We start from the raw sequence: 112876 nt of genomic DNA, 5'->3' as shown, positions 1-112876 counted from the left end.
ATTCAGCGCCCCGCTCCCTGGGCTGTCAAGGACCATCCAGCCGCTCTGGCCGCGGCCGGCCTTGTGTGTGTGCTGGACTGATGACGCAGTGAGCAGCAGCCTGGCGAGTGGCTCCACCAACCGGGCAGCTGAACGCGCCGGAGGCCTACATCACGTACAAGGCCGAGGTTTCGGCGACGACGGCGAGGTCAGGGATGAGTCCACCACCAAGTTCCTGGCATACGGATGCCCGCCGTCCCAGCGACGGCGGGCATCCGAGTCTGTAAGCAGGCCTGCTTTGCGCCTGCGATTGCCGGGCTCCGGGTCAGTCCAGTGGCAGCGTCACCGTCACGCTGGTGCCCATCCCCGGGGTGGCGCTGATATCCACCGCCCCACCGGCTTCCTGCACGGCGACCGCCATGAGCCGCAGGCCGTAGCCGTGGTGCCGCCCGCTGGTGGCGAGATTGCTGTCAAAGCCTGTACCGTCGTCGGCCACCACCAGGCGGATGCCGTGGTCTACGGCTGCGAGCTGAATGGTGAGCGTGTGCGCGGCAGAGTACTTGAACGCATTGCTGAGCGCCTCCCGGGCGGACTGGTACAGGAGGGACGCGGAGTCCGCCGGGATCTCGAGGCCCCAGTGCGGAGTATCCCAGTGGACCACGGTCCCGCGCTGCCGCAGGGGTGCTGTCAGGCGGTCAATGCAGCCGGCGACCCCCAACGTGTGGAAGTCCAGCGGCTGCCGGTCTGTCAGCACGCCTCCCACTGTTGTGACGTCGTTGTCCAACGCTGTTTTGCTTCCCATGACGTCCTGCTCCCCACAAGCTGGTTGGTCTGATAACTCCAGCGTGGACCCGCAATGTCTAGGGATGGCAAGGTTTGCCTCAAGATCCCATCAATTCTGTGCGCGGCGCGTGACAGGCTGGCTGGGGACCTGGGTCTGGTGCTGGCCGGTTGAGTACGCGGTGGCCTTCCTCTCAGGCGCCGGCCGGGACCGGCGGGCTGATTTTCCTCAGGACGCGACGGCGGGGTCCGGTGCAGTACGTTTATTCCACTGCGTTTCCACGTGCCGTTATTTTTAGGTCACGTTTGTTCAAAGGAGAACGAATGTCCCGTCCGGTTCCAGCTGTTGATGCCCTTATTGCCACGTATGGTGCGGCCGACGCCTGCGCAGCCGACCTCCTCTGCGACAGCCACGATCCCAGCGCCGTTGCCTTTACGGTGGTCGCGGCCGATCTCTCGGCGGAGGACATCACCTACGGCGAACTCCGGGAGCGCTCGGAACGGGGTGCCGCCGCACTGGCAGGGCTGGGGATCGGACCCGGAGATGCTGTGGCCACCCTAATGGGAAAATCTGCAGACCTTGTGGTCATGCTCCTGGCCATTTGGCGGCGCGGGGCCGTCCATGTGCCCCTGTTCACGGCCTTCGCGTGGCCGGCCATTGAACTCCGCCTCACAGCCTCCGGCGCAAAGGCCGTGATCACCGACGCCGACCAGCGGGCGAAGATCCAGGAAACCTCCGCCGCCGTCGTGGTTGCCGGCGCAGAAGCATCCTCGCCGGACCTGGCGCTCACGCCGCTCCTGGCCAGGCAGCAACCGGGGATCGCGTCCGAGGCTGTGGGCGGCGACGGTGCCCTGGTGCTAATCTTCACGTCCGGTACCACGGGCGCCCCCAAGGGCGTACCGGTGCCGCTCCGGGCGTTGGCAGCGTTCCGCCAGTACGTCGAACTGGGCCTGGACGTCAGTGAAGAAGATGTCTTCTGGAATGCCGCGGATCCCGGCTGGGCCTACGGGTTGTACTACGGAATTCTCGGTCCCATGGCTGCGGGCCGGCGGAATCTCCTGCTAAGTGCCGGGTTCTCCCCGGAACTCAGCTTCAAAGTGGTGGAGGGATTTTCCGTTACCAACTTCGCGGCTGCTCCCACGGTGTACCGCACTATGCGCGCGAAAGCCGACGCGGGAACGGGGCCCTTCCACCTTCGGTGCGCCTCATCTGCCGGCGAACCGCTCACCCCGGAGGTGATCAGCTGGGCCCGGGAGGTGCTGGGCGTTCCGGTGCGGGACCACTACGGACAGACCGAACACGGGATGATGATCATCAACGCCTGGCATGACGACGTAAGGACGGAGCTTAGGCCAGGGTCCATGGGCCGCCCCCTGCCGGGGTGGAGTTGCGCCGTCCTCAAGGACAACGCCGACGAGCCTGCTGCGCCGGGTGAACTGGGCCGCGTCGCCGTAAACGTCGCGGAGAGTCCCATGATGTGGTTCCGGGGGTACAAGGAGGCGCCTGAGAAGACCGCCGAGAGATTCAGTGCGGACGGCAAGTGGTACTTGACCGGCGACGCAGGCATGGTGGACGCGGATGGCTACTACTTCTTCTCCTCCCGTGATGACGACGTGATCATCATGGCCGGATACCGGATTGGACCCTTCGACGTGGAGAGCGTCCTGGCCACGCATCCGGCGGTCCGGAAACCGCCGTGGTGGGCGCCCCCGACGAACTGCGTGGCGAAGTCCTGGAGGCCTACGTTGTCCTGGCGGACGGGACCACCGGCAGTGATGCCCTGGTGGCCGAACTCCAGGCCATGGTGAAGACGCAGTTTGCCGCCCACGCCTATCCGCGCCGCATCCACTTCGTCGCGGACCTGCCCAAGACGCCGTCAGGAAAGCTGCAGCGTTACATCCTGCGGCAGCAGCGCGCCGCGGCACCCGGCAGCTAGCAGGTCCGGAACGGAGGACGGCGGGCAGAAAACTTCCGGCCGTCCCGGCGCCTTTTGCTTTGGCGGCTGTTAGCGTGGAGGCCCAGCCACAGAAGGAGGAGCGATGTCCATCAATTCACCTGATTCACTGCCTGAGGATGAGCCGCGAGAGGGTTCGTCGGCCAGCAAGGGCAACGCCGACGGCGGGATCCCCGGTGGGAAGGACGGCGTCGGGATTTCCGATGGTGCCGCGCCGAACACTTTCGAACCGGAGGAGGACCCGGACGCATCGGCGGATCCGGCAGACTAGAGGGCCCGGAGCCAACCTCAAGTTCCATCAAGATTGGCCAAAGCCGCTGCAATCTGCGATTTTCACAAGCTACTGGCCGGTAATTTGTAACTGCTTCCACGTCAGTTCCCCGGCAGGAAGCAATCAGGAGCCCTCGCGCTGGAGCCAGACTCGCGCGGGGGCTCCCCTCACAACTTTGTCTTTTTCCCTACCGCCCAGGGGCGACGGGCCTGAAGTGCTCAACCACCGGAAACGGCTGATAGAAGCGGTGCAGCAGTGAGCGCCACTGCTGGTACTCGGCGGACCCCCGGAAACCGACAGTGTGGTCCTCCAACGTCTCCCACTCCACGAGCAGCAGGTAGGTGGTGGGGGACTCGATCGAGCGCGACAGGGACAGTGAGACGAATCCGGGCATGGAAGCGATGATGGCGCGGGCCTGGTCGAAAGCGGCCTCGAATTCCTCTTGCTGGCCGGGTATGACCGGAAGCAGGGCATGTTCAGTGATCACCTGGCAAGTTTGGCAGAGTGCCTTGCCGGCGCCTGGCGGATGGCCTGGTGCTGTAGCCGATGTGCCCGCCTTCGTTGAGGAGGTAATCGTTCAACACGTGCCTGGTGGCCAGGGACCCAAGGAACGTCCCGCCGTCGGCAATCCACAGGTACGTGCAGGGCACGTAGCCCGGCTTCCGGGACGATGAGCTGGGCCACGACAGGAGCCCAGTGCTGTTGGACTGTACTATTCCCCGGGGACCCTTTTGCGGTCTGGAAGGGACGTCATGGCTGGCACACACTCGACGATCACAGCGCTGCGCGATCCACGTGGTCGGGACGAATTACTGCAGGAATACGGATTCGCGTTCGCGGCCGGCGAGGGACCGCAGGACACCCCCGGCGAACTATCAACGGAACCGCTGCAGAACCTGGTCCAGTTGGCCGCTAAGCTCTGCGGGGTCCCTTTCGGGGTAATCAACGTTCTCACGTCCGACGAGCAACGCCAGGTGGCCGCCGTCGGGTTTGAAGCCGCGGTCTGCGCCCGGGAAGACTCCATGTGTTCGAAAGTCTTCCTTTCGGGGGAGACGACTGTTGTTCCCGACGCTTCCCTGGACCCCCGCCTCGTATCGAACCCGTTTGTGACAGGGGAGATCGCCGCCGTAAGGTTCTATGCTTCTGTGCCCTTGGAGACGTCATCGGGGTTCGTCCTTGGGTCACTGTGTGTCTTCTCCACTTCGGCGGGCACACCCAGCAAAGACCAGCTGGACATGCTGGAGATCCTGGCCCGCCAGGCAGTACAACTGCTCGAACTCCACCGGCGCACCCTCCAGCTGAACGGCGCCCTTGATGAGCTAAAGGAAAGCAACGCCAAGCTCGCTGAGTTCGCCGGCCGTGTCAGCCACGACCTGCGGGGGCCGCTGACCACCATGCTGGGGTACGTGGAGCTGGCCGAGGACGAAGTGGACGGCGGCCACCCGGCCGCGGACTACCTTCGGATCATCGGTGCCAGCGGCCACCGGATGCTCACCATGCTGGAGGACGTCCTGACCTACTCCCGGATGGGGGGAGGCATCCAGCAGCAGTATGTATCCCTTCAGGATGTGGCGGGCGATGTGGCCAGGGACCTGGGGCTGGCCTTCGGGCCCGGCGCCGTCCTGGACAGCGAAGACCTGAAGCTCCACGTGGATCCGGGCCAGATGCGCGCCCTGTTGCAGAACCTGGTGGCCAACGCCGTGAACTACCGGAGCCCGGACCGGGACCTGAACGTGCGGATCAGCGGCATTTCGAATTACCACGGAACCACAGTCCTGGTGGCGGACAACGGCAAGGGAATTGCCCGGGAGGACCGGCAGCGAGTGCTGGAACCCCTGGTCCGGCTGCAGCGTGAGGGCGACGGACAAGGGTCAGGCCTGGGCCTGGCGATCTGCCGCCGCATCGCCGAAGCGCACGGCGCGGAGTTGAGCCTGAAAGAGACGCCCGGAGGGGGAACCACCGCAGTCATCAGCTTCCCGGCCGATCAGTAAGGGCCCTGGAACGGGCCGGGCCGGCTGCGGGATGCAGCCGGCCCGGCCGCGCGGATCAGGTCACCTTGCTCAGTTCAGGTCGAAGCGGTCCAGTTCCATGACCTTGGCCCAGGCGGCCACGAAATCATTCACGAACTTCTCTTTGCCGTCGTCGCTGGCGTAGACCTCGGCCAATGCCCGCAGCTGCGAGTTGGAGCCGAAGACCAGATCCACCGAAGTGGCCGTCCACTTGAGCTCACCGGTGGCAACATCGGTGATCTCGTAAACGTTCTCCTCCGACTCAGCAGCCTTCCACTTGGTGCCCGGCGAGAGCAGGTTGACGAAGAAGTCGTTCGTCAGGACCTGCGGCTTGTCCGTCAGGACTCCACGGCTGGAACCGCCCACGTTGGTGCCCAGGGCACGCATACCGCCGACGAGCGCCGTCATCTCCGGGGCGGAGAGGTCCAGCATGTACGCCTTGTCCAGCAGGAGGGTCTCGGGCTGAAGCTTCGTGCCCGGGCGCAGGTAGTTGCGGAAACCGTCGGCCCGAGGCTGCAGGTACTGGAAGGATTCGACGTCGGTCTGCTCCTGAGTGGCATCCGTGCGGCCCGGGCGGAACGGCACCGTGACGGGGAACCCGGCGTCGGCCGCTGCCTTTTCCACGGCGGCGGCGCCGCCCAGCACGATCAGGTCCGCGAGCGAAACCTTCTTGCCGCCGGCCTGTGCCGAGTTGAACTCCTGCTGGACGCGCTCAAGCACGGGAAGCACCGTGGACAGCTGCTCGGGCTCATGGGCCTCCCAGCTGCGCTGCGGTTCCAGCCGTATCCGGGCGCCGTTGGCGCCACCGCGACGGTCGGTCTTGCGGTAGGTGGCAGCAGACGCCCAGGCCGTGCCGGCCAGCTGCGGGATGGTCAGGCCGGAGTCAAGGAGCTTGGCCTTGAGCTGGGCGATGTCCTGTTCGCCAATCAGTTCATGGTCGACGGCGGGAACGGGATCCTGCCACAGCTGCGCCTCCGGAACCCAGGGGCCCAGCATGTGTGGGCCCACGGGGCCCATGTCGCGGTGCAGCAGCTTGTACCAGGCCTTGGCGAACGCCAGGGCGAATTGGTCCGGGTTCTCCAGGAAGCGCCGGCCGATCTTTTCGTAGGCTGGGTCGAAGCGCAGCGACAGGTCCGTGGTCAGCATGGTGGGGCGGTGCTTCTTGTTGGGGTCGTGCGCGTCCGGGATGATCTCGGGGGCGTCCTTGGCAACCCACTGGTGGGCGCCGCCGGGGCTCTTGACCAGTTCCCACTCGTACTCGAAAAGGATCTCCAGGAAGCGGTTGCTCCACTGGGTGGGCTTGTCCGTCCAGGTGACTTCCAGGCCGGAGGTGATGGTGTCGCCGCCCTTGCCGCTGCCATAGGTGCTGAGCCAACCCAGGCCCTGCGCCTCGAGGTTGGCGCCCTCCGGTTCGGGGCCGACGTGCGCATCGGCCGGGCCCGCACCGTGGGTCTTGCCGAACGTGTGGCCACCTGCGATCAGCGCGAAAGTCTCTTCGTCGTTCATCGCCATGCGTTTGAACGTTTCCCGGATGAACGCGGCAGCGGCGACCGGATCCGGGTTGCCCATGGGCCCTTCGGGATTTACGTAGATCAGGCCCATTTCGGTGGACCCGACTTCGTCCGACATCTGGCCTTCAGCGACGTAGCGCTCGTCGCCCAGCCAGGCGTCCTCCGGGCCCCAGAAGATCTGTTCGGGCTCCCAGACGTCCTCGCGGCCAAAGGCGAAGCCGAACGTCTTGAAACCCATGGACTCGAGGGCAACGTTTCCTGCGAGGACCAGCAGGTCGGCCCAGGAAAGCTTCTGGCCGTACTTCTGCTTGACGGGCCACAGCAGGCGCCGGGCTTTATCCAGGTTGGCGTTGTCCGGCCAGCTGTTCAGCGGCGCGAACCGCTGGCTGCCGTCGCCCGCTCCGCCGCGGCCGTCGTGGACGCGGTAGGTTCCTGCAGCATGCCAGCTCAGGCGGATCATCAGGCCGCCGTAGTGGCCGAAGTCCGCCGGCCACCAGTCCTGGGAAGTGGTCAGGACCTGGCTGATGTCCTGCTTGAGGGCCTCGACGTCGAGTTTCTGGAATTCCTCGCGGTAGCTGAAGGACGGGCCAAGCGGGTTGCTTGCCTGGCCGTGCGTGTGCAGCACGGAGAGGTCCAGCTGGTTGGGCCACCAGTCCTGGTTGGTCCGCGGCCGGGTGCCCTTGGGCTGCGGCGAATCGATCGCCGGGTTTTCGCTTTCACTGCCCTGGGCGGTGGCACTGCCATGGGCCACGGGGCACCCGCCCTCAACCTTCTGGTCCAGGCCCTGGGCGCTCCCCGGAGTGGGGACCGGGGGATGGTCTTGGGGATCGGTCATATGCGTATTCCTTCCGTTGGGCCGAGGCCGCGGTTGGACTCGGGCAGCCGGTGCAACCCTCCTATTTGAACATGGACGGGTGACAGCAAAAGACCCGGCTACGCCATGGGTGAAAGCCGGGCGCCAGCGTTCGCCGAACGGGTCTGGCCCGTTGCTTCCGGAACGGCTGCTGGCTAGCGGCGGAATATCTGCCTGACGCTGCGGCTTGTCGCTAAGTGGCACAACCCAGCACCTACCAGAAGGAGCACTATGACCACCGGATCAGGAACAGCAGCGGGTACCGGACGGACGGCCCTGGTGGTGGGTGCCACCGGCATCGCAGGGTCCGCCCTGGTGGATTCCCTGGCAGGCGAAGGCTGGGCTGTCCTTGCCTTGTCACGCAGGCCCGGAGCCGAGCGCTCCGGCGTGCGGTGGCTTTCCGCGGACCTGACCTCCGCTTCCTCCCTGGCTGCCGTCCTCGGTCCGGAGAACCCGTCCCATGTCTTCTTCACCGCCTGGTCGCGGCGCGCCACCGAGGAAGAGAACATCGCCGTCAATGCGGGCATGGTGCGTGACCTCGTCGCAGCTGTCCAGGGAAAAGACGTGGCACATGTCGCCCTGATGACCGGCCTCAAGCACTATCTGGGACCGTTCGAGGCGTACGCCGCCGGGGAAATGCCGGACACACCCTTCCACGAGGAGGAACCCCGCCTTCCCGTGCCGAACTTCTACTACGCGCAGGAGGACGAACTATGGGCGGCAGCGGCCCAGCAGGGATTCGCCTGGTCCGTGCACCGTGCACACACGGTGATCGGACACGCGGTGGGCAACGCCATGAAAATGGGCCTCACGCTCGCCGCGCAGGCCACCCTGTGCCGGGACAGCGGGGAGCCGTTCGTGTTCCCGGGTTCCGAAACACAGTGGAACGGCCTGACCGACATGACGGATGCAGGACTGCTTGCCGAGCACATGCTCTGGGCCTCAACCACTCCCGCAGGGGCCAATGAGGCGTTCAACATCGTCAACGGGGACGTGTTCCGCTGGCGCTGGATGTGGCCCAAACTCGCAGCCTACTTCGGCGTGGACTGGGAGGGCTACCAGGGGGAACCCCGGCCGCTGGAACGGGCCATGGCGGGCCGGGAGGACCAGTGGCGGAGGATCACGGCGGACCACAACCTCAGCGAACCGGACCTGGGCCGCGTGGCGAGCTGGTGGCATACGGACGGTGACCTGGGGCGGGGCATCGAGGTGGTCACAGACATGGGCAAGAGCCGTGACGCCGGTTTCACGGGATACCGGCGGACGCTGGACTCGTTCACCACACTGTTTGACCGCTACCGCGCCGACCGCCTGATTCCCTGATCGTCCGGTCACGGCCGGCCAGCAGACCCATCAGCGCCAGCACCGCCATGGCGCCGGCGGTGACGAGCAGCGGCAGCGTCCAGTCCCCGGTCGCGTCGTGAAGTGCACCGAAGACCACCGGGCCCACTGCGGCCAGGCCGTAGCCCACCGATTGCGCCATGCCGGACAGGGAAGCTGCCTGGGGGTGGTTCACGGTCCGGAGGCTGAACAGCGACAGGGCAATGACGATGAGGCTCCCGCACCCAAGGGCGCCCAGAACGACCCACAGCAGGATGAGGTCCGGCGACAGCGCCAGTCCAAGAAAGGTCACGAACACCAGTACCCCGCTCGCGAAGGATACGAGCCGTTGGTCCGATCCGCGGTGCAGGACACCGCCCGCCCCAAGGCTGGCGAACACGCTGATCAGCAGGAAAACGGACAAGTGCACGCCGGCTGTTATGGCGGGCACCCCGCGGCTTTGCTCGATGGTGGGCAGCCACGCCATCAGGACGTAAAAGGCGATCGACTGCAGCCCCATGAACGCTGTCACCTGCCAGCCCAAGGCTGAGCCCCAGGGCGACCGGTAGGGGGCTTTCGGCGAGGCGGCGCGCCCGGCGCTTGTCCCATGCCGGCGCAGCCACGGCAGGAGCACCGCCATGGCGATGAGGGCCAGTCCCACCCAGACTCCCAGGGCAAGGCGCCATCCCGCGGGGGATGTTTGTGCCACGGGAACGACGAAGGCGGCCCCGACGGCTGCAAAGGCGGCCTGCGTGGCGGTATAGCTTCCAGTGACCTGGCTGACGCGCAACGGAAAGTCCCGCTTGACCAGGGAGGGAACCAGGACATTGAGGAACGCAATGGCCAAACCGATGAGCGCCGTTCCCACCCAGATGAGGCCGGGCACGGGCAAGGAGCGAAGCACGATTCCCGAGGCGAGGATCAGCAGGGACATCCACAGTGCCCGGTCCAGGCCCAAGCGGGACGCGAACCCGGGCGCCAGGGGTGAGAAGACCGCGAAAGCGATCAGCGGGAGGCCGGTAAGGAACCCCGCTGCGGCGCTGGACAGGCCAAGGTCGTTGCTGATGTTTAAGAGGACCGGTCCCACGCTGACAAAGGACACCCGAAGGTTGACTGCGATGAGCAGAACCCCTATGAAGGCAAAGCCGAACCTGGCGGTGCGGCGCGGGGCGTTTTCTGTGGCGGCAAACATCGTAAGTTCCTTCATCCTGCGGTGGGGAGGAGCGTTCTTGACGCCCACCCGGCTCTCTCCCGTTGATGTACCCACCGCAGGGTTCAACTTTCAGTGGACCCGTGAATACGCCCTCGGAGAACTGCCGGTTTTCTCCCGAAAAGGCCCGGTCAAACCCCAGTTGCCGGACGTACACTGACCTTCGCACCACGTTTGTGGACATCCTGTCAGGTTGGAGCCCGCCCTTGCTCTGGAAGTTGCTCGTTGAATACCTGCGGCCGCACCGGCCGCTGCTTGCCGCCGTCGTGGTTTTCCAGCTGGCGCAGTCCATCGCGTCGCTGTACCTGCCCACGCTGAACGCGGACATTATTGACCAGGGCGTGGCCCGGGGCGATACCGGCTACATCATGTCCACCGGCAGTGTCATGCTGCTTATTACCCTGGCCCAGATCGCGTGCGCCGTGGTGGCGGTGTACTTTGGCGCGAAGGCAGCGATGGGGCTGGGCCGGGACCTGCGCGGCGCCATCTTTGAGCGCGTGGGGCAGTTCTCCGAGCAGGAGGTCACCAAGTTTGGTGCCCCCAGCCTCATCACCCGCTCCACCAACGACGTCCAGCAGGTGCAGCAGCTGGTACTGATGTCCGCCACGCTCATGGTGGCCGCGCCCATGCTCAGTATCGGCGGGGTGATCATGGCCATCCGCCAGGACGCCCAACTGTCCTGGCTCATTGCCGTGTGCGTCCCCGTGCTGCTGATCGCCGTCGGCCTGATCGTCACGCGCATGGTGCCGCTGTTCCGCAAAATGCAGGCCCGGATCGATACGGTCAACCGCGTCCTGCGCGAGCAGCTCACCGGCATCCGGGTGGTGCGGGCGTTCGTGCGCGAGGACATGGAGACGGAACGCTTCGCCGGCGCCAACGCCGACGTCACCGACGTTGCCCTGCGCGCCGGTCGCCTGATGGCCCTCATGTTCCCCACCGTCATGCTGGTGCTGAACGTCTCCAGCGTGGCCGTCATCTGGTTCGGCTCATTCCGGATCGAGGACGGGTCCATGCAGGTGGGCACCCTGATCGCGTTCCTGAGCTACCTGATGCAGATCCTGATGTCCGTCATGATGGCCACCTTCATGGCGGTGATGATCCCGCGTGCGTCGGTCTCTGCGGACCGTATAGGCGAGGTGCTGGATACCAGTTCCAGCGTGGTGCCGCCGGAGCGTCCGGTCACCAGCGCGGTCCGGCGCGGTGAGCTGGAAATGCGCGACGTCGGATTCGCCTACCCTGGTGCCGACCAGCCCGTCCTGGCAGGCATCAGCTTCACCGCGCGGGCGGGGCAGACCACGGCGATCATTGGCAGCACGGGCTCGGGCAAGACCACCCTGGTGAACCTGATGCCCCGGCTTTTCGACGTCACTTCCGGTGCGGTTCTCATGGACGGCGTGGACATCCGCGACCTGGATCCGGACCTGCTGTGGGGGCACATTGGCCTGGTCCCGCAGCGGCCCTATCTGTTCTCCGGCACGGTGCGCAGCAACCTGCTGTACGGCAACCCGGACGCCACGGAGGACGAGCTGTGGGACTCGCTGGAGATTGCGCAGGCGCGGGACTTTGTGGAGCGGATGGAGGAGGGGCTGGACGCGCCCATCTCGCAGGGCGGCACCAATGTTTCCGGCGGGCAGCGGCAGCGGCTGGCCATCGCCCGGGCCCTGGTGAAGCGGCCCGAGCTTTACATCTTTGACGATTCGTTCTCCTCGCTGGACACCGGCACGGATGCCCGGCTGCGCCAGGCGCTGAAGCGCAACATCGCGGGGGCCACCATGGTGATCATTGCCCAGCGCGTGTCCAGCATTGTTGATGCGGACCAGATCCTAGTGCTCGACGACGGCAGGATCGTTGCGCAGGGCACGCACCACGAGTTGCTGGAGACATCGGAGACGTACAGCGAGATCGTCTCGTCCCAGTTGGCAGCGGAGGAGACGGTATGAGCACGCACCGTGCAGGAACCCGCGCAGGAGACGGTATGAGCACGCACCGTGCAGGAACCCGCGCAGGAGCCAACCCGGGCGGTGGCGCCCCCGCTGGAGCCGCAGGCGGCGCCAAAGCCAGCCAGGCCGACGTCGTACGCATCCCGCGCCCGGCCGGCGGACCGGGAAGGGGTGGACCGTTTGCCGGGATGAATGTCCCGGCGGAAAAGGCGATGAACTTCGGCGGCTCCGCGAAGCGGCTCCTGGGCACGCTGCGGCCGGAACGGTTTTGGCTGATGCTGGTGCTGCTCATGGCCGTGGCGGGCGTGGTGCTGCAGGTAATTGGGCCGCGGCTGCTGGGGGAGGGCACCAACCTGATCTTCTCCGGTGTCGTATCCAAGCAGCTGCCGCCGGGGATGACGCAGGCGCAGCTGATCGCGATGCTGCGGGCAGCGGGGGAGAACCAGAAGGCGGACATGCTCAGCGCCATGACGCTGACGCCGGGCGCGGGGATCGATTTTGGGGCGCTTGCCGGCGTGCTGATGTGGGCGCTGGTGCTGTACGTGCTGGGGTCGGCGTTTATGTGGGGGACCGCGTACGTGCTGAACGGCGTCGTGCAGCGGACGGTGTTCGGGCTCCGCGAGCAGATTGAGGCGAAGATCAACCGGCTGCCGCTGCGGTATTTCGATTCGATCCAGCGCGGCGAGCTGCTCAGCCGGGTGACCAACGATGTGGACAATATCTCGCAGAGCCTGCAGCAGTCCATCAGCCAGGCTGTGACATCGGTGCTGACGGTTCTTGGCGTGTTGGTGATGATGTTCATCCTGTCGCCCACGCTGGCGCTGATCGCGCTGGTGACCATTCCGCTGACGCTGGGAATCACCACGCTGATTGCCAAGCGCTCGCAGAAGCTGTTCGTGCAGCAGTGGAAGAACACGGGCGAGCTGAACGGGCAGATCGAGGAGACCTACACCGGGCATGCGCTGGTGAAGGTGTTCGGGCGGCAGCGTGAGGTGGGGGAGCGGTTCCGGCAGAAGAATGCCGAGTTGTATGAGGCGAGTTTCGGCGCGCAGTTTATTTCCGGGCTGATTATGCCGGCCATGACGTTCATCGGGAACCTGGTGTACGTGGGGATCGCGGTGGTGGGTGGCCTGCAGGTGGCGTCCGGGGCGATGCAGCTGGGTGATGTGCAGGCGTTCATCCAGTACTCGCGGCAGTTCACCCAGCCGCTGGCGCAGCTGGGGTCCATGGCGAACCTGCTGCAGTCCGGGGTGGCCTCGGCGGAGCGGGTATTCGAGCTGCTGGATACGGAGGAGCAGTCCGCGGATCCTGTTGGGGCTTCGTTGCAGAGCCCGGATGGTGCTGCGCGGGGGCGGCTGGTGTTTGAGGACGTGTCCTTCTCGTACTCGCCGGATAAGCCGCTGATCTCTAACCTGTCCCTGGTGGCCGAGCCGGGGCAGACGGTAGCCATTGTTGGGCCCACGGGCGCCGGCAAAACAACCCTGGTAAACCTGATGATGCGGTTCTACGAGCTGGACGGCGGGCGGATCACGCTGGACGGCGTGGACATCACCACCATGAGCCGGCACGACCTGCGGTCGCGGATGGGGATGGTGCTGCAGGATACGTGGCTGTTCGGTGGAACCATCCGGGACAATATTGCCTACGGACGGCCCACTGCTTCTTCGGATGAGGTTCTTGAGGCAGCCCGGGCCACGTATGTGGACCGGTTCGTGAAGTCCCTGCCAGAAGGGTATGACACGGTGCTGGACGATGAGGGGTCCAACGTCTCCGCGGGCGAGAAGCAGCTGCTGACCATTGCGCGGGCCTTCCTGGCGCAGCCGTCTGTTTTGATTCTGGATGAAGCGACGTCCTCGGTGGACACCCGGACCGAGGTGCTGGTGCAGAAGGCCATGAGGGCGCTGCGGTCCGACCGGACGTCCTTCGTGATCGCGCACCGCCTGTCCACGATCCGCGACGCCGACCTCATCCTGGTAATGGAGGCCGGCCAGATCGTGGAGCAGGGAACGCACGCTTCACTGCTATCCGCCGGTGGGGCTTATGCGCGGCTGTACGAGGCACAGTTCGCGGCGCCAGTGGCAGAGGTTTAGCGGTTCAATTCGTGGTCCCGCGGAGGACCAGCGACCCTTCAAGCTCGAAGCGCTGGTCACTGCTCGCACCGGGCCTGCCCGCTGAGCGCAGGATGGTGACAGCGCTGCGGGCAGCGGACGCCAGGTCCAGCGAGATGCTCGAAAGCGGTGGATGGGTTGTAATTGCCAGAGTGTCGTCACAGCCAAGGACGTTGATGTCCTCCGGGACGCGCAGGCCGTGTGCCCGGAATCCGGACATCAGGCCGTGGGCAACAACGTCGTCGAAAGCGATCACGGCGGTGGCTCCTGCGGCTTCCACCTCACCGCTGACCTCCAGGGCATCGGCGTAATTTCCGGACTTGGCCCGGAAGAAGTGCGGCTCCAGCCCGAACCTTTCCAGCGTTGACTGTACGCAGCCGTGGCGCTGGGCGTCTGACCATGACCTTGCCGGGCCGCCGACGTAGGCAATGCGGGTGTGGCCGGCCTCCACTAGGTGGCGGAGCCCCTCCTCCAGGGCTTTGGACGTGCTGATGAGGACGCGGGGGACGCCGGCGACATCGCGGTTGATCAGCACCGTCGGCTGGCGTTCCGCGATCGTCTGGAGAACCCGGTCTGAAAGCCTGGAGGAAGCAATGATCAGTCCCTCAACCTGCGGCGAAAGCCGCTCGATCATCTGCAATTCCCGCTTGGTGTCCTCGGCCGTGTCGGCAACGAACACGGCCAGGCCGTAATCCTCCGCGGCCAGCTGCGCGTATCGGATAAGTGGGGGAAAGAACGGGTTGGCAACATCTGGGAGGACCAGCCCGATGGCGCCGGAGCGGCCTGTGATCAGGGCGCGGGCGTGGTGGTTGGGAACATAGCCGATCTCTGCCGCCGCGTCCATGACCCGTTGGACAGTCTCCGGCTTCAGCTTTCCCGGGTCGGTGAATGCCCGTGACACAGTGGAAGGTGCCACCCCAATGCGCTTTGCCACCTGGACGATTGTGGATTTGGTCTTCACAGCAATTGCCGTCCAAGCTTGATTGCAGTTTCCACCAGCTGCTCGGCGCTGCCCCGCTTGAAAGGGGCCGGCATTCCGTAGTAGCGGTGGGCGTCGGTAACCTCGTATCCTCCGTGCTCATATTCATCAGAGGTGGGAAAGTAGCCCGGACAGCCGTTGCTGTAAGCGGCTACCAAGACCGGTGTGGCGAAGGCTTCCTGGATGCGCTCCGCGCATCCGAGGAAGGGTTCTCCCGGCAGTGCCACCAGGAGCAAACTGCCCAGCCGGAGCACCGTCACCGTCCCCCTCCATTTCATGTCCCTCAGCAACTGGTCCCGGGCGGTCCAGTCAATCCAGGTCTGCAGCAAGGCCCGCTGCCCGGGCGGAGCGTCCGCCATGAGCTTAGTCCAGTGGGCTGCCAACTCCGCAGGGCTCCGGGTGTCGAGCATTTCGAAGCAGAGCTCCACGGGAGCTGCGGCGGCGGCGCTGACGTTGCCCAGCGAACTGGTTGATGACAGAGCCTGGGCAGCCACCTTGCCCAGCAGCTCCCCGATCCGTTCAGCTTCCGCGAAGGTCCGGTGTCCGGCCCTTGCCTGGGAATAGGAACTTTCGGCGGAATGACCAGTGTTGATATCGCCGGCGGCCCCGGTCAGGAAGACTGCGGTAGAGCCTGGGACAGCGGTCTCAAGGTGGGTGCGCATGAAGGCCGGGTAGTCCCCTGAGATCAGCAGGTTGTCAGCACCAAGCACAACAGGATGGCAAGGATATTGCACCAGCCATGCTTTCACTGTCCTGTCCTCCCGCTTGAAGACAACAACCTGCAATGCCGGATCTATTGAACGTTCCGGGTGCCGCCGGTTCTTCGCGATGCCCAGGCCGGAGAAGGATTCGTAATAGACCTGGCACGATTCCCGGGAGCTGCAAGCATCCTTAACTGCAACAACTGCCGCGGCGCTGATGGCTTCGAGGATGTCCGGGTCGCACTCGCCCAAACCAGCACGCGTTGCGCATGGTCCGGCATGGGTGTGGGTGGCGCTGATGACCGCAGGCCCTTCCCGGAAGGGGATCCGGTCCGCGATGGTCCGGCAGGTCCCTTCGTCGAGTCCGCAGACATCCACCGTCACCCAGCAGAAGTCGGCAATAACGAGGGCACGCACAGTCAGGGGGTCATGGACTCCAGCGCTCAGCTCGACGCGGGCAGCGAAACCGGACATCGGGGTGCCGGGCGGAACGGCAACGTCAACGGAAGCCGCGCCCACCCACAGCTGGCTGCTGCCGCCGTCGGCGATTGGCACGGATGGTGCGCTCATCGCCCGACGTTCTCCAGGGTGGGCGATGACCTGATGACCTCCAGCACTGCTCCGGAATCCGAGACGAGGACCATGTCGGCAGGTGCACCAGGTTGCAGGGTGCCCAGCCCCTGTCGTGCTCCGGGGAGTGTCCGCGCCGGATTCTCGGTTACGAGTTTGAGCGCCTGTCCAAGGCCCGCGCTCGTCGACCTGACAACGTTGCGCAAACCGTCTGGAAGGCTTGCCGCGGCGCCGGCCAGAAGTTCGGTTCCCACATAGGAGAGCCGCCCGTGCTCATCCAGGTCGACGCTTCCGCCCACAGGAGTCTGGTACCGCCCCGGCTGTTTACCGGCAATCGCCGTTGTGTCCGAGACGAGGAATGCCCCGCGTGGTCCTTTCGCACGCAGCATGACCTCAAGGGTTTCGGGGGGCAGATGGTGGCCGTCCGCGATCAGGCCGCAGTTCACCCGGTCATCGGCCAACTGGGTCCAGATGGCGTTGGGATGGCGCGGGATCATCGCAGCAATTCCGTTGCCCAGGTGGGTGGACAGGGTTGCGCCGGCGTCGATGGCGCTGAGCACTTCGGCTGCGGTGGCGTGGGTGTGCCCAATGGAAACCCTGATGCCCATGGAGCAGATCTCCTGGATGCCCTTGGGTGCGTCGGTCCAGTGCGGAGACACTGTCACCACGCCTATCCTGGAGATCGCGGCCCACCGCCGCACTTCCTCCGGGTCAATGGGCCTGACCTCGCTGGCGTCATGGACTCCCCGCGCACCGTCACGGTCCGAAATGAAAGGGCCTTCGACATGGACGCTGGGAATAGCGTCCCGCACCCGGGCGTCTGCGTTCCGGGCCTTTTCCACGCACCTCAGCGCGTGGTTGATCGCTTCCTCGCTCGCAGTGATGACGGTGGGCACCCAGGCGGTGACGCCGATCCGGGCCAGTTCCTCGGTGATTCCCTCGATAACTGTGCTGTCGGCGTCGGGCCCGTTGACGTCCATGCCAAGGTAACCGTTGACCTGCGCATCGACGAAGCCGGGTGCCAGGACCGGCAGGTCCGAGGCGTTGGGATCGTGTTTGCGTTCGACGGCGGTGATGTAGCCGCCGTTGTAGTGGACAGTGAGAACATCCCCGCGGCCGGCGTCGCGGCCGTTGATTGTCCGCGCCGTCATAGGGAATGCACCCTGCCTTTGAACCGGTCCAGGAACTTCCTGTTCGCTTCGTCGCCGCCGGGGGCGTTGCCGGAGCGCCAGACGGGCGGTTCGATGTTCCGCTCCCGCAGTTCCCTGGTGGTGCACTGCACGAGCCAATTGAGGGTGTAGGCGTTGGCGAAGGTGGAAACGGCGCCGACTTTTTCGCTGACGCCCGGCAGTTCCATGACGGCGTCTCCAATCAGCACCTTCGTGTCGATGTGAAGGTCGACGACGTCGTGCAGGTTGGATCCCGACGGATGCCTTGCAGGGTGGTCGGCTGTTGTCTTTTCCGCGTGCTCCCGGGAGGAGATGCCGATAGTCCTCACGTCCAGCGCACTGGCTGTCAGTGCGGCGTCGATAAGGGCGGTGTTGATCCCGTAGGCGTTCACGAGGATCAAGAGGTCGCCCGCCACCAGGCCCGCGTTGTCGATTACGATGCGGCCGTAACCCGGTGTTCGCTCCATCGCCATCGAGCGCAGCGCCCCGCCGGCGAGCATGGTCCCCTCGTCGAGGATCGCCGAGATGTGCATCAGGCCTCCGGCGCGGAAGAACACTTCCTGGCTGGCGAGGTTGGAGTGGCCGCCGGGTCCGTAGATGTGGACGAGGCGGTCAGCGGCAATCTGTTCGGCGAGGATCGAGGCCGCCTTGGAGATGGACGCCTCCTCTTCTGCGTGTATCCGTTCCAGGAGGGACGTGATGCGGGCCAGGTAATCGGCGCCCAGTTCAGCAGCGTCAGTCATCGCGGATCAGACTCCCCGTCCAGGTACAGGGACGCCTCGGGATGGGTGCGAAGGATGGTGCCGGGGTGTTCCCCGGTGATCGGCATGCGGAGGGTGTCCTCGACTGCCTGCCTCTTCGCCCGCCCCGGCACGGAGGCAATGATCACCGCAGCGTTGAGCAAGCGCGGGATGGTCACCGTTACGGCCTGCCTGGGCACGTCTCCCAGTTGCCCGAAGTGGCCCTCATCCACCTGCTGCTGCCGTGAGACGTCATCCAGTTCGATCACCCGGGCCGCTTTCCGGTCATTGAAGTCAGCCGGCGGGTCATTGAAGGCCAAGTGGCCGTTGACGCCCAGGCCGCACAGCACAAGATCGAATGGCGCGGACCCCATGGTGCGGGCATATTCTTCGGCTCCCTGGGCAGCGTGCCCGGCGGTATTTATGCGGTGGAAGTCCTTGGGGCTGACCGAATCGAAAACCAGCCGCTGCAGCCAGTTCCCGAAGCCCTGTGGTGCATCCGGATGAAGCCCCACATAGTCGTCCATGTGGAAGCACTCCACTCGGGACCAGTCGACGGCGGGGTGGGTGATGAGCGTGGCAAGGGTTGCTTCCTGGCTGGGTGCCGCGGCGAACATGACCCTGGCCGTGCCGTTGACAGCAATGGCGTCAGCGATGACGTGCGCGGCATGCTCCCCGGCCGCTTGGCCGAGCTCATCTTTGGTGGTGTAGGCACGGACCGTGAGTGTCCCTTGTTGTGCCGGACTGGCGTCGAGGTCACTGTGCTGCATGTAGATCATCCTTTTCGAGTCGATTGAGAAAAACCAGCGTCCGCGCAATATGGAACGGATCCTTGACCGGGAGCGCAACCACCTTGTCCAGCGGTTCGCCCTGCCTGTCCCGGATCTGCGTCCATTCATTTCCGTCCGCGTTAGGAAAAGTTGCAAGGGTGTAGTCCGTGATCTTCGAATTCCATTCATCGAAGCCGAAGCCGGCGTAGTGCCGGGCAAGCAGTTTCGTGGCGTACATGGCTTCTGCATGCACCCACCACAGCTTGGTGCTCCAGGTGGACTGAACGAGATCCTCATAGGGGTCGCCACCGAAGAGCGATCCCTTGGGTGCGCCGCCGTCCTTGTCCACGTATCGGAACAGCCCGCCGCACTCCACATCCCAGCCGAGCTCCAGGGCGCGCAGGGCAAGCCCGGGCAGCCAGTGGGGGATGGCTGTTGCGGAAGCGCCCATGGCCTCTTGGCTATGGATCAGCATCCACAGGCATTCCAAAAGGTGCCCGGGTGTCTTGTGCCTGGCGAGGAGGGATTCTGCGTCCTGAATGGAGTCCGGCCTGAACTCCCACCACTGCCCTTCCTGCAGCATGGGTTCTGTGCCCTGACCCTCAAACAGTTGATCCAGCGCAAAGGCGACGGCGTTCCTGGCCTCTTCCGATCTGGTTGCCTTGAAGAGCTCAGACCCGGTGTGGAGCAGGGTCATGGGACCCGCAAGGTCGCTGAAACCCGCCCGGACGGGATACGGCGCAGTCAGGGCATTCCGTGACCTGATTCGCGCCAGGGCGCTGGCCATAATGTCGTCGGCGGCAGCCGAAGCCATTGACCTGGCCGGTTCGGGATATCCCGGCTCCTTCGCCGCCCCTGCAAGGCCAAGAACCGCGAACAGGTCGGCAAACACGCTGGTGGCCAGTTCACCGTTCGGTCCAGATGGCAGAGGGCTTCCGGTCTGGTCTGTACGGAAGGCGGTGAACCCGCCCTCCAGCACTGCGTGGGTCCTGACAAACTCAGCTGCCTGGACTGCCCGCCTGGACCACTTGGCGCCGTCGGCATCCAGGATCCCCAAGCGCGCGTCCGCGGCAATCTCCGCGCACAACCAGGCCCAGCGTCCCTGCGACCACGTGTACTTATCGGTGGATTCCAGGACGCCGGCGTTGGAAAAGCAGGTCAGGACGCCGCCGTGCACATCATCAGCGGCGTTGTCCTCCCACCAAGGAAGGATGGCCTGCTGCAGGTGGTCCCGGGGGGAAAAGCTGGATGCGGTCGTGCCGCGCCCCGGGCGGGTCCAACCGGACTTTACAGCGGTCATGCCTGGACACCGGCCGCGATAGCCGTCTCGTCAGACTCCTCGGGAGCCTCGACATTCAGGGAATCAACCAGGGCATCCGATTCGGCGTTTCGCCATGGCCGGATGACACCCATGAGGCAGAAGACCACGATGGAGGCGAGGATCGGGGCAGCGACAGAAACCGCCTGGGAGAGGTCGCCCAGTGAGGCCATCTGGGCTGTGAGCACGTACTTGTTGACGGCAAACACGATCAGGCCGGCAGCCCAAGAAAACAGCGCGGCCGACGGTCCGCATCGTTTGAACGCCGGAAGCATGCCGAGCAGCATGGGAATGGCGATGGGTCCCACGAGAGCACCGAACCACAGGATGAGAAGGCCCAGGACCCCGCCGAATGAATCCGCTGACAGGGCGATCAGCATCGAAAGTCCAATGAACAGGAACGTCGAAAGCCGGCCTGCCGCCAGTTCCGTCTTCGAGGCCAGCGGCTGCTTTGACCGACGGAGCGCCGGAATGATGTCACGGGTGATCACCGCCGAAATGGCGTTGGCGTCTGATGAGGTCATGGCCATGGTGTGTGAGAACATACCTGCCAACACCAGCCCGACCAGACCCGTGGGCAGGAGCATCTGGGCCACCAGCGCGTACGACTGTTCCGGCTGCGCCAGGTTTGGCACAAGGAGCGGCGCTGCCCACATCGGGAAGAACAGGACCAGAGGCCACACCAGATACAGGCCGCCCGAGAGCAGGATCGACTTCCGCGCCGAACCTCCAGTAGGTGCAGCGATGAACCGCTGGGCCAGGTTCCAGGTGCCGCCGTTGTAGGAAACTGTGCTGATGACGATGTACGCGAGGAAGAATCCCATCGTCAGGCTACCGCCGAAAGGCGCGGAATGTGATGGTGGCAGTTGGTCCCACATGACGAAGATCGAGGAGATTCCGCCGAGCTTTGCCATGGTGGCAACCAGCAGTGCGATGGCTGCCACGAACTGAATGACAAACTGGCCAAAGTCGGTAAGGGCGTCTGCCCAGAGGCCTCCGATGGTGGAGTACACCATGGTCACTCCGCCCACCAGGACGATACCGAAAGGCAGCGGGACACCTGCAAATGACTGGAGCAGGATGGCACTGGCCGCCCATTTGGCGGCAACGTCGAAGACCTTCAATGCGGTCCCCGACCACGCCAGAACCTGCTGAGCCGGAAGATTGTAGCGGGTGGTCAGATACTCCAGCGGCGAGATGATGCCCAGGCGCTGGCGCAGCCGCGGCCACCGCGGGGCGAACAGAAACGATCCGACAACACAGGCGACGGTGATGCTCAGCGCCCACCATACATAAACCGCGAATCCGGTCGTATAGGCGAGGGCGGCGTACCCGACGAATACTGCGGCGGAGTAGCCCGACATGTGGTGTGAAATACCGGCCAGCCACCAGGGCATTTTGCCGCCCGCCGTAAAGAAGTCTGCCGCGTTGTGTACCCGCCGTCGTGACCACCATCCGATCCCCACCATCACAAGGAAGTATCCGGACAAGACGATCCAGTCGAATGAGTGCATAGCTCTCTCCTTTGAAAGCAGGTTGGGAGGTGACGCAGACCACTCTTGCATGCAAACGTTTGCACGACAATACCTTACCCAAAGTAAATTCCGACACACGGTCTACGAGAGGAGCGCGGATACGATCTGGAAAAGCAATGCAAACCTTTGCGGCTGCGGCGAGGCCTCGATGCGCGACTCAAAATGTCGGACCCTAGTGGCAAGCTTCGGTTCATGGAAAGCAGCGTGGTTGTGGATGGGGGAGGCGGGGCCGGGTTGGCCGCGGCCATTAGATCCCTGACCGGGCTGATGGGCGAGTTGGCCGGAGTCGTGGGCCGCTCTTCGGAAGCTGCAGATGGCGTCGGCCGCCTGGACGACCATGATCCCTTGCATGACCTTGCCGAATCGTGTCTGGACGGCCTAGGGGTTGTGGCTCGGATCGAAGCCGCCGCGGCGGCGGTAAAGGTCCACTTCCTGGCTACACACGCAGAAGCAACAGCCGCTATGGAACCGCCGCCCGAAACCCCGTATGAGTCTTCGGCGCGGGAAATGAGTGTTGTGGCCGAGGTGGCTTGTGCGCTCACGATCGGCGAAGGTCCTGCATCCATGCTGTTGCAGGAAGCCCACGCGCTCACCACCTCTCTTCCGACTGCGCTCAACGCCTTGCAGGCTGGCATCATCTCTTGGCGGCATGCCCAGATCATGGTTGATGAAACCAGCGGCCTGGACCTCGCCGGTGTCACGGCTTTGGAAGCTCACTTTCTGGACCCGGAGGCGCCGAACGCAGCCCGGGGTGCATCCGCTGGGGAGTTGGTGCCAGGCCGTTTCCGGCGGAAGGTACGTGCTTGGCGGGAATGCCATCACCCCGAGTCCCTTGAAATGAGGCACGCCAGGTCGGTTGAAGACCGGCGGATGGAGTGCAGCCCAGACCGTGATGGGATGGCATGGGTCTCCCTCTACATGGCTGCGGACAAGGCCTGTGCCATCTGGAACAAGTCATCTGCCTTGGCCCGTGGACTGCAAGGACCGGATGAACCTCGGACCCTCACTCAACTCAGGGCTGACGTGGCTGCAAAATTGTTGCTTGGTGAGACCGGGCAGTTCGCCGGGTCGGGTCCGTCCCATAAGGCGGATGTGCTGGTCACGGTACCGGTCTTTTCACTCCTCGGTTTCACGGACGAGCCCGCCGATCTTGACAATTACGGGCCCATCCCGGCGTCGATGGCACGCAGAATCGTCACCGAAGGTGCCGGCTGTTTCTATCGGGTTCTGGTGGACCCCCGCGACGGAGCCCCGTTGGAAATTGGCCGCACCAGCTACCGGCTACCGGAGTCTCTGAAGCGGTGGTTGAGGATGCGGGATGGCAAATGCACCTTTCCCGGATGCAGCAACCCGAGTCAGGACAACGAGGCGGACCATCTCGCAGCCTGGGAACATGGGGGAACCACCGCGATCCATAACCTGGGACAACTGTGCCCCAAACACCATCGACTCAAGCATCGATCCGGCTGGAGCCCAAGTCCGGCTACAAGGAATGAGCCACCTGGGTGGGTCTCGCCCACGGGCCGGCAGTACAACGCTGAACAACTGGACCGGGAACCGACGCTTTGGCCCACAGGCTGCCTGCCCGGAGAAGCGAGCGCACTGGAGACTTCAGTTGTTGACTATCTCGTCGCCTCTTCGCCCGCGGCTTGACGTTACTTCCCATTCACTACGCTGCAACCAAGGCACGGCAAGAGGGCCACCCAGGCGAGCATGAAAGTTCCGGTCACCAGTTTGGTGAGCAGGGCTTCGGGCGTCATGACACTTTCCTCAGTGGGTTCATGCGGGACGCACAACTGGCGGCCGGGTCCCACTGCAGCCGTTTCGACCTACAGGAGCCTGGCGTACAGAAAGCTGGTTCCCCAGCATGACGGCTCGGCGGCAACCAGCCCAGGCGGTATCGTCCCGATCTGTCCCTCCGCGTTCACCGGGCGGCCACCGGGAAGCCCTTTGTCGTTATCCCAGGTCCAGCAGTCTTGGCGGGCACCCTCTGCCCAGCCTCTCCTGATGAGCCGGGCGGAATAACAGTCCCTGTTCAAGGAGTACGCCGTGTTCGTGAAATCTGGCTTTGCCACACTTGCCGTCCTCGCCACCCTCGCGGGAACAGCAGCAGCTCCGGCCCAGGCGGCGGACAACACCGACAGCAACCAGGCCTTCACCTTCGGCGTCATCGGCGACATCCCCTACGGCGCCACCGAGATCGCCAAGTTTCCGTCCCGCATCCAGGACCTCAACGCGGACAAGGATCTGAAGTTTGTAGCACACGTGGGCGATATCAAAAACGGCTCCTCAGTCTGCTCTGACGAATACTTCTCGTACATCCGCACCCAGTTCGACACCTTCACGCACCCCCTGGTCTACACGCCTGGCGACAACGAATGGGTGGACTGCCACCGCACCAACAACGGCGCCTACAACCCGCTGGAACGCCTGGACAAGATTCGGGAAGTCTTCTTCAACCAGCCTGGCAAAACCCTCGGGGCCACCATGCCGGTGAAGTCGCAGGAGAACCTGGGACTGCCGGAGGATGTCCGCTTCGACAAGAACCGGGTGGCCTTTTCCGTGCTGAACGTCCAGGGCAGCAACAATTCCCTCCTGCCGTGGACGGGCCTGGGCAAGACGTCGGCCACGCCGGAGCAGTTGGCCGAGGTGAAGCACCGCACGGACGCCGTCATCGCCCAGATCCACCAGACCTTCGCCGACGCAAAGCGGAGCAATGACCGCGCCGTGGTGCTCATGCAGCAGGCCGACATGTTCGATCCGTCGTTCCTGGCCGACGCCACCGCCAACCCGGCCACGGTCTCCGGCTTCCGCGAGATCGTGCAGACCATGGTCCAGGAAACCAACAACTTCGACGCCCCGGTCTACCTGGTCAACGGCGACAGCCACGTCTTCGCCGAAAACCAGCCCCTCGCAGCGGGCTCGCCCTGGCTGGACATCTACGGTTCGCCGGCCGCGGACAACCTCCAGCGCATCACCGTGGACGGCGCCAACAACGCCGTGGACTACGTCCGCTTCACCGTGGCCGGAAACAGCGCCAAGGGTGCTGATGTGCTGAGCTGGGAAAAGATCCCCTTCAGCCAGTAGGCACCCAACGGAAGCGGACGACGTCGGGCGCCCACCCGCCGTCGTCTTCTTGGGAATCCCGAAGCTCTGGACACGGGTGATCGCCGGATTTATCGTGCAAAGGTGGCGGCTGCCTGACTGGCAGGATGGCCAGTGCTGCCGGTCCGCCGTTGCGGCCGTCCGTCATGAGGAGGAAGCAGATGGCACACGTTGAAGAGGTTGAGGAGACGGTTGAAGTCGCTGTTCCGGTGCGGACCGCGTACAACCAGTGGACCCAGTTCGAATCCTTTCCGCAGTTCATGTCCGGCGTCGAGTCGGTGACCCAACTGAGCGACACCACAAACCACTGGGTCACCAAAGTGGGCGGCGTTCAACGGGAGTTCGACACGGAAATCGTTGACCAGGCGCCTGATGACCGGATCGCCTGGCGCAGCACCGACGGCAAGTCGCATGCAGGCATCATCAGGTTCACGCCCCTGGATGCCACCCACACCAAGGTCAAAGTCCACTTCGAATGGACGCCGGAAACCGTCACCGAAAAGGGCGGCGCGGCGCTCAACATCGACGAGATGCAGGTCAAGGCCGACATGCGGAAGTTCAAGGACTTCATCGAATCCCGCGGCGGAGAAACCGGTGGCTGGCGAGGCGAGGTATAGGAAACAGCGGCCCGTCGGACAGTTTTAGGCACCGTAAGCGGACGACGGCGGGCGGCCCTCGCCGTCGTCCGTTCTTCCCAGCGCAGGGCTGCTATAGCCGCGCCAGGAAGTCCTCGGCGAACCGCGTCACGCCGTCCCACTCGGTGTACACGTAGTCCCTCGAGGTATCCGTCTCCAGCGACCCCTTGCCGCCTGCAATTCTCTTCATGACCAGGCGCTTGATGAAGTTGTACTGCGTGTAGAGCAGCGCGCCGCCGAACAGCGCCACCTGGGATGGGCGCCAGCCCGTCTCCTGCTCGAATGTCTCCACATAGGTTTCGGCGTTTTCCGCGTCGCCGTGGGCGGCCAGACTCACGGAGAAGAGGGCGGACGGAAGCCGGTCCAGGGTCTCCCGGTTTTTTTGGACAAAGTCCTTGACGTATTCCTCGTGCTTGCTCATGTGGACGGATGCCCCCACCATCACCGCATCGCACCCGGACGGAATGGTGTCCCCCGCGGCCTTGATGTCTGCAGTTTCAGCTTCATGTCCGTGCGCGCGGAGCACGTCGGCAATGAACTCGGCGATCCTGGCTGTTTGGCCTTCAGTGGTGCCGTACGGAATGTAGATGCTGGCCATCTTGGGCCTCCTCGTGGTGTCCGGACCCGACCCGCACCACTTTGCCAAGTCCAAGTTGGCGGGCGTAGGGCCTAACGTCCCGGGGCGGGCGACGGCGGGAACCATCCGCCGTCGCCGGCCTTCCTATGTGCCGGGTCCTGCGGCTGGAGGCGAAGCTCCATAAAGACGCTGTTCGGGTCCGCGATGTAGTCGGAAAACGGTGGGCACTCGCTGAAACCGTGCCGGGCGTAGAGGCGCCGCGCCGGGGCGAAGTAGTCCTCTGTTCCGGTCTCCAAATAGACGCACTCCAGCCTTAGCTTCCGGGCGACGCCGAGGATGTGCCCGAGCATGAGAGTGGCCACGCCGCGTCCCCGAGCGGTGGCTGTGGTGCGCATGGACTTGATCTCGCCGTGCCTTGCCGGGCCGGTGGGGGAGTGCAGGAGCTTGAGGGCGCCGCAGCCCAGCAGGCTGCCATCCTCGCGCGCAGTCCAGAATGTGATGGACGGTGCGGACAGTGCGGAGTGGTCCAGGGCGTGCACGCTGTCGGCGGGCGAGGTGGCGTACATGTCCGCCAGGTGTTCGCTCAGGAGGTGGTGAACGTCGTCGCGCGTGGGGCTGTCCTGGTCGATCGTAATCATCGCCTCAAACTTACACGTTGCGCGCGGCGTCGCTCATGTGCCAAGATTCCCCTGATCGTGACCGAACTCTGGAGGTGAGACCCATGAACGCAGTAACCGTAATGGGTGCTCCCCCGCAGCCCACGATCCGCGGCTGACCGAGCCGTCACCGGGAGCGCCGCACAGGCAACTTCGCGAAAGGCGACTCCCATGAACACAACACCTTCCTCCATCCCGCACACTGATTCGACGGTGTCCTCCAGGCGTGCCCTTGTCCTCGGTGGCGGTGGCTCCACAGGCAACGCCTGGCTGATCGGCGTCCTCGCCGGCCTGGCCGATGCCGGGCTGGACGTGACCGGCGCCGACCGGATTATCGGTACGTCCGCCGGGTCCACAGCCGCTGCCCAGATCAGCGGCGCGAGCCCTGGCGAACTCTATGCCTCCATCCTCCGCGCGCCGCTTCCGCAACGGACGCGTCCCCCGGGAACGCACGCTGCCGGCCAAGGGGTGCCGAGCCACCTGGAACGTACGGACAGGATCATCGCTGCCTCCGCGACCGCGAGTGACATGCGCCGCAGGATGGGCGCTGCGGCACTGGAGCTGGTGGCAGCCCATGACGGCTCCGAGCGGTGGAGGACTACCGTCGCGGCACGGCTGCCCGTGCACGGATGGCCAGAGCATGAACTCCTGATCACGGCGGTGGATGCGGCCACCGGGGAAGCGACGGTGTTCGACCGCCGCAGCGGAATCAACCTTGTGGACGCCGTGGCTGCCAGCTGCTCCAGCGCCTCCGCCTACCAAATCGGCGACAACAGCTATATCGACGGCGGCTACCGGCGAAACGAGAATGCCGACCTTGCAGCAGGATGCGGACGCGTCCTGGTGCTTTCCCCTTTCAGTGGCAGGACGCGGATGCCGCTGGAGTGGGGCATGCAGCTGGCTGCCCAGGTGGAGGAGCTGCGTTCGGCTGGCAGCAAAGTTGCGGTGATCTCTCCGGACAGCGAGGCCGACTACATGTTCGGTGCCAACGCGATGGACCTGTCGCTCCGGCCGGCCGCGGCTCAAGCGGGGTACAACCAGGGCAAGGCCTGCGCTGGGCGGCTCGCCGAATTCTGGCGCTGATGCCCCGAATGGAGGGGCTGGATAAAAATACTAAAAGGCGTAAGGTGGCGGTTAACGCAGGCAATGAGAGGCGTGATTCCAATGTCCGGGAAATCCCCGAAGGGCGATGCCGCTAAGAAAGTCGGCAAGTCAATTCTTGAAAAGCGGGCCGAAAAAAGAGCAAAACATGAAAGCGGCGTACTCAACGTTGTGAAGCCGCGCAAGAACCAGCGGTGATCAGCGGGCGTCCGGAACTCCTAGCCCGGCCGCCCGCCGCCCGTGCCGAGACAGAAGTGAAGAGGACGACGGCGGGCGCCCACCCGCCGTCGTCCTCTTCATAGGCCTGTTAATCCTCGATGGTGACGCCGCGCCAGAACGCGATCCGGTCCTCAATGTGCTTGGCCCGCGGCTTGGGCTCGGGGTAGAACCAGGCCGCTGCCTTGTTCAGCTCACCGTCCACGTCCAGCGTGTGGTAGCTGGCCTGGCCCTTCCACGGGCAAAAGGTGTTCTTGCCGCTTTCCCTGAGGTATCCGGCGTTGACGGCGTGCCGCGGGAAGTAATGGTTGCCCTCCACCACCACGGTATCCGCTGACTCGGCGATGACTTTTCCGTTCCAGATAGCCCTGACCATCAGTGTCCTTCCGTCGCTGCCCGCGCACCTGGCGCGGTACGTGTGTACGGATGCCAACGGCCTGGGAGGTGGGCTTGTTCCCCACGCGCTACTCCAGGTCCTTGTCGATGACGCAGAACCGGTTCCCGTCCGGATCCTCAAGGACCACAAAGTCGGGGTCCTCCGGGTACATGTCCCAGTCCACGCGCTTGGCGCCGAGCGAGAGCAGCCGCTCCACCTCCGCGTCCTGGTCATCCGCGTACAGGTCCAGGTGGATCCGCGGGTAGGCCTGGACCGGGGTTTCGCTGAGCATGAGGGACAGCTGGGCGCCCGGGCCCGACGCCGGGGCAAGAGTCACCCACGTTTCGTCACCGGGTTCCCGGGGGACGTAGCCGATGGCGTCGCTCCAGAACTTGGTTGCGGCGGCGACGTCGTTGACGCCGAGGACAATGGTGCCGATGGTCAACATCCGCCCAGCCTAAACCCCGCCGGCGGGGCCCGGCTAGACTCGCGGGCATGGGGTGAAGCCAAACATGCCTGAAGAGCACCACCCGTCCAGCCGCCCTAGACGGGCGCCTTAGCGTTCGGGATTGTTGATGGGCTTGTCCAGCGCCAGGCTGATGGTCTGGCCTGGTGCCAGCTCGCCGTTCGGCAGGTCTGCGAATTCGTACCACGCCCCACCTGTGCCCTTACTAGGACGGTTGGCCGACCTCAGGTCTGTCACGCCGAAGCGGAAGGAAACCTGGCGTTCGATGTCCCCTGGAGCGGTGGTGTAGGTCAGCGGGATCCCTTGGGCATCGGCAGTGAACGTTCCCTGGGCGCCTGCAATTTTCACGTCGCCAGGGATCAGTCGAACCTTCGTACCTGCGGGGATGGGCTCATTCGCTGCCAGTGAAGGGTTGTACAGCAGGATCTGTGCCGTGGTTGACCGGAATTTGTAGCCCAGGCCGTCGAACGAGTCTCCGTCCACCGTGGTGTAGAAGATCGTCTGGCCAAACGAGTTGTTGACCGATAGGCCCGAGCCGGACCTGCTGTCCACCGGTTTCTTCTGCAGCTGGATGAGCCTTCCGGCCTGGATGAAGAAGACGTTGCCCTTTTCGTGGGTGAACGGGACCTTGTTTGCTTCGGACAACTGCTCTTCGGTGAGGTTGAAGCGGTAAGTGATGCCGCTCAGGGTGTCGTTGGGTTCCACCGAGTAGCTGGTTGGGATGCCATCTGCGTCTACGGTGACAGGGCCGCTCGCGCCGGTTGCCGGCCCGGCCGGAATCAGGCGGAGCCGTGTGCCTGGGGTGAGGGGGGTTCCAGTCTGAAGGCCGTTAAATGCGGTGAGCTTGGCCTCGGAAAGCTTGTACGCTGCAGCCACCGCCGCAGGAGTGTCGCCTGCCACGGTGATGTAGAAGTCAACGTTGCCAAACGAGTCGCGCACGGTTTGCCCGCCAAGGGGAGGCTTTGCGGCGGGGGCCGAAGCCGCCACGCTAGGCACGGTTGCCGCGGCCGGCTGCACCGGGGGTGCGGGATCGGAGGCCGTACATCCTGTAAGTCCCAGCGACAGCAGGACGGTGAGAACGGCGGGTGAACGAAGGGGTGGGCGCATGCCCGTTTCGCGAGTGCTGCCAGTTCCCACCATGAAAATTCCCCCAAAAAGTTCGGCATAGCCGAGTCATGGTCCAGGCGGACCAAAGAGAGCCTAGCGGATAAGCCTTCTGTGAACGCGTAGTAGCCACGAAAAACGGAAAGCGGACGACGGCGGGACGCGCCCGCCGTCGTCCGCACACGAAATTTTTAGTGCTTGTTCCCCGTGGTCATATGTCGGAAATTTCCGACGTATGATGGACGGGTGCTACCCGATGTCTTTGCCGCCGTGTCCAACCCGGCACGGCGCATCATCCTGGACGAGCTGCGCCAGGGGTCCAGGACCGCCGGTGAACTCACCGGCCTGCTGGACCTCAGCCGACCGGCCGCGTCCGAACACCTCGCCGTGCTCCGGGAGGCACGGCTGGTGCGGGAAGAGCGGCAGGGGCGGAACAGGGTGTACCACCTCCAGCCGGACGGGCTTGCCGAAATTGGCGGCTGGGTGAAGCACTTTGAGCACTACTGGAACCAGCGGCTGGATGCGCTGGCAGACCTTCTGGACGAGGAGAAACCATTATGACCGAAAACGCCATCCGGCTTGAACGCCGCTACCCCCATCCCGCCGCGGCGGTGTGGGCCGCACTGACAACACCGGAACTATTGGAACGCTGGTGGGCGCCGGGCAACATCGCACCCGTGGTGGGCCACCGCTTCACCATGGACATGGACGCCTGGGGCCAGCAACAGTGCGAGGTCATGGCCGTGGACCCTGGAAAGTCCATCAGCTTCCTCTTCTCGGAAGGCCAACTGGACACCACCATCACTTGGCGCCTGGAACCCGTGGACGGAGGCACCGTGCTCCACTTTGAACACGCAGGCTTCCAGCTCGACACCCCCATGGGCCGCCATGCCATCGAAGGCATGGGCAACGGCTGGCCCGGCCTGCTGGCCCGCATCGACGTGGTTCTTGCCGGGGTGTCCTGACCTCCCGGCCTACTGCTACGCTCCACGTAGCCGGCCCGTCGCGGGGCCTTGCGGGCACTTCGTTGCACAACACCCTTCTACTACCGGCCGCCGATGCATCCGTTCCACGTTTGCACTGCTGTTTTCTTCCTGACTCGATCCGGCTGGACCCGCTGCCTGCACCGGTTCCGGTCAGCACCTTGGGCGAGACGCTCCGGCTTGAATGACTGCAACAGGGGAGCGGGCCGGAGACCACGGGGAAATCGCTGCAGCGAAGTGCACCGCACCTTCCTGGACTGAGGCCGCGCGGGACGGTGCCTCGGCCGACGTCGCGCGTTTACTGCTCCGGTGGAGGGGTAACCATGGAGTATGACTGATTCAGGAGCAGGCGGCGCTGACGACCCCTTTGACGGCAACGACGGGGTCGTGGCCGGAGCCGGGCACCACGAGACGCCAGAGACCATCGCCGAGGATGTCCGCCACGACATCCAACTGGGCCACGTCCAGGACGATGTTGCCCACGTCCTTGAGGAGCGCTTCGAGGAAGCGGGCATTGATGCGCGCCCCGAAGAAGTGGATGACCTCGCCGAAGAAATCGAGCGGGACGCATCCAGCTGAAGAACAGCCGGGGCGGGCCTGAAACGGCGGGTAACGACCTGGATCAGTGCGCTGGCCGTGTTGGGCGCATGGCTCTAAGAGTCATACCGGTGGTCCAGGTGGCCCGTCCCCACCTGGTTGTGCCGCGCTCTAGGGCCAGTCGGCGCGGGTGAAGCGAATAGGGCTCCGCATTGCGAGAAGGCAGTCAGACGTCCATTCCGCCACCCTGTGCTGTATGTCCAGTGAATCCGCGGCTGCATCCTGCTGCCCATCCTGGTTTGTGGCGTCCTGAAGATCCTCAACCGAGCTTTTCACATATCCCCCTTATAAAGCGTGTGTGCCCACACTAGGCACCACCGGATGCCAAGGGAAGAGGGTTAATCCACCTGCCGGATAAACTTCGCAGATCTTGAGGAATGCCCTACTCGGCACCCGGAAGGACCGTTGTGCTGGCAGTACCTTCTTTGACGACCAAAGCTCCGGGAGCCGTAAGCGGGATCACTTCCATCCGGCCCGCAGGCCCGGCCATCACCAGGACCTGCTGCGCCGTTACGCCTTCCAGGGCTGCCGCCACCTGCCGCACAGCCTCCTCAACCCCCGGACCAGGGACGGACGACGGCGGAAGTCCGGCGCCGCCGTCGTCCGCCCTCAGCCAGGTGGTCACCTTGGCACCTCCGGTGGAGTCGGCGATGCTGTGGGCCAATGCTTCGGGATCCACCGAACCCGGTGAATATCCAATGACCAGGGTGACCCGCTGGACGGTCGGCTTTTGTGCGGGTGCCGCGGCAGCAAACAGCGCGCGGTCGTGCCGCCACAGCGCGAAGTGGTGGCCGGCCACGAGCCCGGCCGCCACCAGGAGGCCCAAGGGCGCCCGGATGCGGTCCAGGACGCTTCCGCCGGCGACCTCGCCCAGGAGGAATTCGAAGAGCCGGTAGCCAATCACCAGCAGCGTAATCAGGGCAACCACGGCACTGACGCCGAAGAATGCCACCAGGTAGAGGCGCCGGCCAGGCGGAATGTCCTCCGCGTTCCGCGGCTGGTGCCGTGGCTTCCAGGCCAGCCACCAGACCGGGGCCCCCACCACAAGGGAGCTGATGCCACCTAGAAGCAGCGTGCGGGTGGCCCCGCCGGCCAGCGGCGATACGGCCGCTGCGAGCAGTGCGTTGACCACAACGCCGACGCCGGAAGCCGCCGCGGCAAGGGCCACCGCAGAGGTCACCAGCAGGCTGGCACGGCGGGTCCGGGTGGAACGGGTGACGGACGCGGTGCGGTGGTAGCGCCAGACCAGGGTTCCGATTACTGCGGACGCGATGGCCGGGGCGAGGGGCTCGAGCAGGTCGTTCAGCGGGCCGCTCCGGTCGAATGCCAGCCGGAGGAGGACAAACAGGATGACCCCCAGGCCGCCCAGGGCGGCGATGCCGGCGACGAAGATGCCAACGGCGATGATGGTGACGTCCGCCAGGCGTGTCTGGAAGCGCCGCCCACCCTCCCGGAACCAGTGCCACCACCACACCGCAGCACCACCGGCAGCCCAGGCGACGGACCGCAGGATGGGGAACCACCAGGGCTCCAAGGTGGCGGCGGGCGCGAAACCGCGGATTGCAACGTCCAGCAGTATGCCCAATGCGGCAATGGCGGCGCCGGCGCCCAGGAGCAGTCCAAACACGGAGCCGACGACGGCCCGTACGTCTTCGAGGTGGAGCGACGGTTTGCGGGGATGCTTCCACATCCACCGGTGCCACCACCAGATGGCTGACCACACGATCCCGTTGGCCAGTGGGGACGGCCATCGGCTTTCGTGCGTGTCAATGAAGGACGTCGCCAGGTTCAGCAGTGACGTGGTGGCGATGATCAGCGAGACTGCGTACGTCCCGGCCAGGTAGAGGCCCCACCCGGGGGCCCTGCGCTCCGATTCGTCGTCCAGGCGTCTCCACACGAACCACCACAGCAGCAGCGCCAGCGGGCCGCCAATCAGGGTGAAGGCCAGGGACAGGGCCAAACCGGCGACGTCACCCGAGACCAGGGTGGATGCCGTACGGAAGAGACGCTCCAACAATCCCTGGAGCCCGGACGCCGAGATGACCACTAAGGCAAGCAGCAGGACGTACAGAATCAGCCGGCGGAGGGTCGCCAGGCCACTTGTAGGAGCGGTGGCCGCAGAAACTGCCGGCGCCGTCATTGCTTCACCGGTACCACTGCGCACCCCATCAAGGGGTATGGCGGCTGGTCAATCATCCATTTCCCGCTCACCCTGAGGAGTGAGAACACGTCCTCCATTTCGTACTCGGACGGGCCAAAGGGTCCACCTGGGGTAGACCGGACGATAGAAACTTTCACCGTGGCTGAATCGGTGCGCTCCGTTGTCGAAATCAGCACAACGCGGGCGGGCGCCGGCTCGCCGGTGTACGTACCGCGGCACCGGCTCTTGGCACCCTCTGTGAGGTAGGAGGCGGCAGTGGAAGCGTCACCGTCGATCACGGCCTTGCTGTACCGCTGGACCACCCCGGCGGGGCTTGCTTCATCCAGCGCGGCCGGCTCACCGCGGGTAAACACCACTGCGAGTGCCACCACCACCAACACGACCACCACGCCCACCAGCGCGAGCAGGATCCGGTCCGGTCTTCGCGCGGGGCGGTCCGTGGCGGCGCTGTCGTCCATGGCGCAAGTATGGGGCACGATAACCGATTTCGCCTGCGTCCTGGGGCCTGTTCTTCAGCTGCCTACGACCATCTACAACGTCGTTGCTTCTGATGCAACGCATTGCCCTTAGCTGTTTTCTTGCAGGCAGCCACCCTTCCTCGTGCGCAGAGGTAGCTAGTGGTTGGAAATACTCCTGCGGACTATTGACTGTGTCACCCGTCACGGCCTATCTTGAAACAACCACGTTGCAAGCAATGCAACTCCAACTTTCATTGGTGGTTTCATGAGTACCCAACAAAACTCACCCCGGGCAGGAGCAGTTGCCGCTGACGCCAACGCTCCTGGCGAGGCTGGCGGCGGTATGGACAACGCCGTTGCCGGCAAGGACGTCCGACGCCGCGTTGTCACCGCCAGCTTCATCGGCAACTTCGTCGAATGGTTCGACTACGCCGTGTACGGCTACCTGGCAGCGGTCATCTCCTCGGTCTTCTTTCCCGAAGCGGACCGGCAGACAGCACTCCTGGCAACGTTCGGCGTCTTTGCTGTTTCCTTCTTTGTGCGTCCCCTGGGCGGCTTCTTCTGGGGCCACATCGGGGATAAGCTCGGCCGCCGCAAGGCGCTGTCCCTCTCCATCGTCATCATGTCTGTCTCCACCTTCTGCATCGCCCTCATCCCCGGTTACGGAACCATTGGCATGCTGGCCCCTGTCCTGCTGCTCCTGGTCCGCGTGGTGCAAGGGTTCTCTGCCGCAGGCGAATATGCCGGAGCATCGGCCTTCCTGGTGGAATACGCGCCGGCCAACCGCCGCGGACTCTACGCTGCCGTGGTTCCGGCGAGCACAGCGGCAGGCCTGCTCCTGGGCTCATTGATCGCGGCACTCCTCAGTTCGGTGCTCAGCACGGACCAGCTGCATGAGTGGGGCTGGCGGCTGCCGTTCCTGCTGGCCGCCCCCATGGGCCTGATCGGCCGCTACATCCGCACCAGGCTCGAGGAAACCCCGGCCTTCCGCGCCCTGGCTGACAAGGAGGAGTCCGCGCCTAAGGCTCCGGCTCTGGACATGTTTCGGACCTACCGCAAGCAGCTCGTGATTGCCTGCGGTGCGGTGCTGCTCAACGCCGTCGGCTTCTACGTGATCCTCAGCTACATGCCCACCTATCTGTCCGAGGAACTGGGCTTCGGGCCCACTGAATCCTTCCTGGCCACCACTATCGCCCTGGCCAGCTACATCGGCTTTATCTTCCTGACCGGCATCGCGTCGGACCGGTTCGGCCGCAGGCGCATGCTGATCACCGCATCGGTCCTGTTCATGTTCCTGACCGTCCCCGCCTTCATGCTTCTGGATACCGGCAACTTCCTGGTGATCGTCCTGGTCCAGATCCTGCTGGGCGGAATGCTGACCCTGAATGACGGAACCCTGCCCAGCTTCCTTGCCGAACTGTTCCCCACCAAGGTCCGGTACAGCGGCTTCGCCGTGAGCTTCAATCTTTCCAATGCCCTCTTCGGAGGCACCGCACCGTTCATGGCCACCCTGCTGATCAGCATGACCCAGAGCAAGCTGGCGCCCGGCTGGTACCTCGTGGCCGCATCTGCCGTGTCGCTCCTGGCCGTGCTGTTCGCCGCCGAAACCTCGCGGAAGCCCCTCAAGCACCTCTGACCAACCAGAGACGCACACCCATCCGGGTACACAGACCAACCTCACCACGCAAACCAACACCAACTGCACGAACAGCAGCTGGCACCCACCAGAAAGGCACCACCCGTGACCATCACTGCCGACAACGCCTCCTCCATCGCCGAACTCGAGCGCCTCAAGGTCCTCCACAACGGCACCAAGGGCAAGCTCACGTTCTCCGATGCGGAGTTCGAACGCCGCCTGGGCGGCCTCCGCCGCATCATGGCCGCCAAGGACCTGGACGCGGTCATCCTCACCAGCTACCACGGCATCAAGTACTACTCCGACTTCCTCTACACCACGTTCGGCCGCAACTACGCCCTGGTGGTCACAGCCGACGACTCGGTCACGGTCACCGCCAACATCGATGCCGGGATGCCATGGCGCACCTCCTACGGCGAGAACATCGTGTACACGGACTGGCGCCGTGACAACTTCTACTTCGGCCTGCAGGAAGCACTGCGCCAGCGCGGCGTCAAGGCCTCACGGCTGGGCGTGGAGGACGACTTCCTCCCGGGACTGACCCGCGAGAAGATTGCCGCGGCCTTCCCGGGGGCGCAGCTCCTGGACCTTTCCCAGGACGCGATGCGCCAGCGCATGATCAAGTCCAACGAGGAAATTGAAGTCATCAAGCACGGCGCCCGCATCGGCGACCTGGGCGGCGAGGCCATCCGCAACGCCATCCGCGAGGGCATCTCCGAGTACGAGGTGGCCCTCGTCGGCACAGAGGCCATGGTGCACGAGATCGCCAGGACCTTCCCTGACCGCGAGGTCCGCGACACCTGGGTGTGGTTCCAGTCAGGCATCAACACCGACGGCGCCCACAACTGGGCCACCACCCGCAAGCTGCAGCAGGGCGACATCCTTTCGCTCAACTGCTTCCCCATGACCTCGGGCTACTACACCGCCCTGGAGCGCACGCTCTTCCTGGGCCAGCCGGACGAGCGCTCCCTCGAACTGTGGAACATCAACGTCGAGGTGCACCGCCGCGGCCTGGAACTCATCAAGCCCGGCGCCGTCTGCAAGGACATTGCCGCTGAGCTCAACGAGATCTACATCAGCCACGGACTCCTGGCCAACCGCACCTTCGGCTACGGCCACTCCTTCGGCGTCCTGAGCCACTACTACGGCCGCGAGGCCGGCCTGGAGCTGCGGGAGGACATCGACACCGTCCTTGAGCCCGGCATGGTGGTCTCCATGGAGCCCATGATCACGGTGGCGGACGGACTGCCGGGCGCCGGCGGCTACCGCGAGCACGACATCCTGGTCATCGGGGAGGACAACACGGTGGAGAACATAACCAAGTTCCCGTTCGGCCCGGAACACAACATCGTCGAAGGATAACCACCCCAACAGCCAAGGCGGCGCCGTGGACCACGGCGCCGCTTTCGGCATCTGCCGCCAACGATAGGGAAAGATGGTGTCCACCATGACTCCTGCAAAAATTTCCGACACGAGCGGCAACGGGGCCGGCACCAATGGCGGGACGGACGCGAAAGGTGCTTCCGTCGTCGTCAATGCCATCGCGGTCCTGCGGACCTTCACTGCCGACGAACCCCTGCTGGGTGTCACGGAAATCGCCAACCGCGTGGGCATGCACAAAAGCAGCGTGTCCCGGATCCTGGCCACCTTCGAGCAGGAAAACCTGGTCGAACGGGACCCGGAAACCAAGCGGTTCCGGCTGGGACTGGGGCTCATCGCCGTCGCCGGGCCGCTGCTGGCTGAGATGGAGGAACGGCGTGTGGCCTACCCGGTCCTGCGGCAGTTGACCGAGCAGACCGGTGAAACCAGCGCGCTCATGCTGTGGAACGGCGACGAGGCCATCTGCGTGGAGCAGATCGCCAGCCACCACCAGATCAAACACACCACACCGCTGGGTGCGCGCTACCGGGACGCCATGAGCGCCTCGGTGCAGGTGTTCCTGTCCACCCTCCCGGCCGAGCGGGTGCGGGAGCTGCTGCGCAGCGGCACCATCACCTTCCCGGGATTGGACGACGACGGACTGGCGGCGTACGAGGCCCGGCTCCAGGATGTTGGGCAGCGGGGATGGGCGGGGAACTACGGCGAATCGTCCATGGACGAGGTGGGTGTGGCTGCGCCCGTCCGCGACCACCGCGGCGATGTTGTGGCGGCTGTCCTGATTCCGGCGCCCCGGTTCAGGGTGTCCAAGGAACAGTTCGAGAGCCTGGGCGAGGCCTGCGTGGCCGCCGCCGCGAAGGTGACTACGCGCCTGGGCGGCCGCACGGCGAACTGAGGGCCGCAAGTAAGGTATAGGCACGTTCGAGTGCAGCTGGTGCCCGGCCTGTGTCGAACGCTTTCCGAATCGTTCATGTCCAATTGCGGCGGGGACCTTCGACGGCGCGGTCCAAACCTGCAGGTCACGGCAGCCCGGCCATACGAGCCGCCAGGTGCAGCGCCGCCAGCCGGCCGGTGCCGCGGGGATCTCCGCCGCAGAGCTCGAAGATCCGCTGCAGCCGGTGGTGCATCGACTGCCGCTCCAGGTGCAGTTCACGTGCTGACTGCGCGGTATTGCAGCCGGAGTCCAGCCACACCTGCAGGGTCTCCAGCAGCTGGGACTGCCGCTGGGCATCATGTTCCAGGACCGCCCGCAACTGCCGGCTGACAAACGCCTCCCGGGACGAGGCATCCAGGCAGGTCAGGGCGAGGCTTTCCACGGCCGTGTCCTGGGCGTCGACCACTACCAGGCCGCGGGCCGGATGCCGCCTGCGCGCCGATGCGTTCCGCCGGCGGATCTGCCGCACGTCCAGGGCGCGGCGGGCTTCCGCCAAAGACCAGGCGGCCTCCGCCACCCTGCCCGCGAGCGGCCCCACAGCAATCACGGCATCGTGGTCGCCTTCCAGTCCCTGCAGGGACTCCAGGAGCTGCCGCCGCACGCCGGCGGTCCCGGTGCACGGCAGGCCGATCATCACCACAAGTTCGGCGTCGTCGAGATACGCGGCGCAGGGGATGCGCTCTGAGCTCAGGAAGTTTTCGACGGCGCCACGCAGTTCCTGCGGCGCTGCCGCGTGGATTGCAGCAACCACGGCGGGGGAGTCCGTGGGGAAGCCGGCGCCGGGAGCGAGCTGCTCAAGCCGCCATTCCGGTGCGGAATTCAGCACGGCGCGCATCAGTTCAGCACCTGCCTGGGCATGCAGCCCCGGAGGCGTGTGCTGCAGCAGCGCCAGGCCCAGGATGTCCACGGCGCGCTCCCCGGCCACCTGGGCAAGTGCCGTATCCGCCGCAGCGGGCACGTGCACCTCGAGCCGCCCCATGAGGACCCCGCGCACGGGGATGTCCACGGTGATGAGCGTTCCGCCGGCCACCGCGTAAAAGCCGCCGTGCGTGCCTGGCCCGGAGCCGGCGTCGTCCGCTGTTCCTCCGCCGGCGTCCGGGTCCACCCCACTGTTCCAGCCCTCGGGCGCCGCGCTCCCCAGGGTGACTCCCCATGGGGAGGTGAGCTTCACGGCCGAGCCGGTGATCCCTGCCAGTACGCCGAGGATCTTGTCGAGTGAGGCACCGTGGGCCACCTCGGCAGCCATGGCGCGCGTTGCGGCGTCGGCCTGTTGCAGGTGCCCCACCGACTCGCTGACAAGCATGGAGTTGATGGCCTGCATGACGCCCACGAACGGCACCACCTTGCGCAGTTCCACCAGGGGAAGGCCGTATTCCTCCGCCTTCTGCAGCATGTCTGCGGGGATTTCCGGCAGTGCGCCGCCGGTTTCGATGGCCAGGGCCGCAACGCCGCGCTGCGCCAGTTCGCGTACATAGTCTTCGCGTTTGGCCGGGGCGGCGGTGGCCAGCGTGATCCCCCCGCAGAGCAGCAGCTCGCCGCCGCGGAGCAGGGGAGCGATGTCCAGCACTTCGCTTGAGTGGACCCACCGGACCGGCTGTGAATCGGCGACCACGCCAACGGGATGGACAACGGGATCCGCGGCGGCGAGGGCGGGGTGGGCGAGTATTTCGCCAAGAAACACTGACACGACAGTCCGTAACGTAGTAGGAGATTCTGCTAGACAGATCGTATCTTGTTCCTTGTGATCGGGGCCACATAGCCTTTAGGTACTTATCCACCTCACGGAGGCCCCCATGCAAGAAAAGCTTTCAGCAGCCACGCACGGCCAACCTGCCCAGACAACCGAGGACCACAACGCCGTGGACCACGAAGCCTGGCTGCAGCCCATCCCCGAATCAGCACGAACCCGAAAGGTATCCGGCCAGTTCTGGATCTGGGCGGGCGCCAACCTGGCACCCATCAACTGGGTGCTGGGGGCACTCGGTATCCAGCTGGGACTTGGGCTGGCCGACACCATCACGGTCCTGGTGCTGGGCAACCTGATTGGCATGCTGCTCTTTGGCTGCTTTGTCCTCCTGGGCCAGAAAACCGGAGCCACCGGTATGGTCCTGGCCCGGGCGGCATTCGGACGGCGCGGCAACTACCTACCGGCCGCCATCCAGGCCCTGCTGGTCATCGGATGGTGTGCAGTGAACACCTGGATCATCCTGGACCTGGTCATGGCGCTCTTCGGAACCCTCGGCTGGGTTGACCCGGAAGCCCCCAACTACGCCTGGAAGATCGGCGTCGCCACCTTCATCATGGCCCTCCAGGTGGCCATCGCCTGGTTCGGCTACAAGGCCATCGCGGCCTTCGAGAAATGGACCGTACCGCCCACCATCCTCATCCTGGCCGTCATGTCCGCCGTGGCGTGGTTCGGCATGGACATCGACTGGAGCTATGCCGGACCTGCCGGCGCCGTCCTGGAAGGCTCCGAGCGGATCGCCGCCATGAGCGCCGTCATGACCGCCATCGGCATCGGCTGGGGCATCACTTGGTTCACCTACGCCGCGGACTACTCCCGGTTCGTCAGCACAAGCGTCCCCAAGAAGAAGGTCTACCTGGCCTCGGTGCTGGGCCAGTTCATCCCCGTGGTGTGGCTCGGCGTCCTCGGTGCCAGCCTGGCAACCAACAGCGGCGAAATTGATCCCGGCAAGCTGATTGTCCTGAACTTCGGCGCCATGGCCCTGCCCGTGCTGCTGATGGTTCTCCACGGCCCCATTGCCACCAACATCCTCAACATCTACACCTTCTCGGTGGCCACCCAGGCCCTGGACATCAACATCAGCCGCCGCAAGCTCAACCTGTTCGTCGGTGTCTTCTCACTCGCCGCCGTCGTCTTCTTCATCTTCCAGGAGGACTTCGCTGCGGTCCTCGACGCCTGGTTGATCGGCCTGGTGGCCTGGGTGGCCGCCTGGGGCGGGATCATGCTGGTGCACTACTTCTGGCTGGACAAGCGCTGGCCCGGTGAGCCGGAGCGCCTGTTCGACGGCGTTGGCACCAAGCGGCTGCCCGGCGTCAACTGGGCGGGTGTCACCGCCCTCGGGGCCGGGATCTTCGCAACGTGGCTGTTCATGTACGGCCTGATCCCCATCATGCAGGGCCCCATCGCCGTGGCCCTGGGCGGCTGGGACCTGTCCTGGCTGGCCGGCGGACTGACCAGCGCCGGCGTCTACGCCATCCTCGGCCCGCGCCAGCACATCCGCTACCTCGCCCTGGAGCCCCGCGCCGCAGCTGAAACAAAGAGCGCGACGGCGGACAGCACGCCCGCCCTTCCCGCCCTCTGATCTCCCTTCCCGTAGAACCTGGCGGGCGCAATGCGCCTGCCAGAAAGGATTTCCCGTGAACCAGCCCGCCATCGCTGACCCCCTGCACCCGATCACCTGGCCCGGCGGCTTCAAGGCCGCAGCATCCTTCACCTTCGATGTGGACGCCGAGTCCTGCACCATCGCCCACGATCCCGCCAGCACCCGGCGCATGTCGCTGATGAGCCACCAGTCCTACGGCCCCAGGATCGCGGTGCCACGGCTCCTGGCCATCCTGGCGCGCCAGGACATCCAGGCCACCTTCTTCATCCCCGGCTTCACCGCCGAGTCCTACCCGGACGTGGTCCGGCAGATCGTGGACGGCGGGCACGAGGTGGCGCACCACGGCTACCTGCACGAACCCATGCAGGGCATCGACGCCGCCACCGAGGCCGGCTACATCGACCGCGGCCTGGAGGCACTGGCCAAGGTGGCAGGGGTCCGGCCGGTGGGCTACCGGGCACCGTGGTGGGAGCTGAACTGGCACTCACCGGGCCTGCTGGCGGACCGCGGCTTCCTCTACGATTCCAGCTTGCTCGACGGCGATGCCCCCTACCGCTTCGCCGTCGGGGCGGATGATCCCCGGGACATCGTGGAGATTCCCGTGGACTGGACCCTTGACGACTGGGAGCAGTACGCGTTCTACCCCGGCGTCACGGGCAGCGGTGTGATCGAGAGCCCGGCCAAGGTCCTGGAGATGTGGACGCTTGAAGCCGAGGCCCACCACTCCCAGGGCAGCTGCTTTGTCCTCACCAACCACCCATTCATTTCCGGCCGGCCGTCCAAGGCGGTGGCGCTGGAGCAACTGATGGAGCGGGTGAAGGCGATGGACGGCATGTGGGTGACCACCATGGAGAACATTGCCCGGCACACCAAGGCGACGGTGAACGAGGTCCACACCCACGCGCGGATCGAGGTGCCGGTATTCCCGGGCGCGGGTGCACAGTTTGAGCCGGCCGTGGTGCGGCAGGGGGTGCTGGCCTAAAGTGGCCGAAGGGGCCGGCGCCGCCGGCCGGGAGGAGCGCTCGCATGGACCTCATGAACAGCCTCAGGGACGGCATCGCGCAGGAGTTATCCTGGCAGATCCCGCTCTACGAGCAGTTCCACCGGCACCCGGAACTCGGCCTCGCCGAACACCAAACCTCCGCAGCCGTTGCGGCGAAGCTGGCCGGCTGGGGTTTTGACGTCCGGCACTTTGGGGGTACCGGCGTCGTAGGTGTCCTCGCCAACGGGACGGGTCCGGGCGTCCTGGCCCGCGCGGACATGGACGCCCTCCCCGTCACGGAGGCAACGGGGGCAAGTTACGCCTCCACCATCCCAGGCGTGATGCACGCGTGCGCCCACGACATGCACGTGGTGGCGCTGCTTGGAGCGGCAAAGTACCTGGCGGACCACCGGGAGGCCTGGCGGGGAACCTACATCGCCCTCTTCCAGCCGGCAGAGGAGACGGCGGCGGGTTCCCAGGCAATGCTCGACGACGGCCTGGCCGCCGGGATCCCGCGGCCGGACGTTGCGCTGGCCCAGCACGTCATGCCCACCGAGGCGGGCACCATCGGCACCACCGCCGGACCCATCCTGTCGGCCGGTGACTCAATACGGATCACCGTCCACGGCCGCGGTGCCCACGGCTCCATGCCGCACAAGGCAGTTGACCCGGTGGTGCTCGCCGCCTCGATTGTCCTCCGCCTGCAGACGGTGGTGTCCCGCGAAACGACACCGGGGGAGTTCGCCGTGCTCACTGTTGGGTCGGTGAGCGCCGGGGCCACGGCCAACATCATCCCGGACCGGGCTGAACTGCTGCTCAACCTGCGCACCTACAGTACGGCGACCCGCAGCCAGATGATCACTGCCATCGAGCGGATTGTCCGGGGCGAGTGTGCAGCGGCCGGCTCTCCGCAGGAGCCGGAGTTTGAGTATTACGACCAGTACCCACTGACCAGCAACGACGCGGAGGCCAACACCCGGGTCACCGCAGCCTTCACTCAAACCTTCGGTGCGGACGCCGTCTACCGCACCCACCCGCAGACGGCCTCCGAGGATTTCAGCCGCATCCCAGACGCCTTCGGCATTCCCTACGTGTACTGGGTTGTCGGCTCCGTGCCCCCGGACATCTACCGCCGGGCCGTGGAAACGGGCACCGTGGACACGGACATCCCGGCGAACCACTCGCCGTTCTTCCTGCCAGCCGAGGATGCGACCCTCCGCATGGCCACCGGTGCCCAGGCTGCCGCCGCACTCGCCTTCCTTGCGCGGACTGTCTAGCCGGCCACGGACAGCAGCGACTTCATTTGCGCTGCGGCGTCACTGCCCGGCGCCGGCGTGTACACCACGAGGTGCAGGTCCGGCCGGTCTGACGGGGACACCTGGTGATGCTCCAGCTGGAGCACCCCCACGGCCGGGTGGTGGAAGAGGCGCTCGCGGGACTCGAAGCCCAGGATGTCATAGAGATCCCAGCCCTGCCGGAATTCGGGGCTCGCTTCCTTGAGCCGTTCCACCTGGTACTGGATGTCCGGATCGCCGAGCCGCTGCCCGGTTTCGGCCCGGAACTCGGCAAGGAACCGCTTGCTGGTGGTCTCCCAGTCCGGAAGCAGGTTCCGGACATAGGGGTCGGTGAACACCAGCCACAGCAGGTTCCGGTCACCGGCGGGAACCTTGGCGATGTTGGGATACAGCGCCGCGTATGCCTTGTTCCAGCCCGCCACGCCCCAGTCCGGGAACAGGGCGAAGGATGGGTTGGGGTCCAGTGCATCCAACAGCCGCTGAATGTGGGGAGGGGCGGAATCGGCGGCCGGAGCTGCCGGTGCTGCGGACGCATATCCGCCCAGCGACAGCACATAGCCAAGGCCCGTGCTGGAAAGATGCAGCGCCCGGCTGATGGCTTCGAGGACCTGCCGGGACGGGCTGATGTCCCTGCCCTGCTCCAGCCAGGTGTACCAGGTGACGCTGACGCCGGAAAGGAAAGCCACCTCCTCGCGGCGGAGCCCCCGCTCACGGGTGCTGCCTACCGGCGGCAGTCCATAGTCCGCGCGCAGCGCCTGGTCGCGGCGGGCCCGCAGGAAGAGGCCCAGTTCTTTGCGGCGCCCGGGATTGTTCACCCGCAAAATACTATTACTCTGGTACTCCTACTACTAGTAGCAGCGCTGTCTTCCACCCAGCCCTGCGAGGCCAGAGGATGGTAAGCATGCCTGCACTCCGCTCAAAAACTGTCACCCACGGCCGCAACATGGCCGGAGCCCGCGCACTGCTGCGTGCCTCCGGCGTCGCCAACTCCGACATCGGCAAGCCGATCATCGCCGTGGCCAACTCCTTCACCGAATTCGTCCCCGGCCACACGCACCTCGCCCCCGTGGGCCGGATCGTCTCCGACGCGATCCTCGCCGCCGGCGCCGTGCCGCGCGAGTTCAACACCATCGCCGTGGATGACGGCATCGCCATGGGCCACTCCGGCATGCTCTACTCGCTGCCGTCCCGTGACCTGATCGCGGACTCCGTGGAGTACATGGTCAACGCCCACTGCGCAGATGCCCTGGTGTGCATCTCCAACTGCGACAAGATCACCCCCGGCATGCTGATGGCCGCGCTGCGCCTGAACATCCCCGTCGTGTTCGTTTCCGGCGGCCCCATGGAGGCCGGCCGCGTGACCCTGACCGACGGTTCCGTACGCTCCCTGGACCTGGTGAACGCAATCGCCGACGCCGTGGACGAATCCATCTCCGACGCAGACATCAACCTCATCGAAGAGAACGCCTGCCCCACCTGTGGTTCCTGCTCCGGCATGTTCACCGCCAACTCCATGAACTGCCTCGCCGAGGCCATCGGCCTGGCCCTGCCGGGCAACGGTTCCGTGCTGGCCACCCACACCGCACGCAAGGCGCTCTACGAGAAAGCCGGCCGCACCGTCGTCGAGCTCGTCAAGCGTTATTACGACGGCGACGACGACTCCGTGCTGCCGCGCTCCATCGCCACCGCCAAGGCCTTCGACAACGCCATGGCGCTGGACATCTCCATGGGTGGCTCCACCAACACCATCCTGCACCTGCTGGCCGCGGCCCAGGAAGCGGGCGTGGAGTACGGCCTGGCCGAGATGGACGCCAAGTCCCGCCAGGTGCCCTGCCTGGCCAAGGTGGCCCCGAACGTGGCCAAGGACAAGACCTACTACATGGAGGACGTGCACCGCGCCGGCGGCATCCCCGCCCTGCTGGGCGAGCTGAACCGCGGCGGCCTCCTGCACAAGGACGTCCACTCCGTGCACTCCGCGGACCTGGACGGGTGGCTGGACGACTGGGACATCCGTGGCGGCAAGGCCACCGAGGAAGCGACGGCCCTGTGGCACGCCGCTACAGGCGGCGTCCGCTCCTCCACCGCGTTTTCCCAGTCGAACGAGTGGACCTCGCTGGACACCGACGCCGCGGAAGGCTGCATCCGCTCGGTGGAGCACGCCTACTCCAAGGACGGCGGCCTGGCCGTGCTCCGCGGCAACGTCGCCGTCGACGGCGCCGTGGTGAAGACCGCCGGCGTGGACGAATCCATCTGGACCTTCTCAGGCCCTGCCGTTGTGTGCGAGTCGCAGGACGAAGCCGTGGAAAAGATCCTCAACAAGACCATCAAGGAAGGCGACGTTGTGGTCATCCGCTACGAAGGCCCCAAGGGTGGTCCGGGCATGCAGGAAATGCTCTACCCGACGTCGTTCCTCAAGGGCCGCGGCCTGGGCAAGAAGTGCGCGCTCATCACCGACGGCCGCTTCTCCGGCGGCACGTCCGGCCTGTCGATCGGGCACATCTCTCCCGAGGCTGCCTCCGGCGGCGCCATCGCCCTGGTGGAGGACGGCGACATCATCAGCATCAACATCAGCCAGCGCTCCCTGCAGCTGGAGGTCTCCGACGAGGTCCTTGAAGAACGCCGCGAGAAACTCCTGGTCAACGGTGGCTACAAGCCCAAGGACCGGGACCGCCAGGTGTCCGCCGCGCTGCGGGCCTACGCCGCGATGGCCACCTCCGCGGACAAGGGTGCCGTCCGGGATGTGTCCCTTCTGGAGCGGTAACTCCCGTGCCCGGCGGGGGAGGACAGGTCCTCCGGCCCTCCTCCGCCCGGGAATGCCGCTCCACAAATGAAGGGTGCGGAGGTTCATCAAGGCACTTTCGGCGGCGTCCCTGTCAAGCAGATGATCACCTCGCTGCGGCCCGTCCGGGGTGATGGGTACTAAGTGACGGATAACTAACGGCGGCCAGGGCAGGACAACGGGCCGAAGGGCCCCATCGACTGTCCGGCCCCTCCGGTACCCTGATCACATGGTGCAGCGACTCGCCGATTACCGGGCGGAAGGCATCCTGCTCGCCGGGGCAGGACGGGCCATCCTGCTGCAGCTTGCGAACCCGGCCATTGGCCGTGGTGTGGCGGCGCACAGTACATTTACCCAGCGTCCCGTGAACCGGCTCAAAGGCACGCTCACCTACGTTTACGCCACTGTGTACGGAACCGAGGAACAGGCCCGGGAAGTCCGCCGGCGGGTGAACCAGGCACACGTTCCGGTGCGCCGGACTGCCGATGAATCCAGTGCCGGCTACAACGCCTACGATCCGGCGCTGCAGCTCTGGGTGGCGGCCACGCTCTACGACACTGCACTCACCATCACCGAGAAGATTCGCGGCCCGCTGGACGACGAAGCCGCGGACGCAATGTATCGGGACTACGCGCGGATCGGCACCGCCCTGCAGCTTCCGGCGGACATGTGGCCGAAGGACAGGGCAGCGTTCGGCCGGTACTGGGAGGAGCAGCTCTCCACCCTCCACGCCGAGGAAGAAGGGGTACGCGTTGGACGCGGGCTGCTGTACCCCGGGCACACCGCACTCTGGTACCGCGCCATCATGCCATCTGCGAGGTTCCTCACCGCGGGGCTCCTCCCGGAGCAGTTGCGGAAGGACTTCGGCCTCGCGTGGAGCGACCGCCACCAGCGCCGCTACGACCGGACATGGCGCATCCTTGCGGTGGCCTACCCCAGGCTCCCGCAAGGCATCAGGCACTGGTTTAAGGACTATTGCTTGGCCGAACTCGACAGAGACTTGCGGGGGAACCGCCAGCCAAGCCAGCACCAGGGGATCAGTGCGTAGTTCCACTACGGTGGAGCAGCGGATCGACGAACGCGCCCGCCGCTTCCTGGCAGCAGCCGCCGCCGGCGGTCCCAAGGTGCTGCTCACCGCCGTCGTCCTTGTTTTTGGCCGTTGCGTGATGCACTTCCGCGTGTTTCGGCGGGAGTTCCGCATGCCGCTGGTGGTGTCGTTCCTGCTGGTGGCCTGGGTGTACAAGCCGCGGCCGCCGGAGAAGGTGGACGGACGACGGCGCGAGGTCCCGTCCACGGCGCAGCTGCGGTAAGGGGGGTCTGCCAAAACCCGTTTCAGCAGGGCCCTCGCTAGGGCTCGGGGAGCACGGTTTGATGGAGGGCATGGCCCCCGAAACAACTGTTACCAGTACCAGCGCTCCCACGAAGCCAGGTGTGCAGCACAGCGCGCACTGGGCGGGCGTCTTCGCGATGTCCTTGTGCGTCTTCGCGCTGATCGCCTCCGAATTCATGCCGGTCAGCCTGCTCACCCCGATGGCCTCCGGACTCCAGGTCTCGGAGGGAATGGTGGGGCAGGGCATTGCGATCTCCGGCCTTTTTGCCGTCCTCGCCAGCCTGTCGGTGTCCAGGCTGGCCGGCAGCATGAACCGCAAGACACTGTTGCTGGGCCTGACCACAGTGATGGCCGTCTCCGGTGCGTTGGTTGCCCTGGCCCCGGGATACCTGCTCTTCATGATCGGCCGTGCCCTCATCGGTGTGGTGATCGGCGGCTTCTGGTCCATGTCCGCAGCCACGGCCATGCGGCTGGTGCCGGCCCACCAGGTGCCGCGCGCCCTGGCCATCTTTAATGGCGGCAATGCCCTGGCCACCGTGCTGGCAGCGCCGCTGGGCAGCTACCTGGGCTCGACCATCGGCTGGCGTGGGGCGTTCTTTTGCATTGTCCCGGTGGCGGTGCTTGCCCTTGTCTGGCAGTGGATCACCCTTCCTTCCATGAAGGTGGAGAAGCGCCCGCAGGCGTCCGGAAACGTCTTCTCGATCTTCGCCGCGTTCAAGAGCCGTCCCGTCGCTTGGGGGATGGCCGCCTGCGGGTCCTTCTTCATGGGCCAGTTCGTCCTGTTCACTTACATCCGCCCGTTCCTGGAGACAGTGACCCGGGCGGACGTCGCCACGGTGTCCCTGGCGTTGCTGGTCATCGGGGTGGCGGGCTTTGCCGGCACCCTGCTGATTGGCCGCTTCCTGGGGAAGGGCCTGTACCGGACGCTCGTCACCATTCCGGCGCTCATGGCAGTCATCGCCGCCGCCCTCGTTCCCACCGGCGGCTGGCTCGCCGCCGTCCTGGTCCTCCTGGGACTGTGGGGACTGATGTCCACATCCGCTCCCGTGGGCTGGTGGAGCTGGATCGCGGAAGCAATGCCAAACGACGCCGAGGCCGGTGGAGGCCTCATGGTGGCCGTCGTCCAGACCTCAATCGCCATCGGATCAACACTGGGTGGCGTGCTGTTCGACTCCGCCGGCTACGGCGGCGCCTTCCTGGCGGCCGCAGCTGTCCTTGCCGTCGCAGCCGTCCTTGCATTCGTGACCTCGCGGATCACAGACCGGACTGCCTGACCAGCCAACGGATTCACCAATAACCCGAAACAGCAGGAGGAAAACATGAAGTACACCAAGAGCGGCGGCAAGACAGCAGCCGGGCCGAAGGAATGGTTCACAGGGACAGTGCAGGTTGATGGCATCCGCAACCCCGACGAGCAGTCAGCCATCGGTTGCGCGCACGTCCGCTTCGCACCCGGCGCCCGCACCGCCTGGCACCACCACCCCAAGGGCCAAACCCTTTACGTCACGGACGGCGTCGGACTGGTGGCCCGGCGCGGCGGGGAAGTCCAGGAGATCCGTCCCGGTGACGTGGTCTACATCGAGCCGGGGGAGGAACACTGGCACGGGGCAACGCCGGAGCGGTTTATGGCCCATGTCGCGATGCAGGAAGCCGACGGGAACGGACAAGTTGTCACCTGGCTCGATCACGTCACCGACGAGGAATACGGCGCGTGACCACGTAAAGAAGGTGGGCGGACGACGGCGGGACGTTCCGCCGTCGTCTGTTCTTTCCCAGGAGGGGTCAGTCCTCGTAGGTGTTGGCGATGTAGACATCGCACGGGGCGTTGTGCGCCACGCTGTTGGCGACGCTGCCAAGGAGCCGGCCGATGCCGCGCATCCTCCGGTTGCCCACTACGATCACCCGGGCGTCCAGGCGGATGGCTTCCTTAATCAGCGAGTCAGCGGGCTTGCCGCGGGCAGCGAAGTGGGTGATTTCCACTCCGGGCCGCGATGCGCCCAACGATTTGGCCACCATTTCCGAGCTGTCGGCGTTGGAGACCCTTACCTTGTCCGATCCCACTCCGAAGGTTTCGGCGTTCTCCATTTCAAAGGCGGTCACCACATGCAGCGACGCCCCCAGGGATTCCGCCAGTCCCAGCGCCACTTCTGCAGCCTTCCGTGCGGAAGGGCTGGCATCCACACCCACAACTACTACTCCACTCATTCCTGCTCCTTCGTCAGTACCGGCATAAACATCCATTCGTCAGTCTAAGGACTACCCGTGTAGGGCCCGCCTAACCGTAGACTCTGAAGGCGAGTCCGTGCCGGCGTGATGGGGAACATGGGTGCGATAACCAACCAGGCTTTGCAGGACCTGACGGGCCTGCCGCCGGTCTATGTAGAGGTGCCGGACAAATCAGGCCTGCCCGGCGCGGGGACCAGCAAACTCCTGAACACCGGCCTGACCGAAGCCGAGGCGCTTGCTGCCGCGGAACCGGCACCGGACCTCCACCCCAGTAAGGCGCAGGAACGTCGGAGCACTATCCTGTGCGTCAGTTGGATCCTAGGTTCCATCACCGGTGGAGTACTGCTGGGACTCTACAATGATGCGGTTCAGGACGGGGACGCAGGACGAGCGGCATGGGCCTTGACAGTGCTGGCGGTCCTCGTCCCATGTGTGCTCGTGCTGTCCGCCTACCCGAATTGGACGAGGCGGAGCTTCATTAGGGATTACAAGCAGCTGCACCAGGCCTGGGTGGCACGCTTTGTCGGGAACTGGCCGCTCCGGGAGCGGCTGGTGGACGTGGATGCCGTCCCTGATGTCTGGCAGCGGGTCAGCACCCGAACCATGGCGGACACCCTGTCCAATGACCGGGAAGCGATCCTGGCACAAGGAATGCCCGCCGGGCAGGAACCCGCCACCATGCTGGCGGGGGCCCTGGCGGCCGTGAGCGCATGGGCGCGGGCGCCCTGGTCGGATCCTGCCCTGTACCGTGCTGCCCAGCAAGCCGTTGACGGCTTTGGCGAGGTGGCGGGCCGGCGCCCGGGTGGACGCTGAACCCTCCGGGCTGCCGTCGAACGTTCCATAGCTTTCCCGCCTTTGCGGCGGCCGGACACACCAAGGCCTGGTGTCTGTAGGCTGGCGGAATGACCGCACCCCAGATCTATCCCAGCTTTCCCGGCACAGCCCGCGAGGCACTGGGCTTCTACGCGGCCGTTTTTGGCGGCGAGCTTTCCCTCCACACAAACGAGGATTTCGGCCGGACGGATGGGCCGCCGGATGCCATTGCCCACGGCGAACTCAGGGGCGCTGTTGCCTTGGCGGGCTCGGATACCCCACCGGGCGGGAAGAGCGTCCGGCTTGAAGGCGCAATGCTCTCCTTGCTTGGTAGCGCCGAGCCTGAAGTCCTCCGCGACTGGTTCAACAAACTCAGTTCCGGCGGCCGCGTGGTGGACCCTCTTGCAGCCAAGCCCTGGGGTGCCTCGGACGGCCAGGTCATCGACCGTTACGGGCTCCACTGGCTCATTGGCTATGAGCCCGGCGCCGACGCCTGAAGCCGGGCCGGACCGCGCCGGACTGGACCGGACCGGGCCGGGCACGCTTGCTAGCTGCCTACCCTTGCCTGCGCCGTCTCCACGATGTTTTCCGTTACCGCCCAGGAGGCCAGGAGCTTGAGGGCTTCCCCGGAGGGGCTGCCGGGCGTGGCGGGATAGACGGTGAGGGTATGCCCCGGGTCCTCTTCCAGGCCCAGCACCTGGTAGTTCAGCTCGAGGAGTCCCACCACGGGATGCTGGAAGAACTTGGTGCCCGCGTAGTGGCGGCGGACGTTGTGCGCTGCCCAGAGGGTGCGGAATTCGTCGCTGCGCATGGACAGTTCGCCAATGAGTTCGGCAATGCCCTTGTCATGGGGATTGCGGCCGGCCTCCCGCCGGAGGATGGCCACGTTGGTGTGGGCCGCCCGGTCCCAGTCCGTGTAGAAGTTGTGGGAGCGGGGATCCAGGAAAATGAACCGGGAGTGGTTGGCGGGCCGTGACGGATTGCGGTACATGTCCGAGTACAGGGCGTAGCCCAGGGTGTTGGCGGCCACGATGTCCATCCGGTTGTTGCCGATGAAGGCCGGCGCGTCGGTGATGGCGTCCAGGAGGTACTGCAGCTCCGGCCGGACCTTTGACGGTGCGGAACCGCCGGCAGCCGCGGCACGCTTGCGGCCCGAGGTGTTCGCTGCCCGGGCCAGGTCATAGAGGTGGTCATGCTCGGCGCGGTCCAGTTCCAGGGCGCCGGCGATGGCGTCCAGGACGCTGTCCGAAACACCGCTCAGGTTTCCCCGTTCCAGGCGCGTGTAGTAGTCCACGCTGACGCCCGCCAGCCGTGCCACTTCCTCCCGCCGTAACCCCGGTACGCGGCGGCGGCCGCCGTAGGGTTCGATGCCTGCCTGCTCCGGGGTGATCCGCCCACGTCGTGAGGACAGGAACTGCCGTACCTCGGCTCGGTTATCCATAAGGAACACGTTACGACGAATGGCAGGACCCTAAGGAGGTTCTGCCATAACCACTCATAGCGGGAGGGCATGTGGGTAGGACTCATAAGACCAGTTACAACAGGGCCACCCTTGACCCGGCCATTTCCCGGGATTGCCCCGAACAACCCCGGTAACATTTTTAAAGTCCCCCAACAGATCACAGGAGAACCATGACTACCGTCAAGGCTTATGCATCCCCGTCCGCCACGGAGGACCTGGTGGCAACCACCATCGAGCGCCGCGAAGTGGGTCCGCACGATGTCCTGATCGACATCAAGTTCGCCGGCATCTGCCACTCGGACATCCATACCGTCCGCGGCGAGTGGGGCCCGCAGCAGTACCCGCTGGTTCCTGGCCACGAGATCGCGGGCATTGTCACCGAGGTTGGCGGCGAAGTGACCAAGCACAAGGTCGGCGACCGTGTCGGCGTTGGCTGCATGGTCAACTCGTGCAGGGAATGCGAGAACTGCCGGAAGGGCGAGGAGCAGTACTGCGTCAAGGGCAACGTTGGCACTTACGGCGCCGTTGACCGCGATGGCACCATCACCCAGGGCGGCTACTCCACGCAAGTGGTGGTCACCGAGGACTTCGTGGTGACCATCCCCGAGGGCATCGACCTCGACGTCGCCGCGCCGCTGCTGTGCGCCGGCATCACCACCTACTCCCCGCTGCGGCATTGGGGCGCGGGCCCGGGCAAGAAGGTTGCAGTCGTCGGCCTCGGCGGCCTGGGCCACATGGCAGTCAAGCAGGCCCACGCCATGGGCGCCGAGGTGACCGTCCTGTCACAGTCGCTGAAGAAGCAGGAGGACGGCCTGAAGCTGGGCGCGGACAACTACTTCGCCACCACCGATCCCGGCACCTTTGAGCAGCTCGCCGGCTCCTTCGACCTGATCATCAACACGGTCAGCGCTTCACTCGACATCAGCTCCTACCTGGGCCTGCTGAAGCTCGACGGCGCCCTGGTGAACGTCGGCGCCCCGGCCGAGCCGCTTCCCGTCAACGCCTTCGCACTGATCGGCGGCCGCCGGTCCTTCGCCGGTTCCATGATCGGCGGCATCCGCGAAACCCAGGAGATGCTCAACTTCTGCGCCGAGCACGGCCTGGGCGCAGAGATCGAGGTCATCCCGGCCGAGAAGATCAACGAAGCCTACGAGCGCGTCCTTGCCTCGGACGTCCGGTACCGGTTCGTGATCGACACCGCCACCCTCTAAAGCACCGCGCACGCACGGCGGACCGGCACCCACAAGGGGCTGGCCCGCCGTCGGGCGTTAAAGAACGGACGACGGCGGGCAAAGCCTCACGGCGCGAGGCTCGCCAGGATTGATGCCGCGGAGCCCTCCATGCAGTTCCGGTAGTTGATGCCGGCCCACAGGTTCAGCCAGTCCGGCTCTCCTGCTGCCGCCGCGGCGGCGCGCAGGGGAGTGGTGAGGTGGTGGATCTCCGGGTATCCGTAAGGGGCATCACCGTCGTGGCGGCGCATGAACTCGTTGTACAGGCCGCGCGCGTTGCGGCCGGAGAAGGCCCGGGTGACGGCTGTGGTGGTGAAACGGTCCGACGACGCCAGTGCCGCCCGGTGCACTGCCTTGGTCCCGGCTTCATTCGCGCGGAGGAACGCGGTTCCCGCCTGGACCGCAGCGGCACCGACGGCGAGCGCGGCCCGGGTGTGTTCTGCAGTGGCTATTCCGCCCGCAGCGATGAGCGGCACCTCCAGGTCGGACAGCTCGCCGAGGATCCCGTGAAGGGGCACAAGGGGAGGAGGCGCGTCCGCCTTGAACGTTCCGCGGTGGCCGCCGGCTTCCGGGCCCTGGACGCAGAGGGCGTCAGCACCTGCCGCAAGGGCCTGCAGCGCTTCGTCACGGTCCGTGACTGTGGCGATCACGTACGCTCCGCGCTGCTGGAGGGCCTCCACCACGCTGGGTTCGGGCAAGTCGAAGGTGAACGAAACAACGGCCGGTGCCAGCTCCAGCAGTGCTTTGAGCTTTTGGTCCCAATCGTCATCGTCATGCTTCGGATCTCCCAGGCTGACCCCGAAGCGTTCAGCGTCCGGCGCTAACGAAGCGGCGTATTCCTGCAGGACTTCGGGACTGGTAACTGACGGCTGGGGTACGAACAGGTTCACGCCGAATGGCTTGTCCGTGTGTCCCCTGACGGCCTCGATCTCGGCGCGCATGGCTGCCGCGGTCTTGTAACCCCCCGCAACGAAGCCCAACCCGCCGGCCTCGCTTACGGCAGCTGCCAGCCCCGGAGTGGAAGGTCCGCCGGCCATCGGGGCCTGGATGACGGGCAGTGCCAGCGACCCGAGACGAAACCTGGTGCCCTTGTGCTGCGTAGCCATGTGCCCTTCCCGTTTGTTGCGCGTACCAGACGAATGCTACGCCGGTCCGCACGCCCGTTCGACGTGGATCTTGGGGCGCGGGCAGCAAAAAGGGCGCTGACGACGGCGGGTGGGTCTCCGCCGTCGTCCGCGCCCCTTTACGTTGGGTCGCTCAGAGAGCCAGTGCGGGCTCGTTCCCGCGCACGCTCAGGGTGAACGTGTTGGGGCCGCTGCAGGTGACAGCGATGCGGCAGGTGGTGGTGTTGTGGCGCGTGGACAGGTCGGAGACCGCGGAATCAAGAGTCTCGTGGAGCGATGCCCGGTCCCAGATCTTCAGCGTCACGGATTCGGCAGTGTTAAACGTCATTGTTCAGTACTTTCCAGTGTCAAGCCGGTTCGGTAGCCGGCAACGGCCTGTCCGCGCTCGGAGGGTCGGTGGCCTGTGCTCACCGGTGGGCCTCGTTGCGTCACCAGGATGTCAAGGGCGGATGGTTCCGGCCCTGCGTATCCATAGTGCCCGTGGGTGATGTAACGCCTCAACCAAACAGGGCATTTGTTGCAAGTGTTTCTCATCACTTGTGAGCGGGAACACGGCTACTCGTCGAAGTGTGCGGTGATCCATTGCTCCCCGGAAATCGAGGTGATGACGGTTGCTGCCACTTCCCGGAGCTTGATGTTCCTGGTGCTGGAGGCGCGCGTGAGGATGCTGAAGGCTGTGTCCCGGTCGCAGCGGTTCTGGGCCATGATGGCCCCCACTGCCATGTCGATCACGGTGCGGGACTGCATCGCGGCGGACAGGTCGCTCCTGGCCTCACTGAGTTGCGATATCCGCAGAATCAGTCGCAGGGAGGTTGCCGCTTGCCGCGCGAATGTCTCCGCCGTGGCGATGCCCTCGCTTGCGAATCCATTGCTGCGGCCCGAGTAAAGGTTGAGCACCGCATCTGCCTCGCCCGAGAGGTCAAGCGGAACGGCGAGGATTGAGGACACTCCGTGCGCTATCGCTGCCCTGACATAGGGCCCCCAGCGGGTCTCGGCGGTGAGATCGGGCACCAGGACCGTGGTCCCCTGGCGGAGTGCGGTGAGGCAGGGGCCCTCCCCGAATCCGTTCTGCAGTTCATCCAGCGCCATGGCGGCGGCGTCACTTGCTGCCATGGCCTGCGGCTTCCTGTGCCGGAGGACGGTAACGCCACTGTGGATGGTGTTGCCGGGCCTGGACAGCCGCGAGGCTGCCACGATGGCCAGCTCCACCATGAACGCCTTGATGTCCGGGCTTTCCAGGACGAGGGACTCAAGCGATAACGTCGCCTTTTCCGCAGCGCCGCGGTCGCGGTCGTCGGAATGACCCTCTTCGGCGGTCATTCGTCCTCAGCTGCGGTTAATTCCGTCATGGCCGTGGTGATCAGTCCCACCTGGGCGGCCGGAAGGTGCAGTGCCTCATTGAGGTAGGCGTCCAGGGACAGCTCGTCGGCATCCCCGCCCAGGCCGTAGTAGTAGGTCCACAGTTTAATCAGTGGAACCTGTGCGTCACGGAAACGACGGGCGGCACCCCGCCGCTGCTCGTCGGCTTCCGAGAGTTGATCAGGCCCGTTGGTCCAATCGGCGTTCATCTTTGCCTTCCATTCGGCAGGGCGGCAAGAAGCGCAGACACGGGCAATGGGGGAATTCCGAAGTTTGACGGGCGGTGGTTGCTGGCCATGTGGCCTCGATCCCAGGTTGCGCCAGACGCTTGGCGCCAAGCTGGCGGTCGTCGCTCTTTGACGCGGACGGCCCGTGCATTCAACCTCTGGACCCTGTCCCCCATCCCGAAATCTCCTACCTTTGACACTACGCTCCCGCGCGTATTTATGGTAGGAGCCTTGAAAGTGCGGATGGGGATGAGGGGCCCACCCGTCGTCATCCTGTCGCTATCCAGGTCAGCTGCCATGTCCGTAAGATGTAAGCCATGCTGAATTCTGCCGACAAAGAGACCATCCAGCACCTCCAGGAGGTTCTGGTGGGTGCCGGCAACGCCGTGGAGTTCCTGTCAGGACTCTCGGGGCTGGCGGCAGCGGCAGTATCTGAGGTGGCGGATGACGAAATTGAGTGCGCCGTGACCCTGAAGATTCGCCGACGTCCCGCTACCGCGGCCGGCAGCAGTGAGCGCGCTGTTGAGCTTGACCATATCGAGCAGGCCGTCGGCGATGGTCCATGCATAAGGGCACTCGCGGAAATGACCCCGGTGCTCATCAATGACGTAGCTAATGATCCGCGGTGGATACCGTTGAATCGCAAGCTGGAGGAGCATAACATTCACAGCACTTTAGGTGTACCGCTGGAGATCAGCGGCGACGCCAAAGCTGCGCTGAACTTCTTCGCCACCAGACCGGGCGTGTTTACCGCTGACGTCTACGACAAGGCCGTGGGCTTCGCTGCGGCTGCCCACAACACACTGAACCTTTCGGTCCGCATCCACACTGCGCAGAACCGGGCCGACGACCTTGAAGCGGCGCTCGAAAGCAGGACCGCCATTAATCTGGCCTGCGGCGTGATCATGGCGCAAAACCGGTGTTCGCAGGAAGAGGCGATGGAAATCCTCACCAAGGTCTCCAGCAACCGCAACCGGAAACTGCGGGATGTGGCCAAGGAACTGATCGAGCAGTTGTCCGGCAGCAGCATCCAGACCCACTTCGACTCCTAGCCAGTGCCTCCAGGCCAGCTGCCCTGAGGGACACGGCGGCAGCGCCGTTGACCCCGCGGATGTCCCACAGCTGCCGCTGCCGATGATCTTATAGTCCCCTGGCTCCTGCTGATTCCAGCACCATGGCGGTGTTCTCAGGGCCAATGGGGAGGGGCAGGAAATAAGCCATTGACCCTGGATGCACTGCACGGCTAACATACAACCAAATGGTTGTAGATCAGCTGAGCGGGACAGAACTGGACCGCCTTTTTCAGGCGTTCGCCGACGCCACGCGGCGGGACATCATCCGTCGGGTCACCGTCGAGGAATACTCCGTCACCGGCCTGTCAGCCCTCTACGCCATGAGTTTCGCCGCCGTCCAGAAGCACGTGGCGGTGTTGGAGCGCGCATCCCTGGTCACCAAGGAAAAGCGCGGGAGGGAGCAGATGGTGCGGGGCAATCATGAAGGCCTGCGAAATGCCCGGCGGCTGCTCGACGACTATGAACAGATCTGGCGGCAGCGCGCCGCCAGGATGGCAGACATTCTCGCTGAAGGTTAGGAAGGCAATGCCATGACCGTCATCAGTATGGACAAGAACCCCGAGGCCCTGAGCCTTACCCTTGTTGCCGAGTTTGACGCCGGCGTGGAACGCGTCTGGCAGCTCTTCGAGGACCCACGGCAGCTGGAGCGCTGGTGGGGCCCGCCCACCTATCCCGCGACCTTCTACAAGCATGACTTCGTACCCGGCGGCAAGGCCAGCTACTACATGACAGGGCCGGAAGGGGACAAAGCACACGGCTGGTGGGAGTTCACCAGCATCGATGCGCCCCGCCGGCTCGAGTTCAACGACGGTTTTGCGGACAGCGACGGCAAACCCACGGACGAACTGGGCATCTCGCACGCAACCGTGACCCTGGAGCCGCTGGGGGAGCGCACCCGCATGACCATGCTGTCCACGTTCGAGTCTGAGGAACAGTTGGAGCAGATAATGGCGATGGGCATGGAAGAGGGGCTCAAGGAGGCCGTCGGCCAGATCGACGGCATCCTCGCCGAGCACGCCAACGCCTGATTTCATCAAAAACTGTCCCAAGCCGTCGCCACGGCGCCAGGTAAACGGACGACGGCGGGACGTCCCGCCGTCGTCCGCTCACCCCTGGGTGGCGGCCGCCCATGGGCGTTGAATGCGCAAGCCCGCCGCTGAATACTGGAAGTCGGGGATGAGGCGAGGGGAGGCGGTGGCAGCAATGAGCGGCGGGGCAGGGGATTTCCGCAAGCGCCTGGAGCGGGCGGCCGAAGTCCGTTCATATCGTGGTGCCGGGATCAGCGCCGAGGAGGAAGCGGCGCTGGATGCCCTCGACGCGCAGGAGCGGGAGAAGCGCCGGAAAGTCAGCGACGCCGCCCGCGCCGAATACCTGGTCCGGGACGCCATGGCGCAGGGCAAGTTCGACAACCTGAAGTACGCCGGCAAACCAATCCCTGGCCTGGGCGAATCCTACGATCCCGACTGGTGGGTCAAGGGGCTGATCCAGCGGGAAAACCTCAGCGGCCTGGGCCCTCCCGCTATCCTGCTCCGTGCCGAGGATGCCGAACTCGACGCCAAGCTGGACGCCCAGTACACGGAGCAGCAGGTCCGGGACATCCTGCAGGACTTCAACCGGCGGGTAATTGACGCCCGCCGCCAGTTGCAGGGCGGGCCGCCGGTAATCACCAAGACCCGTGACGTCGAAGAGGACGTGGAGCGCTGGCGCAGCCGCCGCGCCGCGTGGGTTGCCGAGGCCCCTGTCGAGCCGGAGCGTGAGCGCTCCTGGTGGAATCGGTTGTGGAAGGGCACGGGCTAGGAAGCTGGATTCAAACCCTCGCCAGCGGCCTGCCACGTGTCGTCGCAGTGCCCCCGAACACGGCCGCGGCGCGGGATCGCAGCCGTGCTTTCCGGTTTGGGTCCGGGGCTAGGGCCTGTAGTTCGGATTTGGACCAATCATCGAAGCGGGCGGGGGTGCGAACGGGGCTGCCGGGTAGAGCGGCGCCACCTTGAGCATGTAGTTGGCCCACTGCGGGCCGGCGATCATGTATCCGTCAAGGCTGGGGTAGAAGGTGCCGTTAATGGTCACGTTCTGCCCTGCCCGCTTTTGGCCTTCCAGTGCATCCCCAAAGAAGGATGCCGTTACCAGACCGGTGGTGTACCCGACCACCCAGGTGGAACCGTTGTTGTTCGAGGTGCCCGTCTTGGCTGCGGTAGGAACTTTGTCCTGCACCTTCGGGTTGATCCAGACGCCTGAGCCCTTCTTCAGGACGTCCTGCAGCACAGAGTTGACGCCGCGCGCGACGTCGGGTTTGACGGCGTCGTGGCAGTCCGGCGCCTGTGCGGGCAGCTTTGCCCCGGCAGCATCCGTGACGTCAACTACAGCGATGGGCGCGCAGTATCGGCCATCCGTCGCAAAGGTGGCAAAGGCATTTGCGAGGGTGAGGGGGGCCACTCCGGTGCCGCCCAGCAGGTTGCCCAGTTGATGCATGTTGACCGGGGTGCTGTCCAGGCCGCTGTGCAGGCCCACAGAGTCCACCATCTTCTGGATTCCGCAGAAGTCCAGCTGGGATGCCGAGGCGAAGGTGGCGGTGTTGATCGAGTTATACAGGCCGTAGTTGACCGGCATCGGCCGGTAGAAGCCGTCCTCCGCGTTCTGCAGGTCATCGGCAGCGCCAAGAGCCGGGTTTGCCTGAGCCGTGCTGTACGCTCCCAGCACCTTCCCGCAACTGTCCTTCCACGGGAACCCCAAGGGGTAGACCCGGCGGGATGCGTCCACTTCGGCGGTAAGCGGCTTGCCCTCGTTCAGCCACTCCGCAAACGTAAAGGGCTTCATGGTGGACCCGGGCTGGAACCCCCCGGCACCGTTCAGGTCGTTGCCCTGGGCGTCCTTGGCATCCACATTGAAGTTCAGGTTTGTATCGAACTTGCCGGGCTGCGGGAGGAATACCGTGTTTTGGGCCATGGCCAGGATCTTCCCGCTGCCAGGCTGGATGCTCAGCAATGACGCCGCCCATCGGTCCGGATTTGCGCCCGCGGTCCCATCCACCTGGGCCTGGGCCGCCGCCTGGAGCCGGCTGTCCAGGGTGGTGACAATGGTGAGGCCGCCCCGGTACAGTCGTCGCTCGCGTTCAGGTTCCGTGGGCCCGTAAGCCGGATTGTTCAGGATCAGGTGCGAGATGTAGTCGCAGAAGTACGGTGCCATGGCTGCATTGGCGCAGCCCTGCTGTTGCGGCGTGATCTTCAGCTGGATGGGGGTGGCCACGGCCTCATCGTGCTGGGCTTGCGTGATCTTTTTCTGGCGCAGCATCTCGGACAGGACCTGGTTCCGCCGAACAATCGACTTGTCCGGATTGGTCACCGGGTTGTACAGGGTGGGGCTGTTTACGACGCCGGCCAGCAACGCTGCCTGGGGAAGGGTGAGGTTTTTCGCGCTCGTGCTGAAGAAGTAGCGTGCCGCGGCTTCAATCCCGTAGGCATTGCTGCTGAAGAAGACGATATTCAGGTACCCCTCAAGGATCTGGTCCTTGGTGTACTTCTTCTCCAGGGTGATGGCAAGCTTCATCTCCCGCAGTTTGTCGCCGAAGTTCTTTTGCCCGTTCAGGACCACTGCGTCCGGCCTGTCCTGGGAAAGCTCCGCCTCGTTCAGGACGTTCGTGACGTACTGCTGCGTGATGGTGGACGCGCCCTGCTCGCCGCCTTTGGTCAGGTTGGACACCACCGCCCGCAGAATGCCCTGCGGGTCCACGCCGGCGTGCTCGTAGAACCTGCTGTCCTCGATGGCGACAATGCCGTCCTTGATGAAGGGCGACATCTGGTCCAGCGGCACTTTCACGCGGTTCTCCGCGTAAAAGGTTGCAATTTGCTGCCCGTCCGACGTGAGGACCTTGGTGGCCTGGGACGGTGGCTGCACCGTCAACTCGGCGGGCAGGCTTTCAAAGAAACCGATGGAGGAGCTGACCCCCATGCCCGCGGCTGCCACCGCCGGCACCACCAGGCTGGCCGCCAGCACACCGCACATGACACTCGCTGCGAGGAACCCCAGAATCCTTCCCAGGGCTGCACCAAAGCCGCGCCTGCGCTTCCGCTTCCTTGCCATTCCTCAGCCCCCGCCTTCGAAGGTGGGACCAGAATACGCTCCCGTCGAGGGGCGAACCAGAGGCGGAAAGGTCAGGATTTGGTCACGTACAGGCATTGACTCAGCGATAGTTAACGACATATCGTTAACTATCGCTGAAGTAACAGCGAGAACCTCAATTGAAAGGGACGATGCCACCATGAAAGGCATATTTGACGAGAAACATCCAGACCCTGAGTTCGGCAGGGGCCGCTTCGAACGGGGCAGGGGACGCCGGGGGCCGCACGGGCACCGGGGCCCGGGCTTCGGTCCCGGCTTCGGTCCCGGTTTTGGGCCAGGCTTCGGGCAGGGCTTCGGTCCCGGGTTCGGACCAGGCTTCGGACGGGGCAGCCGGCGGGCCAGCCGGGGCGATGTCCGCGCGGCCATCCTCTCGCTCCTGGCAGAGGCCCCGTCCAATGGTTACGGACTGATCAAGACCATCGCCGCAAAGACCGGCGGAATGTGGCGGCCCAGCCCCGGATCCATATACCCCACCCTGCAGCAGTTGGTGGACGAGGGCCTGATCGAGGCACTCAGCGAAGGCCGTGGGACTGAATTTGCCCTCACCGATGCAGGCAAGGCCTACGTGGCGGAACACGCCGAGGAGATGGAGAACGCCTGGAACGCAGAACCGGACAGTGCGGACCGGGACTTCCACCAAAGCATCGGCAAGCTCATGGGTGCCATCCATCAGTTCCGCACCGGTGTGACGGAGGAACAGCGCGCTGCCGCCGTCGAGAAGATGGACGAAACGCGCCGCGCCCTCTATAAGATCCTGGCGGACTAGGACGGGAGTTTACGCGAAGGAGTCTTCCCTGGCGTGGCGTTCGGCGGGAGCAGCTGCCGTAGGAATGTGGGCCGCGGCCTGGCGCAGGGGATTGAAGCTGGCTCCGATCTCGCCGAACGCGTAGGCAGTCTCTGCGTGCTCGGACAGGTCCACGCCGGCGGTCTCGGCCTCGTGGCTCACGCGGAAGCCCACCGTCTTGTTGATCACCCGGCCAATGACAGTGGTTCCAAGGCCGGACAACAGCAGGGTAATGACGACGGCGGCTGCCTGGGCAATGAGCTGCTGGACGCCGCCGCCATAGAAGAGGCCGCCGCCCTGGCCATTCACGGGGAGGGCGATGAAACCCAACGACAGGGTGCCGATGAGGCCGGCGCCCAGGTGGACGCCCACAACGTCCAGGGAGTCATCCAGGCCAAAACGGTACTTGAGGTCCACGAAGACGCAGCATGCCGCGCCCGCCACCAGGCCCAGGCCGATAGCGGCCACCGGGCTGATGTTGGCGCAGGAAGGGGTGATAGCCACCAGGCCGGCAACCACGCCGGAGGCTGCGCCCAGCGAAGTGGGGTGCCCGTGCCGGACCTTTTCGGTGACCAGCCAGCTGAGCATGGCTGCGGCGGGAGCTACCAGGGTGTTGATCCAAATGAGGCCGGCCTGTTCCACGCTGGTGGCGGCGCCGCCGTTGAAGCCAAACCAGCCGAACCACAGGATCGCCGCGCCGAGCATGATGAAGGGCAGGTTGTGGGGGCGGTGGTTGGGGTCCTTCGCGAAGCCATGGCGCTGGCCAACGATTACGGCCAGCACCAGGGCCGCCGTTCCAGAGCTGATTTCCACCACGGCGCCGCCGGCGAAATCGATGACCTGGCCGAAGATTTCCGTGACCGCGCCCCCTGCGCTCATCAGACCGCCACCCCAGATCATGTAGGCAAGGGGGCAGTAGATCACGGTGATCCATACCGGTACGAACAGGGCCCAGGCGCCGAACTTGGCGCGGTCGGCGATGGCCCCGCTGATCAGCGCCACGGTGACGATCGCGAAGGTGGCGCTGAATCCGGCTTTGAGAAGGTCCGGTGAACCTATCAGGTTCTGCAGGCCGAAGCTGGTGAAGGGATTGCCGAAGAGGCCCAGGACGCCGTTGCCGGTGGTCATCGAGTAGCCCCAGAGGACCCACACCACGCCAACAATTCCCGCCGAGATGAAGCTCATCATGATCATGTTCAGCGCGGCCTTGGCCCGGGTCATGCCGCCGTAGAAGAGGCCGAGTCCGGGGGTCATGAACAGTACCATTGCGGCCGAAATCATCAGCCAGACGTGTTGGGCAGTGATTTCCACCGATGGGTCCCTTCGCAACGTGAACGTGGTGCAGGGCCCGTTTGGCCCCGCGGCGTTTCCCCCGGGATCCATTTTTGGCGTCGCGTGTTTCAGTCAATGCCGCTTAAGGTTGCCGTCACGTTACACAAATGGCTCCTGTGTGAAGTTCGCGTATCGGCTATGTTTCCGGCATGTAAACGGCAGCTCCTCCAGGGCCGGGCAGCGCGGGCGCCAGCCCCTCCGTTTCCGCGCTACCGCGGGCCGAAACGGCCCGCGGTAGGTGAGACCCGCCGTCGTACGCTCTTTTGCCGTCTGTTTCGAAGCTATGAACGGCAACTCACGCGTTCAGAACCTGCGGGCGTTGGCGAGCACAGGCAGTTTGGCCCGTACGTCGTCCACAGTTGAGGGATCAATGTCGACGACGGCGAGTTCCGGCTTCCCGCCAAGCGCCACCACCGCCTTTCCCAGGGGGGTGATAACTGCGCTGTGTCCGATACCGGTGGGCGCTGTGCCCGCGGGACCGGCGCCCACCGTTTCGGGATCCGCCTGGCCGCAAGCCACCACAAACGTGGTGCTGTCCAGCGCCCGGGCGCGCACCAGCAAATCCCACTGCTCCGCCTTGCCTTCACCGGCGCCCCAGGAGGCACACACGATATTGACTTGGGCACCTGCGTTGGCATTGGCGGTAAACAGGTCCGGAAAACGGACGTCGTAACAGGTTGCCAGCCCGAACACCGTCCCATCCAGTGCGAACGTTACCGGCGCCTCCCCAGCGTCCACCGTCCTGGACTCAGTGAAGCCGAAGGCGTCAAAAAGATGGACCTTGTCATACGACGCCTCCACCCCGGCCCCGGTGACCAGCAGCGTGTTACGTACCCGGCCGTCCTTCCCTGGAGTGAACATGCCGGCAACGACCGTGATGTCCAGTTCGTTGGCGATCCTGCGGACCTCGCTGGCCCACGGGCCCTCAACGGGCTCGGCAACATCCTTCAAAGAGTGGCCAAAGGCGCGCATGGTCGCCTCGGGAAAGACCACCAGCTGTGCGCCCGCGTTCTTGGCCTGGGCGGCATATTCCCAGATGAGTTCCAAATTGGCGGCGGTGTCTACACTGCTGATGATTTGGGCGATGGCGATACGCATTACTGCCTGTAGCCCTCCACTTCGCTGATGGGGCGGGCCTCGGCGTCGTTCGGGTTGTCGCCTGAATCCTTCTTGGCCCGCCGTTGGCGCAGCAGGTCCCAGCACTGGTCCAGGCTTTCTTCCACGTACTTGAGCCGTGCCTGGTCCGGCGCCTGCCCCTCCGGTGCACCTTCGCGCAGCGAGTGCTCCTCCTCTACCAAGGCCTGGATGTGCGTCAAAATATCCTGATCATTCATGGTTTCCCCTTACTCTGGTCCGGTCCCCTTCAGCGTACGTAGTAGGTGCTGAAGGAGCCAGCCCCGGGCTGTACCATCAACTTCATGCCCACTGCGCTTGATATGGCAGGTCCTATCCTGGAAGTGCTCACCTGGTTGTGCCTGCCCGCCGGACTGGGACTGCTCTTCTACACCGGTTTCCTCCGCCGCTTCGTGCACCCCTGGGACGTGGCCGAGGCCGTGGTGTATTCGGATTCCACGGGTGTGGGTTTCCGCTGGTTCGACAGGAAGCATCAGGTGCACAATGCTCCGATGTCCCCTTACGACATCAAGGACATGGCGGCCGGAGACACCCTGCCCCTCTACTACCACCCCAAGCGCCCAACGCAGTGGCAGACCACCCCGCCTGAGGAAGCGGGGCGGACGGCCTCAGTCCTGGGCCGCTGCCTGACGGCGATCGGCGCGGTGGCACTGCTGGCCGGCTTCGTCCTGCCGATGTTCTAGCTGACCAGGACCACCACAATGCCCAGGCACCCCAGGGCGACTCCCGCGAAAGCGGTCCAGAGCACCGCGGGCAGGTCGGCTTCGATGCTTTCGCCTGCCAGGCCGTGGGACCTGGCCTGGTAGCGGCGGCGCTGGGTGAGGTAGATGGCAAGGGCGGCGCCACCGGAAATCACCGGCAGTATCAGGATGGGCGGCCCGTACGTGGGAAGCCAGCGCAGGAAGAAGGCGCTTGCCGTTACGAGTGCCAGCATGGTCCGGCCCCAGGCGAGCGCCGTCCGCTCGGGCTGCAGGCCGGGATCGCCGTGGGGGCTGGGGGCGCGGGATGCCATGCAGTCAGCGCCACAGGATGAAGACAAGGACGACGGCGGCAGCCAGCGCGCCTGCCCCGGCCAACAGGGGCACAAAGAGCGGCAGCGGCAGTGGGGCCTTGTTGCGCATGCTCCGCTCCACCCGAAGCCACCGCATGGCCGCTCCGCCACTGAGCATCATGCCCAGCAACAGCAACAGGACGGCCAGGCCTTTCCGGACAGGCTCAATGAAAAGGCCGGACGTGAACGCCTCGATGGCGATGCCCCCCGCCAGCAGCGCAAGCGAGGTCCGGATCCAAGCCAGGAAAGTTCGTTCGTTCGCGAGCGTGAAGCGCGGGTCCGGTTCCTCGCCGCCGGGCAGCAGCCGTTCAGCCATCTTTCCGCGCGATGGCGGGATTGGCTTGGCTGGCTGCTCACTGTTGATCACCGGGCCAGTTTAGCGGCGGCCCGGTGAGAGCCTGCCTGTCATGAAGCGTGGCGGAGCACGGCCTTGCCTGCCAGGTGTTCTCCGATAGGCAGGGCAGCGGTTGCGGCGGGGGAGGGGGCATTCAAGACGTGGATCATCCGGTCCGTCTCCGCCAGCAGGAAATCGTGGAGGAGCGTTCCGTCCCGGCGCACAGCTTGTGCCCGGATGCCTGCCTCATATGGCAGCAGGTCCGCTTTGGCCAGGCCGGGGGCGTATTTACGGCATTCCTGCAGGTAGCTTCCCTTGAACAGCGAGTTCCGGGCTTCGCGCACCGCGGTGCTGGCATTGGACCTGGCCACGTGCCACAGCCCCGGAAAGCGCAAGTAGCGGCCCACATCCTTGAAGTCCACCGAGAATTTGGGGTAGCCCTCCCGGGCCAGGCCCAGCACCGCATTGGGTCCCACGGTGATGCTGCCGTTGATGGTGGGGGTGAGATGGACCCCTAGAAAAGGCAGCTCCGGGTCCGGTACGGGGTAGATCAGGTGCGTGACGTAGTCCCACTTGGATTCCGGCAGCTCAAAATACTCCCCGCGGAAAGGGATGATCTGGATGTCGATCTCCATTCCGGCCAGTTCCGCCAAACGGTCCGACTGCAGGCCCGCACAGGCCACCAAGCGGCGGCAGGAGTAGGCGCCCTGTCCCGTGCCGACCTCCACGCGGTCGGAATGCTCCACGATCGAGCCCACTTTGGCTCCGGTGATGACCCGTCCACCGGCTGAAGCGATGAGTTCGGCCAGCTTCTGCGACACTTCCCGGTAGTCCACGATGCCGGTGCTGGGAATGAACAGCGCGCCGAGGCCTGAAACGTTCGGTTCGCGGCGGTTGAGTTCCGCCTGGTCCACGCGCTCGCAGTCCAGCCCGTGGACAACAGCGCGTTCCTCCAGGCGCTCCAGCCGGTCCAGCTCCACGGCCGAAGTGGCCACCAGCAGCTTGCCCGGCTCGGCGTACCTGATGCCGTGCTCCCGGCAGAACTCCTTGGTCTGTTGCGATCCGGCTTTGCTGAACCGCGCCTTAAGGCTGTCCGGGGCGTAATAGATCCCGGAATGGATGACGCCGCTGTTGTGGCCTGTCTGGTGTGAGGCCAGGGTCTCCGCGGCCTCGAGCAGGACCAGCGAGGCTCCCGGTTGCTTCAGCAGCAGCTGATAGGCCGTTGCGAGGCCCACGATTCCGCCGCCGATAACGCAGTAGTCCACCCGCTCCACAGGTCCCGCCTTTCGCTGTGGCTAGATTCTAGCCACAGCGGCGCTGCTTATCCGCCGCTCCGCGGTGCAAACATGATCACGGCAACTCCCAGCAGGCAGACCACCGACCCGGCGATGTCCCAGCGGTCCGGGCGGAAGCCGTCAAAAGCCATACCCCATGCCAGGGAGCCGGCTACAAACACTCCGCCATAGGCCGCCAGGATACGGCCGAAGTGGGCGTCCGGCTGGAGCGTAGCCACGAAGCCATAGGCGCCCAGTGCGATCACGCCGAGACCGGCCCACCACCAGTCCTTGCCTTCCCGGACGGCCTGCCACACCAGCCAGGCGCCCCCGATTTCCGCGGCAGCGGCCAGCACGAACAGCACGATGGTCTTGGAAATGGTGACAATTTCGTCCGGAATACCCACGCAGCCATCATCCCAGCCGGGAATGCCGTTGTTGGCCGGACAGTTGGGGGAGGTATGGAGCGCATCGGATTCCTTTCATTCGGCCACTGGGGCCCCGGCCAGGGTTCCCGCACCAGGACAGCGGCGGACGCCCTGCTCCAGGGCGTCGAACTGGCGGTTGCCGCCGAAGAACTTGGAGTGAACGGCGCGTTCTTTCGCGTCCACCACTTCGCCCGGCAGCAGGCATCGCCCTTCCCGCTCCTGGCGGCCATCGCCGCCCGCACCAGCCGCATCGAAATTGGCACCGGCGTGATCGACATGCGCTACGAAAACCCGCTGTACATGGCTGAGGAGGCCGCGACGGCGGACCTGATCAGCGGCGGCAGGCTGCAGCTGGGCATCAGCCGCGGTTCACCCGAGCCTGCCCTGGAGGGTGCGTCTGCATTTGGCCACCGGCCGCAGCCGGGGGAGACCGATGCGGACATGGCCCGCCGCCACACCGCCGTCTTCCGCAAGGCCATCACCGGCGCCGGGATGGCGCAGGCCGATCCCCGCTACGCCGGGGCCGCTGCCGGCCTCCTCCCCGTCCAGCCCCAGTCCCCGGGACTGGCGGAACGGATCTGGTGGGGCGCCGGCAGCAGGAAGACCGCGGTCTGGTCCGCGGAACTCGGCATGAACCTGATGAGTTCCACGCTGCTCACCGAGGACACCGGCGTGCCCTTCCATGAACTCCAGGCCGAACAGATCCAGTTGTTCAGGGAGGTATGGTCAACCGCAGGCCACGCCCATCAGCCAAGGGTGTCGGTCAGCCGCAGCGTCCTTCCCATCGTTGATGAGGAGGACAACTACTACTTCGCCGGAAGCGCCCTCCGCGACGGCCGCGACCAAGTAGGCGTCATCGACGGCCTGACCTCCCGGTTCGGCAAGAGCTACGTTGGCGCGCCCGACCTTCTGGCCGAGCAGCTCGCGGCCGATACGGCGGTGCAGGCGGCCGACACCCTGCTGCTGACCGTTCCAAACCAGCTGGGCGTGGACTTCAACGCCAAGCTCCTGGGCAACATAGCGCAATTCGTTGCCCCGGCCCTGGGATGGAGCCGATAGGACGCTGGGAACCTTTTGCGATACCGAACCGTTACTCTTAAAGTGCGGTGTGGGGGCTTCGCGCGCCCAACTACACTGTGACTGCTGACCGGTCATATGACGGAGAGAGAGAAATATGGCTCGCGCCGCCCTAGGCTTTGACGCATGATCCGGCTACGACAACTGGCCCAGGCGGCCTCAGTTCTCACTACGCCTTTGACGCCGGAGGACGTTCTTTCGCTGTTCAACCCTGTCTACTCGGCCCGGCAGCTTCGTGGCGTGGTGACCCGGGTGGTGCAGGAAACAGCGCAGTCGGCAACCATCTTCTTCCGCCCTGGCCGCGGGTGGAAGGCGCACATGGCAGGTCAGTGGGCCCGCATCGGCGTCGAACTCGACGGCGTTCGCCACTGGCGCTCCTATTCGCTAAGCGCCCCCGCCGGCAAGGACCCGGCCATCACCGTCACCGACGTGGGTGCCGTCTCCGGCACCCTGGTGCGCACCACCAAGCCCGGCGATGTCCTGTTCCTCGCCCCGCCGCAGGGCGATTTCGTGCTTCCGGAGCATCCACGCCCCCTTCTCATGGTCACCGCCGGCAGCGGCATCACTCCGGTGATGTCCATGATCCGCACCCTTGTGCCGCGGCGTCCGGATGCCGACGTCGTCCTCGTCCACTCCGCCCGTACTCCCGGCGACAGCCTGTTCCGTGAGGAACTCGCAGAGCTCGCAGACCAGTTCCCCAACTTCCGGCTGGCGCACTGGTACACGGGCGAGCAGGGCCGGATGGACTTCTCCAGCACCAAGGAGCTGGACGCGATCTGCCCCGACTGGAAGGACCGGGCGGCCTACGCCTGTGGCCCGGACAGCTTCCTGGACGACGCCGAGGCGCTGTGGAAGCGGGCAGCCCTGACCACGCGCGCGCCCGGCACCGACGTTGCCGTGGCCGGAGACGCCGGTAACCTGATGATTGAACGCTTCAACACCACCTTCAACGCCGGAGTAGGGCACGACGGCGGCCTGGTCACCTTCGAAGCCTCCGACCGGGAGGTGGAAGCCGACGGCGACACCCCCATCCTGGACATCGGCGAGGACGCCGGGGTGCTGATGCCGAGCGGATGCCGCATGGGTATCTGCCACAGCTGCCTTACCCCCCTGCTGGCCGGGCAGGTCCGCGACCTCCGCACCGGGGAAATCCACGGCGAACCTGGCCAACTGATCCAAACGTGTGTTTCGGCAGCCGCCGGACCCGTCAACCTCGAACTCTGAGGAGCAGCACCGTATGACTGTCATCTCACCCGCAAAAACCACTGCAGACGCCAACGCCGGCACCTCCAGGACGCGCCCCGGAAAGCTGGCCGAATCCGGAAGCCCCAGCGTCCGGCCGCCGGCCGCAGCCCACCTCACCGACGAACAGGTGGCGGAGCTGGGCCGTGAGCTCGACGCTATCCGGGACGAAATCCTGGGGAAGCGCGGCGCCGAAGACGCCGCCTACATCCGCCGCATGATCAAGATCCAGCGCGGACTGGAACTCTCCGGCCGCGCCGCCCTGCTGGTAAGCAAGAACAAGGCCGCCTGGGTCACGGGCACCACGTTGCTGAGCCTTGCCAAGATCCTCGAAAACATGGAACTGGGCCACAACATCCTGCACGGCCAGTGGGACTGGATGCGGGACCCGGACATCCACTCCACCACCTGGGAATGGGACTTCGTCACGCCTTCGCGCTCCTGGCAGCACACCCACAACGACCTGCACCACCGGTGGACCAACGTAGTGGGCAAGGACAACGACGTTGGATACAACCTCCTCCGCATGGACGAGGCCCAGCCGTGGAAGCCCATCAACCTGGCCAACCCGCTGTTCAATGCCATCCTGGCACCGGTCTTCGAGTGGGGCATTGCCATCTATGACCTCGAACTGACCGAGTACAAGGAAGGCACCAAGTCCAAGGAGGCCCTGCTCAAGGACCTCAAGGCCCTGGGTAAGAAGGTCATCACCCAGTTCACCAAGGACTACGCCGCCACGCCCGCGTTGGCTATGCTGACCGGCTCGGCCAAGCAGGCCCTGTTCGGCACCATCGCAGCGAATGCCGTGCGGAACGTCTGGGCCCACGCGGTCATCTTCTGCGGCCATTTCCCGGAAGGCACCGACACCTTCACGGAGGAGATGGTGGACGGCGAGACCCGCGGCGACTGGTACGTGCGCCAGATGATCGGTTCGGCCAACATCTCGGGGTCCAAGTTCATGCACCTGATGACCGGCAACCTGTCGCACCAGATTGAGCACCACCTCTTCCCGGACCTGCCCTCCAACCGGTACGGAGAGGTGGCGCCCAGGGTCCGCGAGATCTGCCAGCGCTACGGCCTGAAGTACACCACTGGGCCGCTGCTGAAGCAGGTGGGCTCCTCCTGGGCCAAGGTCTTCAAGCTGGCACTGCCTGGAAAGGCTGCCCGGGCCTAAGCCGGGAAATCCAAAACGCAGAAGTGACCCGGCCCTGCCTGGCCGGGTCACTTCTGCGTTGGCGCCTGCTATCGCCGGGTGCCGGGCGCCAGGAGCATGTGGTCCAGTTTGGGCAGGGCGTGCCGGACCCGGTGGTCGGCGCGGTCAAGGATCTCCTCGGCCTGCGACAACTCCGTGTCGGCCAGTTCGATGCGTGCCGAACCCTGCAGCCGGTGGCCGGACCACCGCAGCTGCAGATGTTGGACCGCCAGTACACCCGGCGTCTCCTCGAGCGCGGCCTGGGCCCGTGATACAAGTTCCGGTTCGATGCCGTCCATGAGCCGCCGCCCGATGCTCCGGACGGTGCCCCAGAGCAGCACCATGATGGCTGCGGAGATGATCAACCCAACGATCGGGTCAGCAAGCGGAAAGCCGAGCATGACGCCGACGGCGCCGATCACCACCGCCAGCGACGTGAAGCCGTCCGTCCGGGCATGCACACCGTCCGCTACCAGCGCCGCGGACCCGATCCTGCGGCCCACCCGGATGCGGTAGATTGCCACGGCTTCGTTTCCAGCGAATCCGATCAGGCCCGCGGCGATGACCCAGCCCAGGTTCTGCAGCGGCTGGGGATGGATCAGCCGGTCCACCGACTGCCATCCGGCCACGACGGCGGAGAGGGCAACCACGGCCACGATGAACAGGCCGGCCAGGTCCTCTGCCCTGCCGTAGCCGTAGGTGTAACGGCGGTTGGCGGCCCTTCGCCCCAGGATGAAGGCGATCCACAGGGGCACCGCGGTCAGGGCGTCGGAAAAATTGTGGATGGTGTCGGCCAGCAGTGCCACCGAACTGCTGAACAGGACCACCATGAACTGCAGCACGGTGGTGGCCAGCAGGACAAACATGCTGATCTTCAGTGCCCGGATGCCTTCGGTGCTGGCCTCCATGGCGTCGTCAATGGAATCGGCGGCGTCGTGTGTATGCGGAACGAACAGCTCGAACAGCCAGCCCTTGAACCCGGAATGGTGGTCGTGGTCGTGGTCGTGGTCGTGCGCGTGTCCGTGGTCATGATCGTGGCCATGGTGGTGCCCGCCGTGCCCCTCCGCATGGCTGTGGTTGTGCGTATGCGTCGAGTCCGGGTGGGGGCCACTCATGAGGCGCTCCTTTGAGCAGGGTGGTTGGTTACGCGATGATGGGCAGGCTCTCCGCCAAGTGCGTGCTCGGCCTGGAAGATGGCGTCGGCAACCAGCTGCCGGGCGTGCTCGTTCTCCAGCCGATACAGCACCCGCGTTCCGTCCTGCCGTGTGGACACCATCCGCGCCAGGCGCATCTTGGCCAGGTGCTGGGACACTGCGGCGGGGGACTTGCCCACCCCTTCCGCCAGGGCACCGACTGCCATCTCGCCGTCACGGAGCGCCAGGATGATCCGCACCCTGGTGGCGTCCGCCAGCATGGCGAAGACCTCCACGGCCAACTCCACGTACTGGCTGTCCGTTCCCAGGGAGCAAGCATTCTTATCTGCATTCATGCGCAAATATTGTCATACCTTGGACCCGGAGAGAAACTGCCGGCGCCGCCAGCCCGTCGTGCTGATCCCAAAGCAGGAAAACACTCGTTCGACGGCGGCACGCGCCGCCGTCGAACGAGTGCACCAGTCCTCGGTGCGGCTGTCCGCGCCGAGCCTGGGTTTCAGGCGGCAAACCAGCGGAGGAGCTTGCCCATTGAGCGCGGCTCCTATGAAACACCGGTGTCGAAATCGCCGGCGGGCACAGCAGTCCGGCGAGTTCTTTCAGTTCCTTGGGACGGAACGGCTTGGTGAGTCAGCCGTCCGCCCGTGTGTCGACGGCCCTGATCTCGAAATCTGCAGGCGACAGGACCATGGAGATCAGGCCGCGGATATCGTCGTCATCCTCCACGACAAGGCAGACACGGTGCTGTTCCATCCAGGCCCCCGGCGAAAAGTTGGCACGAGTCTACCGGCGGCGGGAAGGGCAGCTGGAATCCCCGCCCTAGCCGTCGTAATGTGTGCGCGCCGGTCCCTGGCCCAGGGAGTTGACCACGGCTGCGGCTACGTCGTGCAGCTTTGAGTTGCGGGTGCTTGAAGCAGCCCTCAGGATGTCGAACGCGTCCTGCTGGCTGCAGCGGTTCTGGGCCATGATGATTCCGACCGCCATGTCGATGACGGTGCGGGACTCCAGGGTGGCGCGGAGGTTCGCGGCCGTTTCGCTGTAGTGCGCAAACCGCACAGCAAGGCGGAGTGCCAGCGAAGTCTGGTTGACAAAATCCTCCGCGAATTTCAGCACGCGGCCTTCGAAGCGGCGGGCACGCCGGGAGTACAGCAGCAGGGCTGCCTTGGTTTCCCCTTCAAGCCGGAACGGAAGGGCAGCCACTGAGTGCACTCCCTGGGTAATCACTGCGCTGGAGTATTCCGGCCAGCGGCCGTCCTCGGTAAGGTCCGGAACGTGGACAATCTCCTGGGTAATGGAAGCCACGAGGCCGGGGGTCTCGGTGAACCTGTGTTCAAGCCGTCCGATGGCCTTCGCCTCCGGGCTGCTGCTGGCAACGGTGGCATTCTTCCGCTGCCGGAGCAACGTGATGGCGCACAGAATCTCGTCGCCGGGCTCGGACAGGTTGCGGGCGGACACCTGGGCCAGTTCGTTGAGGAACTCCTCAACGTCGGAGCTGTCCAGCACCAGTTCATGCAGGTGTTCGGTAATTGATGTATCGGTTTTTGCTGTTGACTCGCTGGCCACGGTTTCTTGGTGCCATTCGCTCAGGTCAAAACGAGCCGGCAACACACAACCGCCCCGCAACTGTGCGGGGAGCCGGTGATGGTCGCTGGATCGACGAACTATCCAACGGCCTGCTGCTAAACCGATATCCAGAGTATATACAACGTGGGCGGCCCGGAGCCCGTAACCGCCCGGGATGCGGTGACGGTTGCTGGCGCCAGGCAGGGGCCACCCGGCAGAATGAAGCGGGAGCACCATGGGGGAAGGACAGGAACATGACCAGGCTTCTCATCATCGGGCCGCCGGGCTCCGGCAAAGGAACCCAGGCCGAACACCTGGCGCGCCACTTCCGGGTGCCCGCCGTTTCCACGGGTGACATCTTCCGGAGCAACGTCAGCCGGAAGACAGCTCTGGGAAACCAGGCGGCCCAGTACCTGGACGGCGGCCACTTCGTGCCGGACCACCTCACCAATGCCCTGGTGAAAGACCGGCTCCTGGAAGGCGACGCGAGGCACGGGTTCCTGCTGGACGGCTACCCGCGTACTGCGCCGCAGGCAACGGAACTGGATAATATGCTCGCGGCCCAGGGCCATGCGCTGGACGCCGTCATCGAATTGAAGGCACCGGACGCGGAACTGGAAGAGCGGATGCAGCGGCGCGCTTTGGAACAGGGACGCACCGACGACACTATCGACGTGTTCCGGCGCCGGTTGGAGCTCTACCATCGGCAGACGCATGAAGTAGTCTCGGTGTACGCGGGCAGGGGCATCCTGGTGTCCGTCAACGGCAGCGGCGATCCGGGCGGGATTACCGCACTGGCAATCACCGCCGTCGAACAGTTCCTTGCAGTCCCGCGGCCCCCGTCCTGACCGAAACATCGCACGGTGAACGCACTCCAACGGAAGGAAACACTGATGAGAATTGCCGTTACAGGCGGAAACGGAAAACTGGGGCGGCACGTGGTGCGCCGGCTCACCGACGACGGACACCAGGTCCTCACCCTGGACCGCGCGGGTGACCGCCGACCCGGGCTCCTGGTGGTGGACCTGCGCAACTATGGGCAGGTTGTGGACGCTCTGCTGGGGGTAGATGACCGGCACGACGGGTTCGACGCCGTGGTGCACCTGGGTGCCATCCCCGCACCGGGTATCCTTCCGGACGCAGCCACCTTCGAGAACAACATGCTGTCCACCTACAACGTCTTCCAGGCGGCGCGGCGCGCCGGCATTAAGAAGGTGGTGTACGCCTCCAGCGAGACAGTGCTGGGGCTGCCGTTCGACGTCGACCCGCCCTACATCCCGGTGGACGAGGAATACCCGCCGCGGCCGGAAAGCACCTACTCCCTGGTGAAGACGCTCGAGGAGCAGATGGCCGTGGAGATGACGCGGTGGGACCCGGACCTAAGCATCACGGGCCTGCGGTTCTCCAACGTGATGGACGAGGCCGACTACGCGAAATTCCCCTCCTTCGACGGGGATGCAACTCTGCGGAAGTGGAACCTGTGGGGCTACATCGACGGCAGGGACGGCGCGCAGGCCGTGGTGCGGGCACTGGAAAACGCCAAGCCGGGGTTTGAAGCCTTCATCATCGCCAATGCCGACACGGTCATGAGCCGGTCAAGTGCCAGCCTCGCAGCGGAGGTGTTTCCGGGCGTCAAGGTCACCAAGGAACTGGGCGAACACGAAACGATGCTGTCCATCGACAAGGCGCGGCGGCTGCTTGGCTTCGAGCCCGAGCACAGCTGGCGGAACCACGTGCCGGTCGGCTCCGGCGCCGGGGGAAACCAGGGATAAACCCAGGTCCGCAGCACTCGCCAAAGGTTGGCGCAGGATCATCCAAGGAGCCGGAAGCCATGCGCTTCCGGCTCCTATCCTTTTGGTACAGCCACGCCCCGCCACCACAAGGACCCCAAAATTCGTACCCGATTCTTCGTGCTGCCCGCCCTCACGGCGCTGCTCTCCGCCGTCGCCCTTTCCACAGCCTCCCTGCCCGCTGCCGCTGCCCCTGGCTCTCCCACCGGCGCCGGCAATGCAACCGCCCGCTACCTTGTCCAGTACGCCCCCTCTGCCGACGTCGCCGCCGAGGTGTCCGGGCTGCGGGGCCAGGGCCTCGCCGTCGGCCGCACCTTTGAACACGCCGTCCGCGGCGCCGTTGTCACCGCCAACCCGGCCCAGGCGGCCGCCCTTGCCAAGTCAGGAAAGGTACTGTCCGTGGAGCCCGATGCCCCCGTCAAAGTTTCCGGGACCGAGCAGCCCGCCCCCTGGGGCCTGGACCGCGCCGACCAACGGACGCTGCCGCTCTCCGGTACCTACTCGTGGTCCGGCGCCGGTGCCGGCGTGACCGCGTATGTGGTGGACACTGGCATCCTGGCCTCCCACACTGACTTCGGCGGCCGCGTCGCAGCGGGCTGGACAGCTGTGGCGGACGGCAACGGCACCACTGACTGCAACGGCCACGGCACCCACGTGGCGGGAACCCTTGCCGGCTCCACGTACGGCGTCGCCAAGAGCGCCACCCTGGTGCCCGTCAGGGTGCTTGACTGCAGCGGATCCGGCTACAACTCCGATGTGGTGGCCGGCCTGGACTGGATCGCCGCGAACCATGCCGCCGGAACACCCGCAGTGGCCAACCTCAGCCTCGGCGGAGCGGCCAGCAGCACGGTGGACAACGCCATCCAGGCCGTCCTGGCGGATGGTGTCACCACCGTGGTGGCAGCAGGGAACTCCGCTGTGGACGCCTGCACGGGCTCGCCCGCCCGCGTCCCGGGAGCCGTCACGGTGGCAGCAAGCGACTCCACCGACAAGCAGGCATCGTTCTCCAACTTCGGATCCTGTGTGGACCTGTACGCTCCCGGCGTTGGCATCACCTCCGACTACTACACCTCCACCACGGCCACGGCATCCATGTCCGGAACCTCCATGGCGGCCCCGCACACCGCCGGAGCCGCAGCCGTCATGCTGTCCCAGAACCCGGCCCTGACGCCGGCCGACGTGGCCGCGGCACTGGTCTCCAACGCCACGCCCGGAGTGATCGCGGGGGCCACGGCCGGGACCCCGAACCGCCTGCTGTTCACCGGCACGGACGCAGCGGCTCCTGCGCCCGCTCCAGCTCCTGCTCCGGCTGTCACCTCTCTTTCGCCGGCCGCCAAGGCCACGGCAGTGGCCGCGGGCACCAACATGACGGCCTCCTTCAGCGCCGACGTCCAGGGCGTGTCGGCCGGGACCTTCGTGCTCAAGAACGCCGCAGGAGCCACCATCGCCGCCACTGCCACGTACAACTCCGCCACCAGGACCGCCACCCTTGACCCGGCCGCAAACCTCGCTGCCGACGTGACCTACACCGCCACCCTGGTGGGCGGAGTTTCGGCCATCCGGGACGCAGCAGGTACACCGCTGACAACCACGAGTTGGACTTTCACTATCGGCCCAGCGCCCACGGTCACCAGCTACAGCCCTGTCAGCAATTCCCTCCTTGTCCGTAGGAGCAGCAACGTCAGTGCCACCTTCAGCGAGGCGGTCCAGGACGTCAGCACTGCCACCTTCACGCTGAAGAACGCTTCCACAGGGGCAGTGGTGGCAGCAACGGTGTACCGCAACGGCACCACCAACCAATGGATCCTTGATCCCCTATCAGTATTGGCAGCCAAGACGCGGTACACCGTGACGCTGGCCGGCGGCGCCACCGGCATCCGGGACCTGGCCGGGAACCCTCTCGCTTCCCAAACCTGGCAGTTCACTACCGGCTCGTTCTAGCCAGCGGACCGCGTGATGGAGTGAAGGGCCTTTCATGGGGATAATCTTCAGCCTAGGCATTTACACGGCACGCACATGCGGCGTGTATTCAACAGGGCGCAGGGACGGGCAGCACATTGGCACAGAAATCAGCAGGTTCCGCAGCCGCGGAAAAAAACTCCGGCAGGTGGCACACCTTCCATGAGAAGTTCGTGGTGGAGGAGCGCTTCATCGACCCTGCCGACCGGCGCCGCCTGTACCGGGCTTCGGTCATCCTGGCCGTGGTGGGGCTGGCACTCTTCATTGCCACGCTGGTCAGCGTGTTGCAGGCCGACGGCTTTTCCGTTGCAGACCATCCTGTGCATGACTGGCTGCTGACGACGCGTTCAGCAGCCGTTACTGCCATCATGATTTTCCTGGCCGTGTTCTTCGGCCCCATCGCCCTGCCCATCATCGTGCTGGTGGTGATCCTTATCTGGGGACTCGCCGCCAAACACGCCTGGCGCCCCATCCTGCTGGCATCCGCCATGCTGACCGGCGTGATCATCTCGCAGATCATCCTGCACATTGTCCAGCGCTCGCGTCCCCCGGTGGACCAGATGCTGTTCGGTGCGGACCAGACCTTTTCCTTCCCGTCCGGGCACGTCCTGGGAGCCTGCGACTTCCTGCTGGTGGGCGCCTACCTGATCTTCTCCCGGCGTCGGAACCCGCGGGCAGCAGTCTTCGGATTCATCGGGGCCGGGATCGGGATCGTCCTTGCCATCGCCAGCCGCCTCTATCTGGGCTACCACTGGCCCACCGATACCCTGGCATCGTTCTCACTGTCGCTGCTCATCCTGGGCGGAGTCATCGCGCTGGACACCTGGCGGACGGCGAGGATTCGGGGCGAACGGATCACGGGCGAGCTGTCGAAAGAGGAATCCACCCGGGAGTGAAACCCCCCGGGCATCACGTCGCTTCACTGCTGCCGGTGCCTGGCACGCTGCAGGGCGCGGTGGAGTTTCACGTTCGCTGCCTCCAGCTCCAGGACCTTGGCAACGCCTGCCAGGTTCAGCCCCTCTTCAAGGAGTTGGCCGATGCGCAGCAGCACTGCGATGTCGTCGTCGCTGTACTGCCGTGTACCGCCCGCTGTCCGCAACGGCGTCAGCAGCCCCTTGGTCTCGTACAGCCTGATGTTCTGCTGCCCGGTTCCCGTGAGTTCGGCGGCCACCGAGATGGCGTACAGGGCACGCGCCCCGGGTGGGCGCGCCGACCGTCCCGCAACAGGTTCTGCCATATGTACTCCCAAAAATCGTCCGGCCCGTGTCTTGCTTCAGTTTCCCACCAGTGCTATAAAAAATCTATATCCACCACCATAGATCAGGTGACGTGGATGGCGCAGATCCAACATTTGGAAGCTGAAGGAGTGGGAAATGATGTTGATGCGTACCGACCCGTTCCGTGAGCTGGACCGGCTCACGCAGCAGGTCTTTGGAACCGCTGCCCGTCCGGCAGCCATGCCCATGGACGCATGGCAGGAGGACGGCGAGTTCGTGGTGGCGTTCGACCTTCCCGGAGTGAAGGTGGACTCGCTGGACCTGAACGTTGAACGGAACGTGCTGACCGTGCGGGCCGAGCGCCAGGACCCCACGCAGCCCAATGTGGAGCTCGTGGCCTCAGAGCGGCCCCGTGGCGTGTTCAGCCGCCAGCTGATCCTCGGCGACACCCTGGATACCGAAAAGATCAAGGCCAGCTATGACCAGGGCGTCCTGACTCTGCGGATTCCGGTGGCCGAGCAGGCCAAGCCACGCAAGATCGAGATTCAGACCCAGCAGGGCGAAATGCACCAGATCGGCATCTAGGCTGACTGGTTAAACCAAGGGCTTGCCTGTGGCGCCCCTGCCTTTCCGGCAGGGGCGCCGCGCCCGAACAGGGAGGCTGGAATGACCCACAACCCCGATTACTACGCCATCCTGGGGGTAAGCCGGGATGCCACCCGGGCGGAAATCTCCCATGCATACCGGGCCCTGATGCGCAGCCACCATCCGGACATGGACGGCGGGCAGGCGGGCGGGGGCAACGGGGCGTCCGGGAACCAGTCCGCGACGACGGATGACCCCGCGCAGCGTGACGAACTCCTGGGAATCATGCAGGCGTTCAACGTCCTGCACGACTCCGGCCGCCGTGCCGATTACGACCGGCGCCTGGCGGCAGGGGCGCCCACCACCGTTCCGGTCCGGAAGGTCCGCAGCACCGGCGGCACTTCCGGACCACCCATCCGCGTCACTCCGGTGCGGTGGGAGAGCGGGCCCTGGGCCTGAAACCAACCCCGGCCTGAAACCGGGGATATTCATCATTGCGGTGCCATTCAACCGCACTGCCATTCATCCTAGGAGGCGGAAGCTGCATGAGCGACTGGCGGCGCTACGATTCACACCTCATCCCCGCGTTCCATGAGCGCTTTGAGCAGCGATGGGGCCCGGGGACCGCACCTTTCCTGGACCCCGAGGCGCACGAGCAGCCGCTGCCGCGGGCGCAGTGGATCAACCCGGCCACCGGCGCTGCCCTGGCGGTGGTTCCGGTCTGGACGGCTGAAGAGCGGCAGCAGCGTTCCTTCGGCGTGTTCTACCTGCCGCCTGCGGGGGACATCTGGGTCCTGCGGCCCGGCTATACCGCGTACCTTGAACCGTCCGACGGCGACTCGGAGCACCTGGTGACCTTGCGCAACGACGCCTTCCGCAAGGCAGTGGCACATGCCAAGGAGTTCCTTTTCGGTTCACAGTAGCCGCCGGTGCCCGGCACGGAGTTGCTGCTCGTCAGCCGTCCTGCGCTGTGACATTCTGGGACGTACCCAAACCACCGTGACCAAAAGGCTGGACCCGCAATGCATATCACCGCCAAGGACCTCGCAGCGCTCATCCCTCCGGGGTTCACGCTTGGCGTCGCAACTGCCGCATTCCAGATCGAAGGGGCACTGGACGAGGATGGCCGGGGCCCGTCGGGCTGGGACCGGTTCGCCGCCAAGCCCGGCGCCATCGTGGAGGACCACAGCCCGGCGGTGGCCACCGACCATTACCACCGGATGCCGCAGGACGTGGCCCTCCTGAAGCAGCTTGGCGTGGATTCCTATCGGTTCTCCTTTTCCTGGCCGCGCATCCAGCCGGGAGGGACCGGCCCCGCCAACCGCGCCGGACTGGCGTTCTATGACCGGCTGCTGGATGAACTCCTGGCCAACGGAATCTCGCCCATGGCCACCATCTACCACTGGGACACGCCCCTGGAGCTGGATGAAGCGGGCGGCTGGATGAACCGGGACACCGCTTATCGGCTGGGAGAGTACGCCGCCATCGTGGCGGAAGCTTTCGGGGACAGGGTGGCGCGCTGGGTCACCATCAATGAACCGGCGACCGTTAGCGCCAACGGCTACTCCCTGGGAGTGCACTCCCCGGGCAAGGAGTTGGCCCTGGGTGCTTTCCCCACCGTCCACCACCAACTGTTGGGCCATGGGCTCGCTGTCCAGGCCCTGCGCGCCGCAAGGGTGCCGGGTGAAATCGGCATGACCAACGTGTATTCACCCATGGTGCCGAACTCCATCAATCCCCTGGACAAGCTCAGTGCCGGGCTCATGGACCTGGGCCAGAACCGGCTGTACGCGGACCCCGTTCTCACGGGCAAGTATCCGGACCTGATCCGCGCTGCCAAGTTCTTCAGCTCCTTCGAACATCCGGAAGAGGACATGAAGATCATTTCCCAGCCACTGGATTTCTATGGGCTCAACTACTACATGCCCACCAAGGTGGCTGTGGGGCCTGGCAGCGGCGCGGTCCCGGCGAGCATGGCCGAGGCCATGGGCAGCGACCTCGGTGCAGCGGGCGGCGGAACCCCCTTCCATGTGGAAGCCTGGCCGGAGGCGGACATCACGGCGTACGGGTGGCCGGTCAAGCCGGAGTACATGGCGGTTGCCCTTAAGGAGATGGCGGACCGCTATCCCAACCTGCCACCGGTGATTATCACCGAAGGGGGTGCCAGCTTTGAGGACATCATTGTCCGGGACAAGTCCACCAACACCAGGTTCGTCCCCGATGAGCGCCGGCTGAAGTACATTTCCGACCACCTTGAAACGGCACTGCGGGCCACGGCCCCCGGTGGCGTGGCGGAGTCCGTGGACCTGCGCGGCTACTACGTGTGGTCATTCCTGGACAACTTCGAGTGGTCTGCCGGCTACAAGCAGCCGTTCGGCCTCATGCACGTGGACTTTGAAACGCTGGAGCGCACGCCCAAGGCGTCCTACTTCTGGTTCCAGGAGCTCATCGAGGAACGCGACCTGGCCGCAGCGGCTGGGCTGGCCATCGCCCAGGCGGTAGTTCCTGATCTGCTGGGCAGCGAAAGTCTCTTGGGCAGCGAAAGTCTGTTGGGCAGCGAAGATCTGTTGGGCAATGAAGCGCCCGACGACGGCGCGCCCCTGGGTGCCGGCACGTAGCGTGTGGGGGCCCGGCCCCGGGAGGGTCAGCCCCGGAGCAGGTCCAGCATGGAAAGCTGCCTGGCGATGCCGGCGCCGTCGGGGGAGTAGATCCACGGCACCCGGGACGTGGCGTGGTCGCCGTCCTCGGAGTGGCCGCCGGCGAATACCGACTCGCTGACCGACAGCTGCCGGATGGCGATGGCTGCAACCTTCTCCGGGTTTTCGGCGGCGAAGGCTGAGTAGATGGCCTCGTCATGCTGGCCGTTGTCGCCGATCAGGAGCCATCGCATGCCCGGGAACTCCTGGGCCAGCCGCTCCAGGTTGCGGTGCTTGTGGTCCTGTCCGCTGCGGAACCAACGGTCCTGGGTGAGGCCCCAGTCGGTTAGCAGCAGCGCGCCCTTGGGGTACATGTTGCGGGTCAGGAAGCGGCCCAGCGTGGGGGCGGCGTTCCAGGGGCCGGTGGACAGGTAGATCACAGGGGCCTCGGGGTGTTCAATGGTCAGCCGGTCCAACAGCACGGCCATTCCCGGGGTAGCCATGCGTGCCCGTTCGCTGAGCACGAAGGTATTCCACAGCGCCAGGAAGGGCCGGGGCAGGGCGGTCACCATGACGGTGTCGTCGATGTCGGAGACGATGCCGAACTCCGCACCGGGGGCAATCACTTGGACCAGTGCATCCGCAGGCTCGGTTCCTGCCGCGCGAAGGACTGCAGTGTGCCAGCCCGGGGACAGCTGCACATCCACCTCGGTGTCGATGAGTCCGCCCCGGTCCGCCGTGACGTGGGTGACCACGTCGCCGATGGTGATTTCGACGTCGCTGTACTGCAGTGGCACCCCGGTGAAGGCGCGCCAGCCACGGATGTTCTGGTTGCCGTTTCTTGCTTCGTGTTCCGCTTTGCTGCCGGGAAGCGGCTTGTGGGTCAGCAGCACGCGCCCCAGCACCCGTACCCGGGTGGTGGAACCGTAGCCCTGGTAGGCGATGGTTTGCGGCACGAAGTTCCACCGTTTGGCGATCGTGATCCTGAGATCATTTACCGCGTCGGACAGCCGGTGTGCCAGCCGGAAGAACTGGCTTCCCGACAGCACGTACTGGCCGCTTTTGTTTTGCCGCGGTGCTTGTGCCGTGTCCCGGGCTGGGTTCTGCGGAGCCGTGTCCATGCCCTAACTCTGCCACAGGGCGGCAGCAAGCATCAGCCGGCGCCCACGATCCCGCGCAGGGTCTCGGCATTCCGCACCGCGTTCCCTTCGCCGTCGTTATTGAAGTAGGCGTACACGTCGATGCCCGCGCCGTCCCACTCGCGGATCCGGTCGTCCCACCAGTGCATGTCGCCGTCCGAGTAGGAGCCGCCGTACAGGTGTTCCTGGTCAGGCCCGTGCAGCCGGACGTACGTGAACGGCGCGGTAGTCCGCAGGATGCACGGCAGGTTGGCGCCGCTCATGATGCAGTAGGCCGCCTGGTGCCGCTCCAGCAGCGCGAACACCTCGGGGCAGTCCCAACTGGGGTGCCTGAACTCAACGGCCACCCTGATCCACGACGGAAGCGCGGCCAGGAAGTAGTCCAGCCTCGCGTCGTCGCGCTCCAGCTGGGGAGGCAGTTGGACCAGGAGTACGGCCCTTTTGTCCCCCAACTCATGCCAGCACCGGGCGATGCGCTCAATCCAGACTTCCGGTGAATAGAGCTTGCGCGCGTGGGTCAGCCCGCGGGGTGCCTTGACGGACATGCCGAAACCGGGCGGCAGGCGCCTGTTCCAGCCCGCGAAGGTGGTATCCCGGGGCCACCGGTAAAAGCTGGCATTCAGTTCAACCGTGCCGAACCTGGAGACGTAGCACTGGAGCCGGTCCCGGACGGGCAGCCCGGGCGGGTACAGGACGTTCACCCAGTGGTCGTAGCTCCAGCCGGAGGTGCCGATATGGATAGCCATTTCCTTCAGGCTACACCTGCACATTCCCCTTCCCTTCGGAGCTCTGTGTGGCAGGGTAATGTCATGGCGCGAATCGAAGACTATGCGGTAGTTGGCGACCTCCACACCGGGGCCCTGGTCAGCAAGGAAGGCTCAATCGACTGGCTTTGCCTTCCGCGGTTCGATTCCCCCGCGTGCTTCAATGCACTGCTGGACACCCCGGACGCGGGCCGGTGGCTGCTGGCGCCGGCAGGCGGAGGCATGTGTACCCGGCGCAGCTACCGGGACGGCAGCCTGGTCCTGGACACCGAGTGGGACACGCCGGACGGCACGGTGCGGGTCACCGACTTCATGCCGCCCCGCGACTCCGTGGCTGACATCGTCAGGATCGTGGAAGGTGTCAGCGGAAGCGTCAAGATGCACGGAGAACTGACCATGAGGTTCGACTACGGGCACATCGTGCCCTGGGTACGCAAGGACAAGCGCGGGCTGCATGCCATCGCAGGCCCGGACGCCGTCTACCTGGTCACTCCCGCGCCCCTGCATGGAGAGAACATGCACACTGTCAGCGACTTCACCGTGAGCGCCGGCGAGAAGGTGCCGTTCGTGCTCACCTGGGCACCAAGCCACGTGGGACGCCCCGTAAGTGTTGACGCAGAGGACGTCCTTGACAGCACCTTCGAATTCTGGCGCGGCTGGTCCTCGCAGTGCACCGTCAAGGGGAAGTACCAGGACGCGGTGGTCCGTTCCCTCGTGACGCTCAAAGCGCTGACGTACGCCCCCACCGGGGGCATCGTCGCTGCCGTCACAACTTCCCTTCCGGAGCAGCCGGGCGGCCAGCGAAACTGGGACTACCGCTACTGCTGGCTCCGGGATGCCGCCATGACCCTGCAGGCGCTGCTGTCCGCCGGATACACGGCCGAGGCCGCTGCCTGGCGGGACTGGCTGCTCAGGGCTGTTGCCGGAGACCCCGCAGACCTGCAGATCATGTATGGAATCCACGGCGAGCGGCGGCTGCCGGAGATGGAGCTGCCCTGGCTGAAGGGCTACGAAAACTCAGCCCCCGTCCGGATCGGAAACGCGGCGGCCGAGCAGTTCCAGCTCGACGTGTGGGGGGAGGTCCTTGACTGCCTGGCGCTGACCCGGAACTCCCTGCTGAAGCACACTGACGAGGCCTGGGATGTGCAGATCGCGTTGATGGAACACCTGGAAACCATTTGGGACCAGCCGGACAACGGGCTGTGGGAGATGCGGGGGCCCCGGCGGCACTTCACCCATTCCAAGGTGATGGCGTGGGTGGCGGCGGACCGGATGGTAAAGGGCGTCCGCGATTCCGGCCTGCCCGGTCCGGTGGAGCGCTGGGAGGCGCTGCGGGACCAGATCCGCGAGGACATCATGGCCAACGGTTTCGATGCCGGGCGCAATACGTTTGTCCAGTCCTACGGCCGCCCCGAGCTGGATGCCAGCCTGCTGCTGATCCCCAGGGTCGGGTTCCTGCCTAATGACGACCCCAAGGTCATAGGCACCATTGAGGCCATCCAGCGGGAGCTGACCCAGGACGGGTTCGTGCTGCGGTACAAACCGGAAGAGAGCGACGACGGCCTGCCCGGCGACGAGGGCGTCTTCCTGGCCTGTTCATTCTGGATGGTGGAGGCGCTCCTGGGCGCCGGGCGCCATGAGGAATCGCGCGAACTCTTCGAACGGCTGCTGGAACTGCGCAACGATGTGGGGCTGTTGAGTGAGGAATGGGCGGTCAAGGCGGGCCGTCAACTGGGTAACACACCGCAGGCATTCAGCCATTTCGCTCTTGTGACTAGCGCGCTGGAGCTCCATCAGGATACGGTTCGGCGCAGTGACATACCCCTTCCGTCTGCACAGGCGGATTCGCGCTGAGGCGGCGCGGACCGGGGCTGTAACTTCTCCTTCGCCGGATAGATAAGTATACTTACTAACACCTCATGGAGTGCTCCCAAGCACAGTGCCGTGATTGATGGAGGAGTGATAGTTATGGCTGGTTTTTTTGAACTCGTTGATGCCCCTGACGGTGGCTACCGGATCAGGATGATGGACGGAAGCGGGAACCTCATGGCCATCTCGGTGACCTTCCCGACCAAGAGGGCAGCTGTGGCAGGCGTTGCGATGGCCCGTGAAATCGCAGGCACGGGCCTCATCCGGGACAAGAGCCTGGACGGCGCCGGTTCTGTGATCCGTGAACGCGTACGGCCCGTCAGTTCCCCCAAGGAGGAAGCTGCCCGGCTAAAAAAGGCGCCTGGTGTACGACGGGCAGCGGTGGGCTGATGGCCGACTCCACTACACCCCCCGGTGGCCCCCGCCGGGGGGTCCTGTTTGACGTTGATGGAACGCTGATTGACTCGTCGTACATCCACACCATTGCGTGGTGGGGCGCGTTCCGCCAATACGGTCACGATGTTCCCATGGCCGCAATCCATCAACTCGTCGGCATGGGCGGCGCCCGTCTGGTGGACAACCTACTGCCGTCCGGCCGGGACCGGGACGAGGATGAAGACATCATGGCCAGCCATGGCGCTCTGTATGCCTCGCATTGGCCCTCGCTCCGAAGCCTCGACGGCGCCAAGGAACTGCTGGGCCAGTGCCACGCCGGTGGGCTCGCCGTGGCGCTTGCCTCCTCAGCCCGGCAGCGGGACCTCCAGGTCATGCGGTCAGTCCTGGACGCGGACGCCTTCATCGACGCCGCCACCAGCGCGAACGATGCGAAGGAAAGCAAGCCGGCGCCGGACATCCTGGAGGCAGCCCTGGATGCCGTGGGTGTCGAGGCCGCGAATGCTGTGTATGTGGGTGACGCTGTGTGGGACATGAAGGCAGCGGGCGCGCTAGGCATCCCCGCTATCGGGGTCGCCTGTGGGGGCATCCACCCCGCGCAGCTTCGGGACGCGGGTGCCGTGGAGGTTTATGAGGGGCCGCGGGACCTGTTGGAGAACCTTGGCTCCAGTGCCATTGGCCGGCTGCTTGCACTGCAGCCGAACCCCTGATTCACAGCGGCTCGCCGCCGGCGGCCATAAGCTTTTAGTCAGCATGCTTACTTTTTTCGGGTAAAACCGATACCGTCGAAGAAAGGGCGCCCACGGGTGCCCTGCCCCGCCCCAGGGAGACCCCTGGAGCAAGCAGACCGAAAGGGAGACTGTGAAAGCACTGACGTGGCAAGGAAAACGGTCGGTAAGCGTGGTAGAAGTGCCCGATCCCGTCATCCAGGAACCGACGGATGCGATCGTCCGGATCACCTCCACCGCCATCTGCGGCTCCGACCTGCACCTCTACGAGGTCCTGGGCCCGTACATGCACAAGGGCGATGTCCTCGGCCACGAACCGATGGGCATCGTGGAGGAGGTGGGAAGCAGCGTCACCAACCTCCGCAAGGGCGACCGTGTGGTGATTCCCTTCAACATCTCCTGCGGCCACTGCTTCATGTGCAAGCAGGGCCTGCAGTCCCAGTGTGAAACCACACAGGTTAAAGAGAAGGGCTCCGGCGCAGCCCTGTTCGGCTTTTCCGAGCTGTATGGGTCGGTCCCCGGCGGCCAGGCTGAATTCCTCCGCGTCCCGCACGCTGACTACGGCCCCATTAAGGTGGGCAGCGAGCTTCCCGATGAGCGCTACCTGTTCCTCTCGGACATCCTCCCGACCGCGTGGCAGGGGGTGGAGTACGCCAATGTTGAACCTGGCGGTGTCCTGGCGGTGTTCGGGCTCGGACCCGTGGGCCAGTTCGCGGCGCGGATCGGAGCCCATCGGGGATACCGGGTCATCGGCGTCGATCCGGTCCCGGAACGTCGTGAGATGGCGGCCCGGCATGGAGTCGAAACGCTTGATTATGCCAAAGGTGTCGCTGACGAACTGCGGGAGATGACCGATGGGAGGGGCCCGAACGGAATAGTTGACGCCGTCGGAATGGAGGCGCACGGTTCGCCCGTGGCTGGGTTTGCGCACCAGGCGCTGGGTCTCCTGCCGGACAAGCTGGCGCAGAAGGCGATGGAGACCGCGGGTGTGGACCGGCTCGCGGTGCTGCATACCGCCATCGATGCAGTCCGCCGAGGCGGCACCCTGTCGCTGAGCGGTGTCTACGGTGGTGAGGCCAGCCCCATGCCGCTGATGACAATGTTTGACAAGCAGCTTCAGCTTCGCATGGGCCAGTGCAACGTGCGGCACTGGACGGACCAACTGCTTCCCTTGGTGGAGGACGACGCCGACCCGCTGGGCGTGATGGACCTGGTCACCCACCGTTCGGGCCTGGAGGGTGCGCCGGCCCTGTACGAGAAGTTTCAGAAGAAGGAAGACGGCTGCATCAAGGTGGTCCTGAACCCCGGCGCCTGACCCTGACCAACAGGGCAACAGCAGAGGCCGTTATGGAGTAACTCCGTAACGGCCTCTGCTGTTGCCCGGATGTTGGGGGGCTTTAGGTCAGCTTCACCTGGCGGTTCATGTCCTTGTACAGCAGGTACCTGAACTCGCCGGGGCCGCCGGCGTAGCAGGCCTGCGGGCAGAAGGCGCGCAGCCACATGAAGTCGCCGGCCTCCACCTCCACCCAGTCGTTGTTCAGCAGGTACATGGCCTTGCCCTCCAGGACGTACAGGCCGTGTTCCATCACGTGCGTTTCGGGGAACGGGATCACGCCGCCCGGCTGGAACGTCACGATGTTGACCTGCATGTCGTGGGCGAGGTCGTTCGAGGCCGTGAACCGCGTGGTCTTCCAGGCATCGTTGGTGTCCGGCATGGACGTCGGCTCAACGTCCTTCTCGTTGGTCACGAAGGACTTGGCCTCGTAGCCTTCGAGGCGCTCATAGGCCTTCCGGATCCAGTGGAAGGACACGACGTCGTCGGAAACGTTCTCCAGGCCCCATTCCGAGCCTGCGGCCAGATAGGCGTAGCCGCCTTCCTCCAGTTGGTGCAGTTCGCCGTCAAGGGTCAGGTTGACCTTGCCCCTGGTGACGAAGATTACGCCTTCGACGCCTGCTTCAAACTCGGCTTTGGGTGCGCCGCCGCCGGGGGCGATCTCCACGATCAGCTGGGAGAAGGTGGTGGCGAAGCCAGAGATGGGGCGCGCGATGATCCACGAGCGGGTGCTGGCGAAGCCGGGCAGGTTGGACGTGACGATGTCCGTCATGACGCCCTTGGGAATCACTGTGTAGGCCTCCGTGACGATGGCCCGCTCGGTGGTCAAGTGGGTCTGCGGCGGCAGCCCGCCGGTGGGGGAGTAGTACTTACCCATGAAGGAGATCCTTTGCTGAGGTGTTGGAGGTGGCGAGCCCCGGGTGCGCCAGTGCGGTCAGTTGCGGAATCCCGACGCCGGCAAGCGCCTGGACCTCCTCGGCACCCACTGCGCCGCACTGGACGCCGCGCAGCACGAAGGCGGCCAGGGCCCGGGCGGTGGCGGGTTCGTCCATGACGCCGCCCTCGGTCCGCTCCACGTAATTGCGCAGGCGCGCGGCAGCGGCCGGCAGACCTTCACGGTAGAAGGCGTAGGTGGCGGCGAACCGGCTGGGCAGCTGGGCCGGGTGCAGGTCCCAGCCCTGGTAGTAGCCGCGTTCCAGCGACCGCCGGACCAGGCGGCCGTGCAGCCGCCAGGCGTTCTCCACGTTGTCCCCCACGGGGATGATGTTGGTGGACCCGTCGGAGAGCCGGATGCCCGTACCCGCAACGGCCAGCTGCATGACTTCCTTGGCGAAGTCGGCCACGGGGTGCTCCATGGACTGGTACTCGGCGGAGATCTGCAGGGATGCCGAGTAGTCGTAGGTGCCGTAGTGAAGGCCGCTGATCCGCCCGGGGACGGCATGCGGCAGTTGCGCCACCGGCGACGTACCTTCCGGGCCCAGGATCAGCTGCGGCGTTTCCACCTGCACTTCGAAGCGGAGCCGTCCGGCGGGCAATCCGTGGACGTCCTCAAGCCGGGACACGGCATAGTCCATGGCCTGCACCTGGGCAACGGTGGTGACCTTGGGCAGGGTCAGGACCAGGCCTGCGGGCAGCTCACCGGCAGCGGCAAGGCCCGAAACAAACAAGTCCAGGGTCCGCAGCCCGCGCGCCCGCGTCGCCGCCTCAAAACACTTGAACCGGATGCCGATGAACGGGGGAGCGGACCCCGCAGCGACTGCGGTGGCCACGGCGGAAGCTGCGGCCACCGCGGCGGCGTCCTCGGCGTCGTCGCCCCTGTCGCCGAAGCCGTCTTCAAAGTCCAGGCGCAGGTCCTCGATGGGCTCGCTGGCGAGCTTGGCCTGGACGCGGGAGGCGACAGACCCGGCGAGGCCCGCGTCCTGGCCCAGGAGCCGCCCCAGCTGTTCGAAGCCGCCGTGGGCTTCCGCCGTCGCCGTTGCCTGGGCTCCCCAGTCGGCGGCGAGCGACGACGTGAACCGGTCCGCCGGCACGTACACCGTGTGCACGGGCTGGCGGGAGCCGTCGTCGCCCGGGTAGTTCTGTTCCAGCAGCCGGTCAGTGGCCGCAAGCTGTCCGTCAATGTGCGCGAGGTCCCCCGCGCTGAGCGATGACCTGGGTGTTGGCATCTCAGTCCACCAGCTCGTAGGCGGGGGTGGTCAGGAAGTCCGTGTAGTCGTCGGAGAGGCAGATGTCAGCAATCAGCTCACTGGCCGGCTGGTAGTAGCGGCGGAACGCTTCATCGCCGAACTCGGTGCGGAGCCGCTCGGTTTCCTCGCCCAGGACCCGCTCCACCAGCTCCTTGGTCACGGTGTTGCCGGTGTCCGCCAGGATGGACTTGTTGCGGATCTGCTGCCACACCTGGGAACGGGAGATTTCCGCGGTGGCGGCGTCCTCCATCAGGTTGTGGATGGCCACGGCACCGTTCCCGGACAGCCACACCGCCGTGTAGGCGACGGCGACGTACAGGTTCAGGCGCAGTCCGGCCTCGGTGACCTGGCCGTCGGCTGACTGGACGTCCAGCAGTTGGTCAGCCGCGACGGAAACCTCCGGACGCTGCTTGTCCACCTGGTTGGGCTTGTCGCCCAGGACGGAGTCGAAGACTTCCCGGCAGGTGGGGACCAGGTCCGGGTGGGCAACCCAGGAGCCGTCGAAGCCGTCGTTGGCCTCGCGGGTCTTGTCCGCGCGGACCTTCTCGAACGCGGCCTCGGTGACTTCGGGGTGGCGGCGGTTGGGGATCACCGCGGCCATGCCGCCCATGGCGAAGGCGCCGCGCCGGTGGCAGGTCTTGACCAGGAGTTCGGTGTAGGCGCGCATGAAGGGGGCGGTCATCACCACGGAGGCGCGGTCCGGCAGGACGAACTCCCCGCCGGCATCGCGGAAGTACTTGATGATGCTGAACAGGTAGTCCCAGCGGCCGGCGTTCAGGCCTGACGCGTGGTCCCGCAGTTCGTACAGGATCTCGTCCATCTCGAACGCCGCCGGGATGGTCTCGATCAGCACCGTGGCGCGGATGGTGCCCTGGTTCAGTCCCAGGAAGTCCTGGGCGAAGACGAACACGTCGTTCCACAGCCGGGCCTCAAGGTGGCTTTCCATCTTGGGCAGGTAGTAGTACGGGCCCTGTCCATTCAGCACCAGCTGCTTGGCGACGTGGAAGAAGTGCAGCCCGAAGTCCACCAGCGCACCCACTGCCGGTACGCCGTCGACCAGCAGGTGCTTCTCCTGCATGTGCCAGCCGCGGGGGCGGGCCACCACGACGGCGAGCGGTGCATCGGTGCGGAGCCGGTACTCCTTGCCTTCATCCGAGGTGTAGCTGAGGGTTCCCTGGGCGGCATCGCGGAGGTTCAGGATGGCGTCGATGACGTTGGCCCACGTGGGCGTGCTGGCATCCTCGAGGTCCGCCAGCCACACCTTGGCGCCGGAATTCAGGGCATTAATGGCCATCTTCGCCGGCGAGGCGGGGCCGGTCATCTCCACCCGGCGGTCCTGCAAGGCCGCCGGTGCCGGCGCAACCTTCCAGTCGCCGTCGCGCACGTCCTTGGTCTCCGGCAGGAAATCGAGCTTGCCGGTCGCGGCTACCCGCTGCCGCTTGACGGCACGGGCCGCCAGGAGCTCGTTGCGGGTGCCGGCGAACCGCTTGTGGAGCTCCTCCACGAAGGCCAGTGCCTTGGGCGTGAGGATCTCCTCCGCACGGTCGATCGGCCGGGGATCTGTGACGGTGATGGCCATTTCTGGTCCTTTCCTTGGGCTGGGAAGTCGGTCGGGTCAGGCGGAGGCGAGTGCCGGCTCCGCTGCGGATTCGGCCGGTTCGGCAGCCGTGGCAGCGTTTGCGGCGTGTGCCGCGGCTTCGACAGCTGCAGCAACGTCGGCGGTCACGTGCGGGTCGAAGATGCTGGGGATGATGTAGCTCGCATTGAGCTCATTATCATTCACCCGGTTTGCGATTGCCTCCGCTGCGGCCACCAGCATGTCCGGGGTGATGTCGCTTGCCCCGGCATCGAGAAGTCCGCGGAAAAGCCCGGGGAAGGCCAGGACGTTGTTGATCTGGTTGGGGAAGTCGCTGCGGCCGGTGGCCACGACGGCGGCGTGCCTGGACGCGACGGCCGGGTCCACTTCGGGGGTGGGGTTGGCCATGGCGAACACGATGGCGTCCTTAGCCATCGAGGCGATGTGTTCTTCGCCCAGGATGTTCGGGGCGGACACACCGATGAAGACGTCGGCGCCCGCAAGGGCCTCGTGCAGAGTGCCGGAGAAGCCTTCCTGGTTGGTGTTTTCCGCGATCCAGGTGCGGTGGGAGTCATTGTAGGTCTCGCCCTTGTGGATGGCGCCGGAGCGGCCCGCTGCCACGATGTGCCGGGCGCCCTGGGCCTTGAGCAGCTGGATGATGGCAGAGCCGGCGGCGCCGACCCCGGAAACCACGATCTTCACGTCCGCGATTTTCTTGTCCACCACGCGCAGGGCGTTGACCAGGGCTGCCAGGGTGACGATGGCGGTGCCGTGCTGGTCATCGTGGAAGACCGGAATGTCCAGTTCCTCACGCAGGCGCGCCTCGATCTCGAAGCAGCGGGGAGCGGCGATGTCCTCAAGGTTCACGCCGCCGAAGACCGGGGCCAGGAGCTTGACGGTGCGGATGATCTCCTCGGTGTCCTGGGTGTCAAGGCACACGGGCCAGGCGTCCACGTTGGCGAACTGCTTGAACAGCGCGGCCTTGCCCTCCATGACCGGCAGGGCCGCAGCGGGGCCGATGTTGCCCAGGCCCAGCACCGCGGACCCGTCAGTGACCACCGCGACCGTGTTGCGCTTGACGGTCAGGTTGCGGGCGGCGGCGGGATCTTCGGCGATGGCCAGGCAGACACGGGCGACGCCGGGAGTGTAGGCGCGGGAGAGGTCGTCACGGTTGCGCAGCGGCACCTTGGGGACCACTTCAAGCTTGCCGCCCAGGTGCATCAGGAAGGTGCGGTCCGAGACGTGCTGGACCGTGACGCCGTCGAGCGCGTCCAGGGCGTCCTTGACACGGGCGGCGTGGGCGTCGTCGGTGGTGTTGCAGGTGACGTCAACCACCAGTGTCTCGTGGTGTGACTCGGTGACGTCCAGTGCGGTGATCGCGGCGCCGGCTGCTCCGACGGCTGCGGCGAGCTCACTGGTGGCGCTGAAGCTTGACGGTGCTTCCACGCGCAGGGTGATCGAGTTTCCGGGGCTGGGGTTCGCCATTGAATGTCCTCCTGTTTAGGCCGGGTCCGGCTTCTGCTCTAATCCGAATGTTTTCGTATTATGGATATTATTATCTACTTTATGGAAAGACAACCCCCGCGAATGCGACTGTCGCGCTGCATCGCGATGGGAGCGGGCCGTGCTGTATCTTGGGTGTTCTAAGCAACTCTTTTTTCACGATGCGGATAAGAGTTGTCGGATTCCGAGCCACAGGAGACAACGGAATGGCAGAAAAAGCCTCTGGTGGGGTTCAGTCGGTAGAGCGCGTCTTCGAACTGCTGGAGCTCATTACCGATGCCGGCGGCGACGTCACCCTCAGCGAGCTGTCGTCCTCCACCGACCTGCCGCTGCCCACTATTCACCGCCTGCTCCGCACGCTGGTGTCGCTTGGCTACATCCGCCAGCTGCCCAACCGGCGCTACGCGCTGGGCCCCCGGTTGATCCGCCTGGGCGAGGGCGCCAACAAGCAGCTCGGAGCCCTGGCGCAGCCCCAGCTGAAGATCCTGGTGGACCGGCTGGGGGAAACTTCCAACATGGCCGTGCTGGACTCCGACATGGTGATCTACGTGGCCCAGGTGCCCTCCCTGCACTCCATGCGCATGTTTACCGAGGTGGGCCGGCGCGCCCATACCCATGCCACCGGCGTGGGAAAGGCCATCCTGGCCCAGCTCGACGACGACACCGTGCGGGCTATTGTTGCCCGTGCCGGCATGCCCACCCCCACGGCAAAGAGCATCGGCGATGTGGACGAACTCCTGGCCGACCTCAAACTCATCCGCGAGCGGGGTTACTCCATTGACGAGGAGGAGCAGGAGCTCGGTGTCCGCTGCTTCGCCATGGCAGTGCCCAACGCTCCCACCCCGACCGCAATTTCTGTCTCCGGCCCTGTGTCCCGGGTGGACGAGGGCTTCGCCGACAAGGCCGTGCCCATCCTTCGCGAAGCGGCTGAGGCCATCTCCCGCGAGCTCAACCGCACCTGACGTACCTGCCCGCCACAGGCCGGGCCAACCACGCGCAACGGCGGCCCCTCCTTTCCGGAGTGGGCCGCCGCCGTCCCCACCCGCACCCTGGCCTCGCAAGCTCGGCCGGGGAACCCTGCGGGTGTGGGCCCATCTCGGCAGGGTCAGTGCTCTGACGCCTTCCCGGATGGCTGGAGGGGGACTTCCTTCCCCTCGCAGTCGATGAGCTTGCCGTTTTCGAACCGGTCACCTTCTGCCAGGCAGCGGAGGTCTTCGGCCCGCACCAGGCGTTCGGTGCCGGCCACAAAAACCGACTGGTTGTCCGAATTGCCGGCCCGCAGGTGGTTAAACAAGAGGTTCAGGAGGATGGCCATGACCGCGGCCGAGCTGATGCCTGAGTGGAAGATGGTGCCAAACCAGGACGGGAACTGGTCGTAGAAAGTGGGTGCGGCGATGGGGATCATCCCGAAGCCGATCGAGGCTGCAACCACGATCAGGTTCATGTTGTTCTTGTAGTCCACCTTGGACAGCGTCCGGATGCCGCTGGCCGCGACTGTCCCGAAAAGTACGACGCCGGCCCCGCCCAGGACGGGGGTGGGCACCGCTGCGACCACGCGGCCCAGGACGGGCAGCAGGCCAAGCACCACAAGGATCACGCCGCCGGCGCTGACCACGAACCGGCTCTTGACCCCGGTGATGGCCACCAGGCCGACGTTCTGTGCGAACGCGCTCTGGGTGAAGGAGTTGAAAAGCGGGGAGACGGCGCTGGAGAGCATGTCCGCGCGCAGGCCGTTGCCGATCCGCTTCGAGTCCACTTTGGTGCCCACGATCTCGCCCACCGCGATGATGTCCGCGGAGGTCTCAGTGAGGGTGACCAGGATGACGATCAGCATGGAGATGATGGCGGCAACCTCGAAGGTGGGCGGGCCGAAGGCGAAGGGGGTGGGGAAGGCGACGATTTCGCCCTGGCCTACCTTGGAGAAGTCGGCCATGCCAAAGACCAGGGCGATCAGCGTGCCCAGGACCATGGCCAGCAGAATGGAGAGCCGGGAGATGGCGGCGCTGCCCACCTTGCTCAGGAGCAGGACGATGCCCATGGTGGCGGCGGCCAGGCCAATGTTTGCCACGCTGCCGTAATTGGGTGCCTTGTTGTTGCCGCCCATGGCCCAGTTGGCGGCCACCGGCATCAGCGTCAGGCCGATGGTGGTGATCACGGTGCCGGTGACAACCGGTGGAAAGAACCGGATGATCTTCGAGAACAGCGGCGTGATCAGCAGGCCGATCAGCGACGCTGCGATGACTGAGCCGAAAACAGCCTGGATTCCCCCGCCGCCGTGCACGATCGCCACCATGGTGGAGACCCCCGCGAAGGACACGCCCTGGACCAGGGGGAGCTGGGAGCCGAAGAAGGGGATGCCGACGGTCTGCAGGATGGTGGCCAGGCCGCCGACGAAAAGGCAGGCCGCGATGAGCAGGCCGATGTCCTGGGAATTCATCCCCGCGGCGGCACCAATAATCAGGGGAGGGGCGATGATGCCGCCGTACATGGTGAGCACGTGCTGGAAGCCGTAGGCGAACGTGCTTCCAAGCGGGAGGCGCTGGTCTTCGGTGCGGGCCGGCCGTGCGCCGCTCGGGGCGGCTGCAGGGGCCAGTTTCTTCTTGATGTTCATGGCAGACTTTCTTGGTTCATGGCAGACGTCATCGTCTGGCTAACTGGTGTCTGGCTAACAGGTGAAGCTGGAGGTGTTTTGACGGGCCCAACCCCTGGGGGTCGAGCCCGTCAAAACCAATCAGGGTTCTAGCAGAAGCCGGCGATGCCGGACCAGGCGGCCGGGGCTGCCGCGGCATCCTCGCGCTGGACCGTGGCCTCGATCAGGCCGTACGGGCGGTCGGCTGCGAAGAAGACCTCGTTGGGGTTGTCGAGGCCGAAGGGGGACAGGTCCACCAGGAAGTGGTGCTTGTTGGGCATGGAGAACTTGATCTCGTCGATTTCGCTGTGCGCTTCGAGCACCTTGGTGCCCATGTCGAACAGGGTCTGCTGGAGGGCGTGGGAGTACTTCTCGGTGAAGCCTTCAAGCAGGAGGCCCTTGACATCGTCGTAGCTCTTGTTGAAGTCAAGGGCGCTGAAGTCGGTGCCGGTCTTGAAGCGCCAGCGGGCTGAAACGTCCGTGGCCAGGATGCGGTCGGTGGTCTCGGGCAGCGTGGTGTAGCGGTCCCGGGGGTAGCCGACAAAGCCGGACTGGGTGGACTTGAGGACGGTCAGGTCCTTCAGCCCGGAAATGAGGTGGCTGGTGGCCCCGTCGCGGACCAGGACGGCGGTCCGGACTTCCTGGCCGTTGCGGACGAACGAGTGGTCGTGTTCGCTGCCGTGGGCCTGGATCCGGTCCCAGGCGTAGGACTCGGCTTCCCAGCGTCCGCCGGTGACCCAGTCGAAGCTGGAGGTGAAGTGTTCCCCGAGGCGCAGGATGAACTCTTCCGGTGAGCCGATGCCTGCGCGGGCAAAGGCGTAGATGGTGTTCTTCTGGGTGTCGGTGGCCACCACGTGGGCGTTGTCGCCCTCCAGGTGGGCCGCTGCAAAGTCGCCCCGCAGCTGCGAGGTGACATTCAGGTCCTCAATCTCGTGGCGGTTGGTGTCGCGGGTGATCTTGACGACGCGCACTTCTGCCTTGCCGTACTGGTTTTCGCCGAGGATGATCTTGCTGCTCATGGTCTTTTCCCAACTTCCGGTAAGTGGAACCTAGGTTCCATCACTGAAATTAAGCGCGCGTTTCATGCGCGTTTCCGGTGGTGCCGACCCAACAAAAAAGAGCCGGCATCCATTGATGCCAGCTCATTACGACCCTGCCTGCTGCTCCCAGGTTACGTGACGTACGCCACGAGTTGCATACCAGCGTACCCCGTCATTCCGGTGGTGTACATCACAAGCTGAAAATTTGGATTGTGACCGGCCGGGGCCCTGGTGGCGGACCTCGGACCATTGACGACGGGTGGAACGTTCCCTAAGCTTTTCGTATAGCAATAATTACTTTCCGCAATACGAAATAACCTGAATGGAGGACCAGATGTACCAGCAGGAGCCACAGCCGGTTTCACCCGCGAACACGGCGGGACGCGCGGTCCCGGAGTTCTATCTCCCCCTCGGCGGCGGCACGGACCCGGACTTCTACGTGCCGGCGGACCGGGGCCGGGTCCATGGGCCCAGCCGCTTCTCGCGTTGGATCCACGCCCTCCCGGGCTTCCGCCGCTGATACCCGGGCGACAGTCGTCAGGCCCCCGGACGCCCCTGCCACTCCTTGCCGGCCCAGGGGTCGTAGTCCGCAATGAGCTCCTCCTGCGGCGGCCGTTGTTCCTCGGGAACGTGCTGGAGGTTCACCCGCACCCGGTACCAGAGCGAGCTTGAGCCCCGCATGCCGTCCACCATGATGTCGGCAGGCTGCAGGGACTTCACTACGGCGGCGTGCCCGGACTTCCATTCCTCCAGCGCCTTGAGGGCCTCGGGCTTCGTCCTTGTGCGGGCCACTTCGATGAGCGGCATCAGGGACTGCCGGCGCCCGGAGCCGTTGCCGCTGCGCGGAGCTTTCTCCGCCGGACCCATCTCCTTCGCCAAGGCAAGCAGCCCGTCCAGTGACCCAACGGCCTCATCGATCCCGGCGTGCGGGTCGCCGATCTCTGCGTACCGCTTCGGCACCGTGGCAACAGTGAAGTGTTCGGGGCGGGCAGTGCGGGTCTCTGCCCAGGTGAGCGGCGTGGATACCCGGGCATCGGGCAGGGGCCTGACCGAATAGGCGGACGCGACCGTGCGGTCCTTGGCATTCTGGTTGAAGTCCACGAACACGCTCTCGCCACGTTCCTCCTTCCACCAGCGTGCCGTGGCAAGGCCGGGAGCGCGGTTTTCGACTTCCCGCGCAAGGGTTTCCGCGGCAAGCCGGACGTCCTTGTAAGACCATTCGGGGGCAATGCGGACAAGGATGTGCAGCCCGCGGGAGCCGCTGGTCTTGGGCCAGCCCACCAGCCCCACGTCGTCCAGGACCTCCTGTGCTACGTACGCGACATCAACTATCTGCGACCAGTCCACGCCCGGCATGGGGTCCAGGTCCACCCGCAGTTCGTCGGGATGTTCCAGGTCCTCGGCGCGGACCGGATGCGGGTTCAGGTCCAGGCAGCCGAGGTTCACCACCCAGGCAAGACCTGCCGCGTCCCGGATCACGGCTTCTTCCGCCGAGGTTCCCGACGCGTAATGCAGCGTGGTGGTATCGACGAAAGGCGGGTGGTTTTCCGGTACGCGCTTTTGGAAAAACGGCTCGGCGTCGATGCCCTTGGGAAACCGCTTGAGCACCATGGGCCGGCCTCCCGCTCCCCGCAGCGCACCGTCTGCGACGGCAAGGTAGTAGCGCACCAGGTCGAGCTTGGTAAGCCCCGGCTCCGGGAATACCATCTTGTCCGGGCTGGAAATCGTGACTTCGGTGCCATCGATGTCAAGAACCTCGGGCGGCGTCTTTGATGGAGTCATGGCGCCACGGTAGCAGCGGGGCGGGCGCCTGTCAGTGGTTCACCGGCCCCCGTTGACCAGCCTTTTTGCTGCTGCCGAATGCTCGGCGATGAGTCCGGCGATGTCCAGGCCCGGGATCTGTCCATCCACTACGCGCCACTTCCCGCCGACCATGACCCTGTCTGCCCTGTCGGCGGCGCACAGGAGCAGTGCCGCGATGGGGTCGTGGCTGCCGGAAAACCGCAGACCGTCCAGTTTGAACAGCGCCAGGTCGGCCTGCATTCCGGGGGCCAGCTGGCCGAGGCCGGACCGTCCCAGTACGGCGGCAGATCCGCGGGTTGCCCAGCCCAGCGCCCGCTCCACCGGCACGTGGGCCCCGTAGCGCAGCCGCTGGAGATACAGTGCCTGTCGCGCTTCCAGGATCATGTTGGAGGCATCGTTCGACGCCGAGCCGTCCACACCCAGCCCCACCGGAACCCCGGCGTCCTCCAGTTCCAGGACCCGTGCGGTGCCCGAGGCAAGGCGCATGTTGGACGTGGGGCAGTGGGCGACGGCGGTTCCGGCCGAACCGAGGCGGGTGATCTCCGCGTCACTGAAGTGGATGCCGTGCCCCAGCCACGTGCGGTCCGTCAGCCAGCCCACGCTGTCCAGGTAGTCCACCGTCCGCAACCCGAACATCTCCCGGCAGAAGTCCTCCTCGTCAAGAGTCTCTGCCAGGTGGGTATGCAGCCGCACGTCCAACCGTTCGGCAAGGGCGGCGCTTTCGGCCATGATCTCCTTGGTCACCGAGAACGGGGAACACGGCGCCAGGGCGATTTGGATCACCGCGTCATCCCCGCGCTCGTGGTACTGGCCCACCAGGCGCTCGCTGTCCGCCAGCACCACCTCCGGATCCTGCACGGTCGACTGCGGCGGCAGGCCGCCGTCATCCGTTCCCAGCGTCATGGAGCCGCGGGTCAGCGTGGCGCGCACGCCCAGGCGGCGCACTGCTTCCACCTCAATGTCGATGGCATCCTCAAGGCCCGCGGGAAAGAGGTAATGATGGTCCGCGGCGGTGGTGCAGCCTGAGAGCAGCAGCTCGGCGAGGGCTACCGTGGCGGCCAGTTCCAGGTCTTTGGGGGTGAGCCGCGCCCAGACCGGATACAGGTTCTGCAGCCACGGAAAGAGCGGGGCGTTGGCCACCGGACCCCAGGCGCGGGTGAGCGTTTGGTAGAAGTGGTGGTGCGTGTTGATCAGCCCGGGGAGCAGCACGTGGCCGCCGGCGTCGAAGGTCGCGGTACAGGGTGCGGATGGATACTGGCCCGCGGACAGGACCTCGGTGATGGCCCCGTCACTGACCACCAGGCCGCCGGAGGCGTCGAGGGAATTGGCGGTGAACGCCGCCAGCGGGTTGCGGATCCAGAGCCGGTCAGTGGGTGCAGGGGAATGGTTCACGGGTTGTCCGTTTCTGAGCGCAGTGGCGGTGGTTCCAGCTCAGTGAAGCCCTGTCTGCTGATCCAGGGGCCGGCTGCCTGGGTGAAATGGAGGCAGCACGGGTGGGATCAGACTAGGGAAACGGCGCCACCTGCGTCAACGCCAGCGGAATGTAACTGGCAGCCATGAGGTGGCAGTGAAGAACTCGAAACATCGATTTCACATAGCGAAATAAAATTTCCGGAAAAGTATGGCGTGGCCCACAAACCGGTGCTAATCTCGATTCTGCCAAAGGCGGGCACCCGAATCCGGGAAGCTATCTACCAGGCGCAACTTAACCTTCACAGCACATGCTGAAGCCTGGTAACCGTTCGCACCTGGTTCCACTGGTATTGCGCGGCATCAGGCTTCCCGGCAAAAGGAAGTCGCATCATGAGTACCACCGTCACGGCCGAACAGTTTTTGGCCCGCTCCATCCGGCTGGCAACGGCCAACGTCCTCAACAGCGGAGGCCCGTTCGGCGCCATGATCGTCACGGCGGACGGCAAGGCGTTCGACGGCGTCAACCGCGTCACAGCGGACAACGACCCCACCGCCCACGCCGAAGTCACCGCCATCCGCACCGCCTGCCGTGAGCTGGGGACTTTCGACCTCAGCGGCGCAATCCTCTACACCAGCTGCGAGCCATGCCCCATGTGCCTGGCCTCCGCGCTCTGGGCCCGGGTTGCCCGGGTGGTATACGCGGCTGATCGCCACGACGCCGCCTCCGTCGGCTTCGATGACGCGGTCTTCTACGAGTACTTCGAAAACCAGGACAGGGATTCCCTGATGCCGGTTTCCAAGCTGGAGCTGGGCGATCCCCTGGCCCCGGCCCCGTTGGAGCCGTTCAACACCTGGAACACGCTCGAATCCAGGATCGACTACTAGGCCCGGCGGCTGCAATGACCATCCTGGACCATTCCCACGAGGAGCATTCGGCTCCAACCACCAGCACGTCCCGGCGGGCGCCGCGCATCCCGGCGCAGGCAAAAGGGACACCCCGCCCGCCGGCACCGGATTCCTTCCTGGACCGCTTCTTCCAGATCACCCGGCGCGGCTCCACCCTGGCCCGCGAATTCCGCGGCGGCCTGGTCACCTTCTTCACCATGGCGTACATCGTCATCCTCAACCCCCTCATCCTGGGCGGCTTCAGCGCGGACAACGCGCCTGCCGACGTCGCCGGGGGCTGGCTCTCAGCGGCCCAGGTGGGCGCCGTCACCGGCCTTACCGCCGGAGTCATGACCATCCTCTTCGGCCTCATCGCCAACCTGCCGTTCGGCCTTGCCGCCGGGCTGGGCATCAATTCCTTCCTGGCCGTCTCGGTGATCCACGAAGTCACCTGGCCCGAGGCCATGGGCCTGGTGGTGATCAACGGCATCCTGATTGTCCTCTTTGGTGTCACCGGCGCCCGGACTGCCATCTTCCGGGCAGTGCCCAAGGAGCTCAAGGCCGCCATCACCGTGGGCATCGGCCTGTTCATCGCCTTCATCGGCTTCGTTGACTCTGGCTTCGTCCGGCCCACGGCCGGCGGCCCGCCCGTCCAACTCGGCGACGGCGGTTCCATCACGTCCGTGCCCACGCTCGTGTTCGTCGTCGGACTCCTTGGCATGGGCATCCTGGTGGCGCGCAAGGTCCAGGGCGGCCTGCTCATCGGCATCGTCGGCAGTACCGTGCTGGCCGCCGTTGTGGAAGCCGTCATGAAACTGGGCCCCGCCAGCGCCACTAACCCCGGCGGCTGGCACCTCAACACCCCCGTCCTCTCCGGCCAGCTGGTTTCCGCGCCGGACCTGGGCCTGGTGGGCCACTTCGACTTGTTCGGCTCATTCGCCAGAATCGGCGGACTCGCCGCCACCATGCTGGTGTTCACGCTGGTGTTCACCAACTTCTTCGATGCCATGGGCACCATGACCGGCCTGGCCAAGAGCGCCGGCGTCGCCCACAAGGACGGCACGTTCCCGCGACTGAAGGCGGCCTTCATCGTGGAAGGCTTTGGCGCCGTGGCAGGCGGTGCTACCTCAGGGTCCTCCAACACCGTGTACATCGACTCTGCGGCCGGTATTGGCGAAGGCGCCCGCACTGGCCTGGCTTCCGTGGTCACCGGCGTGCTGTTCCTCGGCTCGATGTTCCTCACCCCGCTCACCAGCGTGGTGCCGCTGGAGGTGGCCGCCGCCGCACTGGTGGTGGTGGGCGCCATGATGATGGCGCAGATCCGCGAGATCAAGTTCACCAAGTTCACCGTGGCCTTGCCGGCGTTCCTCACCATCGTCACCATGCCCCTGAGCTACTCGATCGCCAACGGCATCGGCGTGGGCTTCGTGAGCTGGGCCGTGATTGGGGCGGCGTCCGGCAAGGCGAAGAAGATCCATCCGCTCATGTGGGTGGTGAGCGCCGGGTTCCTGGTGTACTTCGCCCGCGGACCCATCAATGCCCTGCTGGGCGGCTGATCCTGCCCATCGACTGCGGGGGCCGGGCCATCCCTTGGCCCGGCCCTGGCAGTACGGACAGGCAGGACCGACAATGGACACCACCGCTGCGGAAGAAGGAGTGCCGCCATGCTTGACCTCATCCCTTCGCTGGGCCCATGGGTGCCACAGCTCGCAGCCCAGCAGTTTGCCGTGGCCACCATCGTGGCGGCCTCCGGCTCCGTGCCGCGGCCCGCGGGAACGTCCATGCTGGTCACCGCATCGGGGGACGTCCTGGGCAGCCTCTCCGGCGGCTGCGTGGAGGGCGCCGTCGTGGCGCTCGCCCAGGAGGCAATTGACGACGGCGTCCCGCGCCAGGAGACCTTTGGCTTCAGTTCCGCGGACGCCTTCGCCGCCGGGCTCACCTGCGGCGGTGAGCTGGCAATCCATATCCAGCCGGTGCCCGCCACCGTGCCGGGTAAAACCCCGCACCCGCTCCGGGCCGCCCTGCTGAAGCTCGCCGGCCTTGGCCCGGACCAACCCGTCGCGCTGGTAAGGCTGCTGGCCGGTCCAGGAGGTACCGCCGTCGTCCTTTCCGATCCGGCTGCCTTCCGCGTGGCTGACGCTCCCGATCTTGCCGCCCTGCTGGGCGGGGAACCGGCACTGCAGATGGAATCCCTGGTGCGCGGCGGCGGTGCCGGGCTGGTCCGGCTCCCAGAACCGGGCGAATGCGTTCCGGACAAGTCCGGCGATCCGCAACCTTTTGGAAAGCCCGCCGTCCTGGTGGAATCCCGGCTGGCCGCACCGCGCATGCTGGTGTTCGGCGCCAACGACTTCGGCGCGGCACTGGTCCCGGCCGCAAAGCTGCTCGGCTACCACGTGACCCTGGTGGATGCCCGCCCGGCCTTTGCATCACAGCCGCGGTTCGCGGCCGCCGACCAGGTGGTCATCGACTGGCCGCACCGCTACCTGGCAGCGGAAGCGGCCGCGGGCCGGACGGACAGCCGCACCGTGGCCGCCGTGCTAACCCACGACCCCAAGTTTGATATCCCCCTGCTGGAAACCGCACTGGCACTGGACCTCGCCTACATTGGCGCCATGGGCTCCCGGCGCAGCCACCTCCAGCGCGTGGATGAGCTGCTCAGTGCGGGCGTTCCACCGGAGCGCATCGCCCAGCTGCACTCACCCATCGGCCTGGACCTGGGTGCCGTCACCCCCGCCGAAGTAGCGGTATCCGTCACCGCGGAGCTGATCGCCGCCCGCAACCGCACCGCCAGTTGCATGCCGCTCCGTGAAACCTCGGGCAGCATCCACCACCACCCCGCGCCGGCATCGGCGCCCGCAGACCTTAGTAAGCAGGAGATTGCATGGACATGAACACCATCGAGGCGGTGGTCCCCACTACCGACCCCGCACAATGGCGCGACGGCGACGCTTGGCTCGCTGGCGGCACGGTCCTCTTCTCCTACGGCAGTTACGCGTTCGGGCCACAGCCGCTCAAGCGCCTGCTGGACCTCGGCGACGCCGGCTGGACGCCCATCACCGTCACCGACGACGGCATTGAACTTGCCGCCACCTGCACCATCGCGCAGCTGTACGGCCTTCCCGTGTCCCCGGCCGCAGCAGGCCGCAGCATGCCCGGCCTGGACCTGGTCCGGGCATGCTGCGACTCGTTCGTTGCCTCCTTCAAGGTGTGGAACATGTCCACCGTTGGCGGCAACCTTTGCACGTCGCTGCCCGCAGGGCCCATCATCTCGCTGTGCGCCGGGCTGGACGGGGTGGCCACCGTCCTCGCGCCGGGCGGTGCGAGCCGCACCATCCCCGTGGCGGAGTTCGTCACCGGGGACGCGAAGAACTGCCTGGCACCCGGCGAGCTGCTCCGCAGCGTCCGCCTGCCGGCGTCGGCCCTTACCGCCCGCGTGGCGTTCCGCCGGCTGTCCCTCAGCAACCTGGGCCGGTCAGGGGTGCTGCTCATTGGAAGGCTCGACGGCGACGCCTCCGTAACGCTGACTGTCACCGCCGCCACCAGGCGGCCGGTCCAGCTGCGCTTCGAGGGGGTGCCGGATACAGACCGGCTGGCCGCTGCGCTGGACGATGCCATCCCCGCGGAGCTCTACCACGACGACATCCACGGCTTGCCCGCCTGGCGCCGGGACATGACCTACCGGCTGGCCGAGGAAATCCGCACAGAACTGGCCGCTCCCGCCGGTGCGCACGGCTTCCCTGTCTCCGGCGACTTCTGGCCGCCCCGCGCTGGCGCTGCGCCGGCACCGGGGGCCACGACATTTTCGAAAGGGGCCTGAGCATGGCCATCGAGATCAACGGAACCGCGGCGGCCACCGGGCCGCGCCCCGGGCAGTGCCTGCGCAAGTTCCTGCGCGAGCAGGGCAACACCGGCGTGAAGAAGGGCTGCGACGGCGGGGACTGCGGTGCCTGCACCGTGCACGTGGACGGAACACCGGTCCACAGCTGCATCTACCCGGCCATCCGGGCCGAGGGACACGCCGTGACCACCATCGAGGGGCTCGCCGCTGCCGCCGGCAGCAGGGACGGGCAGCTGCATCCGGTGCAGCAGCAGTTCATGGAACGCCAGGGCTTCCAGTGCGGCTTCTGCACGGCCGGCATGGTGATGACGGCCGCCACGTTCGACGACGAACAAAGGGAAAACCTGCCCCGGAACCTCAAAGGCAACCTGTGCCGCTGCACCGGCTACCGCGCCATCGCAGATGCAGTCTGCGGGGCCGCCGGCCACCCGGACCCTGCCGGACAGGGTTCCGGCATTGCGGGGGAGGGGCAGCCGGATCCGGAACCGGCCCGGCTGGGCGACGACGTTCCGGCGCCGGCCAGCCGTGCCGTGGTCACCGGCGCGGCCCGCTACACCCTGGACGTGCCGCGGGACCAGCAGCAGGCACTGCTGCACCTGAAGATCCTGCGCTCGCCGCATGCGCACGCCCGGGTGGTGTCCATCGACAAGGCCGCTGCCCTCAAGGTCCCGGGCGTGGTGGCGGTCTTCACCCATGAGGATGCGCCGGAGCAGCTGTTCTCCACGGCCCAGCATGAGCTCTTCACCGACGACCCCGACGATACCCGCGTACTGGATGACGTGGCGCGGTTCATCGGGCAGCGGGTGGCCGCCGTCGTGGCGGAATCGGTGGCCGCCGCGGAGGCGGGCGTCCGTGCGCTTCAGGCGGAATATGCGGAGCTTCCGGCGGTCTTCTCGCCGCAGGAGGCCCTGCTTCCCGGCGCACCGCTGGTGCATGGGGACAAGGACGCCTTCGCGGCGCGCATCTCAGGGCCGGAGCGGAATGTGGTGGCGGAGCTGCACTCCGAGCTGGGAAGCGTGGCCGACGGCTTCGCCGCCGCCGACTTCATCCACGAACAGACCTACGAAACCCAGCGGGTCCAGCACGTGGCGCTGGAAACGCACGCGGCCATCGCTTCCGTGGACGCCGAAGGGCGGTTGCAGGTCCGCACCTCCAGCCAGGTCCCGTTCCTGGTCCGCCGGACCCTGTGCCGGGTATTCGGTTTGCCGGAAGACAAAGTGCATGTGGTGGCGGGGCGCGTGGGCGGCGGCTTTGGCGGAAAGCAGGAAGTCCTGACCGAGGACCTCGTGGCGCTCGCGGCCCTGAAACTAGAACGGCCGGTCCAGCTGGAACTGACCCGCACCGAGCAGTTCACCGCCACCACTACCCGGCACCCCTTCACCATCAAGCTGAAGGCAGGGGCCAGCAAGGAAGGACTGCTGACCGCGCTTCAGCTGGACGTGGTGACCAACACCGGCGCCTACGGCAACCATGGCCCCGGCGTCATGTTCCACGGCTGCGGCGAATCCCTGGCGGTGTACAACTGCGCCAACAAGAAGGTGGACGCGCATTCGGTCTACACCAACACGGTGCCGGCAGGGGCATTCCGCGGCTATGGACTCAGCCAAATGATCTTCGCCATCGAGTCCGCCATGGACGAGCTGGCGGCCGGGATCGGGATGGACCCGCTGGAGTTCCGCCGCAGGAACATGGTCCGCGAGGGGGACCACATGCTCTCCACGCAGCCGGACCCGGAGGAGGACGTCCACTATGGCAGCTACGGCCTGGACCAGTGCCTGGACCTGGTCCGGGATGCCTTGGACCGGGGCAAGGCCCGTTACCGGGAAGCCGGCCTGGATGATCTTGGCCCTGACTGGATGGTGGGTGAGGGCGCTGCCCTGTCCATGATCGACACCGTGCCGCCGCGCGGACACTTTGCCCATTCCCGGCTCCGGCTCCTGCCGGACGGAACGTACCAGGCCGACGTCGGGACCGCCGAGTTCGGCAACGGCACCACCACGGTCCACGCCCAGCTGGCGGCCACCGCCTTGTCTACGGAGGCTTCCAGGGTGGCGGTACGGCAGTCGGACACGGACCTCGTGGAGCACGATACCGGCGCCTTCGGTTCCGCGGGCACGGTGGTGGCCGGCAAGGCCACCCTCGCCGCGGCGGAGGAGCTCGCCGTCCGGATCAGGGCCTTCGCGGCCGGGATCAGGCAGACGCAGGCGTCCGCTTGTGTCCTGGACGGCGACGCTGTGGTGGTTGACGGAAGTCCCGTGGCACTTGCTGACCTGGCGCAGGCCGCTGCGGATGCCGGCGTCGAACTTGCTGCTGAAGGGCGCTGGGGTGGCACCCCGCGCTCCGTTGCCTTCAATGTGCATGGCTTCCGGGTGGCGGTGAACCGCGGCACCGGCGAACTGAAGATCCTGCAAAGCGTGCAGGCCGCCGACGCGGGCGTGGTGGTCAACCCGCGCCAGTGCCGCGGACAGATTGAGGGCGGGATTGCCCAGGCCCTGGGCGCCACGCTGTACGAGGAAGTGGTGGTGGACGACGCCGGCAGGGTCACCACGGACATCCTGCGGCAGTACCACATTCCTACTTTCGCGGACGTGCCGCGCAGCGAGGTGTATTTCGCGGATACAAACGACAAGCTGGGGCCGCTGGGGGCCAAATCAATGAGCGAAAGCCCCTTCAACCCGGTAGCGCCAGCGTTAGCCAACGCCATCCGGAACGCCACGGGGGTGCGGTTCGCGTCCCTGCCCATTGCCCGTGACCGGATCTACCTGGGCCTTAAAGGAGCGGGATTGGTGCCTGGGCTTGAGCACGTTCCCGCATAGGGCCAGCCGGGGTCACAAAGGGCCCGCCGGGAATCCCACGCGGGGCGGATCTGACCCCGGCTTGCATCGTTGCATATAGTCGGGGGATGGAACAGCGGATTTTAGGCAAGACCGGACGGACCGTCTCCGTCGTGGGACTCGGTACCTGGCAGCTCGGCGCGGATTGGGGCAACGTGGACCCGGCCCAGGCGCAGGCCATCCTCGCAGCATCGGTGGAGGCCGGCGTCACCCTCTTCGACACCGCCGACGTGTACGGCGACGGGAAGAGCGAGCAGGCCATCGGGAAGTTCCTGGCGGACAACCCGGGCCTCGGCATCACGGTTGCCACCAAGATGGGCCGGCGGATGGAACAGCGGCCGGAGAACTACACGCTGGCCAACTTCCGCCAGTGGGTGGACCGATCACGGACGAACCTTGGCACGGACACCCTGGACCTGGTGCAGCTGCACTGCCCGCCCACCCCGGTGTACAGCACCAACGAGGTGTACGACGCGCTGGACACCCTCGTGGCCGAAGGCGCCATCCGCAACTACGGCGTCTCCGTGGAGCGGACGGACGAGGCGCTCGAGGCCATCCGCCACGAGGGTACGGCTTCGGTCCAGATCATCCTGAACGCTTTCCGGCTCAAGCCCCTGGATGAAGTCCTGCCCGCCGCCAAGGCTGCAGGGGTGGGGATCATTGCACGCGTGCCGCTTGCGTCCGGGCTGCTGTCAGGGAAGTACTCCAAGGACACCACGTTTGCTGAGAATGACCACCGGAACTACAACCGCAAGGGCGAGGCCTTCGATGTGGGGGAGACCTTCTCCGGCGTCGACTTTGAGCAGGGACTCAAGGCAGTGAAGGAGTTCGAGCAGCTGGTGCCGGAGGGCGCCACCGCGCAGGCGGCCATCGCCTGGATCGCGGCGCAGGACGGAGTCACCACCGTCATCCCCGGCGCCCGCAATGTGGATCAGGCCCGGGCCAACGCCGGCGCAGCCACGGTCAGCGTCGGCAAGGAGTTCGACGATGGCGTCCGCTGGATCTACGACCACTACTTCCGTGAGGCCATCCACCCTCGCTGGTAGCCGATCGCCCCGGGAGCGTGCCGATGACGGGTTCTGTCAGCGCCTTTGTGGAACGGCTTGCGGCCGTGGAACTGGGGCCTGCCTGCACCAACTTCTTCAACCACGCAGTTCCGGAGAATGCTCTCCGCCGGCGAAACCTGGAGATTTACCTGCAGGAGATGCTGGACCGCCGGCCCAAGGTACTGCTGGTGGGGGAGGCACCTGGTTTCCGGGGTATGCGGATCACCGGCGTGCCCTTCACCAACCGGACCATCTTCGATGGACCCGCCAATGGCTTTGGACTTTTTGGACCCGGCAAGGGCTATGTGCTGCCGCCCGAAGCTGCGGGGGTGGCTGCGGAACCTACGGCGACGGTGCTGTGGCAGGTCATGGAAGAGGTGGGTATTCTGCCCCTGCTGTGGAGTGCTTTTCCCTGGCACCCGCACCAGCCGGGCAAACCCTTCTCCAACCGCACGCCCAAGCCCTCCGAGACCAAACTGGGCACGCCCTTCTGGCAGGATCTTGCGGCTCTCTTTGGCATCGATTCGCTGGTGGCGGTGGGCAACGTGGCCCAGCACAGCCTGCAGCGCAGCGGCCTGGACGTACCGAAAATCCGGCATCCCGCCCACGGTGGCAGGTCCGGTTTCAAACAAGGGCTGGAGCAGTTGCTGGAGCATGGGATGCCGGCCTGAGCTGACGTCCTCATGCCCGGTCTTGATTGTCGTACCCCTTTGCCATGATGGGTTTATGGGGAAGGCGGCGGTGGTGAAGGCGTTCGGGGAGATCCGTGCTGCCCTTGCCGTGCTGGCTGCTGAGGTGGACGGGGCGGGTTCGGAGTCTTTTTCTGCGGCTGATCCGTTGGCTGGGTTGGCGGATGGGTGCCTGGAGATTCTGGCCGGGTCCCGTGAGGTTGAGGCCGGGATCGCTGCGGTGAAGGCGAAGGCGGCTGTGACGTACGCGGAGAGCGCTCATGCTGTTGCGGGGCCGGGTGTGCCGGTGCGGGCGCAGGAGATGGCGGTGGCGGCGGAGATCGGGTGTGTGCTGGCCTTGGGGCCGCGGGCGGCCTCATCGTTCATCGCAACTGCGCACGCCCTGATGTCGACGTTGCCGCGGACGTTGGAGGCTTTGCAGGCCGGGGTGATCTCTTGGCAGCACGCTGTGGTGATGGCCGATGAGACGGCATGTCTGGATCCTGATGGGGTGACGGCGTTGGAGGCCCATTTCCTGGATCCGGACGCCCCGGACCGGGCGCGGGGGTGTCCGGTGGGTGGGTTGCCGGCGCACCGGTTCAGGGCCAAGGCCAGGACGTGGCGGGAACGCCACCACGTAGAGAGTATCGAGAAACGCCATGCCAAGGGGGTGGCTGATCGGCGGGTGGAGTTCCGGCCGGACCAGGATGGGATGGCGTGGCTGTCCGCGTACCTGCCGGCGGACCAGGCGTTGGCCGGGTGGAACCGGCTCACCGCGGCCGCCCGTGGCATGCAAGGTGCGGAGGAATCGCGGAGCATGACCCAGCTCCGGGCCGACACCTTCGCCGGTGCGGTCCTTGGCAGCGGCATGGCTGGCGGTGACACCGCGGTCTCGGGCAGTGCTTCCGAAGCTGCCGGTGGCGACGGTTTGGGCCACAGGGGTTTGCCACCGTCGATCCGGGCGCAGGTGTTGGTGACGGTGCCGGTGTTCGCCTTGCTGGGCCTGACCGATGAGCCGGCGATGCTGGACGGGTACGGGCCTATCCCGCCGTCGATGGCCAGGGAGCTGGTAGCAAAGGGGGCGGGGTCGTTTTACCGGGTGCTGGTGGATCCGCGGGACGGGGCGCCGTTGGAGATCGGCCGGAGGAGTTACCGGGTGACGGGGGCGATGCGGTCCTGGTTGAGGCTGCGGGACGGGAAGTGTCCGTTCCCCGGGTGCAGCAACATTTCCTTGGATAACGACGCGGACCACCTCCTCGCCTGGGCCAAGGGTGGCACCACCGGGATCAGCAACCTGGGACAGCCCTGCCCGAAACACCACAGACTCCGCCACACCACCGGCTGGAAACCCACACCGGCCACCAAGAACGAGCCACCAGGCTGGACCTCACCTTCGGGCCGCCAGTATCCGAGCGAACACCAGGACTGGGAACCACCACGCTGGCCGGATCGAAAGTGGCCGGACGGAAAGCGGCCGGACCGAAGGTGGCCCGGCAGCATCGATCTCGTTCGCCATGGTGCGTCCCCCTGGGAGGATGCCCTTGAGCGGTTCCTGCGTGCTCACGCCTGACCAGCTTCGGTGCTACTGGAGCAGGCCCAGCTGGTCCGGCGTATCCACGTCCTCGCCGGTGGACTGGTCGCTGCAGTCCACTTCGTCCACCAGCTCCGGGTGGGCGCCCAGGAAGCTGCGCGCTCCGGCATCGCCCGTCACCGTTGTACATACGGCCTCGCGGAGGGAAGCGTCGATGACCATGGGGTGCCCGCGGCGGAGAGCCGCCCCACCGCCGTCGCTGGAATCACGACGGCGGTACGCGGCGGCGGTGATCCGGCCCGGCCGATGCCGGGCCAAGAGCCGGTGAACCGTCGCCGGGGTCAGGCCGGGCTGGTCCACCAGGGCGATCATGAGGTGGTCCGCCGTGTCCGCGGCCTGGTCGCCGAGCAGGAAGGAACTGCCCATGCCTGACTCCCAGTGTGCATTGGTCACGACGCGGCAGCCGTCCAGCCTGGCGGCAATTTCGACCTGGGCCGCCCCTGCGCCGAGGACCACCACCACCTCCCGGCAGCCGCCCTCGAGCAATGTGTTGGCAACGGCCTCCACCAGCGGCCGTCCACGGAACGGAAGCAGGGCTTTCGGGCCCAGGCCCAGGCGGCTGCCACCTCCTGCGGCGAGCACCACCCCGGTGGTCCTCATCCCCGCTGAACCGGTCCCGTTACCATCACCCATAGCTGCACCCTATGGGAGTTGCGGTCAGGCGTCCCCACCCGCCCCGCCGGTGGTGCCGGCGTTGACGTCCAGGAGTTTGTAGCGGTCCATGGCGTACGACGGCGCATCCGTCTCCACTTCACCCCTGGCCGCGAGCAGCTGGAGCACCTTCACCACGATGGAGTGGGTGTCGTTTTTGAAGTAGCGGCGTGCTGCTGCGCGGGTGTCGGAGAAGCCGAAGCCGTCGGCGCCGAGGGTGGCGTATTCGTTGGGGATGAATTGGCGGATCTGGTCGGGGACGGCTTTCATGTAGTCACTGACGGCGACGATGGGGCCGGTGGCGCCTTCGAGTTGCTGGGTGACGAAGGGGACGCGGGCGGGTTGGCCGGGGTTGAGGAAGGCTTCTTCTTCGGCGGCGAGTCCGTCGCGGCGCAGTTCGTTCCAGGAGGTGACGGACCAGACGTCGGCGGAGACGTTCCAGTCGTCGGCCAGGATCCGTTGGGCTTCGATGGCCCAGGGTACGGAGACGCCGGAGGCGAGGATCTGGGTGCGGGGACCGTCGATCTTTGCCGGGGCGAGCAGGTAGATGCCTTTGATGACGCCTTCGATGTCGAGGTTTTCGGGTTCGGCGGGCTGGATGATGGGTTCGTTGTACACGGTGAGGTAGTACATGACGTTTTTGTCGGTGGAGTTTTCCCCGTACATGCGTTCGAGGCCGGAGCGGACGATGTGTCCGATTTCGTAGCCGTAGGCGGGGTCGTAGGTGAGGACGGCGGGGTTGGTGGAGGCCAGGAGGGGGGAGTGGCCGTCGGCGT

Annotated in this window: 109 protein-coding genes and 1 pseudogene; 59 read left to right on the top strand and 51 right to left on the bottom strand. The window is 65.6% G+C overall.

Translation table 11 applies throughout. From position 1 onward, the window contains the following. Positions 1–304 precede the first annotated feature (304 nt). Positions 305–781 carry a sensor histidine kinase gene (locus J7I84_RS15540; protein WP_214945443.1) on the bottom strand — a complete coding sequence of 159 codons (477 nt, stop codon included), beginning with the start codon at positions 779–781 and terminating at the stop codon, positions 305–307. 302 nt (positions 782–1083) lie between these two features. Here J7I84_RS15540 and J7I84_RS15535 point away from each other — a divergent pair. After that, positions 1084–2696, top strand: a pseudogene (locus J7I84_RS15535) (AMP-binding protein). 103 nt (positions 2697–2799) lie between these two features. Further along, positions 2800–2985 carry a hypothetical protein gene (locus J7I84_RS15530; RefSeq protein WP_214945442.1) on the top strand — a complete coding sequence of 62 codons (186 nt, stop codon included), beginning with the start codon at positions 2800–2802 and terminating at the stop codon, positions 2983–2985. Positions 2986–3172: 187 nt separating this feature from the next. Here the strand turns inward: J7I84_RS15530 and J7I84_RS15525 are convergent, their stop codons facing one another. Continuing rightward, the gene (locus J7I84_RS15525; protein ID WP_214945441.1) at positions 3173–3472 is read right to left on the bottom strand and encodes an antibiotic biosynthesis monooxygenase; all 300 of its coding nucleotides are present in this window, start codon (positions 3470–3472) and stop codon (positions 3173–3175) included. A gap of 265 nt (positions 3473–3737) precedes the next feature. On the opposite strand from J7I84_RS15525, the gene J7I84_RS15520 reads away from it, so the two are divergent. Next, positions 3738–4976 carry a GAF domain-containing sensor histidine kinase gene (locus tag J7I84_RS15520; RefSeq protein ID WP_214945440.1) on the top strand — a complete coding sequence of 413 codons (1239 nt, stop codon included), beginning with the start codon at positions 3738–3740 and terminating at the stop codon, positions 4974–4976. A gap of 69 nt (positions 4977–5045) precedes the next feature. On the opposite strand, the gene katG is transcribed toward J7I84_RS15520, so the two are convergent. Further along, positions 5046–7340, bottom strand: coding sequence for a catalase/peroxidase HPI (katG, locus tag J7I84_RS15515; RefSeq protein WP_214945439.1), 2295 nt, complete (start codon positions 7338–7340; stop codon positions 5046–5048). Between the two features lie 249 nt (positions 7341–7589). Between katG and J7I84_RS15510 the strand changes: the two genes are divergently transcribed. Further along, a complete protein-coding gene (locus tag J7I84_RS15510) occupies positions 7590–8681 on the top strand; it encodes an SDR family oxidoreductase (protein ID WP_214945438.1) in 1092 nt (363 codons plus the stop codon). Here J7I84_RS15510 and J7I84_RS15505 read toward each other — a convergent pair. Beyond that, positions 8635–9870: an MFS transporter gene (locus tag J7I84_RS15505; protein ID WP_214945437.1), complete on the bottom strand. Its 1236-nt coding sequence runs from the start codon at positions 9868–9870 to the stop codon at positions 8635–8637. The genes J7I84_RS15510 and J7I84_RS15505 overlap by 47 nt on opposite strands. Positions 9871–10094: 224 nt before the next feature. Here J7I84_RS15505 and J7I84_RS15500 point away from each other — a divergent pair, with 224 nt between their 5' ends. Then, the gene (locus J7I84_RS15500; protein WP_214945436.1) at positions 10095–11828 is read left to right on the top strand and encodes an ABC transporter ATP-binding protein; all 1734 of its coding nucleotides are present in this window, start codon (positions 10095–10097) and stop codon (positions 11826–11828) included. 35 nt (positions 11829–11863) lie between these two features. Beyond that, positions 11864–13918, top strand: a complete 2055-nt coding sequence (locus J7I84_RS15495; RefSeq protein WP_285291234.1) for an ABC transporter ATP-binding protein — start codon at positions 11864–11866, stop codon at positions 13916–13918. 4 nt (positions 13919–13922) lie between these two features. Here the strand turns inward: J7I84_RS15495 and J7I84_RS15490 are convergent, their stop codons facing one another. Genes J7I84_RS15490 through J7I84_RS15460 form a run of 7 tightly spaced genes read right to left on the bottom strand, consistent with a single transcriptional unit; the run spans position 13923 to position 21697 of the window. Then, entirely contained in the window at positions 13923–14870 is a 948-nt protein-coding gene (locus tag J7I84_RS15490; RefSeq protein ID WP_214945435.1) for a LacI family DNA-binding transcriptional regulator, read from the bottom strand. 23 nt (positions 14871–14893) lie between these two features. After that, positions 14894–16186, bottom strand: a complete 1293-nt coding sequence (locus J7I84_RS15485) for a neutral/alkaline non-lysosomal ceramidase N-terminal domain-containing protein (RefSeq protein ID WP_214945434.1) — start codon at positions 16184–16186, stop codon at positions 14894–14896. Beyond that, the gene (locus J7I84_RS15480) at positions 16183–17337 is read right to left on the bottom strand and encodes an N-acetylglucosamine-6-phosphate deacetylase (protein WP_214945433.1); all 1155 of its coding nucleotides are present in this window, start codon (positions 17335–17337) and stop codon (positions 16183–16185) included. Before J7I84_RS15480 ends, J7I84_RS15485 begins: the two co-directional genes overlap by 4 nt. Continuing rightward, positions 17334–18098, bottom strand: a complete 765-nt coding sequence (locus J7I84_RS15475; protein WP_214945432.1) for a sugar isomerase domain-containing protein — start codon at positions 18096–18098, stop codon at positions 17334–17336. The genes J7I84_RS15480 and J7I84_RS15475 overlap by 4 nt, the downstream gene beginning before the upstream one ends. Continuing rightward, complete coding sequence (locus J7I84_RS15470; protein WP_214945431.1) at positions 18095–18865, bottom strand: 6-phosphogluconolactonase; 771 nt, start codon at positions 18863–18865, stop codon at positions 18095–18097. The genes J7I84_RS15475 and J7I84_RS15470 overlap by 4 nt, the downstream gene beginning before the upstream one ends. After that, positions 18852–20165, bottom strand: coding sequence for an AGE family epimerase/isomerase (locus tag J7I84_RS15465; protein WP_214945430.1), 1314 nt, complete (start codon positions 20163–20165; stop codon positions 18852–18854). The genes J7I84_RS15470 and J7I84_RS15465 overlap by 14 nt, the downstream gene beginning before the upstream one ends. Further along, positions 20162–21697, bottom strand: coding sequence for a sodium:solute symporter family protein (locus tag J7I84_RS15460; RefSeq protein WP_214945429.1), 1536 nt, complete (start codon positions 21695–21697; stop codon positions 20162–20164). The genes J7I84_RS15465 and J7I84_RS15460 overlap by 4 nt, the downstream gene beginning before the upstream one ends. A 213-nt stretch (positions 21698–21910) precedes the next feature. Here J7I84_RS15460 and J7I84_RS15455 point away from each other — a divergent pair, with 213 nt between their 5' ends. The 3 genes from J7I84_RS15455 (at position 21911) to J7I84_RS15445 (ending at position 25440) form a co-directional block, all read left to right on the top strand. Then, positions 21911–23371 (top strand): HNH endonuclease signature motif containing protein, encoded by a 1461-nt coding sequence (locus J7I84_RS15455; protein WP_214945428.1) that lies wholly within the window; start codon positions 21911–21913, stop codon positions 23369–23371. A 396-nt stretch (positions 23372–23767) separates the two neighbouring features. Continuing rightward, complete coding sequence (locus J7I84_RS15450) at positions 23768–24805, top strand: metallophosphoesterase (RefSeq protein ID WP_214945427.1); 1038 nt, start codon at positions 23768–23770, stop codon at positions 24803–24805. Between the two features lie 179 nt (positions 24806–24984). Further along, positions 24985–25440, top strand: coding sequence for an SRPBCC family protein (locus J7I84_RS15445; protein WP_214945426.1), 456 nt, complete (start codon positions 24985–24987; stop codon positions 25438–25440). 91 nt (positions 25441–25531) lie between these two features. Here J7I84_RS15445 and J7I84_RS15440 read toward each other — a convergent pair whose 3' ends face one another. Continuing rightward, the gene (locus J7I84_RS15440; protein WP_214945425.1) at positions 25532–26056 is read right to left on the bottom strand and encodes a flavodoxin domain-containing protein; all 525 of its coding nucleotides are present in this window, start codon (positions 26054–26056) and stop codon (positions 25532–25534) included. Positions 26057–26127: 71 nt separating this feature from the next. Continuing rightward, positions 26128–26673, bottom strand: a complete 546-nt coding sequence (locus J7I84_RS15435; RefSeq protein ID WP_214945424.1) for a GNAT family N-acetyltransferase — start codon at positions 26671–26673, stop codon at positions 26128–26130. Positions 26674–26862: 189 nt separating this feature from the next. Between J7I84_RS15435 and J7I84_RS15430 the strand changes: the two genes are divergently transcribed. Next, on the top strand, positions 26863–27774 hold the full coding sequence (locus J7I84_RS15430) for a patatin-like phospholipase family protein (RefSeq protein WP_214945423.1): 912 nt from the start codon (positions 26863–26865) through the stop codon (positions 27772–27774). Between the two features lie 72 nt (positions 27775–27846). Then, complete coding sequence (locus J7I84_RS15425) at positions 27847–27990, top strand: hypothetical protein (RefSeq protein ID WP_214945460.1); 144 nt, start codon at positions 27847–27849, stop codon at positions 27988–27990. A gap of 109 nt (positions 27991–28099) precedes the next feature. Here the strand turns inward: J7I84_RS15425 and J7I84_RS15420 are convergent, their stop codons facing one another. From J7I84_RS15420 to J7I84_RS15410, 3 genes are all read right to left on the bottom strand, one after another. Then, complete coding sequence (locus tag J7I84_RS15420) at positions 28100–28384, bottom strand: DUF427 domain-containing protein (RefSeq protein ID WP_214945422.1); 285 nt, start codon at positions 28382–28384, stop codon at positions 28100–28102. Between the two features lie 88 nt (positions 28385–28472). Further along, on the bottom strand, positions 28473–28832 hold the full coding sequence (locus J7I84_RS15415; protein WP_214945421.1) for a VOC family protein: 360 nt from the start codon (positions 28830–28832) through the stop codon (positions 28473–28475). Between the two features lie 108 nt (positions 28833–28940). Continuing rightward, complete coding sequence (locus tag J7I84_RS15410; RefSeq protein WP_214945420.1) at positions 28941–29837, bottom strand: LysM peptidoglycan-binding domain-containing protein; 897 nt, start codon at positions 29835–29837, stop codon at positions 28941–28943. 363 nt (positions 29838–30200) lie between these two features. Between J7I84_RS15410 and J7I84_RS15405 the strand changes: the two genes are divergently transcribed. From J7I84_RS15405 to J7I84_RS15395, 3 genes are all read left to right on the top strand, one after another. After that, a complete protein-coding gene (locus J7I84_RS15405) occupies positions 30201–30515 on the top strand; it encodes a helix-turn-helix transcriptional regulator (protein WP_214945419.1) in 315 nt (104 codons plus the stop codon). After that, complete coding sequence (locus J7I84_RS15400; protein ID WP_214945418.1) at positions 30512–30919, top strand: SRPBCC domain-containing protein; 408 nt, start codon at positions 30512–30514, stop codon at positions 30917–30919. The genes J7I84_RS15405 and J7I84_RS15400 overlap by 4 nt, the downstream gene beginning before the upstream one ends. Before the next feature lie 348 nt (positions 30920–31267). Further along, positions 31268–31516 (top strand): hypothetical protein, encoded by a 249-nt coding sequence (locus J7I84_RS15395; RefSeq protein ID WP_214945417.1) that lies wholly within the window; start codon positions 31268–31270, stop codon positions 31514–31516. Positions 31517–31916: 400 nt separating this feature from the next. Here the strand turns inward: J7I84_RS15395 and J7I84_RS15390 are convergent, their stop codons facing one another. Both J7I84_RS15390 and J7I84_RS15385 read right to left on the bottom strand, forming a co-directional pair. After that, a complete protein-coding gene (locus tag J7I84_RS15390; RefSeq protein ID WP_214945416.1) occupies positions 31917–33674 on the bottom strand; it encodes a DUF5671 domain-containing protein in 1758 nt (585 codons plus the stop codon). After that, positions 33671–34153, bottom strand: coding sequence for a hypothetical protein (locus J7I84_RS15385; RefSeq protein ID WP_214945415.1), 483 nt, complete (start codon positions 34151–34153; stop codon positions 33671–33673). The genes J7I84_RS15390 and J7I84_RS15385 overlap by 4 nt, the downstream gene beginning before the upstream one ends. Positions 34154–34418: 265 nt before the next feature. On the opposite strand from J7I84_RS15385, the gene J7I84_RS15380 reads away from it, so the two are divergent. The 3 genes from J7I84_RS15380 to J7I84_RS15370 all read left to right on the top strand — a co-directional run bounded on the left by J7I84_RS15380 (position 34419) and on the right by J7I84_RS15370 (position 38061). Next, complete coding sequence (locus tag J7I84_RS15380; RefSeq protein WP_214945414.1) at positions 34419–35789, top strand: MFS transporter; 1371 nt, start codon at positions 34419–34421, stop codon at positions 35787–35789. A 105-nt stretch (positions 35790–35894) separates the two neighbouring features. Further along, positions 35895–37151: an aminopeptidase P family protein gene (locus J7I84_RS15375; RefSeq protein WP_214945413.1), complete on the top strand. Its 1257-nt coding sequence runs from the start codon at positions 35895–35897 to the stop codon at positions 37149–37151. A gap of 73 nt (positions 37152–37224) precedes the next feature. Then, the gene (locus J7I84_RS15370) at positions 37225–38061 is read left to right on the top strand and encodes an IclR family transcriptional regulator (RefSeq protein ID WP_214945412.1); all 837 of its coding nucleotides are present in this window, start codon (positions 37225–37227) and stop codon (positions 38059–38061) included. A gap of 124 nt (positions 38062–38185) precedes the next feature. Here J7I84_RS15370 and J7I84_RS15365 read toward each other — a convergent pair whose 3' ends face one another. Beyond that, positions 38186–39787, bottom strand: a complete 1602-nt coding sequence (locus tag J7I84_RS15365; protein WP_214945411.1) for a PucR family transcriptional regulator ligand-binding domain-containing protein — start codon at positions 39785–39787, stop codon at positions 38186–38188. 106 nt (positions 39788–39893) lie between these two features. Here J7I84_RS15365 and J7I84_RS15360 point away from each other — a divergent pair, with 106 nt between their 5' ends. From J7I84_RS15360 to J7I84_RS15350, 3 genes are read left to right on the top strand one after another with little or no spacing between them, the layout of a single operon-like run. Beyond that, positions 39894–41426: a cytosine permease gene (locus J7I84_RS15360; protein ID WP_214945410.1), complete on the top strand. Its 1533-nt coding sequence runs from the start codon at positions 39894–39896 to the stop codon at positions 41424–41426. A gap of 55 nt (positions 41427–41481) precedes the next feature. Beyond that, complete coding sequence (locus J7I84_RS15355; RefSeq protein ID WP_214945409.1) at positions 41482–42429, top strand: polysaccharide deacetylase; 948 nt, start codon at positions 41482–41484, stop codon at positions 42427–42429. 44 nt (positions 42430–42473) lie between these two features. Next, a complete protein-coding gene (locus tag J7I84_RS15350) occupies positions 42474–43706 on the top strand; it encodes an amidohydrolase (protein ID WP_214945408.1) in 1233 nt (410 codons plus the stop codon). Here J7I84_RS15350 and J7I84_RS15345 read toward each other — a convergent pair. Continuing rightward, positions 43703–44539 carry a helix-turn-helix transcriptional regulator gene (locus tag J7I84_RS15345; RefSeq protein WP_214945407.1) on the bottom strand — a complete coding sequence of 279 codons (837 nt, stop codon included), beginning with the start codon at positions 44537–44539 and terminating at the stop codon, positions 43703–43705. The genes J7I84_RS15350 and J7I84_RS15345 overlap by 4 nt on opposite strands. Positions 44540–44625: 86 nt before the next feature. Between J7I84_RS15345 and ilvD the strand changes: the two genes are divergently transcribed. The 5 genes from ilvD (at position 44626) to J7I84_RS15320 (ending at position 49548) form a co-directional block, all read left to right on the top strand. Beyond that, positions 44626–46485, top strand: a complete 1860-nt coding sequence (gene ilvD / locus J7I84_RS15340) for a dihydroxy-acid dehydratase (protein ID WP_214945406.1) — start codon at positions 44626–44628, stop codon at positions 46483–46485. 247 nt (positions 46486–46732) lie between these two features. Beyond that, on the top strand, positions 46733–47551 hold the full coding sequence (locus tag J7I84_RS15335) for an oxygenase MpaB family protein (protein WP_214945405.1): 819 nt from the start codon (positions 46733–46735) through the stop codon (positions 47549–47551). Then, complete coding sequence (locus J7I84_RS15330; protein ID WP_396020077.1) at positions 47544–47813, top strand: DUF817 family protein; 270 nt, start codon at positions 47544–47546, stop codon at positions 47811–47813. Before J7I84_RS15335 ends, J7I84_RS15330 begins: the two co-directional genes overlap by 8 nt. 70 nt (positions 47814–47883) lie before the next feature. Further along, the gene (locus tag J7I84_RS15325) at positions 47884–49107 is read left to right on the top strand and encodes an MFS transporter (RefSeq protein WP_214945404.1); all 1224 of its coding nucleotides are present in this window, start codon (positions 47884–47886) and stop codon (positions 49105–49107) included. A gap of 45 nt (positions 49108–49152) precedes the next feature. Continuing rightward, positions 49153–49548, top strand: coding sequence for a cupin domain-containing protein (locus tag J7I84_RS15320; RefSeq protein ID WP_214945403.1), 396 nt, complete (start codon positions 49153–49155; stop codon positions 49546–49548). 67 nt (positions 49549–49615) lie between these two features. On the opposite strand, the gene J7I84_RS15315 is transcribed toward J7I84_RS15320, so the two are convergent. Continuing rightward, complete coding sequence (locus J7I84_RS15315) at positions 49616–50038, bottom strand: universal stress protein (RefSeq protein WP_214945402.1); 423 nt, start codon at positions 50036–50038, stop codon at positions 49616–49618. 117 nt (positions 50039–50155) lie between these two features. On the opposite strand from J7I84_RS15315, the gene J7I84_RS15310 reads away from it, so the two are divergent. Both J7I84_RS15310 and J7I84_RS15305 read left to right on the top strand, forming a co-directional pair. Beyond that, complete coding sequence (locus tag J7I84_RS15310; RefSeq protein ID WP_214945401.1) at positions 50156–50872, top strand: hypothetical protein; 717 nt, start codon at positions 50156–50158, stop codon at positions 50870–50872. Between the two features lie 89 nt (positions 50873–50961). Further along, a complete protein-coding gene (locus tag J7I84_RS15305; protein ID WP_214945400.1) occupies positions 50962–51369 on the top strand; it encodes a VOC family protein in 408 nt (135 codons plus the stop codon). Between the two features lie 50 nt (positions 51370–51419). On the opposite strand, the gene J7I84_RS15300 is transcribed toward J7I84_RS15305, so the two are convergent. Continuing rightward, positions 51420–52313, bottom strand: a complete 894-nt coding sequence (locus tag J7I84_RS15300; RefSeq protein ID WP_214945399.1) for a helix-turn-helix transcriptional regulator — start codon at positions 52311–52313, stop codon at positions 51420–51422. A gap of 191 nt (positions 52314–52504) precedes the next feature. Here J7I84_RS15300 and J7I84_RS15295 point away from each other — a divergent pair, with 191 nt between their 5' ends. Beyond that, complete coding sequence (locus tag J7I84_RS15295) at positions 52505–53545, top strand: NAD(P)-dependent alcohol dehydrogenase (RefSeq protein ID WP_214945398.1); 1041 nt, start codon at positions 52505–52507, stop codon at positions 53543–53545. Between the two features lie 86 nt (positions 53546–53631). Here J7I84_RS15295 and J7I84_RS15290 read toward each other — a convergent pair whose 3' ends face one another. From J7I84_RS15290 to J7I84_RS15275, 4 genes are all read right to left on the bottom strand, one after another. Next, positions 53632–54669: a nitronate monooxygenase gene (locus J7I84_RS15290; protein ID WP_214945397.1), complete on the bottom strand. Its 1038-nt coding sequence runs from the start codon at positions 54667–54669 to the stop codon at positions 53632–53634. 151 nt (positions 54670–54820) lie between these two features. Next, a complete protein-coding gene (locus J7I84_RS15285; protein WP_214945396.1) occupies positions 54821–55015 on the bottom strand; it encodes a hypothetical protein in 195 nt (64 codons plus the stop codon). A 227-nt stretch (positions 55016–55242) separates the two neighbouring features. Then, positions 55243–56007: a GAF and ANTAR domain-containing protein gene (locus J7I84_RS15280; RefSeq protein ID WP_214945395.1), complete on the bottom strand. Its 765-nt coding sequence runs from the start codon at positions 56005–56007 to the stop codon at positions 55243–55245. Continuing rightward, a complete protein-coding gene (locus J7I84_RS15275) occupies positions 56004–56255 on the bottom strand; it encodes a hypothetical protein (protein ID WP_214945394.1) in 252 nt (83 codons plus the stop codon). The genes J7I84_RS15280 and J7I84_RS15275 overlap by 4 nt, the downstream gene beginning before the upstream one ends. Before the next feature lie 335 nt (positions 56256–56590). Between J7I84_RS15275 and J7I84_RS15270 the strand changes: the two genes are divergently transcribed. The 4 genes from J7I84_RS15270 to J7I84_RS15255 all read left to right on the top strand — a co-directional run bounded on the left by J7I84_RS15270 (position 56591) and on the right by J7I84_RS15255 (position 59143). After that, positions 56591–57325 carry a GAF and ANTAR domain-containing protein gene (locus tag J7I84_RS15270; RefSeq protein ID WP_214945393.1) on the top strand — a complete coding sequence of 245 codons (735 nt, stop codon included), beginning with the start codon at positions 56591–56593 and terminating at the stop codon, positions 57323–57325. Between the two features lie 206 nt (positions 57326–57531). Beyond that, on the top strand, positions 57532–57864 hold the full coding sequence (locus J7I84_RS15265; RefSeq protein ID WP_214945392.1) for a helix-turn-helix domain-containing protein: 333 nt from the start codon (positions 57532–57534) through the stop codon (positions 57862–57864). 12 nt (positions 57865–57876) lie between these two features. Then, a complete protein-coding gene (locus J7I84_RS15260; RefSeq protein WP_214945391.1) occupies positions 57877–58374 on the top strand; it encodes an SRPBCC domain-containing protein in 498 nt (165 codons plus the stop codon). A 175-nt stretch (positions 58375–58549) separates the two neighbouring features. Further along, complete coding sequence (locus tag J7I84_RS15255; RefSeq protein ID WP_214945458.1) at positions 58550–59143, top strand: DUF1992 domain-containing protein; 594 nt, start codon at positions 58550–58552, stop codon at positions 59141–59143. A gap of 108 nt (positions 59144–59251) precedes the next feature. Here J7I84_RS15255 and J7I84_RS15250 read toward each other — a convergent pair whose 3' ends face one another. Next, positions 59252–61423: a transglycosylase domain-containing protein gene (locus J7I84_RS15250; RefSeq protein WP_214945390.1), complete on the bottom strand. Its 2172-nt coding sequence runs from the start codon at positions 61421–61423 to the stop codon at positions 59252–59254. A 178-nt stretch (positions 61424–61601) separates the two neighbouring features. Here J7I84_RS15250 and J7I84_RS15245 point away from each other — a divergent pair, with 178 nt between their 5' ends. Then, a complete protein-coding gene (locus J7I84_RS15245; RefSeq protein ID WP_214945389.1) occupies positions 61602–62228 on the top strand; it encodes a PadR family transcriptional regulator in 627 nt (208 codons plus the stop codon). Positions 62229–62237: 9 nt separating this feature from the next. Here the strand turns inward: J7I84_RS15245 and J7I84_RS15240 are convergent, their stop codons facing one another. The 3 genes from J7I84_RS15240 to J7I84_RS15230 all read right to left on the bottom strand — a co-directional run bounded on the left by J7I84_RS15240 (position 62238) and on the right by J7I84_RS15230 (position 64912). Beyond that, positions 62238–63557: an ammonium transporter gene (locus J7I84_RS15240; protein ID WP_214945388.1), complete on the bottom strand. Its 1320-nt coding sequence runs from the start codon at positions 63555–63557 to the stop codon at positions 62238–62240. 324 nt (positions 63558–63881) lie between these two features. Next, entirely contained in the window at positions 63882–64676 is a 795-nt protein-coding gene (locus tag J7I84_RS15235) for a carbon-nitrogen hydrolase family protein (protein WP_214945387.1), read from the bottom strand. Further along, positions 64676–64912 carry a DUF2630 family protein gene (locus tag J7I84_RS15230; RefSeq protein WP_214945386.1) on the bottom strand — a complete coding sequence of 79 codons (237 nt, stop codon included), beginning with the start codon at positions 64910–64912 and terminating at the stop codon, positions 64676–64678. Before J7I84_RS15230 ends, J7I84_RS15235 begins: the two co-directional genes overlap by 1 nt. Before the next feature lie 84 nt (positions 64913–64996). Between J7I84_RS15230 and J7I84_RS15225 the strand changes: the two genes are divergently transcribed. After that, positions 64997–65395, top strand: coding sequence for a hypothetical protein (locus J7I84_RS15225; RefSeq protein ID WP_214945385.1), 399 nt, complete (start codon positions 64997–64999; stop codon positions 65393–65395). Here the strand turns inward: J7I84_RS15225 and J7I84_RS15220 are convergent. Genes J7I84_RS15220 through J7I84_RS15205 form a run of 4 tightly spaced genes read right to left on the bottom strand, consistent with a single transcriptional unit; the run spans position 65392 to position 67778 of the window. Beyond that, positions 65392–65724 carry a DUF202 domain-containing protein gene (locus J7I84_RS15220; RefSeq protein WP_214945384.1) on the bottom strand — a complete coding sequence of 111 codons (333 nt, stop codon included), beginning with the start codon at positions 65722–65724 and terminating at the stop codon, positions 65392–65394. The two genes, J7I84_RS15225 and J7I84_RS15220, sit on opposite strands and share 4 nt — an antisense overlap. A 4-nt stretch (positions 65725–65728) precedes the next feature. Next, positions 65729–66127, bottom strand: a complete 399-nt coding sequence (locus J7I84_RS15215) for a YidH family protein (RefSeq protein WP_396020078.1) — start codon at positions 66125–66127, stop codon at positions 65729–65731. A 41-nt stretch (positions 66128–66168) separates the two neighbouring features. Continuing rightward, positions 66169–67371, bottom strand: coding sequence for an L-2-hydroxyglutarate oxidase (lhgO, locus tag J7I84_RS15210; protein ID WP_214945383.1), 1203 nt, complete (start codon positions 67369–67371; stop codon positions 66169–66171). 47 nt (positions 67372–67418) lie between these two features. After that, positions 67419–67778 carry a YnfA family protein gene (locus J7I84_RS15205; RefSeq protein ID WP_214945382.1) on the bottom strand — a complete coding sequence of 120 codons (360 nt, stop codon included), beginning with the start codon at positions 67776–67778 and terminating at the stop codon, positions 67419–67421. Positions 67779–67832: 54 nt separating this feature from the next. Here J7I84_RS15205 and J7I84_RS15200 point away from each other — a divergent pair, with 54 nt between their 5' ends. From J7I84_RS15200 to J7I84_RS15190, 3 genes are all read left to right on the top strand, one after another. Further along, a complete protein-coding gene (locus J7I84_RS15200) occupies positions 67833–68858 on the top strand; it encodes an LLM class flavin-dependent oxidoreductase (protein ID WP_214945381.1) in 1026 nt (341 codons plus the stop codon). A gap of 144 nt (positions 68859–69002) precedes the next feature. After that, positions 69003–70100: a ferredoxin reductase gene (locus J7I84_RS15195; protein ID WP_214945380.1), complete on the top strand. Its 1098-nt coding sequence runs from the start codon at positions 69003–69005 to the stop codon at positions 70098–70100. Positions 70101–70113: 13 nt separating this feature from the next. Then, positions 70114–71292, top strand: coding sequence for an acyl-CoA desaturase (locus tag J7I84_RS15190; protein WP_214945379.1), 1179 nt, complete (start codon positions 70114–70116; stop codon positions 71290–71292). A gap of 68 nt (positions 71293–71360) precedes the next feature. Here J7I84_RS15190 and J7I84_RS15185 read toward each other — a convergent pair whose 3' ends face one another. The 4 genes from J7I84_RS15185 to J7I84_RS15175 form a co-directional block, all read right to left on the bottom strand. Beyond that, positions 71361–72425, bottom strand: coding sequence for a cation diffusion facilitator family transporter (locus J7I84_RS15185; protein ID WP_251046668.1), 1065 nt, complete (start codon positions 72423–72425; stop codon positions 71361–71363). After that, a complete protein-coding gene (locus J7I84_RS15180) occupies positions 72422–72799 on the bottom strand; it encodes a metalloregulator ArsR/SmtB family transcription factor (RefSeq protein ID WP_214945378.1) in 378 nt (125 codons plus the stop codon). Before J7I84_RS15180 ends, J7I84_RS15185 begins: the two co-directional genes overlap by 4 nt. Positions 72800–73091: 292 nt before the next feature. Beyond that, the gene (locus tag J7I84_RS21820) at positions 73092–73214 is read right to left on the bottom strand and encodes a hypothetical protein (protein ID WP_285291232.1); all 123 of its coding nucleotides are present in this window, start codon (positions 73212–73214) and stop codon (positions 73092–73094) included. A gap of 66 nt (positions 73215–73280) precedes the next feature. Beyond that, positions 73281–74024 (bottom strand): GAF and ANTAR domain-containing protein, encoded by a 744-nt coding sequence (locus J7I84_RS15175; protein ID WP_214945377.1) that lies wholly within the window; start codon positions 74022–74024, stop codon positions 73281–73283. Positions 74025–74278: 254 nt separating this feature from the next. Here J7I84_RS15175 and J7I84_RS15170 point away from each other — a divergent pair, with 254 nt between their 5' ends. From J7I84_RS15170 to J7I84_RS15155, 4 genes are all read left to right on the top strand, one after another. Then, positions 74279–74872: an adenylate kinase gene (locus J7I84_RS15170; RefSeq protein ID WP_214945376.1), complete on the top strand. Its 594-nt coding sequence runs from the start codon at positions 74279–74281 to the stop codon at positions 74870–74872. Positions 74873–74917: 45 nt separating this feature from the next. Beyond that, positions 74918–75796: an NAD(P)-dependent oxidoreductase gene (locus J7I84_RS15165; RefSeq protein WP_214945375.1), complete on the top strand. Its 879-nt coding sequence runs from the start codon at positions 74918–74920 to the stop codon at positions 75794–75796. 138 nt (positions 75797–75934) lie between these two features. Next, a complete protein-coding gene (locus tag J7I84_RS15160) occupies positions 75935–77755 on the top strand; it encodes a S8 family serine peptidase (RefSeq protein WP_214945374.1) in 1821 nt (606 codons plus the stop codon). A 116-nt stretch (positions 77756–77871) separates the two neighbouring features. Then, entirely contained in the window at positions 77872–78669 is a 798-nt protein-coding gene (locus J7I84_RS15155) for a phosphatase PAP2 family protein (protein ID WP_214945373.1), read from the top strand. 23 nt (positions 78670–78692) lie between these two features. On the opposite strand, the gene J7I84_RS15150 is transcribed toward J7I84_RS15155, so the two are convergent. Then, entirely contained in the window at positions 78693–79010 is a 318-nt protein-coding gene (locus tag J7I84_RS15150; protein ID WP_214945372.1) for a MerR family transcriptional regulator, read from the bottom strand. A 139-nt stretch (positions 79011–79149) separates the two neighbouring features. Between J7I84_RS15150 and J7I84_RS15145 the strand changes: the two genes are divergently transcribed. The 4 genes from J7I84_RS15145 (at position 79150) to J7I84_RS15130 (ending at position 82193) form a co-directional block, all read left to right on the top strand. Continuing rightward, on the top strand, positions 79150–79575 hold the full coding sequence (locus J7I84_RS15145; protein ID WP_214945456.1) for an Hsp20/alpha crystallin family protein: 426 nt from the start codon (positions 79150–79152) through the stop codon (positions 79573–79575). An 81-nt stretch (positions 79576–79656) separates the two neighbouring features. Continuing rightward, on the top strand, positions 79657–80034 hold the full coding sequence (locus J7I84_RS15140; protein ID WP_214945371.1) for a DnaJ domain-containing protein: 378 nt from the start codon (positions 79657–79659) through the stop codon (positions 80032–80034). 86 nt (positions 80035–80120) lie between these two features. Beyond that, complete coding sequence (locus tag J7I84_RS15135; protein WP_214945370.1) at positions 80121–80498, top strand: hypothetical protein; 378 nt, start codon at positions 80121–80123, stop codon at positions 80496–80498. Positions 80499–80597: 99 nt separating this feature from the next. Continuing rightward, positions 80598–82193, top strand: a complete 1596-nt coding sequence (locus J7I84_RS15130) for a GH1 family beta-glucosidase (RefSeq protein ID WP_214945369.1) — start codon at positions 80598–80600, stop codon at positions 82191–82193. Positions 82194–82219: 26 nt separating this feature from the next. Here the strand turns inward: J7I84_RS15130 and J7I84_RS15125 are convergent, their stop codons facing one another. Next, a complete protein-coding gene (locus J7I84_RS15125; protein ID WP_251046667.1) occupies positions 82220–83332 on the bottom strand; it encodes an App1 family protein in 1113 nt (370 codons plus the stop codon). A 32-nt stretch (positions 83333–83364) separates the two neighbouring features. After that, on the bottom strand, positions 83365–84096 hold the full coding sequence (locus J7I84_RS15120; RefSeq protein WP_214945368.1) for a DUF72 domain-containing protein: 732 nt from the start codon (positions 84094–84096) through the stop codon (positions 83365–83367). 45 nt (positions 84097–84141) lie between these two features. On the opposite strand from J7I84_RS15120, the gene J7I84_RS15115 reads away from it, so the two are divergent. The 4 genes from J7I84_RS15115 to J7I84_RS15100 all read left to right on the top strand — a co-directional run bounded on the left by J7I84_RS15115 (position 84142) and on the right by J7I84_RS15100 (position 88419). Further along, positions 84142–85968, top strand: coding sequence for a glycoside hydrolase family 15 protein (locus J7I84_RS15115; protein WP_396020076.1), 1827 nt, complete (start codon positions 84142–84144; stop codon positions 85966–85968). A 114-nt stretch (positions 85969–86082) separates the two neighbouring features. Then, positions 86083–86373: a hypothetical protein gene (locus J7I84_RS15110; RefSeq protein WP_214945366.1), complete on the top strand. Its 291-nt coding sequence runs from the start codon at positions 86083–86085 to the stop codon at positions 86371–86373. Further along, positions 86373–87086: an HAD family hydrolase gene (locus J7I84_RS15105; RefSeq protein ID WP_214945365.1), complete on the top strand. Its 714-nt coding sequence runs from the start codon at positions 86373–86375 to the stop codon at positions 87084–87086. The genes J7I84_RS15110 and J7I84_RS15105 overlap by 1 nt, the downstream gene beginning before the upstream one ends. 151 nt (positions 87087–87237) lie before the next feature. After that, complete coding sequence (locus J7I84_RS15100) at positions 87238–88419, top strand: zinc-dependent alcohol dehydrogenase (RefSeq protein ID WP_214945364.1); 1182 nt, start codon at positions 87238–87240, stop codon at positions 88417–88419. 82 nt (positions 88420–88501) lie between these two features. Here J7I84_RS15100 and J7I84_RS15095 read toward each other — a convergent pair whose 3' ends face one another. The 4 genes from J7I84_RS15095 to J7I84_RS15080 are packed head-to-tail and all read right to left on the bottom strand — an operon-like array spanning position 88502 to position 93684. After that, the gene (locus tag J7I84_RS15095; RefSeq protein WP_214945363.1) at positions 88502–89314 is read right to left on the bottom strand and encodes a bifunctional allantoicase/(S)-ureidoglycine aminohydrolase; all 813 of its coding nucleotides are present in this window, start codon (positions 89312–89314) and stop codon (positions 88502–88504) included. Beyond that, on the bottom strand, positions 89307–90602 hold the full coding sequence (locus J7I84_RS15090) for a DUF6986 family protein (protein WP_214945362.1): 1296 nt from the start codon (positions 90600–90602) through the stop codon (positions 89307–89309). Before J7I84_RS15090 ends, J7I84_RS15095 begins: the two co-directional genes overlap by 8 nt. 1 nt (position 90603) lies before the next feature. Then, positions 90604–92202 (bottom strand): malate synthase A, encoded by a 1599-nt coding sequence (aceB, locus tag J7I84_RS15085; protein ID WP_214945361.1) that lies wholly within the window; start codon positions 92200–92202, stop codon positions 90604–90606. A gap of 36 nt (positions 92203–92238) precedes the next feature. Then, on the bottom strand, positions 92239–93684 hold the full coding sequence (locus tag J7I84_RS15080; RefSeq protein WP_214945360.1) for an NAD-dependent malic enzyme: 1446 nt from the start codon (positions 93682–93684) through the stop codon (positions 92239–92241). A 224-nt stretch (positions 93685–93908) separates the two neighbouring features. Between J7I84_RS15080 and J7I84_RS15075 the strand changes: the two genes are divergently transcribed. After that, positions 93909–94664 carry an IclR family transcriptional regulator gene (locus J7I84_RS15075; protein ID WP_214945359.1) on the top strand — a complete coding sequence of 252 codons (756 nt, stop codon included), beginning with the start codon at positions 93909–93911 and terminating at the stop codon, positions 94662–94664. A 143-nt stretch (positions 94665–94807) separates the two neighbouring features. On the opposite strand, the gene J7I84_RS15070 is transcribed toward J7I84_RS15075, so the two are convergent. Together J7I84_RS15070 and pucL are read right to left on the bottom strand one after the other, a co-directional pair. Beyond that, positions 94808–96313, bottom strand: coding sequence for a nucleobase:cation symporter-2 family protein (locus J7I84_RS15070; RefSeq protein ID WP_214945358.1), 1506 nt, complete (start codon positions 96311–96313; stop codon positions 94808–94810). Between the two features lie 128 nt (positions 96314–96441). Further along, entirely contained in the window at positions 96442–97350 is a 909-nt protein-coding gene (pucL, locus tag J7I84_RS15065; RefSeq protein WP_214945357.1) for a factor-independent urate hydroxylase, read from the bottom strand. A 355-nt stretch (positions 97351–97705) separates the two neighbouring features. Between pucL and J7I84_RS15060 the strand changes: the two genes are divergently transcribed. Further along, positions 97706–97891: a hypothetical protein gene (locus tag J7I84_RS15060; protein WP_214945356.1), complete on the top strand. Its 186-nt coding sequence runs from the start codon at positions 97706–97708 to the stop codon at positions 97889–97891. Positions 97892–97908: 17 nt separating this feature from the next. On the opposite strand, the gene ligD is transcribed toward J7I84_RS15060, so the two are convergent. Continuing rightward, positions 97909–99153: a non-homologous end-joining DNA ligase gene (gene ligD / locus J7I84_RS15055; RefSeq protein WP_214945355.1), complete on the bottom strand. Its 1245-nt coding sequence runs from the start codon at positions 99151–99153 to the stop codon at positions 97909–97911. Between the two features lie 39 nt (positions 99154–99192). Beyond that, positions 99193–100566 (bottom strand): 8-oxoguanine deaminase, encoded by a 1374-nt coding sequence (locus tag J7I84_RS15050; RefSeq protein ID WP_214945354.1) that lies wholly within the window; start codon positions 100564–100566, stop codon positions 99193–99195. A 411-nt stretch (positions 100567–100977) separates the two neighbouring features. Between J7I84_RS15050 and J7I84_RS15045 the strand changes: the two genes are divergently transcribed. The 8 genes from J7I84_RS15045 (at position 100978) to J7I84_RS15010 (ending at position 111428) form a co-directional block, all read left to right on the top strand. Next, positions 100978–101472: a nucleoside deaminase gene (locus J7I84_RS15045; protein WP_214945353.1), complete on the top strand. Its 495-nt coding sequence runs from the start codon at positions 100978–100980 to the stop codon at positions 101470–101472. Between the two features lie 14 nt (positions 101473–101486). After that, a complete protein-coding gene (locus tag J7I84_RS15040) occupies positions 101487–103028 on the top strand; it encodes an NCS2 family permease (RefSeq protein WP_214945352.1) in 1542 nt (513 codons plus the stop codon). Positions 103029–103136: 108 nt separating this feature from the next. Beyond that, a complete protein-coding gene (locus J7I84_RS15035; protein WP_214945351.1) occupies positions 103137–104363 on the top strand; it encodes an XdhC family protein in 1227 nt (408 codons plus the stop codon). Then, positions 104354–105289, top strand: coding sequence for a xanthine dehydrogenase family protein subunit M (locus J7I84_RS15030; protein WP_214945350.1), 936 nt, complete (start codon positions 104354–104356; stop codon positions 105287–105289). Before J7I84_RS15035 ends, J7I84_RS15030 begins: the two co-directional genes overlap by 10 nt. A 2-nt stretch (positions 105290–105291) precedes the next feature. Continuing rightward, complete coding sequence (locus tag J7I84_RS15025; protein WP_214945349.1) at positions 105292–108126, top strand: molybdopterin-dependent oxidoreductase; 2835 nt, start codon at positions 105292–105294, stop codon at positions 108124–108126. Between the two features lie 86 nt (positions 108127–108212). Continuing rightward, a complete protein-coding gene (locus J7I84_RS15020; RefSeq protein ID WP_214945348.1) occupies positions 108213–109190 on the top strand; it encodes an aldo/keto reductase in 978 nt (325 codons plus the stop codon). A gap of 23 nt (positions 109191–109213) precedes the next feature. After that, positions 109214–109861: a uracil-DNA glycosylase gene (locus J7I84_RS15015; protein ID WP_214945347.1), complete on the top strand. Its 648-nt coding sequence runs from the start codon at positions 109214–109216 to the stop codon at positions 109859–109861. A gap of 55 nt (positions 109862–109916) precedes the next feature. Continuing rightward, positions 109917–111428: an HNH endonuclease signature motif containing protein gene (locus tag J7I84_RS15010; RefSeq protein ID WP_214945346.1), complete on the top strand. Its 1512-nt coding sequence runs from the start codon at positions 109917–109919 to the stop codon at positions 111426–111428. Between the two features lie 12 nt (positions 111429–111440). Here J7I84_RS15010 and nboR read toward each other — a convergent pair whose 3' ends face one another. Both nboR and J7I84_RS21615 read right to left on the bottom strand, forming a co-directional pair. Next, complete coding sequence (gene nboR, locus J7I84_RS15005) at positions 111441–112082, bottom strand: nicotine blue oxidoreductase (protein WP_214945345.1); 642 nt, start codon at positions 112080–112082, stop codon at positions 111441–111443. 24 nt (positions 112083–112106) lie between these two features. Further along, the coding region (locus J7I84_RS21615) for a transketolase-like TK C-terminal-containing protein (protein ID WP_396020075.1) at positions 112107–112876 on the bottom strand (770 nt) is incomplete at its 5' end.

It is taken from the genome of Arthrobacter sp. ISL-85, assembly GCF_018613675.1.
GTDB lineage: Bacteria > Actinomycetota > Actinomycetes > Actinomycetales > Micrococcaceae > Arthrobacter.
This window is presented reverse-complemented; position numbering and strand designations above follow the sequence as displayed.

Bases quoted from the DNA above. Each gene is read 5' to 3' on its own strand.
- J7I84_RS15120 (WP_214945368.1), bottom strand. From the start codon at position 84,096: ATGGCTATCCATATCGGCACCTCCGGCTGGAGCTACGACCACTGGGTG.
- J7I84_RS15370 (WP_214945412.1), top strand. From the start codon at position 37,225: ATGGTGTCCACCATGACTCCTGCAAAAATTTCCGACACGAGCGGCAAC.
- J7I84_RS15315 (WP_214945402.1), bottom strand. From the start codon at position 50,038: ATGAGTGGAGTAGTAGTTGTGGGTGTGGATGCCAGCCCTTCCGCACGG.
- J7I84_RS15475 (WP_214945432.1), bottom strand. From the start codon at position 18,098: ATGACTGACGCTGCTGAACTGGGCGCCGATTACCTGGCCCGCATCACG.
- J7I84_RS15260 (WP_214945391.1), top strand. From the start codon at position 57,877: ATGACCGTCATCAGTATGGACAAGAACCCCGAGGCCCTGAGCCTTACC.
- J7I84_RS15395 (WP_214945417.1), top strand. From the start codon at position 31,268: ATGACTGATTCAGGAGCAGGCGGCGCTGACGACCCCTTTGACGGCAAC.
- J7I84_RS15180 (WP_214945378.1), bottom strand. From the start codon at position 72,799: ATGAATGCAGATAAGAATGCTTGCTCCCTGGGAACGGACAGCCAGTAC.
- J7I84_RS15010 (WP_214945346.1), top strand. From the start codon at position 109,917: ATGGGGAAGGCGGCGGTGGTGAAGGCGTTCGGGGAGATCCGTGCTGCC.
- J7I84_RS15360 (WP_214945410.1), top strand. From the start codon at position 39,894: ATGCAAGAAAAGCTTTCAGCAGCCACGCACGGCCAACCTGCCCAGACA.
- J7I84_RS15075 (WP_214945359.1), top strand. From the start codon at position 93,909: ATGGCAGAAAAAGCCTCTGGTGGGGTTCAGTCGGTAGAGCGCGTCTTC.
- J7I84_RS15230 (WP_214945386.1), bottom strand. From the start codon at position 64,912: ATGAATGATCAGGATATTTTGACGCACATCCAGGCCTTGGTAGAGGAG.
- J7I84_RS15455 (WP_214945428.1), top strand. From the start codon at position 21,911: ATGGAAAGCAGCGTGGTTGTGGATGGGGGAGGCGGGGCCGGGTTGGCC.
- J7I84_RS15025 (WP_214945349.1), top strand. From the start codon at position 105,292: ATGGCCATCGAGATCAACGGAACCGCGGCGGCCACCGGGCCGCGCCCC.
- J7I84_RS15470 (WP_214945431.1), bottom strand. From the start codon at position 18,865: ATGCAGCACAGTGACCTCGACGCCAGTCCGGCACAACAAGGGACACTC.
- J7I84_RS15035 (WP_214945351.1), top strand. From the start codon at position 103,137: ATGCTTGACCTCATCCCTTCGCTGGGCCCATGGGTGCCACAGCTCGCA.
- J7I84_RS15070 (WP_214945358.1), bottom strand. From the start codon at position 96,313: ATGAACATCAAGAAGAAACTGGCCCCTGCAGCCGCCCCGAGCGGCGCA.
- J7I84_RS15440 (WP_214945425.1), bottom strand. From the start codon at position 26,056: ATGGCCAGCATCTACATTCCGTACGGCACCACTGAAGGCCAAACAGCC.
- J7I84_RS15415 (WP_214945421.1), bottom strand. From the start codon at position 28,832: ATGTTGACCATCGGCACCATTGTCCTCGGCGTCAACGACGTCGCCGCC.
- J7I84_RS15135 (WP_214945370.1), top strand. From the start codon at position 80,121: ATGAGCGACTGGCGGCGCTACGATTCACACCTCATCCCCGCGTTCCAT.
- J7I84_RS15430 (WP_214945423.1), top strand. From the start codon at position 26,863: ATGAACACAACACCTTCCTCCATCCCGCACACTGATTCGACGGTGTCC.
- J7I84_RS15145 (WP_214945456.1), top strand. From the start codon at position 79,150: ATGTTGATGCGTACCGACCCGTTCCGTGAGCTGGACCGGCTCACGCAG.
- J7I84_RS15250 (WP_214945390.1), bottom strand. From the start codon at position 61,423: ATGGCAAGGAAGCGGAAGCGCAGGCGCGGCTTTGGTGCAGCCCTGGGA.
- J7I84_RS15190 (WP_214945379.1), top strand. From the start codon at position 70,114: ATGACTGTCATCTCACCCGCAAAAACCACTGCAGACGCCAACGCCGGC.
- J7I84_RS15310 (WP_214945401.1), top strand. From the start codon at position 50,156: ATGGGTGCGATAACCAACCAGGCTTTGCAGGACCTGACGGGCCTGCCG.
- J7I84_RS15350 (WP_214945408.1), top strand. From the start codon at position 42,474: ATGGACCTCATGAACAGCCTCAGGGACGGCATCGCGCAGGAGTTATCC.
- J7I84_RS15300 (WP_214945399.1), bottom strand. From the start codon at position 52,313: ATGGATAACCGAGCCGAGGTACGGCAGTTCCTGTCCTCACGACGTGGG.
- J7I84_RS15495 (WP_285291234.1), top strand. From the start codon at position 11,864: ATGAGCACGCACCGTGCAGGAACCCGCGCAGGAGCCAACCCGGGCGGT.
- J7I84_RS15150 (WP_214945372.1), bottom strand. From the start codon at position 79,010: ATGGCAGAACCTGTTGCGGGACGGTCGGCGCGCCCACCCGGGGCGCGT.
- J7I84_RS15080 (WP_214945360.1), bottom strand. From the start codon at position 93,684: ATGGCGAACCCCAGCCCCGGAAACTCGATCACCCTGCGCGTGGAAGCA.
- J7I84_RS15200 (WP_214945381.1), top strand. From the start codon at position 67,833: ATGGAGCGCATCGGATTCCTTTCATTCGGCCACTGGGGCCCCGGCCAG.
- J7I84_RS15275 (WP_214945394.1), bottom strand. From the start codon at position 56,255: ATGAACGCCGATTGGACCAACGGGCCTGATCAACTCTCGGAAGCCGAC.
- ilvD (WP_214945406.1), top strand. From the start codon at position 44,626: ATGCCTGCACTCCGCTCAAAAACTGTCACCCACGGCCGCAACATGGCC.
- J7I84_RS15435 (WP_214945424.1), bottom strand. From the start codon at position 26,673: ATGATTACGATCGACCAGGACAGCCCCACGCGCGACGACGTTCACCAC.
- J7I84_RS15505 (WP_214945437.1), bottom strand. From the start codon at position 9,870: ATGTTTGCCGCCACAGAAAACGCCCCGCGCCGCACCGCCAGGTTCGGC.
- J7I84_RS15245 (WP_214945389.1), top strand. From the start codon at position 61,602: ATGAAAGGCATATTTGACGAGAAACATCCAGACCCTGAGTTCGGCAGG.
- J7I84_RS21820 (WP_285291232.1), bottom strand. From the start codon at position 73,214: ATGGAACAGCACCGTGTCTGCCTTGTCGTGGAGGATGACGACGATATC.
- J7I84_RS15020 (WP_214945348.1), top strand. From the start codon at position 108,213: ATGGAACAGCGGATTTTAGGCAAGACCGGACGGACCGTCTCCGTCGTG.
- J7I84_RS15015 (WP_214945347.1), top strand. From the start codon at position 109,214: ATGACGGGTTCTGTCAGCGCCTTTGTGGAACGGCTTGCGGCCGTGGAA.
- J7I84_RS15125 (WP_251046667.1), bottom strand. From the start codon at position 83,332: ATGGACACGGCTCCGCAGAACCCAGCCCGGGACACGGCACAAGCACCG.
- J7I84_RS15290 (WP_214945397.1), bottom strand. From the start codon at position 54,669: ATGGCTACGCAGCACAAGGGCACCAGGTTTCGTCTCGGGTCGCTGGCA.
- J7I84_RS15295 (WP_214945398.1), top strand. From the start codon at position 52,505: ATGACTACCGTCAAGGCTTATGCATCCCCGTCCGCCACGGAGGACCTG.
- ligD (WP_214945355.1), bottom strand. From the start codon at position 99,153: ATGACTCCATCAAAGACGCCGCCCGAGGTTCTTGACATCGATGGCACC.
- J7I84_RS15030 (WP_214945350.1), top strand. From the start codon at position 104,354: ATGGACATGAACACCATCGAGGCGGTGGTCCCCACTACCGACCCCGCA.
- J7I84_RS15225 (WP_214945385.1), top strand. From the start codon at position 64,997: ATGCCCACTGCGCTTGATATGGCAGGTCCTATCCTGGAAGTGCTCACC.
- J7I84_RS15105 (WP_214945365.1), top strand. From the start codon at position 86,373: ATGGCCGACTCCACTACACCCCCCGGTGGCCCCCGCCGGGGGGTCCTG.
- J7I84_RS15520 (WP_214945440.1), top strand. From the start codon at position 3,738: ATGGCTGGCACACACTCGACGATCACAGCGCTGCGCGATCCACGTGGT.
- J7I84_RS15380 (WP_214945414.1), top strand. From the start codon at position 34,419: ATGAGTACCCAACAAAACTCACCCCGGGCAGGAGCAGTTGCCGCTGAC.
- J7I84_RS15510 (WP_214945438.1), top strand. From the start codon at position 7,590: ATGACCACCGGATCAGGAACAGCAGCGGGTACCGGACGGACGGCCCTG.
- pucL (WP_214945357.1), bottom strand. From the start codon at position 97,350: ATGAGCAGCAAGATCATCCTCGGCGAAAACCAGTACGGCAAGGCAGAA.
- J7I84_RS15040 (WP_214945352.1), top strand. From the start codon at position 101,487: ATGACCATCCTGGACCATTCCCACGAGGAGCATTCGGCTCCAACCACC.
- nboR (WP_214945345.1), bottom strand. From the start codon at position 112,082: ATGGGTGATGGTAACGGGACCGGTTCAGCGGGGATGAGGACCACCGGG.
- J7I84_RS15305 (WP_214945400.1), top strand. From the start codon at position 50,962: ATGACCGCACCCCAGATCTATCCCAGCTTTCCCGGCACAGCCCGCGAG.
- J7I84_RS15110 (WP_214945366.1), top strand. From the start codon at position 86,083: ATGGCTGGTTTTTTTGAACTCGTTGATGCCCCTGACGGTGGCTACCGG.
- J7I84_RS15255 (WP_214945458.1), top strand. From the start codon at position 58,550: ATGAGCGGCGGGGCAGGGGATTTCCGCAAGCGCCTGGAGCGGGCGGCC.
- J7I84_RS15235 (WP_214945387.1), bottom strand. From the start codon at position 64,676: ATGCGTATCGCCATCGCCCAAATCATCAGCAGTGTAGACACCGCCGCC.
- J7I84_RS15325 (WP_214945404.1), top strand. From the start codon at position 47,884: ATGGCCCCCGAAACAACTGTTACCAGTACCAGCGCTCCCACGAAGCCA.
- katG (WP_214945439.1), bottom strand. From the start codon at position 7,340: ATGACCGATCCCCAAGACCATCCCCCGGTCCCCACTCCGGGGAGCGCC.
- J7I84_RS15270 (WP_214945393.1), top strand. From the start codon at position 56,591: ATGCTGAATTCTGCCGACAAAGAGACCATCCAGCACCTCCAGGAGGTT.
- J7I84_RS15130 (WP_214945369.1), top strand. From the start codon at position 80,598: ATGCATATCACCGCCAAGGACCTCGCAGCGCTCATCCCTCCGGGGTTC.
- J7I84_RS15185 (WP_251046668.1), bottom strand. From the start codon at position 72,425: ATGAGTGGCCCCCACCCGGACTCGACGCATACGCACAACCACAGCCAT.
- J7I84_RS15465 (WP_214945430.1), bottom strand. From the start codon at position 20,165: ATGACCGCTGTAAAGTCCGGTTGGACCCGCCCGGGGCGCGGCACGACC.
- aceB (WP_214945361.1), bottom strand. From the start codon at position 92,202: ATGGCCATCACCGTCACAGATCCCCGGCCGATCGACCGTGCGGAGGAG.
- J7I84_RS15165 (WP_214945375.1), top strand. From the start codon at position 74,918: ATGAGAATTGCCGTTACAGGCGGAAACGGAAAACTGGGGCGGCACGTG.
- J7I84_RS15390 (WP_214945416.1), bottom strand. From the start codon at position 33,674: ATGACGGCGCCGGCAGTTTCTGCGGCCACCGCTCCTACAAGTGGCCTG.
- J7I84_RS15385 (WP_214945415.1), bottom strand. From the start codon at position 34,153: ATGGACGACAGCGCCGCCACGGACCGCCCCGCGCGAAGACCGGACCGG.
- J7I84_RS15540 (WP_214945443.1), bottom strand. From the start codon at position 781: ATGGGAAGCAAAACAGCGTTGGACAACGACGTCACAACAGTGGGAGGC.
- J7I84_RS15090 (WP_214945362.1), bottom strand. From the start codon at position 90,602: ATGCCAACACCCAGGTCATCGCTCAGCGCGGGGGACCTCGCGCACATT.
- J7I84_RS15060 (WP_214945356.1), top strand. From the start codon at position 97,706: ATGTACCAGCAGGAGCCACAGCCGGTTTCACCCGCGAACACGGCGGGA.
- J7I84_RS15285 (WP_214945396.1), bottom strand. From the start codon at position 55,015: ATGACGTTTAACACTGCCGAATCCGTGACGCTGAAGATCTGGGACCGG.
- J7I84_RS15170 (WP_214945376.1), top strand. From the start codon at position 74,279: ATGACCAGGCTTCTCATCATCGGGCCGCCGGGCTCCGGCAAAGGAACC.
- J7I84_RS15320 (WP_214945403.1), top strand. From the start codon at position 49,153: ATGAAGTACACCAAGAGCGGCGGCAAGACAGCAGCCGGGCCGAAGGAA.
- J7I84_RS15445 (WP_214945426.1), top strand. From the start codon at position 24,985: ATGGCACACGTTGAAGAGGTTGAGGAGACGGTTGAAGTCGCTGTTCCG.
- J7I84_RS15265 (WP_214945392.1), top strand. From the start codon at position 57,532: ATGGTTGTAGATCAGCTGAGCGGGACAGAACTGGACCGCCTTTTTCAG.
- J7I84_RS15485 (WP_214945434.1), bottom strand. From the start codon at position 16,186: ATGAGCGCACCATCCGTGCCAATCGCCGACGGCGGCAGCAGCCAGCTG.
- J7I84_RS15220 (WP_214945384.1), bottom strand. From the start codon at position 65,724: ATGGCATCCCGCGCCCCCAGCCCCCACGGCGATCCCGGCCTGCAGCCC.
- J7I84_RS15460 (WP_214945429.1), bottom strand. From the start codon at position 21,697: ATGCACTCATTCGACTGGATCGTCTTGTCCGGATACTTCCTTGTGATG.
- J7I84_RS15280 (WP_214945395.1), bottom strand. From the start codon at position 56,007: ATGACCGCCGAAGAGGGTCATTCCGACGACCGCGACCGCGGCGCTGCG.
- J7I84_RS15045 (WP_214945353.1), top strand. From the start codon at position 100,978: ATGAGTACCACCGTCACGGCCGAACAGTTTTTGGCCCGCTCCATCCGG.
- J7I84_RS15335 (WP_214945405.1), top strand. From the start codon at position 46,733: ATGGTGCAGCGACTCGCCGATTACCGGGCGGAAGGCATCCTGCTCGCC.
- J7I84_RS15420 (WP_214945422.1), bottom strand. From the start codon at position 28,384: ATGGTCAGGGCTATCTGGAACGGAAAAGTCATCGCCGAGTCAGCGGAT.
- J7I84_RS15480 (WP_214945433.1), bottom strand. From the start codon at position 17,337: ATGACGGCGCGGACAATCAACGGCCGCGACGCCGGCCGCGGGGATGTT.
- J7I84_RS15400 (WP_214945418.1), top strand. From the start codon at position 30,512: ATGACCGAAAACGCCATCCGGCTTGAACGCCGCTACCCCCATCCCGCC.
- J7I84_RS15095 (WP_214945363.1), bottom strand. From the start codon at position 89,314: ATGGGTAAGTACTACTCCCCCACCGGCGGGCTGCCGCCGCAGACCCAC.
- J7I84_RS15140 (WP_214945371.1), top strand. From the start codon at position 79,657: ATGACCCACAACCCCGATTACTACGCCATCCTGGGGGTAAGCCGGGAT.
- J7I84_RS15195 (WP_214945380.1), top strand. From the start codon at position 69,003: ATGATCCGGCTACGACAACTGGCCCAGGCGGCCTCAGTTCTCACTACG.
- J7I84_RS15530 (WP_214945442.1), top strand. From the start codon at position 2,800: ATGTCCATCAATTCACCTGATTCACTGCCTGAGGATGAGCCGCGAGAG.